At 39.6% G+C, this 115343-nt stretch carries 109 protein-coding genes (2 of these 109 cut by a window edge); 66 read left to right on the plus strand and 43 right to left on the minus strand.

Annotation, left to right across the window (positions count from 1 at the left end; translation table 11 throughout):
• The 4 genes in view from QLG01_RS00610 to QLG01_RS00625 are tightly spaced (at most 32 nt apart) and all read left to right on the plus strand, a layout consistent with a single transcriptional unit that may run on beyond the window.
• On the plus strand, positions 1 to 491 hold the end of the coding sequence (locus tag QLG01_RS00610) for a porin family protein (protein ID WP_282495708.1). The gene continues 976 nt to the left of window position 1, outside the view; only the last 491 of its 1467 coding nucleotides appear in the window; its start codon lies beyond the left edge, outside the window; its stop codon occupies positions 489 to 491.
• 10 nt (positions 492 to 501) lie between these two features.
• Positions 502 to 1422: an energy transducer TonB gene (locus tag QLG01_RS00615; RefSeq protein WP_282495605.1), complete on the plus strand. Its 921-nt coding sequence runs from the start codon at positions 502 to 504 to the stop codon at positions 1420 to 1422.
• A gap of 32 nt (positions 1423 to 1454) precedes the next feature.
• The gene (locus QLG01_RS00620; protein WP_282495606.1) at positions 1455 to 2054 is read left to right on the plus strand and encodes a biliverdin-producing heme oxygenase; all 600 of its coding nucleotides are present in this window, start codon (positions 1455 to 1457) and stop codon (positions 2052 to 2054) included.
• A 28-nt stretch (positions 2055 to 2082) separates the two neighbouring features.
• A complete protein-coding gene (locus tag QLG01_RS00625; protein ID WP_005303220.1) occupies positions 2083 to 2523 on the plus strand; it encodes a YbaN family protein in 441 nt (146 codons plus the stop codon).
• A 5-nt stretch (positions 2524 to 2528) separates the two neighbouring features.
• Here the strand turns inward: QLG01_RS00625 and QLG01_RS00630 are convergent, their stop codons facing one another.
• Entirely contained in the window at positions 2529 to 2804 is a 276-nt protein-coding gene (locus tag QLG01_RS00630) for a hypothetical protein (RefSeq protein ID WP_013198670.1), read from the minus strand.
• Positions 2805 to 3125: 321 nt separating this feature from the next.
• On the opposite strand from QLG01_RS00630, the gene QLG01_RS00635 reads away from it, so the two are divergent.
• On the plus strand, positions 3126 to 3833 hold the full coding sequence (locus tag QLG01_RS00635) for a YoaK family protein (protein ID WP_151987128.1): 708 nt from the start codon (positions 3126 to 3128) through the stop codon (positions 3831 to 3833).
• Positions 3834 to 3981: 148 nt separating this feature from the next.
• Complete coding sequence (locus QLG01_RS00640; RefSeq protein WP_282495607.1) at positions 3982 to 5895, plus strand: alpha/beta fold hydrolase; 1914 nt, start codon at positions 3982 to 3984, stop codon at positions 5893 to 5895.
• Positions 5896 to 5950: 55 nt separating this feature from the next.
• Here QLG01_RS00640 and QLG01_RS00645 read toward each other — a convergent pair whose 3' ends face one another.
• From QLG01_RS00645 to betI, 7 genes are all read right to left on the minus strand, one after another.
• Positions 5951 to 7285: a basic amino acid/polyamine antiporter gene (locus QLG01_RS00645; protein WP_282495608.1), complete on the minus strand. Its 1335-nt coding sequence runs from the start codon at positions 7283 to 7285 to the stop codon at positions 5951 to 5953.
• Between the two features lie 5 nt (positions 7286 to 7290).
• On the minus strand, positions 7291 to 8169 hold the full coding sequence (locus tag QLG01_RS00650) for a homocysteine S-methyltransferase family protein (protein WP_282495609.1): 879 nt from the start codon (positions 8167 to 8169) through the stop codon (positions 7291 to 7293).
• Between the two features lie 216 nt (positions 8170 to 8385).
• Positions 8386 to 8856 carry a hypothetical protein gene (locus QLG01_RS00655; protein ID WP_282495610.1) on the minus strand — a complete coding sequence of 157 codons (471 nt, stop codon included), beginning with the start codon at positions 8854 to 8856 and terminating at the stop codon, positions 8386 to 8388.
• 91 nt (positions 8857 to 8947) lie between these two features.
• On the minus strand, positions 8948 to 10588 hold the full coding sequence (gene mqo, locus QLG01_RS00660; protein WP_199945221.1) for a malate dehydrogenase (quinone): 1641 nt from the start codon (positions 10586 to 10588) through the stop codon (positions 8948 to 8950).
• A gap of 510 nt (positions 10589 to 11098) precedes the next feature.
• The gene (gene betA / locus QLG01_RS00665; protein WP_199945223.1) at positions 11099 to 12757 is read right to left on the minus strand and encodes a choline dehydrogenase; all 1659 of its coding nucleotides are present in this window, start codon (positions 12755 to 12757) and stop codon (positions 11099 to 11101) included.
• Between the two features lie 95 nt (positions 12758 to 12852).
• Positions 12853 to 14325, minus strand: coding sequence for a betaine-aldehyde dehydrogenase (gene betB, locus QLG01_RS00670; protein ID WP_282495611.1), 1473 nt, complete (start codon positions 14323 to 14325; stop codon positions 12853 to 12855).
• Complete coding sequence (betI, locus tag QLG01_RS00675) at positions 14318 to 14941, minus strand: transcriptional regulator BetI (protein WP_005303239.1); 624 nt, start codon at positions 14939 to 14941, stop codon at positions 14318 to 14320. Before betI ends, betB begins: the two co-directional genes overlap by 8 nt.
• 265 nt (positions 14942 to 15206) lie before the next feature.
• On the opposite strand from betI, the gene QLG01_RS00680 reads away from it, so the two are divergent.
• The 4 genes from QLG01_RS00680 (at position 15207) to QLG01_RS00695 (ending at position 20409) form a co-directional block, all read left to right on the plus strand.
• A complete protein-coding gene (locus QLG01_RS00680) occupies positions 15207 to 16829 on the plus strand; it encodes a BCCT family transporter (RefSeq protein WP_250374675.1) in 1623 nt (540 codons plus the stop codon).
• A gap of 120 nt (positions 16830 to 16949) precedes the next feature.
• Positions 16950 to 19016: a choline transporter gene (locus QLG01_RS00685; RefSeq protein ID WP_199945230.1), complete on the plus strand. Its 2067-nt coding sequence runs from the start codon at positions 16950 to 16952 to the stop codon at positions 19014 to 19016.
• 11 nt (positions 19017 to 19027) lie between these two features.
• Positions 19028 to 19642 (plus strand): MarC family protein, encoded by a 615-nt coding sequence (locus tag QLG01_RS00690; protein WP_004794054.1) that lies wholly within the window; start codon positions 19028 to 19030, stop codon positions 19640 to 19642.
• A gap of 251 nt (positions 19643 to 19893) precedes the next feature.
• A complete protein-coding gene (locus QLG01_RS00695) occupies positions 19894 to 20409 on the plus strand; it encodes an acyl-CoA thioesterase (protein ID WP_005303245.1) in 516 nt (171 codons plus the stop codon).
• 116 nt (positions 20410 to 20525) lie between these two features.
• On the opposite strand, the gene QLG01_RS00700 is transcribed toward QLG01_RS00695, so the two are convergent.
• A complete protein-coding gene (locus QLG01_RS00700; protein ID WP_005303247.1) occupies positions 20526 to 20726 on the minus strand; it encodes a hypothetical protein in 201 nt (66 codons plus the stop codon).
• A 499-nt stretch (positions 20727 to 21225) separates the two neighbouring features.
• Here QLG01_RS00700 and QLG01_RS00705 point away from each other — a divergent pair, with 499 nt between their 5' ends.
• Complete coding sequence (locus tag QLG01_RS00705; RefSeq protein WP_282495612.1) at positions 21226 to 22224, plus strand: GTP-binding protein; 999 nt, start codon at positions 21226 to 21228, stop codon at positions 22222 to 22224.
• Between the two features lie 44 nt (positions 22225 to 22268).
• Here the strand turns inward: QLG01_RS00705 and dctA are convergent, their stop codons facing one another.
• Positions 22269 to 23531 carry a C4-dicarboxylate transporter DctA gene (gene dctA / locus QLG01_RS00710; RefSeq protein ID WP_049837654.1) on the minus strand — a complete coding sequence of 421 codons (1263 nt, stop codon included), beginning with the start codon at positions 23529 to 23531 and terminating at the stop codon, positions 22269 to 22271.
• A gap of 188 nt (positions 23532 to 23719) precedes the next feature.
• Between dctA and QLG01_RS00715 the strand changes: the two genes are divergently transcribed.
• The 5 genes from QLG01_RS00715 (at position 23720) to pgaD (ending at position 28694) form a co-directional block, all read left to right on the plus strand.
• Positions 23720 to 24250 (plus strand): YaeQ family protein, encoded by a 531-nt coding sequence (locus QLG01_RS00715; RefSeq protein WP_005303252.1) that lies wholly within the window; start codon positions 23720 to 23722, stop codon positions 24248 to 24250.
• Positions 24251 to 24337: 87 nt separating this feature from the next.
• Positions 24338 to 24676, plus strand: a complete 339-nt coding sequence (locus tag QLG01_RS00720) for an FKBP-type peptidyl-prolyl cis-trans isomerase (RefSeq protein ID WP_002117532.1) — start codon at positions 24338 to 24340, stop codon at positions 24674 to 24676.
• Between the two features lie 244 nt (positions 24677 to 24920).
• Entirely contained in the window at positions 24921 to 26915 is a 1995-nt protein-coding gene (gene pgaB, locus QLG01_RS00725; protein ID WP_282495613.1) for a poly-beta-1,6-N-acetyl-D-glucosamine N-deacetylase PgaB, read from the plus strand.
• 13 nt (positions 26916 to 26928) lie between these two features.
• Complete coding sequence (gene pgaC, locus QLG01_RS00730; RefSeq protein ID WP_004794047.1) at positions 26929 to 28185, plus strand: poly-beta-1,6-N-acetyl-D-glucosamine synthase; 1257 nt, start codon at positions 26929 to 26931, stop codon at positions 28183 to 28185.
• An 89-nt stretch (positions 28186 to 28274) separates the two neighbouring features.
• Positions 28275 to 28694 (plus strand): poly-beta-1,6-N-acetyl-D-glucosamine biosynthesis protein PgaD, encoded by a 420-nt coding sequence (gene pgaD / locus QLG01_RS00735; RefSeq protein WP_005303256.1) that lies wholly within the window; start codon positions 28275 to 28277, stop codon positions 28692 to 28694.
• Between the two features lie 46 nt (positions 28695 to 28740).
• Here the strand turns inward: pgaD and QLG01_RS00740 are convergent, their stop codons facing one another.
• The 4 genes from QLG01_RS00740 to QLG01_RS00755 form a co-directional block, all read right to left on the minus strand.
• Positions 28741 to 29301, minus strand: coding sequence for a TetR/AcrR family transcriptional regulator (locus QLG01_RS00740; RefSeq protein ID WP_192455532.1), 561 nt, complete (start codon positions 29299 to 29301; stop codon positions 28741 to 28743).
• A gap of 28 nt (positions 29302 to 29329) precedes the next feature.
• The gene (locus tag QLG01_RS00745) at positions 29330 to 30208 is read right to left on the minus strand and encodes an alpha/beta fold hydrolase (protein ID WP_282495614.1); all 879 of its coding nucleotides are present in this window, start codon (positions 30206 to 30208) and stop codon (positions 29330 to 29332) included.
• 36 nt (positions 30209 to 30244) lie between these two features.
• Complete coding sequence (locus QLG01_RS00750) at positions 30245 to 31033, minus strand: crotonase/enoyl-CoA hydratase family protein (protein ID WP_192455530.1); 789 nt, start codon at positions 31031 to 31033, stop codon at positions 30245 to 30247.
• 194 nt (positions 31034 to 31227) lie between these two features.
• Positions 31228 to 32172: a DMT family transporter gene (locus QLG01_RS00755; protein WP_151766832.1), complete on the minus strand. Its 945-nt coding sequence runs from the start codon at positions 32170 to 32172 to the stop codon at positions 31228 to 31230.
• Positions 32173 to 32573: 401 nt separating this feature from the next.
• On the opposite strand from QLG01_RS00755, the gene pnuC reads away from it, so the two are divergent.
• Together pnuC and QLG01_RS00765 are read left to right on the plus strand one after the other, a co-directional pair.
• The gene (gene pnuC / locus QLG01_RS00760; protein ID WP_192455529.1) at positions 32574 to 33155 is read left to right on the plus strand and encodes a nicotinamide riboside transporter PnuC; all 582 of its coding nucleotides are present in this window, start codon (positions 32574 to 32576) and stop codon (positions 33153 to 33155) included.
• 14 nt (positions 33156 to 33169) lie between these two features.
• A complete protein-coding gene (locus QLG01_RS00765) occupies positions 33170 to 33469 on the plus strand; it encodes a hypothetical protein (protein ID WP_013198656.1) in 300 nt (99 codons plus the stop codon).
• Between the two features lie 46 nt (positions 33470 to 33515).
• Here the strand turns inward: QLG01_RS00765 and QLG01_RS00770 are convergent, their stop codons facing one another.
• Entirely contained in the window at positions 33516 to 34328 is an 813-nt protein-coding gene (locus QLG01_RS00770; RefSeq protein WP_282495615.1) for an IclR family transcriptional regulator, read from the minus strand.
• A gap of 273 nt (positions 34329 to 34601) precedes the next feature.
• Between QLG01_RS00770 and QLG01_RS00775 the strand changes: the two genes are divergently transcribed.
• From QLG01_RS00775 to QLG01_RS00840, 14 genes are all read left to right on the plus strand, one after another.
• Entirely contained in the window at positions 34602 to 34907 is a 306-nt protein-coding gene (locus QLG01_RS00775) for a non-heme iron oxygenase ferredoxin subunit (RefSeq protein WP_002117586.1), read from the plus strand.
• A 27-nt stretch (positions 34908 to 34934) separates the two neighbouring features.
• Positions 34935 to 35234: a recombinase-like helix-turn-helix domain-containing protein gene (locus QLG01_RS00780; RefSeq protein ID WP_107973897.1), complete on the plus strand. Its 300-nt coding sequence runs from the start codon at positions 34935 to 34937 to the stop codon at positions 35232 to 35234.
• A 16-nt stretch (positions 35235 to 35250) separates the two neighbouring features.
• Positions 35251 to 36318 (plus strand): aromatic ring-hydroxylating dioxygenase subunit alpha, encoded by a 1068-nt coding sequence (locus QLG01_RS00785; RefSeq protein ID WP_282495616.1) that lies wholly within the window; start codon positions 35251 to 35253, stop codon positions 36316 to 36318.
• Positions 36311 to 37075, plus strand: coding sequence for an SDR family oxidoreductase (locus QLG01_RS00790; protein WP_005070723.1), 765 nt, complete (start codon positions 36311 to 36313; stop codon positions 37073 to 37075). Before QLG01_RS00785 ends, QLG01_RS00790 begins: the two co-directional genes overlap by 8 nt.
• Positions 37076 to 37086: 11 nt before the next feature.
• Positions 37087 to 38016, plus strand: a complete 930-nt coding sequence (locus tag QLG01_RS00795) for a VOC family protein (RefSeq protein WP_282495617.1) — start codon at positions 37087 to 37089, stop codon at positions 38014 to 38016.
• A 28-nt stretch (positions 38017 to 38044) separates the two neighbouring features.
• On the plus strand, positions 38045 to 39256 hold the full coding sequence (locus QLG01_RS00800) for an FAD-dependent oxidoreductase (protein ID WP_282495618.1): 1212 nt from the start codon (positions 38045 to 38047) through the stop codon (positions 39254 to 39256).
• A 42-nt stretch (positions 39257 to 39298) separates the two neighbouring features.
• Positions 39299 to 40522: an MFS transporter gene (locus tag QLG01_RS00805; protein WP_144733237.1), complete on the plus strand. Its 1224-nt coding sequence runs from the start codon at positions 39299 to 39301 to the stop codon at positions 40520 to 40522.
• A gap of 23 nt (positions 40523 to 40545) precedes the next feature.
• Positions 40546 to 41067, plus strand: coding sequence for a cupin domain-containing protein (locus tag QLG01_RS00810; RefSeq protein ID WP_013198649.1), 522 nt, complete (start codon positions 40546 to 40548; stop codon positions 41065 to 41067).
• A 36-nt stretch (positions 41068 to 41103) separates the two neighbouring features.
• On the plus strand, positions 41104 to 41928 hold the full coding sequence (locus tag QLG01_RS00815; protein ID WP_199986979.1) for an alpha/beta hydrolase: 825 nt from the start codon (positions 41104 to 41106) through the stop codon (positions 41926 to 41928).
• 15 nt (positions 41929 to 41943) lie between these two features.
• Complete coding sequence (locus QLG01_RS00820) at positions 41944 to 42738, plus strand: SDR family oxidoreductase (RefSeq protein ID WP_282495619.1); 795 nt, start codon at positions 41944 to 41946, stop codon at positions 42736 to 42738.
• Between the two features lie 15 nt (positions 42739 to 42753).
• Entirely contained in the window at positions 42754 to 43545 is a 792-nt protein-coding gene (locus tag QLG01_RS00825) for an aspartate dehydrogenase (RefSeq protein ID WP_262441932.1), read from the plus strand.
• A gap of 13 nt (positions 43546 to 43558) precedes the next feature.
• Positions 43559 to 45025 (plus strand): aldehyde dehydrogenase, encoded by a 1467-nt coding sequence (locus QLG01_RS00830; RefSeq protein WP_282495620.1) that lies wholly within the window; start codon positions 43559 to 43561, stop codon positions 45023 to 45025.
• Positions 45026 to 45065: 40 nt separating this feature from the next.
• Complete coding sequence (locus QLG01_RS00835) at positions 45066 to 46706, plus strand: thiamine pyrophosphate-binding protein (RefSeq protein ID WP_282495621.1); 1641 nt, start codon at positions 45066 to 45068, stop codon at positions 46704 to 46706.
• 155 nt (positions 46707 to 46861) lie between these two features.
• The gene (locus tag QLG01_RS00840) at positions 46862 to 48058 is read left to right on the plus strand and encodes a hypothetical protein (RefSeq protein ID WP_205668925.1); all 1197 of its coding nucleotides are present in this window, start codon (positions 46862 to 46864) and stop codon (positions 48056 to 48058) included.
• A 58-nt stretch (positions 48059 to 48116) separates the two neighbouring features.
• On the opposite strand, the gene QLG01_RS00845 is transcribed toward QLG01_RS00840, so the two are convergent.
• Entirely contained in the window at positions 48117 to 49415 is a 1299-nt protein-coding gene (locus QLG01_RS00845) for an MFS transporter (RefSeq protein ID WP_151987172.1), read from the minus strand.
• A gap of 234 nt (positions 49416 to 49649) precedes the next feature.
• Between QLG01_RS00845 and def the strand changes: the two genes are divergently transcribed.
• Positions 49650 to 50132 (plus strand): peptide deformylase, encoded by a 483-nt coding sequence (def, locus tag QLG01_RS00850; protein ID WP_151987174.1) that lies wholly within the window; start codon positions 49650 to 49652, stop codon positions 50130 to 50132.
• Positions 50133 to 50309: 177 nt separating this feature from the next.
• Complete coding sequence (locus tag QLG01_RS00855) at positions 50310 to 51632, plus strand: glutaminase (protein ID WP_004703144.1); 1323 nt, start codon at positions 50310 to 50312, stop codon at positions 51630 to 51632.
• Here QLG01_RS00855 and QLG01_RS00860 read toward each other — a convergent pair.
• The gene (locus QLG01_RS00860) at positions 51599 to 52387 is read right to left on the minus strand and encodes a helix-turn-helix transcriptional regulator (protein WP_049837673.1); all 789 of its coding nucleotides are present in this window, start codon (positions 52385 to 52387) and stop codon (positions 51599 to 51601) included. The genes QLG01_RS00855 and QLG01_RS00860 overlap by 34 nt on opposite strands.
• 105 nt (positions 52388 to 52492) lie before the next feature.
• Between QLG01_RS00860 and QLG01_RS00865 the strand changes: the two genes are divergently transcribed.
• On the plus strand, positions 52493 to 53713 hold the full coding sequence (locus QLG01_RS00865) for an MFS transporter (RefSeq protein ID WP_151822217.1): 1221 nt from the start codon (positions 52493 to 52495) through the stop codon (positions 53711 to 53713).
• Positions 53714 to 53781: 68 nt separating this feature from the next.
• On the opposite strand, the gene QLG01_RS00870 is transcribed toward QLG01_RS00865, so the two are convergent.
• Positions 53782 to 54927: an aldose epimerase family protein gene (locus QLG01_RS00870; protein ID WP_282495622.1), complete on the minus strand. Its 1146-nt coding sequence runs from the start codon at positions 54925 to 54927 to the stop codon at positions 53782 to 53784.
• A gap of 171 nt (positions 54928 to 55098) precedes the next feature.
• Between QLG01_RS00870 and QLG01_RS00875 the strand changes: the two genes are divergently transcribed.
• Positions 55099 to 55545, plus strand: a complete 447-nt coding sequence (locus QLG01_RS00875) for a hypothetical protein (protein WP_282495623.1) — start codon at positions 55099 to 55101, stop codon at positions 55543 to 55545.
• 11 nt (positions 55546 to 55556) lie between these two features.
• Here QLG01_RS00875 and QLG01_RS00880 read toward each other — a convergent pair whose 3' ends face one another.
• Positions 55557 to 56432 carry a LysR substrate-binding domain-containing protein gene (locus tag QLG01_RS00880; protein WP_081399678.1) on the minus strand — a complete coding sequence of 292 codons (876 nt, stop codon included), beginning with the start codon at positions 56430 to 56432 and terminating at the stop codon, positions 55557 to 55559.
• A 184-nt stretch (positions 56433 to 56616) separates the two neighbouring features.
• Between QLG01_RS00880 and QLG01_RS00885 the strand changes: the two genes are divergently transcribed.
• The 4 genes from QLG01_RS00885 to QLG01_RS00900 all read left to right on the plus strand — a co-directional run bounded on the left by QLG01_RS00885 (position 56617) and on the right by QLG01_RS00900 (position 60625).
• Entirely contained in the window at positions 56617 to 57366 is a 750-nt protein-coding gene (locus QLG01_RS00885; protein WP_151963399.1) for an SDR family NAD(P)-dependent oxidoreductase, read from the plus strand.
• A gap of 77 nt (positions 57367 to 57443) precedes the next feature.
• Entirely contained in the window at positions 57444 to 58745 is a 1302-nt protein-coding gene (locus QLG01_RS00890) for an MFS transporter (RefSeq protein WP_282495709.1), read from the plus strand.
• Positions 58746 to 58764: 19 nt separating this feature from the next.
• On the plus strand, positions 58765 to 59610 hold the full coding sequence (locus QLG01_RS00895) for a transketolase (RefSeq protein WP_282495710.1): 846 nt from the start codon (positions 58765 to 58767) through the stop codon (positions 59608 to 59610).
• 10 nt (positions 59611 to 59620) lie between these two features.
• Positions 59621 to 60625: a transketolase C-terminal domain-containing protein gene (locus QLG01_RS00900; RefSeq protein WP_282495624.1), complete on the plus strand. Its 1005-nt coding sequence runs from the start codon at positions 59621 to 59623 to the stop codon at positions 60623 to 60625.
• Positions 60626 to 60704: 79 nt separating this feature from the next.
• Here QLG01_RS00900 and metH read toward each other — a convergent pair whose 3' ends face one another.
• Complete coding sequence (metH, locus tag QLG01_RS00905; protein WP_282495625.1) at positions 60705 to 64391, minus strand: methionine synthase; 3687 nt, start codon at positions 64389 to 64391, stop codon at positions 60705 to 60707.
• A 463-nt stretch (positions 64392 to 64854) separates the two neighbouring features.
• Here metH and QLG01_RS00910 point away from each other — a divergent pair, with 463 nt between their 5' ends.
• Both QLG01_RS00910 and QLG01_RS00915 read left to right on the plus strand, forming a co-directional pair.
• On the plus strand, positions 64855 to 66486 hold the full coding sequence (locus tag QLG01_RS00910; RefSeq protein WP_151822240.1) for an inorganic phosphate transporter: 1632 nt from the start codon (positions 64855 to 64857) through the stop codon (positions 66484 to 66486).
• Between the two features lie 164 nt (positions 66487 to 66650).
• A complete protein-coding gene (locus QLG01_RS00915) occupies positions 66651 to 67985 on the plus strand; it encodes a D-serine ammonia-lyase (RefSeq protein ID WP_282495626.1) in 1335 nt (444 codons plus the stop codon).
• A 42-nt stretch (positions 67986 to 68027) separates the two neighbouring features.
• On the opposite strand, the gene QLG01_RS00920 is transcribed toward QLG01_RS00915, so the two are convergent.
• The 5 genes from QLG01_RS00920 to QLG01_RS00940 all read right to left on the minus strand — a co-directional run bounded on the left by QLG01_RS00920 (position 68028) and on the right by QLG01_RS00940 (position 73867).
• Positions 68028 to 69575, minus strand: coding sequence for a hypothetical protein (locus tag QLG01_RS00920; RefSeq protein ID WP_282495627.1), 1548 nt, complete (start codon positions 69573 to 69575; stop codon positions 68028 to 68030).
• A 554-nt stretch (positions 69576 to 70129) separates the two neighbouring features.
• Positions 70130 to 70294 (minus strand): hypothetical protein, encoded by a 165-nt coding sequence (locus QLG01_RS00925; protein WP_016138934.1) that lies wholly within the window; start codon positions 70292 to 70294, stop codon positions 70130 to 70132.
• Positions 70295 to 70401: 107 nt separating this feature from the next.
• A complete protein-coding gene (locus tag QLG01_RS00930; RefSeq protein WP_282495628.1) occupies positions 70402 to 71406 on the minus strand; it encodes an SUMF1/EgtB/PvdO family nonheme iron enzyme in 1005 nt (334 codons plus the stop codon).
• The gene (locus tag QLG01_RS00935) at positions 71403 to 73079 is read right to left on the minus strand and encodes an arylsulfatase (RefSeq protein ID WP_282495629.1); all 1677 of its coding nucleotides are present in this window, start codon (positions 73077 to 73079) and stop codon (positions 71403 to 71405) included. Before QLG01_RS00935 ends, QLG01_RS00930 begins: the two co-directional genes overlap by 4 nt.
• Before the next feature lie 170 nt (positions 73080 to 73249).
• Entirely contained in the window at positions 73250 to 73867 is a 618-nt protein-coding gene (locus QLG01_RS00940) for a rhomboid family intramembrane serine protease (protein ID WP_004793994.1), read from the minus strand.
• Positions 73868 to 74024: 157 nt separating this feature from the next.
• On the opposite strand from QLG01_RS00940, the gene nfuA reads away from it, so the two are divergent.
• Complete coding sequence (nfuA, locus tag QLG01_RS00945; RefSeq protein ID WP_005303330.1) at positions 74025 to 74663, plus strand: Fe-S biogenesis protein NfuA; 639 nt, start codon at positions 74025 to 74027, stop codon at positions 74661 to 74663.
• Positions 74664 to 74832: 169 nt separating this feature from the next.
• Positions 74833 to 77097, plus strand: coding sequence for a TonB-dependent siderophore receptor (locus QLG01_RS00950; RefSeq protein ID WP_282495630.1), 2265 nt, complete (start codon positions 74833 to 74835; stop codon positions 77095 to 77097).
• A gap of 23 nt (positions 77098 to 77120) precedes the next feature.
• Here QLG01_RS00950 and QLG01_RS00955 read toward each other — a convergent pair whose 3' ends face one another.
• Together QLG01_RS00955 and QLG01_RS00960 are read right to left on the minus strand one after the other, a co-directional pair.
• Complete coding sequence (locus QLG01_RS00955; protein WP_282495631.1) at positions 77121 to 78128, minus strand: hypothetical protein; 1008 nt, start codon at positions 78126 to 78128, stop codon at positions 77121 to 77123.
• Between the two features lie 26 nt (positions 78129 to 78154).
• Positions 78155 to 79180 (minus strand): alpha/beta hydrolase, encoded by a 1026-nt coding sequence (locus tag QLG01_RS00960; protein ID WP_199942561.1) that lies wholly within the window; start codon positions 79178 to 79180, stop codon positions 78155 to 78157.
• Positions 79181 to 79465: 285 nt separating this feature from the next.
• On the opposite strand from QLG01_RS00960, the gene QLG01_RS00965 reads away from it, so the two are divergent.
• Positions 79466 to 80080 (plus strand): carbonic anhydrase, encoded by a 615-nt coding sequence (locus QLG01_RS00965; RefSeq protein WP_004793989.1) that lies wholly within the window; start codon positions 79466 to 79468, stop codon positions 80078 to 80080.
• A 35-nt stretch (positions 80081 to 80115) separates the two neighbouring features.
• Here QLG01_RS00965 and QLG01_RS00970 read toward each other — a convergent pair whose 3' ends face one another.
• A complete protein-coding gene (locus tag QLG01_RS00970) occupies positions 80116 to 80739 on the minus strand; it encodes an arylesterase (protein WP_013198621.1) in 624 nt (207 codons plus the stop codon).
• Positions 80740 to 80783: 44 nt separating this feature from the next.
• On the opposite strand from QLG01_RS00970, the gene QLG01_RS00975 reads away from it, so the two are divergent.
• Together QLG01_RS00975 and QLG01_RS00980 are read left to right on the plus strand one after the other, a co-directional pair.
• Complete coding sequence (locus QLG01_RS00975) at positions 80784 to 81476, plus strand: ABC transporter ATP-binding protein (RefSeq protein WP_282495632.1); 693 nt, start codon at positions 80784 to 80786, stop codon at positions 81474 to 81476.
• Between the two features lie 3 nt (positions 81477 to 81479).
• On the plus strand, positions 81480 to 83939 hold the full coding sequence (locus tag QLG01_RS00980) for an FtsX-like permease family protein (protein WP_282495633.1): 2460 nt from the start codon (positions 81480 to 81482) through the stop codon (positions 83937 to 83939).
• Between the two features lies 1 nt (position 83940).
• Here QLG01_RS00980 and QLG01_RS00985 read toward each other — a convergent pair whose 3' ends face one another.
• Entirely contained in the window at positions 83941 to 84750 is an 810-nt protein-coding gene (locus QLG01_RS00985) for a rhomboid family intramembrane serine protease (RefSeq protein WP_282495634.1), read from the minus strand.
• 76 nt (positions 84751 to 84826) lie between these two features.
• Here QLG01_RS00985 and mtgA point away from each other — a divergent pair, with 76 nt between their 5' ends.
• Both mtgA and ppk1 read left to right on the plus strand, forming a co-directional pair.
• Positions 84827 to 85504, plus strand: a complete 678-nt coding sequence (gene mtgA, locus QLG01_RS00990; RefSeq protein WP_004793982.1) for a monofunctional biosynthetic peptidoglycan transglycosylase — start codon at positions 84827 to 84829, stop codon at positions 85502 to 85504.
• A 105-nt stretch (positions 85505 to 85609) separates the two neighbouring features.
• Positions 85610 to 87691, plus strand: coding sequence for a polyphosphate kinase 1 (gene ppk1 / locus QLG01_RS00995; RefSeq protein ID WP_004793981.1), 2082 nt, complete (start codon positions 85610 to 85612; stop codon positions 87689 to 87691).
• Positions 87692 to 87750: 59 nt separating this feature from the next.
• Here the strand turns inward: ppk1 and QLG01_RS01000 are convergent, their stop codons facing one another.
• Positions 87751 to 87879: a hypothetical protein gene (locus QLG01_RS01000; RefSeq protein WP_081399186.1), complete on the minus strand. Its 129-nt coding sequence runs from the start codon at positions 87877 to 87879 to the stop codon at positions 87751 to 87753.
• A gap of 57 nt (positions 87880 to 87936) precedes the next feature.
• Here QLG01_RS01000 and QLG01_RS01005 point away from each other — a divergent pair, with 57 nt between their 5' ends.
• On the plus strand, positions 87937 to 88527 hold the full coding sequence (locus tag QLG01_RS01005; RefSeq protein ID WP_051080043.1) for an SPOR domain-containing protein: 591 nt from the start codon (positions 87937 to 87939) through the stop codon (positions 88525 to 88527).
• 30 nt (positions 88528 to 88557) lie between these two features.
• On the opposite strand, the gene oxyR is transcribed toward QLG01_RS01005, so the two are convergent.
• From oxyR to rubA, 4 genes are all read right to left on the minus strand, one after another.
• Positions 88558 to 89466, minus strand: coding sequence for a LysR family transcriptional regulator OxyR (gene oxyR, locus QLG01_RS01010; protein ID WP_004793979.1), 909 nt, complete (start codon positions 89464 to 89466; stop codon positions 88558 to 88560).
• 6 nt (positions 89467 to 89472) lie between these two features.
• Positions 89473 to 90417: an esterase EstB gene (estB, locus tag QLG01_RS01015; RefSeq protein WP_005303349.1), complete on the minus strand. Its 945-nt coding sequence runs from the start codon at positions 90415 to 90417 to the stop codon at positions 89473 to 89475.
• A gap of 52 nt (positions 90418 to 90469) precedes the next feature.
• On the minus strand, positions 90470 to 91651 hold the full coding sequence (gene rubB, locus QLG01_RS01020; RefSeq protein ID WP_282495635.1) for a rubredoxin reductase RubB: 1182 nt from the start codon (positions 91649 to 91651) through the stop codon (positions 90470 to 90472).
• Between the two features lie 94 nt (positions 91652 to 91745).
• A complete protein-coding gene (gene rubA / locus QLG01_RS01025; RefSeq protein WP_000760495.1) occupies positions 91746 to 91910 on the minus strand; it encodes a rubredoxin RubA in 165 nt (54 codons plus the stop codon).
• A 435-nt stretch (positions 91911 to 92345) separates the two neighbouring features.
• On the opposite strand from rubA, the gene QLG01_RS01030 reads away from it, so the two are divergent.
• Positions 92346 to 92786 (plus strand): SRPBCC domain-containing protein, encoded by a 441-nt coding sequence (locus QLG01_RS01030; RefSeq protein ID WP_282495636.1) that lies wholly within the window; start codon positions 92346 to 92348, stop codon positions 92784 to 92786.
• A gap of 52 nt (positions 92787 to 92838) precedes the next feature.
• Here QLG01_RS01030 and QLG01_RS01035 read toward each other — a convergent pair whose 3' ends face one another.
• A complete protein-coding gene (locus tag QLG01_RS01035; RefSeq protein ID WP_004793973.1) occupies positions 92839 to 93327 on the minus strand; it encodes a YqiA/YcfP family alpha/beta fold hydrolase in 489 nt (162 codons plus the stop codon).
• A gap of 258 nt (positions 93328 to 93585) precedes the next feature.
• Between QLG01_RS01035 and lysS the strand changes: the two genes are divergently transcribed.
• From lysS to cysN, 5 genes are all read left to right on the plus strand, one after another.
• Positions 93586 to 95115, plus strand: a complete 1530-nt coding sequence (gene lysS, locus QLG01_RS01040) for a lysine--tRNA ligase (protein ID WP_004793971.1) — start codon at positions 93586 to 93588, stop codon at positions 95113 to 95115.
• 185 nt (positions 95116 to 95300) lie between these two features.
• Entirely contained in the window at positions 95301 to 96746 is a 1446-nt protein-coding gene (locus QLG01_RS01045; RefSeq protein ID WP_107881119.1) for a capsule assembly Wzi family protein, read from the plus strand.
• 254 nt (positions 96747 to 97000) lie between these two features.
• Positions 97001 to 97132, plus strand: coding sequence for a hypothetical protein (locus QLG01_RS01050; protein WP_002117520.1), 132 nt, complete (start codon positions 97001 to 97003; stop codon positions 97130 to 97132).
• Positions 97125 to 98033, plus strand: coding sequence for a sulfate adenylyltransferase subunit CysD (gene cysD / locus QLG01_RS01055; protein WP_000140408.1), 909 nt, complete (start codon positions 97125 to 97127; stop codon positions 98031 to 98033). The genes QLG01_RS01050 and cysD overlap by 8 nt, the downstream gene beginning before the upstream one ends.
• Positions 98034 to 98063: 30 nt before the next feature.
• On the plus strand, positions 98064 to 99677 hold the full coding sequence (cysN, locus tag QLG01_RS01060; protein WP_282495637.1) for a sulfate adenylyltransferase subunit CysN: 1614 nt from the start codon (positions 98064 to 98066) through the stop codon (positions 99675 to 99677).
• A gap of 52 nt (positions 99678 to 99729) precedes the next feature.
• On the opposite strand, the gene QLG01_RS01065 is transcribed toward cysN, so the two are convergent.
• Positions 99730 to 100278 (minus strand): DUF2239 family protein, encoded by a 549-nt coding sequence (locus QLG01_RS01065; protein WP_282495638.1) that lies wholly within the window; start codon positions 100276 to 100278, stop codon positions 99730 to 99732.
• A 223-nt stretch (positions 100279 to 100501) separates the two neighbouring features.
• Here QLG01_RS01065 and QLG01_RS01070 point away from each other — a divergent pair, with 223 nt between their 5' ends.
• Positions 100502 to 101014 carry a hypothetical protein gene (locus QLG01_RS01070; protein ID WP_107881122.1) on the plus strand — a complete coding sequence of 171 codons (513 nt, stop codon included), beginning with the start codon at positions 100502 to 100504 and terminating at the stop codon, positions 101012 to 101014.
• A 41-nt stretch (positions 101015 to 101055) separates the two neighbouring features.
• Here the strand turns inward: QLG01_RS01070 and QLG01_RS01075 are convergent, their stop codons facing one another.
• The 3 genes from QLG01_RS01075 to QLG01_RS01085 all read right to left on the minus strand — a co-directional run bounded on the left by QLG01_RS01075 (position 101056) and on the right by QLG01_RS01085 (position 105390).
• Positions 101056 to 102393: a CitMHS family transporter gene (locus QLG01_RS01075; RefSeq protein ID WP_250374640.1), complete on the minus strand. Its 1338-nt coding sequence runs from the start codon at positions 102391 to 102393 to the stop codon at positions 101056 to 101058.
• Positions 102394 to 102962: 569 nt separating this feature from the next.
• Positions 102963 to 104288: a hemolysin family protein gene (locus QLG01_RS01080; protein ID WP_004793961.1), complete on the minus strand. Its 1326-nt coding sequence runs from the start codon at positions 104286 to 104288 to the stop codon at positions 102963 to 102965.
• Between the two features lie 112 nt (positions 104289 to 104400).
• The gene (locus QLG01_RS01085; RefSeq protein WP_004703082.1) at positions 104401 to 105390 is read right to left on the minus strand and encodes a LysR family transcriptional regulator; all 990 of its coding nucleotides are present in this window, start codon (positions 105388 to 105390) and stop codon (positions 104401 to 104403) included.
• Between the two features lie 587 nt (positions 105391 to 105977).
• Between QLG01_RS01085 and QLG01_RS01090 the strand changes: the two genes are divergently transcribed.
• Positions 105978 to 107582, plus strand: coding sequence for an isocitrate lyase (locus tag QLG01_RS01090; RefSeq protein WP_005303365.1), 1605 nt, complete (start codon positions 105978 to 105980; stop codon positions 107580 to 107582).
• A gap of 58 nt (positions 107583 to 107640) precedes the next feature.
• Here the strand turns inward: QLG01_RS01090 and QLG01_RS01095 are convergent, their stop codons facing one another.
• Both QLG01_RS01095 and QLG01_RS01100 read right to left on the minus strand, forming a co-directional pair.
• Positions 107641 to 108111: a copper resistance protein NlpE gene (locus QLG01_RS01095; RefSeq protein ID WP_005303368.1), complete on the minus strand. Its 471-nt coding sequence runs from the start codon at positions 108109 to 108111 to the stop codon at positions 107641 to 107643.
• A 187-nt stretch (positions 108112 to 108298) separates the two neighbouring features.
• Positions 108299 to 108622, minus strand: a complete 324-nt coding sequence (locus QLG01_RS01100) for a hypothetical protein (protein ID WP_199942556.1) — start codon at positions 108620 to 108622, stop codon at positions 108299 to 108301.
• Positions 108623 to 108823: 201 nt separating this feature from the next.
• On the opposite strand from QLG01_RS01100, the gene QLG01_RS01105 reads away from it, so the two are divergent.
• The 8 genes from QLG01_RS01105 to QLG01_RS01140 all read left to right on the plus strand — a co-directional run bounded on the left by QLG01_RS01105 (position 108824) and on the right by QLG01_RS01140 (position 114586).
• On the plus strand, positions 108824 to 109699 hold the full coding sequence (locus tag QLG01_RS01105; protein WP_282495639.1) for an urease accessory protein UreD: 876 nt from the start codon (positions 108824 to 108826) through the stop codon (positions 109697 to 109699).
• A 100-nt stretch (positions 109700 to 109799) separates the two neighbouring features.
• On the plus strand, positions 109800 to 110102 hold the full coding sequence (ureA, locus tag QLG01_RS01110) for an urease subunit gamma (RefSeq protein ID WP_002117495.1): 303 nt from the start codon (positions 109800 to 109802) through the stop codon (positions 110100 to 110102).
• Positions 110103 to 110113: 11 nt separating this feature from the next.
• Complete coding sequence (locus tag QLG01_RS01115; protein WP_013198608.1) at positions 110114 to 110422, plus strand: urease subunit beta; 309 nt, start codon at positions 110114 to 110116, stop codon at positions 110420 to 110422.
• A 37-nt stretch (positions 110423 to 110459) separates the two neighbouring features.
• Positions 110460 to 112160 carry an urease subunit alpha gene (gene ureC / locus QLG01_RS01120; protein ID WP_282495640.1) on the plus strand — a complete coding sequence of 567 codons (1701 nt, stop codon included), beginning with the start codon at positions 110460 to 110462 and terminating at the stop codon, positions 112158 to 112160.
• Between the two features lie 73 nt (positions 112161 to 112233).
• Positions 112234 to 112716, plus strand: a complete 483-nt coding sequence (gene ureE / locus QLG01_RS01125; protein WP_199945280.1) for an urease accessory protein UreE — start codon at positions 112234 to 112236, stop codon at positions 112714 to 112716.
• Positions 112703 to 113368: an urease accessory UreF family protein gene (locus QLG01_RS01130; RefSeq protein WP_013198606.1), complete on the plus strand. Its 666-nt coding sequence runs from the start codon at positions 112703 to 112705 to the stop codon at positions 113366 to 113368. Before ureE ends, QLG01_RS01130 begins: the two co-directional genes overlap by 14 nt.
• 24 nt (positions 113369 to 113392) lie before the next feature.
• A complete protein-coding gene (ureG, locus tag QLG01_RS01135; protein WP_002117800.1) occupies positions 113393 to 114007 on the plus strand; it encodes an urease accessory protein UreG in 615 nt (204 codons plus the stop codon).
• Positions 114008 to 114016: 9 nt separating this feature from the next.
• On the plus strand, positions 114017 to 114586 hold the full coding sequence (locus tag QLG01_RS01140) for a HupE/UreJ family protein (protein ID WP_282495641.1): 570 nt from the start codon (positions 114017 to 114019) through the stop codon (positions 114584 to 114586).
• Positions 114587 to 114627: 41 nt separating this feature from the next.
• On the opposite strand, the gene rsmD is transcribed toward QLG01_RS01140, so the two are convergent.
• Together rsmD and mrdA are read right to left on the minus strand one after the other, a co-directional pair.
• Positions 114628 to 115179 (minus strand): 16S rRNA (guanine(966)-N(2))-methyltransferase RsmD, encoded by a 552-nt coding sequence (rsmD, locus tag QLG01_RS01145; protein WP_013198604.1) that lies wholly within the window; start codon positions 115177 to 115179, stop codon positions 114628 to 114630.
• On the minus strand, positions 115179 to 115343 hold the 3' portion of the coding sequence (gene mrdA / locus QLG01_RS01150) for a penicillin-binding protein 2 (protein ID WP_199942551.1). The gene runs 1857 nt beyond the window's last position; the window shows 165 of its 2022 coding nt (coding positions 1858-2022); the start codon falls outside the window, past its right edge; it ends in the stop codon at positions 115179 to 115181. Before mrdA ends, rsmD begins: the two co-directional genes overlap by 1 nt.

Consider the following 115343-nt stretch of genomic DNA (forward strand, 5'->3'; position numbering starts at 1 on the left):
TGCATTTTATCTCGGCAGATAAAGCCTTTAAGCTTGAAGCTGAAAGAAAAGATTTTAATTATCAGAAATATAAAAGCTTTGATGGTATAGAAAATTCAGCTTTTGCCACTTTCTGGAAGATTTTTCCAGACCAGTGGACTGTTTTTGGTGGTCTAGATGTAGTTGACCATTCTGCACAAGAAAAATATGTAGCTGCCTACGAACAGCAAGGCGTACGATTAGGCTTAAGCAAATCTTGGAGCACAGGATTTAACACCACTTTGTTAAGTTCTTACCGTTGGCGTCAGTTTGACAAATACGCTGTAAGTTACTTAGCTCGTCGTCATGATTTTGAACAGAACTATACCTTTGTTGTGCAAATGCCACGCTTTGAGTTTTATGGCATGACACCCAATTTAACCTATCGCTATAACCAAAATAAAAGCAATGTCGATTGGCTGTATTCCTACGATAAACACAACATTAGTCTCAAGCTTGAGCATCGTTTTTAGGGAATAAGTCATGAAATCAAAATCTTTATTCCCTACACATAAGCCGATGGTGATGTTGCCTTTACCACAAGGGCCGAAGCATTTTTATAAGTGCTTAACCGTAGTTGTGGTGATTGGTCTGCATGTGTTTGCTGTCTGGATGCTGAGTCATTTAATTGAACCTTATACTTTTCAAGCAACCCCCAAAGTAGATGCATTAAAAGTAAGTTTTGTGTCATTGGCGCCTGCTAAAAAGCCATCGCATGAAAAGACTGAAAGCCAACCTGAAAAAAGTGTAACGCCTCAATCTACATTAAACAGTTCGGTATCTTCAGTACCTGAAGAATCAAAACACTCGCCTACAAATGTTCAAACATTAGCGTCAAAAACTGCCTTTAAAGAGGTCGTGCAAAATAATTTAAATGACAAACAGCAAGCACAACCAAAAACGACTTTAAATAATTTAGCTTCGTCTCAAACAGCGCAGCCTACAGAAAGGCGAGTGGCTCCTATAGATAAACAACTGGGTTCGACAGACCTTGAACAAACGCAAACTGAGCATTTGCCACAAAACACCAATAGCGAAACCAAAAGTGGCGGCGTCAAAACACCAACAACGCAGCAAGAGTATTCCAAAGCACCGAGCACTCAAGTTGAACACGATGACGTTGTTCAGGTGAGTAGCGTGGATGTGCTGAGTTTTGGCGGGCTTGACTACGATGACCGCGAGTTAAAACAGCAAAATCGTTTGGTTGAGCTTCGGATTCGCATTAATGAAAAAGGGCAGCCGATTGACATCCAATTACGTCAAAGCTCAGGCATTCAAAGCCTTGATGAACGGGTCATGCAAGCTACACGTAAATCCAGATTTAAACCCCACAAAATTAACGGTCGAGCCGTGACCATTGTTGTGGATTTTCCAGTCCAACTCAAACTCAATCGGGGCCGTTAACCGATGAGTAATATCTATTTTGCAGGAGAAAGATGATGAATTCATCTACAGAACAAATCATTAGCAACAGTTTGTCTTTACGTTTGAAACAAGAAACTGCTGCTGAACACGAACGTATGCATCAATTAATGTCAGAGGCAAAGGTATTTTCAAGTAAAGAAAAATACGCGCAATTTACGTTGTCTCAATATTACTTTCAGCGTGAAATTGAACATCTTTTTGAAAAAGAGGGTGTGGCAGGACTGATTCCAGACCTCGACATTCGTGGCCGCTCAAAACAAGCACTTGCCGATTTAAATGATTTGGGTATTCAACCTAACGAACAGCAGTTACAGAGTGAAAACGTACAGCTACCCGAAGCTTTAGGCTGGATTTATGTATCTGAGGGTTCAACTTTAGGGGCTGCATTTTTATTTAAAGAAGCTCAAAAGCATTTGGGTTTTTCTGAAACGTTTGCTGCGCGTAATTTAGCTGCCTATCCCGAAGGGCGCGCTAAAGTCTGGAAACGTTTTGTACAAGCACTTGATGAAACTGGCTTTGACCAAACCCAGCAAGACCGAGTCGTTCAAGGGGCGTTAGATGCTTTTGGATATTTTGGTCAAGCGCTTGTTCAGCTTGATGAATTGAAATAATAAAAAGTGGATAAAGGGAATACCCGATATGGACAAACTCAATCAAGTAAATGTGATCGTAAAACATGAGCAGTCGTTAGCACCCGCTCAACCAGTCAGTAAGCTTGCCCGTTCTGTTTGGGCGCGTTGGGTGTTTATTGGTTTAGCTTGGTTGTGTATTGCGCTTGGCATATTGGGTATTTTTATTCCGGGTTTACCCACCGTTGATTTTATAATTTTGGCTGTGTTCTTTGCGGCTCGAGGCTCTGAAAAACTTCATCAATGGTTTCGAAATCATCGTTATATCGGTCCACTCATTCGCGAGTGGCAAGAACATCGGCGTATTCCTAAAAAAGCAAAATATATCTCGACGTTGAGTATGAGTTTGGCTGCGGGGCTTATGATTTGGACGATTCCACATCCGTGGTTTGTTTATCCGGCAATTTTATGTATGGCGGGGGTATTGGTGTGGATGTGGCTTAAAAAATGAAAGAATTATGATTGGCACTGTTGCATAGTACGCTTCATGGTTTTTACAAAATCACGCGGTACTTCAGGGCTTTGTAAACTTAAACTGCCAAGTTTATGCATGAGTTTAGGGGAATATTGACGCTCTAAACGATGATAAATACATGTACAACTTGCACGGCTATGACCTGCTGCCATACATTTTAAATAGAAATCACGTTGAGCATTATTTTTTTGACCCGCGAAGGCAATAGATGCAAATAATAATCCACCTAGAAAAACTGAAAAATTATAAAGTGACATATATCTACTCTTGGTTGTTGTTTTTCATTATCCATATCTTGGCATAACTTTTTCAGGTTCAAAACCAATTGATATCAACTTGCGGCTTCATCATAGTTATAACAGTTTTAGAGGTCAAATTGATTTGAAGTTGAGAACCGTTTATTGTTTTAAAAACACTCAATTTTAATTGTTGCCATTTTAAAGACAGTGTTGCGACATTACGCACCCTATTTTTTTACATCGTTTTTTGCTTTCATAAACACTTTAGTATTACTCATTTTTAAATCATTTATATACAACTTACTTGTTTTAAAATTCTAATTTAACAGGATATTTTATATGGCAGATACCCCAATTCAAAAAGAGACAGAAAGTACCTGGGCAATATGTCGAGATCCTGTTTTGTTGACTATGGTGGGTGGGGCAATTGATACCATAGGTTTTATTGCGCTGTTTGGTTTTTTTACTGCGCATGTTACGGGAAACTTAGTATTGGCAGGTGCTGCATGGGTTAAAGGCGGCGCTGGCATATGGATTAAGCTTGCTGCTATTCCGCTATTTATTTTGACAGTGGTGATCACCAAACTGTTAATTGACCGTAGTCAGGTCAAGCACAAAACACTGTCTTATTTATTTTTATTTGAAGCTATTTTTCTATGTGCCTTTATGGTGGCAGGGCTTTACTTCGAGCCATTTAAAAATCCAGATGCACTAACAGTTGCAGTAACAGGCGGGTTGGGTTTAATTGCTTTAGCTATTCGTAATACTTCCAGCAAAACCCTCATTAAAAATATTAGCCCAAGTACCATGATGACAGGCAATACCACGCAGCTTGGTATTGATATTGCTAACCTACTTAAAAACAATAACGCGGCCAATCGAGCAAGTTTTCTAAAAAGTGCCAGTATTGTGATTGGTTTTGTAATTGGTGCTTTCTTGGGAGCGATACTCTATGTCTATTTTGACTTCTGGAGTGTAGCGCCGTTTATCTTACCCATTTTGTATTTCTCTTATTTAGCTTCACAGCAAAAGTTCAACCAAGCTTGATTGAACTCACCAAGAATAGGCCTGAATGAAATGTAATTCAGGCTTTTTTTCGCAATAAAGGAAAACGGAAGCTGAGCTGAAATTGTTCGTTCATTGCTTTACAGGCATAATGACCTAATGGGGAATACATTCGATTAAGGAATGCAGAATGACAAAGTCTTACCATTATTCAATGATAACAATAATGGCTTTGCTCAGTGGCTGTCAGGTCATTAATTTAAAAGAAAGTAATTTAAGTAATGCTTTAAAAAGTAAGAATGAAAGTATTCTGACTGACGGCACCTTAAGCCATCAAACCCAAAACTTACTGTATTTAGTTAAAAAAGACGAAAAATCTTGTCTGCAAAATTTTGATGATTGTTTAAATAAAATTCAGAGTTTGTCCGAAAATAGCAGCCGAGAAGAACGTTATGCTGCGCTCAGTGAAATTTACTTAGCTAAGGCTTTAGATGTTGGGCGTAGCAGCCAGTGTAATGCCATCAATAAAAGTAGTAGTTGCATTGAGCAAGAGTTAGCTTTGTTCGATAAAAGCTTGCGCTATAGCTATGTGTATTTATTCGACTCTGAAGAGTCGCCGTTTGATCGGGTATTTGACCATCGCCAAAATCAGGTGCGTATTTTTTACAACGTCGCTTTATCGAAGTTAATGACCACGTATTTTAATCATTTAAATACGCATCGTTTTCCACCGCTGCTGAAAGCAGATGGGCATGAGTACCACGTCAATTTTGACCATGCCGTAGATGTACAAAAAATTGAAGTCGATACTTTTCGCTCAAGCTATAACATGAACTTCTCTGGCTTTAATACCGTTAACCGTAAGGATGGTTTAGGGGCAGAGTTTATTGTCGGGCGTAAAGAAAATGATGTAAATCACGGCTTCATTTTAGACCCCGATGCTTTTTATGCTCACCAGAATAATCCGAACATCCATTTACCACGCTTCTTTCCAGTCACTGCTATTGCTTACCCAAAACAAAAAGCGACAGCAGATCAGGTTATTGCTGGAGCAGATTTAGAAATTGCGATGTTTGATCCATATCGACAAGACCGCGTAAAGGTTGAAGGTGTGGACTATCCGCTTACTGCAAACTATTCGGCGCCTTATGGGCTTTGGTTGTCGAAATATAATTTAGGTGCAGCAGGTTATTGGTCCTTAATTAATAAAGAAACCAATTTGATCATGCCGCATTTATATATGCTGGAACCCTTTAACCCCAATAAAAAAATCATTGTATTTATTCATGGCTTGGCAAGTAGCCCAGAGGCGTGGGTGAGTCTAACCAATGACATTATGGGCGATGCCGAATTAAGGAATAATTATCAAGTTTGGCAGGTGTTTTATTCAACCAATATGCCGATTTTTGAAAGCCGTTTTCAGATTTATTCATTGTTGAATCAAGCTTTTCAAAATGTGGCTAAAGATAGCTATGCTGCACACGATGCAGTGCTGGTTGGACATAGTATGGGCGGAGTGATTAGCCGCCTATTGGTAAGCGATGCCGATGTTTCAGAGCAAGCCATGCAAAAAATGAATGAAGCCCAGCTAAACCGTTTAAAAGAAAATCCTGTGGTGCTAGAGCGTTTTCAATTCAAAGCGTTGCCTTATTTTAAGCGGGTTGTTTTTGTTTCGGCACCGCATCATGGCACTGACTATGCTGACCGATGGTTTACCCAAATTGCGCGCCGTGTTATTCGTTTGCCAGCTGATTTCTTTATTGCGGTCGAAATGAGAGATGAGAAAAATACAAAACTCAGAAAAGGTTTAATTGAAAATGGAGCGAGTAATTTAAGTCGTTCTTCTAGCTTTATGCAGCTTACGCAAGCCATTCAGCCTTCGTCCAGTGTGGTCTATCACTCGATTATGGGCAATATTAATGGTACGACTGATAAGTTAAAAAGCAGTGATGGGATTGTGCCATATCAAAGTTCACATTTAGGTGGTGAACAGTCGGAACTGATGATTAAGGGCGGGCATTCAATTCAAACTACCCCAGAGGCGATTTTAGAATTACGCCGTATTTTACGATTGCATTTAAAGCAGTCACAGCCTTTAAAATAGAATTTTTTATTTTTAGAAAACCACTGCTGAAATGACTCAACAGTGGTTGAAATGATTAATTAAGCTGATTTTGTTTGAGCGATTTTTTATGCTCAAAATAGCTGATTGAAAAAATAATCAAGCCGACCAAATACAACACTACAGACAGAAGTAATAAATCTAATCCTGCTGCATAGAGCAACCAAAGCGCATAGATTGAAGCGACACTGGCAATGGCAATATGCGGCGTGCGTTTGTGGCGAATGGATTCTTTAAGATAAAAAGCCGACACCAGAAAATAAGGCAGCAAAATCATCACCGATGAAATTAATAAAAGCTGGGTGTAGTTTTTGTTGAAAAAATACACCGCAATCAATGCACCTTGTACGACAATGGTGGTTAGCCAAAGTGATGAAATGGGTACATTGTTTTGATTGTTCTTTAAAAATAATTTCGGGAATGCACCATTTTTCGCAGCCAAATATGGAATTTCAGTGGCGAATAAAGTCCAGCTTAAATAAGACGAAGAAACTGAAATAATAAGCCCGATGGTAATAACGATAGTGCCCGGTAAACCGATCAGTTGCTGCAAGATGGTTGCCATTGATGGGTTGTGCATGCCAGCAAGGGCCTCACGACTCACCACGCCATAGGCCAATACGGTGACCATGACGTAAAAACTTAATGCTAGCAAAACACCTAAAATGGTCGCTTTACCAATGTCATGACGTTTTTTCGCACGCGATGATAAAACCACAGCACCTTCAATACCGGTAAATACCCAAAGGGTAATCAACATCAGGTCTTTCACTTGCTGCCAAAGTGGCACTTTTAAAGAGAAGTCATTTAAGTTGAGTTTGAACAAATCAAACTTAAAGGCAATAAATGTGAAAAAGATAAAGACTACCATTGGAATGATTTTGGCAATCGTTGCCAGTAAATTCACAATCGCAGCTTCTTTAATACCTCGGCTTACTAACCAGTGCACCAGCCATACAAAAATGCTTGAACCAATCAGAGAGTAGAGCGTATTGCCTTCACCAAAAATAATATGGTCTTTGCTATCGGTAAACATGCCGACGCCTGAAAAGGCAATCACCACATAGCCGACAATACCAATAGTGGTACACAACCAATAACCCCACGCCGAGCAAAACCCAATCAGGTCTCCAAAACCTTCCCGCGCATAGTTATAAATACCACCGTCAAGGTCTGGTCGTTGACGCGTTAAATGTAATAGCGAGAGAGCCAAGAAAATAATGCCGACCCCAGTAATGAGCCATGCAACAAGAAGGGCAGAGCCGTTAGCGACTTGAGCCATATTTTGGGGTAGGCTAAATACGCCTGACCCCACCATAGAACTAAAGACCAGCGCTGTAAGAGACAATAGTCCAATTTTGGCAGCAGACATGGTATTTATTCTTTAAAAAATTGAGAAAGTTCAGCAATATGTTCTGGACCAATGCCACAGCAACCGCCGACTAGACTTGCACCTGCGTTCTGCCATTGTTTAGCAAAACCAAGATAAGCTGGAGCATCTAGGTCTTTACGAATTTCATCCAGACCATCGTTGGCAGTAGCGCTTTCATCTTGCGGTGGGAAAGCGTTGGCATAAGCACCAATCTGCACTGACTCTGGAATGAGTCCTTTAATTTCTTTAATTGCTTGCAAGATCACTTCAGGTTGGCAGCAGTTAAACAACACTGCTTTTGCATTTGATTGTTTGATGAAATCCGCCACTTGTTGCATGTTTTCACCTGAACGAAGTAACGCTTGTTCTTGTTTAATTTCATCTTGAAGGGTAAATGACACCCAATAGTCTTTACCATCTTTTGGTAATAGCGCATGCACTGTTTCGACTTCTTTTAAGCACGATTGAGTTTCAGCGAGCCAAAAATCAACCTCTGGTGCCAATGTGTTAATGATTGGCTCAGCAAGGTTTTTAGCTTGTTCAGGTTGAAACAAGTCTGCACGGTAAGAGCCAAATAACGGCGGTAAGCAGCCTGCGATTTTGACATTTTTGCCGCTTTCTTTAACTGCATTTTTTGCTTGTTCGATTGCAACTTGAATTAAACGCACGCCGTCAGTTTCAAAGCGTTCTTGTCCGATATGAAAAGGCACAACAGCGTAGTTGTTAGTCGTAATGACTTCTGAACCTGCGTTAATAAAATCGAGATGTACTTCTTTTACTGTTTCTGGTGCTTCAATCAGTGCAAGAGCAGACCATTCTGGTTGACGAAACGGAGCGCCACGACGGGCCAATTCACGGCCTAAACCGCCATCTAAAATCTTCATAAATTACAACATAAAGGGAGAAAAAATATTTGATTAATCTAGCGTGTAGATGAGCCGTGTTCAATCGCGAATATGCTCGATATATTTCTAAATAAATTAGATTGTTATGAATATTTTTTCTTAAAAGGATTTCTGTAGATGATGTTCAGTTTTACTGATGAACTTCATATGAAAAAGAACACGTATTTAATTGAAAATATAGAATAAAAAATAATCTTACAACGCGCCAAATTGTTGCCAGCTTTCGCCTGTGTGCTGAGTTTGATAATAGGCTTGAAGTTGTTCAAGCTGGGTAAAGTGTATGCTGCACCAAATCAATAAACTGATGAATATTAAAACTTTATATACATTGCGAGTTTTATCTGGTGCTGTGAATGCTAATAGAACAAAAAACAGAGCAGGTAAAAATATAAAGAACTGAACAGGAGAGAAAAATAAATGAGCAGTACTGAAATATAACGCGGCTGCGCTCATCAGCACATTTAAAACAGAACATAGTTTTTGATATTTGCCGAGCTTAAATACATAAGCAGTGATGGTAAGTAACACCGCTGAGCTAACATAAATCGCTGTACCACCAATCATCCACATATAAAACCCACTTATCAAAAGATAAGCCAGTAGCAAAACAAGTACGAGCTTAAAACAAAATGACAAGAGGCGAGGTGATGAGTTTAAAGGCGTCATAGCAAATCTAAATATCTCAAGTGAGGGCTTAAAAAACAAAAGGACGAATCGAAATTCATCCTTTTGATATTTTATTTATACATCGTCAAACTTAGTTTGCTTTTGCAACTGGGGCAGCAGCAGTTTCATCGTTTGCAGCTTTGAACGGAGATGTATAGTTCAAGCCAAGCGTAGAACTTGTGTACTGACGAACTTTGTCGAGTAACACAGGGTCTTTGCTTAAGTCTTGTTTGTAAGACACTACAATTTCATGAAGCTTCTGATTCCACTTACCTTCAGTTTGCTGAGGGAACGCTTTTTCAAGTAAGTTAAGCATGATGTATGGAGAAGTCGAAGCACCCGGAGACGCACCTAACAATGCAGTTACAGCACCATCTTTAGACGCAAAGATTTCTGTACCGAATTGAAGCGTTGCTGGTTTACCCGGCTCTTTTTTGATGATCTGAACACGTTGACCACCTTGGCTTAAACGCCAGTCTTCAGCTTTCGCATCTGGGTAGTATTTACGAAGTTCATTTAGACGATCTTCATCTGACATCATTACTTGGCTCACCAAGTATTTAACAAGATCAAGGTTTTCCAAGCCAACAGTGGTCATTGGTAAAACGTTGTTTTTGTTGGTTGATGCAAGTAAATCAAGCTGAGAACCATTTTTCAGGAACTTGTTTGAATACGTTGCAAATGGTCCAAACAATACATATTTTTTACCGTCGATATAACGTGTATCAATATGTGGTACAGACATTGGAGGAGCACCAAGTTCAGCACGGCCATAAACTTTTGCTGTGTGTTGAGCAGTAATTGCTGGGTTATCAGTAATTAAGAACTCACCACCAACAGGGAAGCCAGCATATTGTTTCGCTTCTGGTAAACCAGTAAGTTGCAATAATTTAACTGCTGCACCACCTGCACCAATAAATACAAAACGTGTTTTAACGTGGTCTACTTTACCAGTTTTCAAATTTTTGAAAGACACAGTCCAAGTTTTGTCATCATTTTGGCTGATGCCAGTCACTTCAGTTGAAGTCTGTAATTTGAAATTCGGGTTTTGATCTAAACGATTCACTAATTGTTTAGTGATAGAACCATAGTTTACGTCAGAGCCAACATCCATACGAGTTGCTGCAACTTTTTGACTAGGGTCACGATCGTTCATGACTAAAGGTGCCCATTGTTTAATCACAGCTGGGTCTTCAGTAAATTTCATGCCTTTGAACAACGGGCTTTGAATCATTGCAGCATAACGTTTTTCTAAGAATTGAACGTTATCGCCCCAAACGAAAGCAATGTGCGGAACTGGGTTAATGAATGATTTAGGTTCAGCTAAAACACCTTGTTTTACCTGATATGACCAGAACTGTTTTGCTACTTCAAATTGAGAAGCAACTTTTTCAGCTTTGGCAATTTCCATCTTACCGTTTTTCTCTTCGGTATAGTTCATTTCCATAAAGCCAGAGTGGCCTGTTCCGGCATTGTTAAAGCCGTTTGAACTTTCTTGAGCAACTTGGTCAAGACGTTCGTACATACGAATTTGCCAGTTTGGTTCAAGCTCAGTGAAATAAGTACCAAGAGTAGCACTCATGATGCCGCCGCCAACAAGAACAGCATCAACTACTGGCTCATCTTTTGCAGTTTCAACTTGTTTTGACGTTGTAGGTCTAAACAAGAACGCAATACCTGCAATTAAAATAAGAATGATTAATACCAGAAGGTATTTCAAAAACTTTTTCATGTAAGGGGGACCTTAAAATAAGTTATTTGAGTCACTTAAGGAGTGAGGAAACCTAGACAGCGTATCCAGACAAAATGGATATAAATGCGAAACTGAATTCTCAAAATTAGAGAACTTCGAAAAAAATAAAAAATACTTGGGATTATCGCAAACACTCTATATTTTAGACTAATTTTGCATTGACAAGACAATTTTTATAATAAATGGGGTTCATCAAAATCATAAATATGATTTATATTTAATCAAATTGAGCTTTTATAAGATAGTTTAAGCTAATTGTTTTGTTTTAAGTATTTGAAATTAAAATAATAATATTAATTTGGTTAAAGTTGGACCATTTGAAGAATATTTGCCTATAAAAATAGATTAATTTTTATTTCATGACATATTTATGTAAATAAGCTCCTTACACATGCTTATTTTCTGTCATACATAGTTCTTATTAATATTGGCTCAATGAATATGAAATTAAGGGCATATCTCTACATAAGAAATATGCCCTTTAAGGTTTTATGATGCTACATAGAACGGTGCAGTTGAACGTGGTAATGCTTCACGTCCACGAATCTGGTCTGCAATTTTCTCGGCAATCATAATGGTGGTTGCATTTAAGTTACCGGTAATAATCAGCGGCATAATTGAGGCATCAACTACGCGCAAACCATTCATACCATGTACGCGGCCTTGACCATCTACGACAGCCATTTCGTCTTCACCCATCTTACAGCTACAAGATGGATGGTAAGCGGTTTCTGCATGGTTACGAACAAAGTCATCAAGCTCTGCATCAGTTTGCAAATGTTTGCCCGGGCTAATTTCTTCACCACGATATGGATCAAGTGCAGGTTGCTGCATGATTTCACGTGTAATACGAATCGCATCACGGAACTCACGCCAGTCTTGTTCAGTCGACATGTAGTTAAACAAGATACTTGGATGCTCAAACGGATCTTTTGATTTCAGTCTAATACGACCACGTGAAGGTGAGCGCATTGAACCTACGTGTGCTTGGAAACCATGCTCTTTCACTGCATTACTGCCGTTGTAGTTAATAGCAACTGGCAAGAAATGGTACTGAATGTTTGGCCATTTGAACTCGTCCGAACTACGGATAAATCCACCTGCTTCAAACTGGTTACTTGCGCCAATACCTGTACCGTTAAATAACCACTCGGCACCAATCGCAGGTTGGTTATACCATTTCAAGGCAGGGTATAAAGAAACGGGTTGCTTACATTTATACTGTAAGTACATTTCCAAATGGTCTTGCAGATTTTCACCTACACCCGGCAAATCATGAACGACATCAATGTCCATTGATTTTAAGAAATTGCTTTCGCCAACACCCGAGCGCTGTAAAATTTGTGGTGAAGCAATTGCACCTGCACACAGTAACACTTCTCGTTTAACCAAGGCGCGTTGCAAGTTGTTTTGATCAGCGCCAATAATGTATTCAACACCAATTGCTTGCTTTTGATTAAACAAGATTTTATTGGTCGTGGCATGAGTCAAAATAGTCAGGTTTGGACGACCTTTTGCCATATCCAAATAACCACGTGCGGTACTTGAGCGGCGACCTTTTGGGGTAACTGTACGGTCCATTGGACCAAAGCCTTCTTGTTGGTAACCATTTAAGTCGTCAGTACGTGGGTAACCTGCTTGTACACCAGCTTCAACCATGGCATGGAACAAGACATTGTTGCCATTTTTAGGCGTAGCTACTGATACAGGGCCATTGCCGCCATGATAGTCATTTTCACCAATGTCACGGGTTTCGGCTTTTTTGTAGTAAGGCAAACAGTCGGCATAAGACCAGTTTTCAAGGCCTTTATGAGTTGCCCATTGCTCTAAATCCATTGCGTTACCGCGGATATAGCACATGCCATTAATTAAAGATGAGCCACCTAAACCTTTACCACGACCACATTCCATACGACGGTTATTCATGTGCGGTTCAGGGTCGGTTAAATAAGCCCAGTTATAGCGACGACCTTGAAGAGGGTAGGCCAAAGCTGCTGGCATTTGTGTACGGAAATCCAAGCGATAATCCGGGCCACCCGCTTCTAAGAGTAAAACGGTAGTATCTTTGTCTTCGGTTAGACGCGCAGCAAGTACATTTCCGGCAGATCCTGCGCCAATAATAATGTAATCATATTCTTTAATATTCATAACTATCCTTTTTTTACTAACAGTTTGCCTGAGCAATCTATAAAGACTGCTCGGCATATGTGATTTAGGTTGAAGTGTTTAGAGCGATTGAGGCATTAAAAAATGCTTTGATAATCGCCAAGTTCAACTTGAATAGATTTGATACGGGTATAGTGCCCAAGTGTGGTTAAGCCATTTTCACGGCCCACGCCAGATTGTTTGTAGCCACCCACTGGCATTTCGGCAGGCGATTCGCCCCAAGTGTTAATCCAGCAAATACCAGCTTCAATTTGGTGAATAATGCGATGAGCGCGGCTAATGTCTTGAGTAACAACGCCAGCAGCTAAACCAAAGGTCGTGTCGTTGGCACGACGGATGGCTTCTTCTTCGGTTTCATAGCTTAAAATGCTCATGACAGGTCCAAAAATTTCTTCTTGGACAATGGCCATTTGGTCGGTGCAGTCGCTAAATACAGTCGGTAGTACATAAGCACCATTGGCAAGTTCGCCTTCTGTTGCGCGGCCACCGCCAATTAACACTTTAGCGCCTTGTTGTTTACCTGACTCAATGAAAGACAACACTTTTTCCATGTGCGGGAAACTAGTGAGTGGTCCGAAGTTTGTGTCTTCAGCCATTGGGTCGCCAATGCGAATCCGTTTTACACGCTCTACAACCGCTTTTTCAAAGTCGGCTAAACGTGATTTTGGAACAAATACGCGTGTACCATTGGTACATACCTGACCTGAGCTAAAGAAGTTCGCCATGACTGCAATATCTGCTGCGCGGTTAAGGTCGGCATCTTCACAAATAATCAGTGGTGATTTCCCACCAAGTTCCATGGTCACTTCTTTAAGCGTAGAGCCCGCAGCGCTTGCCATGACTTTTTTGCCAGTTTCTACACCACCTGTGAATGAAATTTTTTCAATCACGGGATGTTCAGTGAGCCACTGACCAATTTCACGACCAGCACCTTGCACCACGTTAAATACGCCGTCTGGTAAGCCAGCTTCAGTATAGATTTCTGCAAGTTTAAATGCAGTAAGTGGAGTGGTTTCACTTGGTTTGAAAATCATGGCATTGCCGGCAGCAAGGGCAGGGGCAGATTTCCATAGAGCAATTTGAATTGGATAGTTCCAAGCCCCAATACCAGCAACCACGCCTAAAGGTTCACGGCGTGTATAAAAGAAACTTGATTCGCGAAGCGGAACTTGGTCACCCTGAATGGCGGTTGCAAGTCCTGCATAATATTCGAGTACATCTGCGCCAGTCACGATGTCGACGGTAGATGTTTCGCTAAAAGCTTTGCCTGTGTCGAGTGTTTCAAGACGGGCAAGCTCATCATTACGTTCACGAAGAATATCGACAGCACGGCGTAAAATACGTGAACGCTCCATGGCAGTCATGGCAGCCCAGATTTTTTGTCCTTGTTGAGCACTTTGTACAGCAGCTTCAATATCTTGTTCAGAAGCTTGTTGAAGAGTCGCGATTGTCTCGCCGTTGGCAGGGTTAATACTATTAAATGTTTTTCCACTGGTTGCGTTAACGTAGCGTCCATGGATATACAGTTGATGAACTTGTGCATCACTCATTTTGTCTCTCCTGCAAAGGCTTGTTCGCAAATTGAACTTGCGTTTGTACATAATCGTAAGCAATGGAACGGGCAAGATTGCTGTCAAATTCGTTATGACGGCTTAAACTGCCTCGTAACCATAATCCATCAATCAATGCTGCCAACCCTCTAGCGGCAACACTGGCCTGTTGTTCATTCATTAGCTTGAGGAAATAAAACTTCAAGTTAGAGTACAGGCGTTGATCATTAATCTTTTGCAAGCGGCTTAAGTCTGGTACATGCATACTCGCTGACCAAAAGTCTAACCAGACCCGCATTGCTTTTTCATTAACCTGACTAATGTCAAAGTTCGAGTCGATAATGGCCTTAATTTGGCTCTCTGGATGCGAATCTGCTTCTGCTCTGTACTGTTCGGTTTTACGACGCAGAACATTTAACATTTCTTGCATACAGGTATTTATCAACCCTTGTTTGTCGCCAAAATAATGGCTGACAATGCCGGTCGACAGCTCGGCTTTTTTTGCAATTTGAGCAATGGTGGTATTGGATAACCCCACTTCATAAATTACGTCGAGTGCGGCATTCATAATTTCTTCACGTCGCACGTGCTCTGGTTTTACTCTGCGTTTTGTCATGTTTTTCCACATCAGCACTTTTAGTGGTGCTTTAAATTCAGCATGTTAACTTGCAGAGCATCATAGCACTTTTTTTATCATACTTGTTATTGATTGAACGTTCAATCAATAACAAGTATGATATGTAAAAATCAATGAATTTTTGAAGATTAGCACGAGGAATAAAGCGCTAAAATCAAAGATTCTTAAGGATAGGATGATGCGCATAAGTACATTACTTATCACGTTATTTTGAGAAAATACACCGATTGCAAGGAGCAATAAGATGGTGTTGAAAAGTGATAAATATTCTTCAGACCATATTCGGTTAAATCGTTTTGTATTTTGGAGTTCAGCCGTCAGTATTGGCATTTTTGGCCTACTTTTTGTGCTGTTTCCAGAAAAAAGTCAGTTTTGGCTGACCTATGTACAAGAGCAGGTAAATCACTTTTTTGGGTGGTATTACATGTTGGTTATTGTGCTGTGCTTGGGCTTTGTCGCTTGGCTCGCTTTTTCAAAAGTAGGGCAGATTCCATTAGGAAAAGACGACGACAAACCTGAGTTTAGCTATTTGGCTTGGACTTCAATGTTGTTCTCGGCAGGGATTGGTATTGCACTACTTTATTATGGTGTTGCTGAACCTGTTGATCATTTCTTAAGACCGCCAGAAGGTGAGTCAGGAACCATTCAGGCAGCCCGCAATGCCATGACTTATAGCTTTTTGCATTGGGGCATCCATGGCTGGGTACTCTATGCATTGCTCGGAGTCACTTTAGGTTATTTTGCTTTCAGACAAAATTTACCACTAGCTTTGCGTTCAGCGCTTTACCCAATTTTTGGCGAGCGAGTCCATGGCTTGGTCGGTGATTTCGTGGATGGTTTTGGAATTTTAGCGACGGTTATTTCCTTGGTCACCAACTTGGGAATCGGAGCATTGGTGCTGGTATCCGGCATTTGTTATTTACTTCCGCAAATTCCTAATAACTCAGTGACATTAATTGCTGCTGTTCTCATCATGATGAGTGTTGCCACGATCACGACAGTGGTTGGCATTGAAAAAGGTTTGGCATGGTTATCGCGTATTAATTTACGTCTACTGTATGCCTTACTTTTATTTGTATTTTTAACAGGCCCTACAAACCATTTATTAAATGGTCTTGTACAGAATATGGGAGATTATCTAAGCAATTTTATTGGTAAAAGCTTTGATATGTATTTATACAATCAAAAAGCCAGTGGCTGGCTAGGTTCGTGGACCGTATTTTATTGGGCTTGGTGGATTGCATGGGCACCTTTTGTCGGCATGTTTATTGCGCGTATTTCAAAAGGACGTACGATTCGCGAGGTTGTTTTAGGTGTATGCCTGATTCCACTCGGTTTTACATTGGCTTGGATCTCGGTTTTTGGAAATACTGCCATTTATTTTATTTTGAACCAGAAACAGAAAGTTTTGGGTGATATGGTTTTAACTGATCCGGCATTATCTTTATTTAAGTTACTCGAATATCTGCCGTTTAATCCGTATGTTGCTGGCATTGTTGTTGTAATTTGTTTCGTTTTATTTTTGACACCAGTTGGCTCTGGTACACTAATGATCGCTAATTTGTCCTCAAAAGGGGGCACCAATGATAGTGATTCACCGATCTGGTTACGCGTTTTTTGGTCTGTGGTAATTACCATTGTAAGTATTGGCTTACTTTTAGCCGGTAGTTTTAACTCCATGCAAAGTGCTGTGGTGTTATGTGGTTTACCATTTTCAGTCATTATTTTGCTCTATATGTTTGGTTTAGCCAAAGCGTTAAAGCAAGATGATTTTGACCCTCAATTAGTGAAAAAACAGTTAGCTGTTTCAAAAGACATTTCGGTTCCGTCGAATTGTGACCAGAATAAAGTGACTGAGGTTTTATAACCTCAACCGATCACATCTATATATTATTTTTTGCGTTTAAAGTCGTCTTTTCATTGTTTTAAATAAGAGTGAAAAGACGAAATTAAATATTTTGTTTTTATTTTATTCCTTGAGGATTGTATGGCAACAGATAATCCAAGAGCAGTTGATGATTTAACATTATCTAAATCTAAAAAAGACCCGCTCAACCGTGTGGTTTTTTATTTTTCAGCTGTACTTATTTTAATTTTTTCTCTCGTCACGTTTTTGTTCAATGATTTTGCAAATAGAGTCATGAACGCCGTACTTCAGTGGGTAACCTCAACCTTTGGTTGGTATTATCTGCTTGCCGCAACGTTATATATGGTTTTCGTGATTTTTATTGCCTGTTCAAGATACGGCAGTATTAAATTAGGACCTAAGCATTCAAAACCTGAGTTTAGTTTACTCAGTTGGTCTGCGATGCTGTTTTCGGCTGGTATCGGTATCGATCTGATGTTTTTCTCGGTCGCTGAACCATTATCTCATTATATGCAACCTCCAGTCGGAGTTGGTCAAACCTATGAGGCAGCACGCCAAAGTATGGTCTGGACCTTATTCCACTACGGCTTAACCGGTTGGTGTATGTATGCCTTGATCGGTATGTCATTGGGATACTTTAGCTATCGTTATAATTTGCCACTTACCATTCGTTCTGCACTTTACCCAATTTTCGGGAACAGAATTAATGGAGCAATTGGGCATAGTGTTGATACGGCTGCCGTCATCGGGACAATTTTTGGTATTGCGACGACCTGTGGGATTGGAGTAGTACAGCTGAATTATGGCCTACATGTGTTATTGGGGTTACCAGAAAATATCTGGATGCAATTTATCCTGATTGCTGTCGCGGTCGGTATTAGTGTTATTTCGGTGACATCGGGGGTCAATAAAGGCCTGCGTATTTTATCTGAAATCAATATTTATGTTTCGGTTGGGTTATTGCTGTTTATTTTATTCTTAGGAAATACTGAGTTTTTACTTAATGCCCTTGTCCAAAATATTGGTGACTATTTAACTCGTTTCCCGGCTTTAGCATTACAAAGTTTTGCTTTTGAACAGCCTAAAGAGTGGATGAGTAGTTGGACTTTCTTCTTCTGGGCATGGTGGATTGCTTGGTCTCCATTTGTAGGACTCTTTCTGGCACGCATCTCAAGAGGGCGTACCATTCGTGAGTTTGTATGCGGTACCTTAATTATTCCGCTTCTATTTACACTCACATGGTTATCCATTTTTGGTAATAGTGCACTGCACAGCGTTATTTTTGAAGGCAACCAAACCTTAGCAGCGACTGTGTTAGCAAATCCGGCTCACGGTTTTTATGACCTATTGGCACAATATCCGGGCTTTACCTTTATCGCTTCAATTGCCACCGTAACAGGGCTTTTGTTCTACGTGACTTCTGCCGATTCGGGAGCGCTGGTTTTAGGTAACTTCACGACTAAACTTACGAATATCGATAATGATGCTCCGCGTTGGTTAAGCGTATTTTGGGCAGTGGCAATTGGTTTATTAACGCTCGCCATGCTCATGACCAACGGAATTACTGCTTTGCAAAACGCGACCATCATTATGGGACTACCTTTTAGTTTTGTAATGTTCCTTGTGATGGCAGGGCTCTATAAGTCGCTAAGGCTTGAAGATTATAGGCAAGCCAGTCGAAGTATGAACGCAGCTCCGGTGGTAGGTAATGTCGATATTCTGAATTGGAAACAGCGTTTAACTCGAGTGATGCATCATCCGGGAACCACTGAAACCCAACGCATGTTAGATGCTGTTTGTCTACCTGCTGTTCAGGCCGTTGCTGGTGAACTTATTAAGCAGGGCATGAATGTAGATGTGCAGCAAACACCGCTTGAAGATGAAGAGACGCTTTTCCATCTGGATTTCACTATTCATTTGGAAGAAGAACAAAACTTTGTTTACCAGATCTGGCCTGTACGCTATAGCGCACCGAACTTCAGTCAACGTGTGAAACGGGGTAAACAGTTCTATTACCGTCTTGAAACCTATCTTTATGATGGCTCTCAAGATAACGATCTGGTCGGTTACAGTAAAGAACAGGTTATTAATGACATTTTAGATAAATATGAAAGACATATGACGTTCTTACATATTAATCGTATTAGCCCAGGGAATCGTCCATTGTTCCCAGATCCACAAGCTTAAGAGGAAAATGCATGGCTTCTCCTTATCTACATTCTTTTGCTTTATTTTTCTCGTTGCTCAATCCATTTCTAATGAGCATCTACATGATTGGCCTGATCCGTCATTCAGAAGCCAAGGTGTTTAATAAAGCACTGATTCAGGGAAGTTTGATTGCTTTTGTCGTGTTCATGCTATTTGCATGGGGCGGCGAAACAATTTTTAGTAAATATCTGAATGTACGTTTTGAAGCCTTTCAGATATTTGGAGGCCTCATCTTTTTGGTGATTGGCTATCGCTATGTTTTTCAGGGTGCCGATACGATTGGTGAAATGCGCGGTGCACCAGAGCATCTGGCTGGTACCATTGCCATGCCGTTTATGATTGGTCCGGGCACCATTAGTGCTGCTGTGGTTACAGGCATTGAAATGTCAATTGGTGAGGCAGCTTTAGTGATTGCCTTCACATTATTTTTAACCTGTAGTATTTTGATTTTGATGAAATTTTCACATGATCATTTACGCTATAAACATGCCAAGCATATTGACCGCTACTTTGATATTGTCGGTCGTTTATCTGCTTTATTAATCGGTACGATCGCCATTGATATGATCATTAATGGTGTGACTGGCGTTATTACTAAAGTATAGCGAGTGGCTTATAACATCCTGCTATGCCATTAAGTGTGGGAATAAAATGGCATAGCATCTTCTAAAAAAACTAAGATAAATAAAAAAGCTTTAAAAATACCTTTAAAAATAATGCCTTAAAAATTTAAATTTTAAAAAACAATCAAAGATATTAAAAAATACAATGCTATGTTGTGGATTTAAGCATGTTTTTTTTGTGAATTATCAACCATAATGTTTACTGAGCTTGTTTTAAGACACAGAGTTTAGCTATGCCTACATTAGATGAAATAACCACAGCAACTGATGATCAGTCTGAATTGACGATGTCAGTTTTGATGACGCCTGATATGGCAAATTTTTCAGGTAATGTTCATGGTGGTACGATTCTAAAACTACTAGACCAAGTCGCTTACGCTTGCGCAAGTCGTTATTCGGGTGGCTACGTGGTGACTTTATCTGTAGATAAGGTAAATTTTAAAGAACCTATTTATGTGGGTGAGCTGGTAACCTTCTTGGCAAGTGTTAACCATGTAGGCCGTACTTCAATGGAAGTCGGAATACGTGTTGAAGCCCAAAATATTCAGAAGCGCACAGTACGTCATACCAATAGCTGTTATTTCACTATGGTTGCTGTTGATGAACAGGGTAAGCCATGTGAAGTGCCTCATTTGAAACTTGATACAGAGTGGAAGCGTTGCCGTTTTGAAGCAGCTGAGCACCGTAAAGTTTTACGTCTACAAGAAAACCATAACCCATCTTGTAGCATGTATAAAAAATCTTCTTAAAAAAAAAGGATCGAACCGCAGCATGGTTCGATCCTTTTTCTTCTTTACTAAAATTCAGCGTCCATATTTCATTTCAGTAAAATTATCTCTGAGCTTGGAGGAGAGTGCTGAGAGAATTAACGAGTTGCAGGAGCAGCTTCAGAAGCAGAACCTACAGCATCAGATGCAGCATTTGCAGTGTTTGCTTGTTCTTGAGTTGAAACAACAACTTTTTCTTCACCAGCAGTGGTATGTGCTTGGTCATGCTTAGAAGCAGCGAAAGTTGAAGCAGCAGTTAAAGCAAGTGTAGTAGCGAGTAAAGTTTTAGCTAATTTCATTTTATGGCATCCTTAAATTTCATTTAAAAATAAATTAAACCTAATCGTTCGTACCTACATGAAACCTGTATGGCTGAATGACTAAGCTAGGACACATGCTAAGCCGAGGTTTGGATTACATCAATTAACTTAACAATCTATTACGGCTATCTTAACAATATGAAATATACGGGCCGTTTATGTGCGGAATCTGTAAAATTAAAGGGCTTAATTACACCTTAAAATGTGTAAAAATATTTCTTATCGAATGAAAAAAGATCAATTGTGTTACGTAAAACTTACACTCTGGCATGAATTGTGAATACGCATAAATAGAATATTCCGTTTGAATTTTAATTATCAAAAGTTAAATTAGATTTTGAGTGAGATATATGTCACATATTAAGTGTTTTAGCCTGATAATTGAAAAGTATATCTTCAAAGTGAAAAATCATTTTCATGGGATTTAAACAGTGATATACCTTTCTTAGTTTTGAAACCTTGTTGATTTGAGTCGCTTGTGAAATTTTTTGCCCAAAAAACTGTTCCTACCCATATTATTTCCGGTTTTTTAGGGGCAGGGAAAACCACATTATTACAGCATTTATTAAGTCAGAAGCCTAAAGATGAAGTCTGGGCAGTATTAATGAATGAGTTTGGGCAAATTGGAGTAGACCAACAACTCTTACCTCAAGATGAAGGCTATGCAGTCAAAGAATTATTAGGTGGTTGCTTGTGTTGTAGCAGTCAATTGCCTATGCATATTGCTTTAGCTCGTTTATTGAGTGAACAAAAGCCAGATAGACTCTTTATTGAACCAACAGGACTTGGGCATCCTTCACAGTTATTTGACCAACTGACTGAACCTCATTGGCAAAGTAGTTTAGCCATGCGAGCATTAATTACTGTTGTTGATGGTAGCCGTTTGCACGATACAAATTGGGTTAAACAAAACCTTTATGAAGATCAGTTAAAAGCTGCCCAGATTGTGGTGGTGTCACATACTGATGTGATGACTTTTGAAGATGATCAGGCGCTTGAGTTATTAAAAGAAGAATATCAGCCTTATCAACAAGAATGGATTAAAACTGAAAATGGTCAGTTAGCTCTAAATAAAATTGATGTAGCTGCTCGTTTAACTGAGCGATCTATACAGCCTTTACTTAAACTTCAAAAACAAATGACTGAAACCGAGGTTAAGAAGGAAATTCAGCAATTACCTTATCATTATGTCGAGTCGGCACAAGGCTATATTGTGGCAGGTTGGAAATTACCTAAACGCTGGAAATTCGATTTTTATAATTTGCTAGATTTATTGTGTGCGCAGCAAGACTGGCTTCGAATTAAGGGAATTTTTAATACAGATCAAGGTTGGAAAGTTTTTAACTTTAATCCTGATCAGTTTAATTATAAGTCTGGCGAAGAGGGTATTGATAACCGTATTGAAATCATTAGTGAACATCATCACGATTGGTTGGCTTTTGAAACGGCGTTACTTGCTTGTCAGCTTAAAGAATAGAGAACATTAAACCAAAGATGATTTAATGTTCTCTAAAACAGATTTTAAGGTTTTGTATCTAATACTGCTTTGGCTTGAGCATGGTCAATATCTTTTTCCCAGTGTGCAATCACTACAGCAGCAACACAGTTACCAATTAGGTTAGTGCAGGCACGAATAATGCCAATGAACCAATCGACTGAAAGTAGAAGCACTAAACCAATTGCAGGAAGGCTTGGAATAACTGACAGGGTCGCTGCAAGAATAACTAAAGCTGAGCCGGGAATACCGTGGGCACCTTTAGATGTGATGAGTGAAACTAGCAAAATAGCCAATAGGTCGTGAGTGGATAAATCAATATTGCAGGCTTGTGCAATAAAGATTACCCCTAAAGTTAAGTAAATTGAAAACCCATCTAAGTTAAAAGAATAACCCGTAGGAATGACCAGACCTACCGTTGAATCCTTAATTCCCAGATTTCTGAGCTTTTTCATAATTTGAGGTAAAACAGAGTCGGAAGATGCTGTACCCAAAACAATCGCTAATTCATCTTTAAAATAAGCCACAAATTTGAAGATGTTGAGACCTGCAAGTTTTAAAATTGAACCTAAGACAACCACAACAAATAAAATGCAGGTCGCATAAAACAATAGAACCAAATAGCCCAATTGTAGAAGTGAATCTAAACCAAATTTGGCTGTGGTATAGGCCACTGATCCGAATACACCAATCGGCGCTAAACGAATAATCAGACCCATAATTTTGAAGAAGACTTCTGAAAAAGCTTCAAGCGCCTGACGTACTAACTCTGCCAAATGTTTAGGAATTAAAAGTAGTGATACACCAAATAAAATAGCGATGAGTAAAACTTGTAAAATATCGCCGTTTGCAAAAGCAGCAGTGAATGTTTTCGGAATAATATTGAGTAGAAATTCCGAACCTGTGTGCATTTCATGAGCACGTTCGGTATAGGTGCTTAAATCTTTTGCATCTAAATGGCTGATATCGATATTCATACCGACGCCCGGTTTAAATACATAAGCCACAATAATGCCTAAAACTAAAGCAATACTGGTGACCACTTCAAAATAGAGAATGGTTTTTGCACCGACTTTGCCCATTTTTTTGATGTCATTTGCACCATAGATTCCCAGTACAACGACACAAAACACAATGGGGGCAATCAGCATTTTAATCAAAGAAATAAAACCATCGCCCAATGGCTTTAAAGATAGGGAGAAATCATGAAAACCAGCCCCAACTGCAACTCCTAGCAAGAGAGCACAAAGAACCTGTAAAAATAAACTACGTTTAAGCTTCTGCCACATAAGTCATCAATTTTAGCAAGAGGAGAATATTTCTCTTTCAAGCAAAAAGCCGGCCAACTCTAAAGCAAGCAGAGCGTTTTGGAAGAATATGCAAATTTCCAATTACTATGCTTTGCATTGTTCAGTTTTTTTATAATTTTTACCTAAAATCGAGTATCCTTAGCGCCAAATTTTGGAACATATTAATCATGGCGCTTAAAGCAACAATTTATAAGGCAGACTTGAATATTGCCAATATGGATGACCATATTTATGGTGATTATCAACTGACGCTTGCCTTGCATCCTTCGGAAACTTTAGAACGTTTAATGGTTCGTTTGATGGCTTTTGCCCGTTTCGCAAGTGATGAGCTTGAGTTTACTAAAGACCTTTTTGAAACTGATGAGCCAGCGTTATGGCAAAAAGATTTAACGGGTCAACTAGAAACTTGGATTGAAGTCGGTTTGCCGTCTGAAGATAAAGTTAAAAAAGCCAGTGCGCGTTGTAAAACGGTTGCGGTTGTTGTTTATGGCACACAAGTCGAAGACTGGTGGAAGCGAAACAGTAAAATTAAAACCTTAAGTAACGTTCAGGTGTGGCAAATTGCGCCTCAAAGTACAGCCGAGCTTGAACAGCTCTGTGAACGTACCATGCAACTACAATTAAATGTGATGGACAACGAGTGGACGCTTTTAGGTGAAAAGGGTCAGGCAAATGTTGTTTGGACACAGTTACAGTAATTTAGAAAAGCGCAACAAATTCTACAGATTCAGTTGGTACACTAAGTACTAATTGCGATTTTAGAAATTCAGTTTAAGGGTTAAACCATGTCAAATGAATTAGAAATTATCGATTTAAAAGTAGGTGAAGGCAAAGAAGCGGTTAAAGGTGCTTTGATTACAACTCACTATACAGGTTGGTTAGAAGACGGTACTAAATTCGACTCTTCAATTGACCGCGGTAACTATTTTGAATGTGTGATTGGAACAGGTCGTGTAATTAAAGGCTGGGACCAAGGCATTATGGGAATGAAAGTTGGCGGTAAGCGTAAGTTAATCGTGCCTGCTCATTTAGCTTATGGTGAGCGTAAAATGGGTAAGATTATTCCAGCGAATTCTAATTTAATTTTTGAAATTGAATTATTTGATGTCAAAACTCGTGACTAGTGAAAAATTGAAAGCCCTTTAGGGGGCTTTCTTGTTTATATGAGCTTTAAATATAAATACATTATTAATTTATATTTTAGCTTTTTGAATATTTAAGATTATTTTCAGATTATTTGATTATAAATGCTGACTGAAAAACTGTTCATTTGTGAGCAGTGTGATATTAAGACCAACTTTCAAAAAAGTTTGTGCCTAACATCAAATTTCACATAAGTAATCTATATTGTTATTGAGACGCTATTTCATGATTATCCGCTTTGCATCTCCTTTGTTGAACATATCACTTGGCTTGGCCTTGGCAGGTTTGTCAGGCATGGCATTAGCCAAACCACCTAAACTGGACGCTTCAACACTCACGGTGATTGGTTATCATGAAATTACCGATACTAAAAATGCGTTAATTCCTCAATATGCAGTGACGACTCAACAATTTACACAGCACGTTGAGTGGCTACAGAAAAACGGATTCCATTTTATTACGGTTGATCAGTTGATCCGTGCTCATCAGGGCAAATTTCAACTGCCTACAAAACCGGTTTTATTAACTGTAGATGACGGTTATCAGTCTTTTTATCAAAATGCTTATCCAGTTCTTAAAGCTAAAAAGATTCCGGTTGTTTTGGCTGTAGTGGGTTCATGGTTAGAGCCCAAAGCTAGTCAAAAAGTAGATTTTTCGGGTGAAGAAATTCCACGTGATAAAATCTTAAGCTGGAATGAACTTAAAGAGATGCAAGATAGTGGTTTAGTCGAAATTGCGAACCATAGCTATCATTTGCATCGTGGTATTACAGGTAACCCACAAGGTAACTCTGAACCTGCTGCGACCACACGTTTTTATGATGTTAAAACACAAACATATGAAAACGATAAACAATATGAAGCACGAATCTATGGCGACCTGAAAAAGAATAATGACTTATTAAAAGCGCATGGCTTACGTTCGCCACGTGTTATGGTGTGGCCATATGGTCGCTATAATATGCAAACTGTCCAAATTGCAAAAAAATTGGGTATGCCAGTGACCATTACGCTTGATGATGGGGCAGACCATGCAAAACAATCTCTACAAAATATGAGCCGTATTTTGGTAGAAGGCGGAATGACAACTGATGATTTGGCTCAAGAAATTAAAAACCGTGAATTAAATTTAACGGATAATAATCGTCCGCAAAAAATCATGCATGTCGATCTGGACTATATTTATGATCCAGACCCGAAACAACAAGAGCGCAATTTAGGTCACTTGTTAGATCGAATTAATGGCATGGGTGTAAATACAGTTTATTTACAAGCATTTTCAGATCCTGATGCGAATGGTTCTGCGGATATGGTTTATTTCCCAAACCGTCATATTCCTATGCGTGCAGACTTGTTTAACCGTGTTGCATGGCAAATTCAAACACGCACTTCTGTAAGCCGTATTTATGCGTGGATGCCGTTATTGGCGTGGGAACTACCAAAAACCGATCCTGTTTCTAAGGACTTGGTGGTAACTCAGCAGGAAAAAGCGAGTGAGCACCTTAATATGGGTTATATCCGTTTAAGTCCGTTCTCAGCAGATGCACGCCAAACTATTCGTGAAATTTATCAGGATTTAGCTAAATCAACGCCGTTTAACGGACTTTTATTCCATGACGACGTCACCTTATCTGACTATGAAGATGCAAGCCCTGATGCTTTAAAGGCTTATGCAAAACAAGGTTTACCAACAGATTTAGCAAAAATCCGTGATAACGATCAAGACTTGCAGAAATGGACTGCATATAAGACAAAATATTTAGATGATTTTGCAATGCAACTCGTTGATGACGTGAGACAATATGAGCCGTTCTTGGTGACTGCACGTAATTTATATGCGCAGGTGGCTTTAAAACCATATGCGGAAAACTGGTATTCACAATCGCTTGAAGAGTCATTAAAGCATTATGATTTTACAGCTATTATGGCAATGCCTTATATGGAGCAGGTCGATAATTCAGATCAGTTCTATAAAGACATGATTGATCGCGTGAAACAATATCCTAATGGTCTCAAGAAAACTGTTTTTGAATTACAGGCAACCGACTGGCGTAAAAATGAAAAGGTACCTTCAACTGAAATGGCAGCAACAATTCATTCACTGTATCAGCAAGGTGTAATGCATGTCGGATATTACCCTGATGACCCAATCAAAGATCACCCGGATGTTGACGTAATGCATAAAGCATTTGCTGAAAAATCATCTCGTCTTGTGCCGTAGTCGAGGCTGAAACATGACAATCTTTGCTGCAATATGGTCGCATGCCTTAAAATTCGTTTTTTACTATCCATTATTCATGTCGTATTTATGGATGATGGGTGCGATCATTTTCTATTGGAGAGAACGTCAGGCTCCGCCTTATGATCAACCCGCTCCATTGGAAAGTTATCCAAAAGTCGCTGTATTAGTTCCTTGTTTTAATGAAGGGGATAATGCAGAGGAAACCATTAGTCATGCTTTAAAACTGGACTATCCTCATTTTGAAGTCATCGCGATTAATGATGGTAGCTCAGATAATACAGGTGAAGTACTTGACCGCTTAGCAGAACAACATGAAAAATTACGTGTTGTTCATTTGGCGCAAAACCAAGGTAAAGCCATGGGGTTGCAAGCCGGAAGCTTAATGACCGATGCCGAATTTTTAATTGGTATTGATGGTGATGCTTTACTTGATCCACATGCAGCAAAGTGGATGATTCGTCATTTCCTTGAAAATCCAACGGTTGCAGCTGTTACTGGAAACCCACGTATCCGTACTCGCTCAACTTTGTTAGGGCGTATTCAGGTCGGTGAGTTTTCTTCGATTGTGGGCATGATTAAACGTGCACAGCGTACTTTTGGTCGCTTGTTTACCGTATCGGGGGTAATTACTGCTTTTCGTAAAAGTGCCGTTCACCAAGTCGATTATTGGTCACCAAATATGTTGACTGAAGATATCGATATTACTTGGAAGTTACAGCGTGCAGGTTGGGATATTGAGTTTGAACCGAATGCTTTGGTTTGGATTTTAATGCCTGAAACCCTAAATGGGTTGTGGAAACAACGTTTACGTTGGGCAATGGGTGGTGCACAAGTATTAATTAAAAATATTGATGTGTTCACTAAACCAAAATTGAATTTTTTATGGCCGTTAATGTTTGAGCTTTGCTTAACTTTAGTCTGGTCATATTTAATGCTAGCGATGGCTTTGTTGTGGTTGGTACATTTTATTTTACCAGTCCCTGCATTAGCTGTTGTGAGCTCCCCATTTTTACCGTATGGTACCGGTATTTTATTGGGGGCAACCTGTCTAATTCAGTTTGCTTTAAGCAAATGGATGGATAGTCGTTATGAACCGCATCTAGGAAAAAACTATTTCTGGATGATCTGGTATCCATTGGTCTTTTGGCTAATCACTATTTCAGCAACCATTGTGGCATTTCCAAAAGTCTTACGACGTGGAGATGAGAAACGAGCACGTTGGGTGAGCCCGGATCGGGGCATTCGCTAGAATGAAATGCAAGAGTCATGAGATTTTAAAGATCGTGCTGTATTGATGTCTGGGGAAAAACCACAGCACTTCGTTAGGTAAAGAGAGAAATGAAGACAGATTCGTTGATTATTGATTTACGCCGTCAATTACCATGGCATAAACGCTATGCTTCTACAACAAGCACAGCCATGATGTGGGCGGTTTGGTTGTTGTTGTGGCGTCCGTTCGTGTTTGTATGGCTATTGGTTGAGTTACAAAAAACTCATTTGGTACACCGTTTATTTAGTGCCTTTGGTGTAGGAATTGAACATGGCCTTACCGCATTAATTGCTTGTGCAATTTGCTTATTGTTATGGAGCCATTTGCTACCAGAGCGCCGTGTCGGTGGCAGTGCACTTAAAGCAAAACAGACTGATGATTATGCGCGCTATTTTGATTTACCTGAACATGAAATTGAGCAGGGACGTAGCCAAAAAATTACAGTCGTTCACCACGATGAATTAGGTAAAATCGTTAGAGTTGAATAACGATTAGCCATAAAATAAGGCCCACTTTAAGTGGGCTTTATTTTTTTTAAGAATTAAGAAGTCCAAGAATACGTTGCTTAACTTGATCGATGTAAAACTCATCATGAGTGACACGGTACATCAAGATTGCTCCTTCATAATCAGCAATACTTTGTTTTGCTAAAATCTCAGCTCGATCTTGAGCAATGCAACAAGCAAAAATAGACTGAATAGCCAGTTGCCAGTCCTGAAAAATACTGCGTATTTTGGCTAAAATTTCAGGTGAACCATACGCCGCCTCCATTGAAATGACCCCAATCAGGCAACCATTCACGCCTTGGGTAAAAAACTGGACAGCACGTTTATGCATTTGCTCAAAACGTTCAATGGCTGAGAGTTCTGAACTTGCAGTCGTTCCAAATAAAGAATGGATTAAATATTGATGAGTACCATTTAACACTTCAAGCAAAAGCGCTTCTTTATTTGGATAATAATAATAAAAAGAAGCTTTGGTGAGGCCGCAAGCTTTTGCCAGCATGTCCATGCTCGTTCCTGCATATCCATAAGTTTTGAACTGCAAAGCGCAGTGCTTAAGCAGATCTTCTTTGGTCAGTTTTTGCGGTCTCATTTCACATTATCCAAAACATAAAGCAGTTTTATAAAAAACTATCAAAAGTGGTGCGGATTTTATTCCAAATTTGTTCAGCATCTTTTTTAAAGTAGCCCATGTGGCCAATGGTTTTCATAGCAACATCTTGAGGTTGAAGACTGACGTATGAGACTTGAGCTTGTCGATAATGCTGCATAAATGCGCGACATGAAGCGGGTAAAGCCCAATCATCATCTAGGGCAGATACTGCATAAATTGGGGTTTTGACAGCAGCATATTGTTCAATTAAGTGTTGCTGTTCTGGGTCTGCAAAAAAATACTTAGGGTTTTTACACCATTTACGCCACTGTTTATAAACATTTAAGGGTAAATCAGAACCCATATTAAATTTGCTCCAAGGCAAATAACCTGTCACGGCAACGATAGGTGGAAATACGATATTCCAGACCACTTGAACTTTAAAACGTTCTTTTAGTGGCATATAGCCGTGCCAGCCAGCACCTGTACCAAATGTATAGCAGGCCAGTAATTTATCATGATTAGGTAGTAGACCTAGCGCATGGCCACCATAGGAATGACCAACCATGAAAAGAGGTAATGGTTCTTTTGATAAATATTCAATTGCACCTGCTAAATCGAGTTTGCCCCAGTCTAAATAAGACATATCAAATCCTTTTAAAGATTTTGGACTCGATTTTCCAACCCCTCGATAGTCAAAGGTGAATATCTGGTAACCAAATTGTGCCATATATTCAGCGAAGCGGCGGTAAAACTCATGTGGCACACCCGTTGCTCCCGCAACGACAATATTTGCTTTAGCTGGTGTCGTTGTAAAGTAACGTGTGCCCTTGAGTTGATAGCCATCTAAAGCGGGGAATTGTACAGTTTGGCTAAGCTGTTCATTGATTTGAGTTGCTGATTGCATTGCTTTTCTCTTTTATTTTTCTAGCGTGATGAAATTTTATTTACCTTTAAAAACAGGCGGTCTTTTTTGCAACATGGCAAACACACCTTCTTGAACATCTTCTGTGGTGAGTAAAGGCTGAAGATGACCCTGTAATTGGCTAAAAGCAGTTTCATAACCTTCATTAATCGCTTCACGGGCAGAGGCGAGAGTGGCTTTTACAGCAAGTGGTGCAGCTTGAGCAATATGTTCAGCCAGTTCTATTGCACGGTTGATTTGAGTACCTTCTGGACATATCTCTGTAATCAGATTCATATCAAAGGCGGCTTTTGCATCAAAAGAGTCACCGGTGAGTAAATAGCGCATGGCTTTGGCCCAACCGGCAGCTTGAGTAAAGCGCGCAGTTGCCCCACCAAAAGGTAAGATGCCACGTTGCACTTCCATCTGCGCAAATTGAGTATTTTCACTTGCTAAAGCAATGTCTGCATTCAGAAATAGTTCGATACCAGCGGTGTAGCAATAACCTTGTACCGCAACAATCAATGGTTTACTCAGTTTTCGTCCCACTGTACCCCAAGGGTTCACTTCTTCATCACTAAAATCAAAAACACCCGTAGCGAGCTTGGGTTGTAACTCAACTAGATCTAATCCGGCCGTAAAATGGTCGCCATGAGCAAAGATAATTGCACAGCGAAGAGCATCATTATTTTCATATTCAGTAAGCGCCTGTGATAAATCTTTAATCAGGTGGCTATCAAAGGCATTACGTTTTGCTGCCCGATCTAGACCAATTAAAAAAATATGTCCGCGAGTTTCACGACTGACTTTTCCTTCTTGATTTGACATTTTTCCGATGTCCTTTGTTTATTTTTAATAAGTTTTTAAACGTTCGTTTAAAAAGTGTCAAATACAATTTGTTGACTATTCCGTAAACAAAAATAGAAGAGCGATTAAAATAAAACTAAGTTTTTATTATTAAGTTTAATGTAAGAATGAGGGAGAGAATAACCTGATGAGTGCTCTCAATCAGGTTATAAATATTATGTTGGACGACGTGAGTACATCAATAGCCCTAGGCATAACAGAGTTAAACCTAAAATAAGATGTGAGCTGAGCTGCTCATGGTTGAACCATGTTCCCCAAAATGTGGCTAACACTGGGGTGATAATGGTAATAAGTAGCACAGTCGTTGGTTGTAGTATTTTGATGAGCTGATAATAAAAAATCATGGCAAGTACAGATGAAAAAACCGCGCTATAGAGCACTGCTAAAGAAATTTTCAGACTTGGAAATTCAGTTGGAAGATGCGACCAAAAGAAAGGTAACAAGCATACATAACCGACCCATGAGACAAGGGTAGCACCTGTCATTTGTGTAATGGGCGGAATATGCGCTCCGACAGATTTCACGGCAAACGTCGACAAGACATAAAACAGCATCGCGATCAGTTCTAATAGAATACCGATGCGGTTGAGCTGAAAACCTGATGAAGACAGTCCTAAAGTAAAACTCATCCCGACAAGAGCAATACCGAGTCCAAGCCATTGCCATACTGAAAATCGTTCGCGTCCTAATAAAAAGGAGCTAATCAGTCCAGATACTAACGGAGAGGTGCCGTAAATAATTGAAATAATGGCAGAGGGGACTTTATCTGCACCCATATAGCAAAACGCCATAGAGCCAAATAAGCCAATGGCTCCAGCACAATAACTTAAAACAGCTTTTTTACTAAAGATGAGCTTTAAGCGAAAAAATCTTAGACACAGCAAGGCGATTGGAATCGCCAGACTGAACCGAATAAATAATCCCCATGCCCAGTGAATTTCTTGTACTGTCCAGACGGCCGCGAGTGGGGTAAGCGACCAAATAATGACGACAGCAATAAATTGGCCGGCTGTAGCAAGGCGAGTCGGAGATGAAGATGATGCTACAGCCGGCTGAATCTGCGGGGTGGATATACTCTGTTGTTCAAATAATGGCTTCATAGAAAGCTCCAGAAAGTTTGTTCTTTGGTGTTTTAAAAGGGCATAAAAAAAGCCGCGTTTTATGGCGGCTTGTGATGAAAATCAGAGGATATATTACAAATTAAATATCTCGATTTTCGTATCTAAAGCGCCAAATTGTCCAAAATAAGGACGTCGCCAATTGACCACATAGAACTTAATCTCTGCGGCGTATGATTGACGCGCTAGACAACAATGGGCTTTAGATAAAAACATGATAAGTATATTAAAATATAGATGATATTTTTATAACATATAAATGGAAAAGTACAAATTAGATTCAAGCATGAGACATGGTTTTTTTGATTACTTTAAATTAGTAGTTTGCTTAGCTTCATATTTTTCTCATAATACCTCGTCAAATTGATCTCAATAAGCAGCTTATGTCACCTCTAGAAATCTTTGCGGTCTTAATTAGTCTCATTGGAGTTGGATTAACCGTCATCCGTAATATGTGGTGTTGGCTGTTTAATTTCTTTGCCTTTGTTTTATATGCCTATTTGTTTTACGAATTTAAGCTATATGGCGAAACAATTTTGCAGTTCTTTTTTATGGTCGTAAATTTTTATGGCTTTTACTATTGGTTCAAAGGAAAGCAGCAAGATCACGACATTCGAATTGAACCTATTGCAGTTCAAACCGCTATCATCCAAATGATTATTGCTGCGGTAGGTGGCTTACTGTTTGGTTTAATTCTTAAAAACTTTACCGATGCAGCAGTACCGATGCTCGACTCACAGCTTGCAGCATTTAGTTTACTGGCAACGTATTGGACCAGCCGAAAGCATATTGCCACATGGGTACTTTGGGTGTTCGTTGATATTATTTATGTAGGCATGTTTATCTATAAAGATTTATTTTTAACAGCCGCTTTATATGCAGCCTTTGTGTTAATGGCGGCTTATGGCTGGTATCAATGGGAAAAGGTTAAAAAGAAACAGAATTTATCTTCTGAGCCGGTTTAATTTGGAGAATGGTCATGTTGTTGAGCTTAGATGGTTATAAACAGCAACAGTTTGATCAAATTGCCGCAAAAATAATGGCCGAGCCAAAAGAGTATTGTGAATTTAATTCAGTCTCAGATTTTTATAATGCTGCATGGCTTAAGGATTTTCCACAAGGCAGCCAGATTTCTGCCACTGGCTTAGATGACGGTGCTGAAGAGTTTTATGCGGTTGTTCAATTTAAACAGCAGTATTTAAAATTTGATATTAAAGAAAGCGTTTCGGCACTGATTTTTCAAGATATGAATGGGAAAGTATCTAAGCGTAATTTTTAATTTAAGAAATAAAATCACAAAAAAAGCGACTTAACGTCGCTTTTTTTTAATAAATAAATTTGGAAATTTTATTTGCTGTTTCAACAACGAGGCTTGCGATATCTTCTTTAAATGTTTTTTCATCGTAAGTAGTAATTGGGCAACTCACAGAGATAACAGCGACCATTTTACCGTTTGATTGTTTAAAAATAGGCGCAGCACAGGCTGCCATATCATGATTGTAATGACCCCAGCTCACCATGGTTTTTTGGGTTTTTACATAGACTAATCTTTGTAATAGGGTTTTTAAATTGGTTGGAGTCAGTTCAGAAAAACTATCCCAATCATCAAAGTTACGGTAACGCTGACGTACTTCAGTTTCAGGTAAATCAGACAATAACATTTGACCAATGACGGTTGCATGAGCAGGCCAGCGAGTCCCTAAGCTAATGTTGCTCGTGAAGGTTCCCATCGACTGAATGTTATTTACAAAGACAATATGAGTGCCTTCTAAAATTGAAAGGTGTACCGCAAGTTTGGTTTGGTCACGTAGTTCTTTCATTAATGGTGTCGATAAATCGAGTAATGAAAGTTTAGATAAACTGTTAAACCCAAGCTCCATGACTTTGGAATCGAGAGCATAAGTTTTTTGAGATGCTTTTCTTAAATAGCCACAAGATTCGAGTGTATAGATCAGACGAAATGCACTAGAACGGTTCACTTCTAAAATTTCAGCAATTTCTGTAATGGTCATTTCTTGCGCTTGTTGGTTAAATGCTTGCAAGATAGCTAAACCCCGTACAAGTCCGGGTACTAAATAACGATCATCATTTTTTGTTGTTTCTGATTCTTGCAAATCTTCTTCAATTGCTATGCTCATTCGTGTCATTTTCCTATAAATAAAACATGATTCAATTTGGGGCATGCTGCTTTATTTTATAACTATTGTAATTGTTAAAAATGCATAAAACAATTTTTATATTCAAAACTTTGTTTCTTGTTTGAAACGTAACAAAATATTTAAAATTAATTAAGTAAATGAATTTTATATTTATTTTTACTTTGACAAAAAATGATCAGGGGTATTATGCTTAGCCTGTGTTTTGAAAATCAAATTATGTTTTGTATATAAAACAAAATGAGGACGCAAGGTATGAGTTGGATCTCAGTTTGTCAGCAGGGTGACGTTAGCGAAGATGAGCCGAAAGCCATCGAAATTGAAGGGAAAAAAATAGGCGTATTTTTCGTCGACGAAAATTACTTTGCTATCGAAAATGTTTGCCCTCATGCGTATGCCTTATTAACCGAAGGATTTATCGAAGATCAGACTGTTGAATGTCCATTGCATGAAGCAATTTTTGACATTCAAACAGGTGAGCTAAAAAGTGGACCCGGGTGTAGAAACCTATGTACGTACCCAGTTCGTGTTGAAGGACAGGATATTCAAATTCAACTCTAGTCCTCACATGTACAAGGAAGCAGAACAATGAAGACATTTAATGAAAAGTTGGCAAGCTGGATTCATGCAACGCCGGCAACCGAAGCAGGCATCAACAATATTCAAATTCCTGGTCAATCTGAATTGTTGGTTTGGCAAACACGTTATAAAGAACCAACACTCTACGAACAAGATTTTGTAAAGAACTTGATTCAGGCATTTTCTGCGGGCGCAACAGAGTTAGATGACGTTGTTTCTGCACTTAATCAACAGGGTTTCCGGTGTGAATCTGGTAATGAATGGACTTCTGCAAGCTTTACAGAAGAAATGCAACGTTTAGGTTATTGATTCAGGGAAGAATAAAATGAACGCAATCGTATCAACTTCACAAAGCGCTGAAGAATATTTAGAACTTGGTTTACGTGACCAATGGCACCCGGTTTTAGCAAGTTGGGAAGTCGCTGCTAATCCAGTCGGGATTACTCGTTTAGGCGAAAATATTGTGGTTTGGCGTGATGCCGAAGGTCAGGTTCATGCGCTTGAAGACCGCTGTCCACACCGCGGTGCTCGTCTTTCCCTTGGTTGGAACTTAGGGAATCGAGTTGCTTGCTGGTATCACGGTGTTGAAGTTCGTGCCGATGGTGTGGTTGCCGATGTGCCAGCGGTTCATGAATGTCCAATGACTGGAACTAAATGTTTAAAGAACTATCCTGTAATTGAGCAACATGGCGCAATCTTCATTTGGTTTGGTATCGATGCAAATGAACAACCAGCGCCGCTTGAGTTCCCAGAGCAACTTGCAAGCGAAGAGTGGAGTGCATTCCTTTGCCAAGCAGACTGGAAAGTAAACCATCAATACGCGATTGATAATGTGATGGACCCAATGCATGGTAGTTATTTACATGCGACATCGCACTCGATGGCAGATGGTGATCGTACCGCAGAGATGAAACACCGCACGACCGATAATGGCTTTGTCTTTGAAAAAGAAGGTCAATTAGGTGTGAACTTCGACTGGGTTGAATATGGTTCAACAGGTGCGAGTTGGTTACGTCTTTCAATTCCATACCGTAAGCAATTTGGCCCAGGTGGCGAATTCTGGATTGTGGGCTATGCAACGCCAATTGACGCTAACAATACTCGCGTATTTTTCTGGCGCTGCCGTAAGGTGAGTGGCTGGCAACGTAATGTATGGCGTTTCTTATATCGTAATCATTTAGAACAGTTGCATTGGGATGTATTGGAACAAGACCGAATTATTTTAGAAAACCTTGCACCAAATGCGCGTGAAAAAGAGTTCCTCTATCAACACGATGTAGGTCTTGCACGTTTACGCCGTTTAATGAAAAAAGAAGCTGAAAAGCAATTAAAGAAAATTGCTGCGCTAAATGCATCAAACCGTATCGAGATGCAGGAAGAAGCTCATGGCTAATGTAGCGTTGTTGCAAGGCAAAAAAGTTTTAGTGACTGGTGCTGCACGTGGTTTAGGCCGAGATTTTGCTCAAGCCATTGCCGAGGCAGGTGCTGAAGTTGTGATGGCAGATATTTTGTCTGACTTGGTGCAACAAGAAGCTCAAGCTTTACAGCAACAAGGGCTAAACGTTCATGCTGTCACCGTTGACCTTGCCAATGCAGACTCTATTGAAAATGCGGTTGCAAAAAGCGTTGAAGTATTACAAGGACTAGATGGCCTTGTGAACTGTGCGGCACTGGCAACCAATGTAGGTGGAAAAAATATGATTGATTACGATCCTGAACTTTGGGATCGGGTCATGAATATTAATGTAAAAGGCACATGGCTAATTAGTAAGGCATGCGTTCCCCATTTAAAGCAATCGGCTGCTGGCAAAATTATTAATGTTGCTTCCGATACAGCACTTTGGGGCGCACCGAACCTAATGGCTTATGTGGCAAGTAAAGGTGCAATTGTTGCCATGACACGTTCAATGGCAAGAGAGTTGGGACAATCTAATATCTGTGTCAACACATTGTCACCGGGACTTACTCTGGTTGAAGCAACTGAGTATGTACCACAGGAACGTCACGATTTATATGTCAATGGAAGAGCGATTCAACGTCAGCAACTTCCACAAGATTTAAATGGAACAGCATTGTATCTACTGTCGGATTTGTCCTCTTTTGTGACAGGTCAAAATATTCCGGTCAATGGCGGTTTTGTCTTTAACTAAGGAGTAGTCAAATGATTACAGGGATCGAGATTTTAAAGTTTGGAGTTGAGGATAGAGTCGCTTCAAACAAGTTTCTAGCAGATTTTGGTTTAAGCCAAAGTACTTCGGATATTGAAGGTACAGATTTATACCAAACTCAAAATGGCAGTAAGATTTATCTATTTAATTGTGATGATGATCGTTTGCCACCTGCGATTGAACAAGGCTCAACTTTACGTGAAGTCACTTGGGGTGTTGATAATTCTCAAGACCTTGAGGACTTGGCAACTCGTTTGGCTGATGTAGAAGGTTTTAAACGTTCTGAAAATACAGTTCAGTGTCTTGACCCAAATGGCATGACCATTCGTTTTGAACAAAGTTTTGTTAAAGATGTGTCTGAACTTAAAACGGAAGGCATTAACCAATACGGCAACATTCAACGTGTGAATGCAGCAAGTCCTGTCTATGAAAAAGGTCAACCTGTTGCGATTGGACACGTGGTGTTCTTCACACCAGATTTGGCAACAACTGAAAACTTCTATATTGAGAAAGTAGGCTTCCATTTATCTGATGCTTATAAAAATCGTGGTGCATTCTTACGTTGCCGCGGTGAAGGTTATCACCATGATTTATTCTTGCTGAGTGTTCCAAATAAACCTGCTGGCTTAAATCATGTTGCGTTTGTAGTACGTGATATCCATGAAGTAATTGGGGGTGGTTTAAATATGAATCGTTCGGAGTGGTCAACCTTTATTGGACCGGGACGTCACCCAATTTCTTCTGCTTATTTCTGGTACGTCAACTCACCATTGGGTGGTGCATTTGAGTACTACACCAACGATGATTATTTGACAGAAGAATGGCAGCCGCGTGTAGAAGAACATCGTCTAGAGCTTTTCACCGAATGGGCGATTGAAGGTGGTCTTGATGACACAACTCGCCGTCAGGTGAAGCCTGTTTAACAGGTATGGCTTTACAAGGAAGATGGCTATGGAAAAGATCGTAATTGTAGGTGCCGGACAGGCAGCGGGTTGGGCAGTAAGCACACTACGCCAAAACGGTTATGTGGGCGAAATTCACGTGGTTTCAAATGAAGATCAAGTGTTTTATGAGCGTCCGCCACTGTCTAAGCAAGTACTTTCAAAAGAAGCAACTTATGAAAGTTTGAATCTGTTCTCTCCTGAACAAGTTCAAGAGTTCAAGGTTCAATGGCATAAACCGGAAATTGCGACAAAAGTTGACCGTGAGCAAAAACAGGTTCATTTAGAAAGTGGCCAGGTTTTGCCGTATGACAAATTGTTGATTGCAACTGGAAGCCGTGCACGTGTACCAGTCAATACATGGCAGTTCATTCCAAATGTTGTGACCTTACGCAATGTGCAAGACTGTGAACGTTTGGCTGAAATTTTAAAGAATGCAAAAAATGTCGCTGTGATCGGCGGTGGCTGGATTGGTTTAGAAATTGCTGCAACTGCACGTAAGCAAGGTAAAGATGTTCATATTTTTGAATATGGCGACCGTTTATGTGCAAGAAGTGTGAGTCCGGAAGTTTCTGCATTTTTTAAAAATATGCATGAAACCCAAGGTACAAAAATTCATTTAGACAGCAAAAGCCTTCATTTGGTTGAAGCGCCTAATCAGAAAGTTGAAGTGGTGAACCATCCTCAAAATAGTCAGTTATTTGACTGTGTTGTGGTAGGTGCGGGTGCCGAGATTGCTAAAGAGTTAGGTGTACACGCTGGTCTCGATGTGAAAGATGGCATTGTGGTGAACTGCTTTGGACAAACTTCAGATCAAAACATTTATGCCGCAGGCGATGTCGCAATTCATCCGAGCTTGGGCTACTGCATTCAGTCTTGGGCAAATGCACAAAATCAGGCGATTGCCGCAGCAAAGTCGATGCTTGGAATTGAAACTGAATATAGCGATATTCCATGGCTTTGGTCTGATCAATATCACTTCAATATTCAGATTTTAGGAACCTATCAACCTGAAAAAACTAAAGAAGTGGTCATTCGCCAAGGCGGGGAATATCAGGTGAGCTATTTATATCTGGACCATGAAAATCGTTTGCTCAACATGATTGCCATTAATGACTCGAAGCTAGTCAAACTAGCAAAACGTTGGATGCAAGCCAACACCGTTTTAGATCCAAAACTATTAGCAGATGCTGAATTTAATGTCATGAAGTTAAAACCGTAAACATTAAATCTGGTTCTCATTACCAAATCGAAGGAATGACACATGAGTAATGAAGAAAAAAGTGGATTGAAGCATTGGGTACCTGCTTTTGTCCTTATGGTGTGTGTGGTACTGGCGTTTTTCGACAAGATTAGTATTGCGGTTTTATTTTCAGATCCTCATTTTCAAAGTGCAATGGGAATTGCTGAAGATAAGGCCAAGCTTGGATGGCTCATGACAAGTTTCTTACTTGCTTATGGTTTTTCATCAGTCTTTCTAAGCTTTTTGGGTGACATCTTTAACCCAAAGAAAATGCTGTTCTGGAGCGTGACCTCTTGGGGTTTACTCATGTTTTGCATGGGCTTCACCACCAGTTATTCAGGCATGTTGATTTTACGTGTACTGCTCGGTTTGGCAGAAGGTCCGTTATTTGCCTTGGCATACACCATTGTTAAGCAGACTTACACAGATCATCAGCAAGCACGTGCTTCTACCATGTTCTTACTTGGAACACCGATTGGAGCATTTCTTGGGTTCCCAATTACTGCAAATGTTTTAGCTCACCATGATTGGCACACCACGTTTTTCGTGATGGCTGGTTTAACACTCATTGCCATTTTCAGCATTGTTTTTGGTTTACGTAACTTGCAGCTCAAGAAAACTGTCGAAATTGATGGTGAGAGTAAACGTACCAATTTCAAAGGTCACATTGCCAATACTAAATTGCTCTTAAGTAACAGCGCGTTCTGGTTGGTGTGTCTCTTTAATATTGCATTGATGACGTATTTGTGGGGCTTAAACAGTTGGGTTCCTTCTTATCTTATGCAAGACAAAGGATTCAATCTCAAAGAGTTTGGGATGTATTCAAGCTTTCCGTTCATTGCCATGTTAATTGGCGAAATTATCGGCGCATTTTTATCTGACAAGTTAGGCCGCCGTGCAATTCAAGTATTTAGCGGTTTATTACTCGCGGGCATCTTCATGTATGTGATGGTCATTATGACGGAGCCATTATTGATTATTGCTGCCATGTCTTTAAGTGCTATGGCATGGGGGTTTGGAGTAGCAGCTGTATTTGCTCTGCTTGCAAGAGTAACCACCTCAAATGTAGGGGCGACTGCGGGCGGAATATTTAACGGTTTAGGTAATTTTGCAAGTGCAATTGCGCCTGTTCTTATCGGTTACATCGTGATGCAAACACACAGTTTTAATTTAGGAATTACCTTCTTGGCTGCTGTCGCTGTCATTGGATCGTTGTTCTTAGTTCCTCTTTTAAAACGTTATTAATTCACTGTATAGGAGTTTAAAAAATGACTACACAACAATTCGAATCGTGGGCACAACCAGAAAATGCTTCTTTAGAAGATTGGTTAAACACGCGTATTGCTCGCTTTGAGACACGTAAATATGACTTTGAGGCTTTGAAGTTCCAAGCCGATTACGACCCGAAATATCGCCGTGCACAAATGCGTTATATGGGTACGGGTGCAACAGGTGTTGCAAATGACGGTAATACTGTACCAGCAGAAAACTTCACGTTTTCAACCATGGTTCTGCCACCACAGTGTGAAGGCCCTTTGCACATTCACCACGATGTTGAAGAAGTTTTCTTTATGCTCCGCGGCGAAATTGATTTGTTTATTGAGCACAACGGCGAAAAATTTGAGACCCGTTTAAAAGAGCGTGACCTGATTTCAATTCCACCAGGAATCTACCGTGGTCTATTTAACCCAGGTCAAGAAGATGCCTTGATGTGTGTGATGTTGGGAACAGGTAAACCAACGATTCCGAACTATCCACCAGAGCATCCATTGTCTCAAATCAAACGTTAATTGTTTGATGAAGTGAATAAAAGGAAAGAATTGAAAATGATGACACTCATTGAAAAGTTAGCAGAATTTCCGGTGAAAACCGTCACTGTTCAAGGCCAGCAGCAAGCCTATCGGGAAGCCGGTCAGGGCGAGTACCTTGTGCTGCTGCACGGCATTAGTTCAGGTTCTGCTTCATGGGTGAACCAACTTGAAGTGTTGTCTCATCATTTTCATGTCATTGCCTGGGACGCGCCGGGCTATGGCAAATCAGATGAACTTTTAACTGATCAGCCCAATGCGACCGACTACGCAAAGCGTTTGGCAGCATTGTTCGATGTTTTAAAAATTGAAAAAGCAATTGTGGTCGGACACTCATTAGGTGCCTTACAGGTGAGTGCATTTGCCGCACTTTATCCAGAGCGAGTAAAGCACTTGGTTGTTGCTAACTTAGCGCAAGGTTACCAGCGCCACGATGAGCAAACACAAATTCAGGTTTTTGAAAAAAGACCAAAAATGTTGAAAGAACTTGGCGCTAAAGGAATGGCTGAAAGCCGTGGACCTCATTTGATTTATAAACAAGAGCCACAAGCCTTAGCCTTAGTTTCAGAGGTGATGCAACAGTTGACCCTACAGGGTTTCACACATGCATCGTACTTACTCGCATATGACGAAATACGTAATTACTTAACCGATTTAAAAGTCCCATGCACAGTCATTGCAGGGCAGCAAGATCAAATCACTCCTGCGTTAGGTATACAAGAGCTTGCTCAGGAATTGCAGTTGGAACAGCGCTTCGTCATAGAAGATGCAGGACATTTAAGTTATGTCGACCAACCGCAAGCATTTAACCAAATTATGTTGACGATTCAGGAACAATCGTAAGAGAGATTAAGGATTATGAGCTTCCAAGTTGAAGGAAAAGTTGCAGTTGTTACCGGTGGCTCATCTGGGATTGGGCTGGCTGCTGTTGAAATACTGGTTGCAGAGGGTGCAAAAGTTGCTTGGTGTGGTCGAGATGAAGAACGTTTAAATGCTTCTAAACGCTATATTTTGGAAAAATTTCCACATGCCAATATTTTTACCAAAGCATGCAATGTATTGAAAAAAGAAGAAGTTCAGCAATTTGCTAAAGACGTCAAACTCAATTTGGGCAATGTGGACATGCTCATTAACAATGCTGGGCAAGGCCGTGTTTCAAATTTTGAAAATACGCAAGATGAAGACTGGATGAAAGAAATTGAGCTGAAATATTTCAGTGTTTTACATCCGGTACGGGCTTTTCTTGATGACTTAAAACAGTCGGCAAATGCCTCAATTACCAATGTGAACTCGTTACTGGCATTGCAGCCAGAACCGCACATGATTGCGACGTCATCTGCACGCGCTGCGCTGTTGAATTTAACCCATTCGTTGGCGCATGAGTTTACTCAATATAGCGTTCGTGTGAACTCGATTTTACTCGGAATGGTTGAATCTGCGCAGTGGAAACGCCGTTATGAAACCCGTTCAGATTTAAATCTGTCATGGGAAGAGTGGACCGGCAATATCGCAAAAAATCGTGGCATTCCTATGCAGCGTTTAGGCCGTCCGGAAGAACCTGCACGTGCTTTAGTTTTCTTGGCATCACCATTGGCATCTTACACCACAGGTTCGGCAATAGATGTCTCAGGTGGTTTTAACAAACATTTATAAATATTAGGTGCTGTCATGAAAAAGTTGATGATGATTGGTTTTGGCGCAATGGCAGCAGAAGTGTATGCCCATTTGCCTCAAGATCTGCAACTCAAATGGATTGTCGTGCCATCTCGCAGTATTGAAAAAGTGCAGTCACAAGTTTCTTCAGAGATTCAGGTGATTTCAGATATTGAGCAATGTGATGGTACGCCAGACTATGTCATTGAGGTGGCAGGTCAAGCAGCAGTAAAAGAGCATGCTCAAAAAGTTTTAGCGAAAGGCTGGACCATTGGCTTGATTTCGGTGGGTACTTTAGCTGATAGCGAGTTTCTGATTCAGCTTAAACAAACTGCTGAAAAAAATGATGCCCATCTGCATTTACTGGCAGGGGCTATCGCAGGCATTGACGGTATTTCTGCTGCTAAAGAAGGTGGCTTGCAAAAGGTCACTTATAAAGGCTGCAAAAGTCCAAAAAGCTGGAAGGGCAGTTATGCAGAACAATTGGTCGATCTAGACCATGTTGCTGAAGCTACCGTCTTTTTCACAGGAACTGCGCGTGAAGCTGCGACCAAATTTCCTGCCAATGCCAACGTTGCAGCAACGATTGCACTGGCAGGACTTGGGATGGATGAAACCATGGTTGAATTAACTGTTGATCCAACCATCAACAAAAACAAACACACCATTGTGGCAGAAGGTGGCTTTGGACAAATGACCATTGAACTGGTGGGAGTGCCTTTGCCAAGTAACCCAAAAACATCAACTTTGGCTGCGCTTAGCGTGATTCGTGCTTGTCGCAACAGTGTAGAAGCAATACAGATTTAAGAAGGATTTGATCATGGCAAAGGAAATTTATATTGCAGGTGAATGGCGATTAGGTCGTGGTGCAGTCATTCAAAGCCTGTTTCCGGCAGATCAGTCGGTAAACGCTGAGCTTTCAACAGCAACGCTTGATGATGTAAATGAGGCAATTGAAAAAGCAGATCAGGCTTGGCGTCATCCGAGCTGGAGAAACAGCTTACCGCATGAGCGCGCACGTATTCTCTACAAAGTTGCAGACATTATTGAAGCGCGTGTCGATGAATTAGCGAAATTACAAACCCGCGATAATGGGAAGCCTTTAACCGAAACTCGCGGTTTGGTGATGAGCGCTGCGGCGACTGCGCGTTATGTTGCTGCGGCTTGTGAAACATTGAACGATGAGCTCACCACTCAACGTGCTCCAGACTTTATGACCATGAGTGTGCATGAACCTGTAGGAGTTGTGGCAGCTATTACCCCTTGGAACTCTCCAATTGCGAGTGAAGTTCAAAAGCTTGCTCCAGCTTTGGCAGCAGGAAATGCCGTGGTTTTAAAACCAGCAGAAGCAACTTCACTGATTGCTTTAGAGCTTGCTAAAATTTTTGAAGAGGCTGGTTTACCAAAAGGCTTACTCAGCGTGCTAGTTGGGCGCGGTTCTATCATTGGTGATGCAATTGCTCAGCACCCATTAGTTCGTAAAATCTCTTTTACGGGTGGAACAACTACGGGTCGTCATTTGGCACATATTGCCGCAGATAAACTGATTACCACTTCGCTTGAGCTAGGTGGAAAGTCACCAACCATCGTTTTACCAGATGCAGATGTCGAACTGGCTGCTAAAGGTGTGGCGTACGGTATTTTTAGTTCAGCAGGCCAAGCGTGTATCGCAGGTTCTCGCTTGTTTATTCATAGCAGTCTTTACGATCAGTTTTTAACACGGTTGATTGAAATTACCAAAGGCTTACGTGTGGGCCATCCAGAACAGACGGGCGTGCATTTAGGTCCACTGGTCAATGACAAACATTTGCAGTCAGTTGATCGCTATGTGCAACTTGCCAAAAGCGAAGGTGGTCAAGTTCTGATTGGTGGTGAGGCACTTACGACTGGTGACTATGCCAAAGGAAGCTATTACTTACCGACCATTATCACGGGCTTAAATAACAGTGCTCAAACCTGTCAAGAAGAAATTTTTGGCCCTGTTTTAGTCGTTATGAAATATGACAACGAGCAAGATTTAATTGCTCAAGCCAATGACAGTTGTTTTGGTCTTGCTGCAGGTATTTGGACTGAAAGCTATCGTAAAGCTTGGCGCATCGCACGTGCGTTAGAGGTTGGAACGGTATGGATTAATACCTATAAAAAGTTCTCGATTAGTGCGCCGTTTGGTGGCTTTAAAGACAGTGGGATTGGGCGCGAAAAAGGCCGTTTGGGCATTTTATCGTACATGCAACAAAAGAGTATTTATATGGGGCTGAATGAACAGCCTAACCCTTGGTGCGATTAATAAATTCAAGGACTGAAAAAACAAATTTTGAGGAACAGACATGACTGAACGTGTAAATGTAGGCGAAGCAATCGCAAGAGTTTTAGAAGCGCACCAAGTTGATAGTATTTATGGTGTTATTTCCATCCACAATTTACCTATTGCCGATGCAGTAGGACGCCGTGAAAAAATGCGTTTTGTTGCAGCCCGTGGTGAAGCTGGTGCGGTCACCATGGCAGATGCACACTCACGCTTTAAAGGCCTAGGTGTAGCGTTAACCAGTACAGGCGCTGGTGCAGGTAACGCGGTAGGTTCATTGATAGAAGCAATGAATGCGGGTAGCCCTGTATTGCATTTAACAGGTCAAGTTGAGCGTGAATATCTCGACCGTGATGCAAGTTTCATCCATGAAACCAAAGACCAACTTACATTCTTGCGCGCATCAAGCAAAGCGGCGTTCCGTATTACCAGTCCAGACAATGCTGTTGGTGTGATTCGTGAAGCAATCCGTGTCGCAACTACAGTTCCAATGGGACCAGTAAGTGTTGAGTTACCAATTGATGTACAAGCAGCAGAAATCGATTTGCCACTTAATCTTGGTCCAGTGAAAGCACTTGAGTTGCCACAGGCAGAACAAGCTGAAATTGATCTTCTTGTAAGCGAAATCAAAAAAGCAAAACGTCCGATTTTCTGGATTGGTGGTGGAACTTTAAATAGCGTTGCCGAAGTTAAAGCAATTGCAGATTTAGGTATTCCGGTGGTGTCGTCTACGCACGGCCGCGGTGTGTTAGCAGATGATCATCCACGTAGTTTAGGTGCTTTTCATAACTCGGCGGCGGTTGAGCAGTTATTAAAAGATGCTGATTTAATGGTTGTGATGGGTTCACGTTTACGTAGTAATGAAACTAAAACCTATTCGGTTGAGTTCCCTGAAAACATTATTCAGGTAGATGCAAATCCAGTAGCTCAGCAACGTAATTACAAAATCCGCAACTTCATTTGTGGCGATGCCAAAGATGTCTTAACACGTGTGTTAAAACAGCTTCAAGGCACTTCAAAAGTTGATGCCGATTACGATGCTGCTGTAGTGGCTGCTAAACAGGCTGCAATTGATGCTCTGCGTAAGCAAATCGACCAATACGCTTTAATTTGTGATCACTTGCGTGCAGCTTTACCGCAAGACGGCATTTTTGTACGAGACATCACCATGTCAGGTAGTACATGGGGTAGTCGTTTATTCCCTGTACAAGCACCAAATCAAAACATTCACTCACTCGCGGGTGCAATTGGTTTAGGTCTTGCAACAGCAATTGGTGCTTCGGTTGCTAACCCTGACAAAAAAGTAATTGGTTTAGTCGGCGATGGTGGCTTAATGCTTGGCATTGGTGAGATTGCAACCATGGTGCAAGAAAACACCAACATGGTTTTAATGATTATGAATGACGGTGGTTATGGCGTAATGCGTGGCATTCAAAATAACTACTTTGGTGGTCGTCAGTATTTCAATGAATTGCATACACCTGACTATAAACTTCTTGGCGAATCAATGGGTGTGAAGAGCTGGAAAGTGGGTAGTGCAGATGAGTTTAAAACGGTTATTCAAGAGGCTGTTGCTTTTGAAGGGCCAACTGTGATCGAGCTCGATATGAACTCGATTGGACCATTAAACTTCGCGGGTCCACCGCAAAAGAAACTGTATTAACCAGTTTGGATGGTTTAGTACATATGCGATGGGAGCTGCTAAGCCATCCTTTTTTTAGATAAATTTTTTTGTCTAAAAAACAATAAAAACGAAGTTTTACAGGTAAAACAAATAAAGTTCCAGCAGGATGCTGGAACTCAATCAAGGATGTAGAGATGAAAAAGACTTCATTGATCATGGCATTCATTGCACCGCTTACGCTGGGGGTAAGCGTCAATGCATTTGCAAAAGATTCATTGCTTGAATGGAAAAGTGATGATGGCACCGACTCATTAAAGTTAGGTGGGGTGGTTCGGTTAAATCAGCGCTATGAAGATTGGGAAGGACCGAACCGTGGTTTTGGTAAGCTCCATTTTGATATTTTCAGGGTTGATCTCAAAGGTAAATTTGATGATGCCTACATCAATGCCAGTTATATGTTTCAAGACCAACAGAAAACGTCCATTGAAAAAGCATATGTCGGCTATAACCTAGATGCCAATAACAGCATTGAAGCAGGTTTGGTTTATAAGCCTTTTACGATTTATCCTTATCCGCAAAATGGCTGGACCTATCACATTCCATTCTTTTTAGGTTATGGCAATAACATTGCACCGGGGATTAACTGGAATTATCACGACAAAGACTGGGATTTAAAACTTGGTTATTACCCGCAAATGTTAGAGACGAACTTGCGTTATTCACCAGAGAGTGCAACTTATGATGACTTGGCAGGAAATGCATTTCCATCTCAAAAAGCCTATCAAAATGAAAAACGCAATCAGGTGAATACCCGCATTGTTCGCAAGTTAGAAACTGATTTCGGTAAGCAAGAGTTCGGTGTATCGGGTGCAATTGCTCAGTTGCATAATGATATTACCGACAAAGACGGCAAATATTATGCAGTCGGTTTGCATACCGAAAACAACTACAAACGCTTTAATCTACAAAGCTCGGTCATTCATTATCAATACGATGCTAAAAATCCCGATGGTGTAAATAGTGATATGACTTTAATGGGGGCGAATGGACTTACACCTGCTTATTTCATTGCTTCAGAAGGGACCATTGCCAGTTTAAACCTTGCTTATACGTTGCCTGTCACCAATATGGGTAAGCTAAAATCCATTAAGTTTTATAATGACTATAGTTACCTTGATAAAAAACGTGATGATTGGTCCGACTCGCAAATGAACACCACAGGTATGATGTTTATTGCTTCACCATTTATGGTTTGGGCAGATTATACGTGGGGTAAAAACTCCAACATTATTGGTGGTTCTACAAACTCAACGGGTTATACCTCTGCAAGCTCGCCAAACAGCGATAAATGGTTATATCGTATTAACTTTAATATTGGCTTTACTTTCTAAAGTGAATAACAATAAAAAACCACGCAATCGGCGTGGTTTTTTTCATAGGTTAAAGCTTTTAATATTTGTTTTTTTCAAACTTATTCCAAAATACAAAAGCAGTTACAAAGGCTAAAATAGTCAGCGCGAAAATATAATACATCGCACCAATATCACTATATTGACTGAGCCAATGTACTAAAGGCAGTGTCATACCACCAACAATCGCATAAGACAAATTATAAGAAAATGAAATGCCCGAGAAACGCACAGGCGCGGGGAACATTTTGACCATACTGCTCGACACCATGCCGACAGTACCAGAGCATAGACCCAATAGCATATATAAACCAAAAATGGTTGAATGGGCAGCATGTCCTAAACTGTTATAAAAAACTGCTGCTGTGAGTGCAACGGCAAGCGCACCGACCATCATGACTTTGCCACAGCCAAAACGGTCAGCAAAATAGCCAGCCAAGATACACCCGACCATTTGCATAACAATTGCTGCACTTTGCATTTCAAAAGTCTGTGCGCGCTCAAAGCCAAATGAACCAATCAATAAATTGGGCATGGCTAAAATAACCACCACCACACAGCCAGTTAAAAACCACGTAAATAATATGCCAATCGCAACGGCTGTTTTATGCGTTTTTAACACTTGTTTTACAGGCATTTCTTTTGAAATTTCTTTACGTGCCTGCATGGCTTTAAACACAGGCGTTTCTTTTAAATAAGTCCGTAAATAAAGTGCAACTAGACCAAAAATACCACCTGCAATGAAAGGAATACGCCATGCCCAGTCATGGATTTGCCCTTCACTAAAATTCAGTGAAATCCATAGAGACATCAGTGCACCTAATAAAATTCCTAAAGACAGCCCAGCGGTGAGTAACCCATTTGCCAGTCCAATTTTTCTTTCAGGTACATGTTCAGACACAAAGGTCCATGCGGCTGGAATTTCCCCCCCAATTGCAATACCTTGTACCACTCGCATAAGCAATAAAAGTAGGGGGGCCAAATACCCAATATTTTCAAAGGTTGGCAATATCCCGATAAACAGGGTAGGTAGCGCCATCAGCAAAATAGAAAGTGAAAACAGTTTTTTACGCCCGACTAAGTCACCAAAATGGGCCATGACAACCCCGCCTAATGGCCTAAAAAAGTAACCTGCTGCAAAAATGCCGTAAGTATTAAGCATGGCCCAAAATGGGCTGAGTGTACTTGGGAAAAATAGGTCGGAAATGATTTTGGCGTAAAACACATAAATCACGAAATCGTAAAATTCTAAAGCACCGCCCAATGAAGAAAGGGCAAGGGTTCGTTTATCTTCTTTATTAAGATAGTTCGCATCCTGCAAAGTTAAGTCCTGATCCATTTTTTACTTAATTGTTGTAATTGAAGTTTGGATATTAATGGAAAAGTGAAGTAAAAGTAAATGGAGGAAATTTGTTCTATGAAGAGGTGTAGATTTTCATCACTCAAATAAAAAAGCTTTAAAACAAAAAACGCATTAGATGAAACAAAAACAGATGTAGGAATGACTTTTCTTTTGAGCCATTCAGCGACACAATAAAACTCGTCATAGCCAGTTTAATGAGAGATTCAAAGGATGAGCGTAGTTTTACCAGTCGCGAAGCGTGGTGAAGATATTTTGAAATTGATTGCGGTTCCTGTCTCGGCAAATGAATTAAATAGTGACTGGCTTTATCAGCTTGCTGCTGCTATGCAAGCAACCATGCTTGAGCGTAATGGAGTAGGGATTGCCGCACCGCAAGTTTATATTTCTAAACGTGTCATTATTGTGGCTTCCAGGCCAAACCCACGTTATCCCGATGCACCAGAAATGGATGCTGTGGTGATGGTGAATCCTGAAATTTTAGAGTTCTCAAATGAAACACTTTTGGGTGAAGAAGGCTGCTTAAGTGTGCCGGATGAGCGTGGACAAGTTGAACGTGCAGAAATGGTTAAGGTTAAATATTTAACACTTCAGGGTGAAGCCGTTGAAACAGTTTTCCATGGTTTTCCGGCTCGAATTGTTCAACATGAAGTGGATCATTTAAATGGAGTTCTATTTGTAGAAAGAATAATCTAATCTTCTATTTAAAGTTTTTAAAAACGTATAATGAGCTTGAAATAAATAAGCCATCGGAATTACAATACTTATATCGTGATTTTTATTTCACTAAAAAATTATAATTTTAATATTATCAGCAGGTTGTGCTGAAAAAATGATCGAAAGTGTAAATCTCCTCATTTAAGGTTACTGACCATGAAAACCCCTCTCCCAGATTATTTGGCAAATGTGATAGAAGCCTGTGAGGTAGATAATAGCGGACATCTAGCTGACTATATTCCAGAGTTAGCAAATGCAAATCCAGATCGATTAGCTTTGGCCATGTCTACGGTAGATGGCGAAATTTATTCGATTGGAGATGATGATGTTGAATTCACCATTCAATCGATTTCTAAACCGTTCGTATATGCCTATGTTTTACAACAGCTTGGCATTGATGCAGTACTTGCTAAAGTAGGGGTAGAGCCTTCGGGGGAAGCCTTCAATGAAATTTCATTGGGTAAAGACGGACGTCCGAAAAACCCGATGATCAACTCTGGCGCAATTACTGTACATTCCTTGATTCAGGTCAAGCATGGTTTACATAGTGCAGAAATTCTACGCCGTTTTATGAGCGAGCTTGCAGGACGTGAATTAAGTTTTGATGAGTCTGTCTATGATTCGGAAGTCAAAACTGCCTACCGTAATCTTTCGATCGGTTATATGTTGCGAACTGTCGGAATTTTAGAGACTGACCCTGTCGATATTGTGAATGGTTACATTCGTCAATGTGCGATCATGGTTACAGTTAAAGACTTGGTACGTATGGGCAGTGTACTTGCCAATGGTGGGGTTGACCCTAAAACTGGAAAGCGTTTGTTAAACCGATCTGTGGTTAGACAAGTGCTCAGTGTCATGATGAGCTGTGGTATGTATGATGCCGCGGGTGACTGGTTGTCGACTGTAGGTATTCCTGCTAAGAGTGGTGTAGCAGGCGGTATTTTAGGTGTGCTGCCGGGGCAGGTCAGTATTGCTGCTTTTTCTCCTCGTTTAGATGAGCATGGTCATAGTATTCGAGGTATCGATATTTTAGAACGGTTATCTCGTGACATGGGATTACACCTCATGGAAGGTACACCTTCTGCACAAACGATTGTACAAAGTCATTACCGCACAGGAAAAGACGCTTCATTAAGTGTATATGTGCTTCGCGGTGTATTGAAATTTACTGAAGCTGAAATGTTGTTGCGCATTTTACAAGACGAGACAACTGACCAAAGCACAATCGTCATTGATTTAACCCAGATTTCACTTATCCACGATGTGGGTAAACGTATGTTCTTAGAAGGCGTTGATCGTCTGATTGATGATGGACATACGCTTGTTTTAGTGGATCCTGAACAACGATTAGATCATGCAAGAACTGGTAAAGATCGTGAACTTCATGTCTACCACGATTTTGATGATTTGCTTGAAAAGCATGACCTACCTGCAAAAAAAAAGACTTATAGCGACATCGCAGAACTTCTAAACTGCTGAGGTGTTTTTCCTAGATGTCGCTTAAACATCGCACTGAACGCGCTGGGGTTGTTGTACCCCAGTGATTCAGAAATTCGAGCAATAGATTCACCATTCGCAATTTTACTTAAGGCAAGTGCAATATGCATTTGCTGGACCCATGCCCGATAAGACAGTCCAGTTTCTTTCTGGAACATACGCATGAGGGTTCTAGAACTCGCACCAATCTCATCAGCCCAATCTGTTAAGTCTTTTGAATGGTCAGGAGTATGTAATAACTCTTGGCAAATTTTTAAGAGCCGTTTGTCTTTCGGCCAAGGAATCTGAATAGGCAACAAATTGGCCCGATGGATTTCTTCAAAAATCAAAATTTGTAAAGAACGGGAAAGCTCTTGAGATGTCGCCGTATTTGGCGTGTCTTCTCGTTCAATTTCATTTAAACGAATCAAAAGCTCGTGCAACAGGTTGCTTACCCGAATAATAAAGCAATGTTGTCCCATTAGAGCGGCTGCATTTACTTCAACCAACGCCGTATTTAACTTCACGTGACTTAGTGAAATCACACTGTGCTCGACATGAGCAGGAATCCATAAGGCACACATGGGTGGCACAATCCAGACATTGTTCGGTGTAAACACCTGAATGTTTCCTGTGGATGCATACAAAAATTGCGCACGTGTATGTGTATGGGTAGGGGTGATTTCTCGGTAAGAATGCTCAGAAGATAGCCCAATCACAAGTTCAGACAAATCAGACTGAATAAGAGAATCGGACATAAACTATCCTAAAAATTGTCACTTATACAATGATTATTGGAAGATAACTTTATAAGCGACAATTTACAATAAGCATCTTACTTAGAATATTGGAGTTTTTCAGGTATGACGTCTTCAATACAATTGAAAGATGGTATTGCCAATACCGTTGCAAATGATCAGCCTCAAGGAATGATTATTAAAATTGTAGGCGCCGTGGCGGTCGCACATTTACTGAATGATTTGATTCAAGCAGTGCTACCAGCTATTTATCCAATGCTAAAAGCAAACTTTTCGCTGAGTTTTGCTCAAGTTGGCCTGATTTCGTTTGTATATCAAATTACAGGTTCGCTGCTTCAGCCTTGGATTGGACTTTATACCGATAAACATCCAAAACCGTATCTTCTACCACTCGGAATGATGGTCACATTCTGCGGCATTATCTTGTTAGCGTTTTCACCAAGTTTTACTGTGTTGTTATGTGCATCTGCTCTTATTGGAGTAGGCTCTGCAACTTTTCACCCTGAAGCTTCACGGGTGGCACGAATGGCATCAGGTGGGCGCTTCGGTACGGCGCAGTCGACTTTTCAGGTGGGTGGAAATACAGGTACTGCCATTGGCCCATTATTAGCAGCGTTATTGATTGTTCCATTTGGGCAGCATGCAGTTGCGGGCTTAGTGATATTTGCACTTTTAGCGATTTGGGTTTTATTTGGCGTAAGCCGCTGGACGGTGAGTCATGCTAAAAATCAGGTAGCTACACGTGCAAATCAAGCACAAAGTAAATTGCATGGCCGTAAGCTGATCATTGCTTTGAGCACAATTAGTTTATTGATGTTTGCTAAATTTACCTACATTGCCAGCATTAGTAACTACTTTACTTTTTATCTTATTCAAAAGTTCCATATCAGCATCCAGACCGCTCAATTGCATTTGTTTGCATTCTTAGCTGCTGTTGCTTTAGGTACATTTGCTGGTGGCCCAATTGGTGACAAAATTGGTCGTAAAGCTGTGATCTGGGTTTCATTTGTGGGTATGGCGCCGTTTGCATTAATGATGCCGTATGCAAACTTATTTTGGACAACAGTTTTCTCAATTATTGCAGGTTTGGTGTTGTCGTCTGCTTTTGCTGCAATGGTGGTTTACGCACAAGAAGCTGTTCCGGGCCGTGTGGGTATGATTGCAGGTTTAATGTTTGGTCTTATGTTTGGGGTAAGTGGTATTGCCGCAGCAGGGTTGGGACATTTAGCTGATATTAACGGCATTGAATGGGTATTTGGTTTATGTTCATTCTTGCCATTACTTGGGTTTGCCACCGCATTTTTACCAAACACAAAAGTTAAATAAAGGAAAAGACTCTCAGTTATATTCAGCTGAGAGTCTTTTTTAGATAAATATAGTGTCAATTCAAAAGACTATTTTTGAATACCAAACTTAAATACGGTGACACTGTTATAAGTTTGATTTGGGTTCAAACGTGTAGAAGGGAAAGATGGTTGATTCGGACTATCTGGAAAATGCTGTGTTTCTAATGCTAGCGCATCTGCTTGTCGATAGAGTACGCCATTTGCCCCAGCAATATTTCCCAGTAAATGATTGGCTGTATACATTTGAACGCTTGGTTCAGTAGTCAAGACTTGCAGTGTCCGTTTAGATTTTGGGTCAAAAACATGAGCAGCAAGATTTAACTTTCCTTGAGACTTTTGATTAAGTACCCAAGTTTGGTCATAGCCATATCCATAGGCCAATTGCTGATGATTCGCTCGAATATCTTTCACAATTGCTTTAGGCGTTCGAAAATCAAAAGGTGTACCTGCAACCGAAGCTATTTCACCTGTGGGTAAAGAGTTTTGATCGGTTACCAATATACGGTCTGCATTAAGTTGTACAACATGATCGAGCACACCATAAGGGTTATTGCCAGCGCCTGATAAGTTGAAATAACTGTGGTTGGTGAGATTGACGACTGTCGGTTGATCAGTTTTGGCTTTATATTCGATCTGGAATTCATTTTGATCTGAAAGGCTGTAGATCACTTCTACATCTAACTTTCCGGGAAAACCTTGATCACCATTTGGACTTGTTAACTTAAGAGAAGCTTTAACAGTTTCACCTTTGGAAACGAGGGGCTTAACTTGCCAAACACGTTTGTCAAAACCCGGATTACCGCTATGTAATGAATTCGGTCCATTATTTTTTTCAAGATTATACGTTTTTCCATCTAAGCTAAATTTAGCATTGCCAATACGGTTCGCATAACGACCAATTAACCCACCAAAATGAATGCCTTCCTTGGTATCAGTGACTTCATAGCCTTTTAGATCATCGAAGCCTAAAACGATATTATTTTGTTTACCTTGTGCATCGGGAGTCAAAATTTGTGTAATTACGCCCCCATAACTAATAAAAGAAACAGACACTCCTTTGTTATTGCTCATGGTGTACAGATCAACTTTTTGACCATCTTGAGTTGTGCCATATGGTTTTACATTTAATGTGGCTGCATTTGTAATTTGCGCAAAGCTATAAAGGGTGAAACTTAAAATTACTAATTTTTTCATGCTTATACTCTATTTTTAATCGTAGGATTGGATGAATATAAGATTGATTTTTCGTCTTTTTAAAGAGTTTTTTATTATATATAGTGTTAATAATGATTAGCGCTGTTAACTCGAAGTATTGAACAAGCTGGTACTAATCCTATTAGTAAAACTCAACGGTAAGCTATTTTTATGAATCATCCCGAATCGGTTTTAAAATTTTCGCTTGGTTTTAATGGCTTATCATTTGACTTAGACAATCAGCACATCCAACTCGAACAAGGCTTGGGTTTCGTTGAGACGAACAGTATTCGTCATGGTGTTATTGATGAGCTTGCTATCGAAAAGATGATTTATTTTATTGAAGAGATCATAGAGTCTCAGCCCCTAAGAAATCTAAAGATAAGTGGGGTAGCTGTTACGTCTGATGCTGCTATGACACACCTCAGTGAGTTATTTTTTAGTGCAAAAAAGAAAATCAGCCGTATTGAGCTTGAACATGGTTTTAATAGTTTTATTGAGCGTTTGAGCTACTACACAAACCCAGTGGCTCCAGATCAGCTTTATATTTTTACCTACTTTGTATTTGTTCGAGAGATGATGCATCACTTAAGAGTGGAGGAAATTCAGATCCTTTAAGAAATGACTTCTCAATCCGCCAACTCATCATGAATCCAGTTTAAAAACAGTTCAATTTTAGGAATAAATTGATGGGTTCGTGGATATACCAAGTGATGAGCAGAGATAGGAATCGATAGCTCATCTGCAAAAACTCTTACTAACTTTCCAGATTCCAAATAATTTTGAGTAAGTAAATTACTTTCCAAAACAAATCCTAGTCCGTGTGTGGCTGCCTCAAGTGACATATAAGAGCGGTCAAAACTTAAAGTGTAGGGAAACTCTGGAATGCTTAAACCCTGATGGGCAAACCATTGTGGCCAGGTAACCAAAGTTGAGCGCGATAAAATCAGTTCTTTTTTTAATAAATCTTGAGGTTTATTTACTGGACTGCGTTCAAGTAGTTTGGGGGATGCAAGTACTTCTAGCTTTTCATTACGAATCGTTCTGATTTCTACGCCTGTCCAGTTGGGCAAACCATGACGAATATCAATGTCGATCTTGTCGCGAGTAAAGTGCAAGTTTTCATAGGAACACGATAGGTTGACCTGAATCATTGGGAACTTTTCTTTAAATGATTCAAGGCGAGGCAGTAACCAAAGTAAACCAAAACTTGGGGATGAATGAATATATAAACTGTCTTTCGGGCTTTTATCGGCAGCTTTTTCAGTCGCTAACATTAGGTTATGCAAAATGGTCGTAACGTCTTGAAAATAGCGTTCACCAGAGGGGGTAAGTGTCACACCACGGGCACCACGAATAAATAAACTCTGCCCAATCATTTCTTCAAGCTTGGCAATTTGATGACTTACTGCTGAAGGCGTGAGATTTAAATTTTCTGCTGCCTTGGCAACATTGCCAAAACGAGCAGTTTGTTCAAAAGCCTGTAATGTTTTAATTGAGGGCATCTGGTTGAAATTGTTTTCACTACTATCCATGAAATGATCCGTTTTTATCCCTAAAACTTATTTAAAAATAGCATAGGCATGAATTTTTTTCATGTCTTGTTGAATTCGAGCTGATTGCTGGGCTTTGTGAAAAAAGAGATTCTAAGTCAGAACTCAGGAAATAAAGCGTAAAAGAGGATTGAACATGTTACTACAAGGAAAAGTGGCATTAATTACTGGTGCAGCATCAGAACGTGGAATTGGGCGAGCAACCGCAGAAATCTTTGCACAACAAGGTGCCAAAGTCATTATTGTTGATTTAGATCTTGCTCAAAGCCAAAACGCTGCAAAGGCACTTGGTGAAGGACATTTAGGTCTCGCTGCAAATGTTGCAAATGAGGAACAAGTCAAAGCAGCTGTTGAACAAGCGCTACAGCACTACGGCAAGATTGATATTTTAATTAACAATGCAGGGATTACTCAGCCAGTTAAAACACTCGATATTCAGCGCAATGACTATGATCGTATTTTAGACGTCAGCCTGCGTGGAACACTGATTATGTCTCAAGCTGTTATTCCATCCATGAAAGCAAATGGAGGTGGAAGCATTGTGTGCTTATCTTCAGTTTCAGCGCAACGCGGTGGTGGTATTTTTGGCGGGCCACATTATAGCGCTGCCAAAGCAGGGGTATTAGGTCTGGCAAAAGCGATGGCTCGAGAGTTTGGCCCTGACCAAATTCGTGTAAATTCGCTTACTCCGGGTCTCATTCAAACCGATATTACGGGTGGTTTAATGAATGATGACCGTCGTCATGACATTCTTGCTGGTATTCCACTTGGGCGTTTAGGCAAAGCACAAGACGTTGCAAATGCAGCATTATTTTTGGCAAGTGATCTGTCAGCTTACTTAACTGGTGTAACACTCGATGTAAATGGTGGCATGCTGATTCATTAAGGCTTGTCATTTAAAAACTAAAAATAGAATGATGGTCACAAGAGGATACTGTGGCCAAATGTAAAGGGATTCGCATGATGGATACAGTATTTTCATCTGAAGTAGATACAACGATTCGTAAATCGGCGTATCGAAAAATTGCATTTCGGCTCATGCCATTTTTAATGCTTTGTTATTTTTGTGCCTATTTAGATCGAGTAAATGTGGGTTTTGCCAAGCTCCAGATGATGAGCGATTTACAGTTTAGTGAAGCTGTATATGGGTTAGGCGCAGGGATTTTCTTTATTGGTTATTTTCTTTGTGAAGTGCCAAGTAACATCGTACTTCACAAGGTAGGCGCAAGACGTTGGATAGCCCGAATCATGATTACATGGGGCATTTTGTCAGGCTGCTTTGCTTTTGTTCAAACCGAATGGCAGTTTTACACCTTACGTTTTCTGCTCGGTGTTGCTGAAGCTGGTTTGGCTCCGGGCTTGTTGCTTTACCTCACTTATTGGTTCCCGTCTTACCGCCGTGCACGTATGACAGTTCTTTGGTTTATCGCGATTCCAATTTCGGGAATGATTGGTGGCCCACTTTCAGGCTTAATCATGGACCGAATGAGTGGTGTGCATGGCTGGTTTGGCTGGCAGTGGATGTTCCTTATTGAAGCTATTCCTACTGTACTTGTTGGCCTATTGGTACTTGCTGTTTTAAAAGATTCAGTTCAAGACGCCAACTGGTTAACCCAAGACGAAAAAAAATTGGTGAAGCAAGAGCTTGCTCAAGATAACCAGCACAAAGAAGGTCATGCTAGCGTCAAAGAGTTTATTGCGGATAAACGCTTATGGTTACTCGCAGGCATCTATTTTTGTGTAGTGATGGGTCAATACGCTATTACATTTTGGTTGCCAACTCTCATTCGTAACTCAGGCATTAGTGATAACTGGCATATCGGTTTGCTCACCAGCTTGCCTTATATGTGTGCCATTGTGGTCATGATTTTGGCAGGGCGTAGTGGTGACCATTTCCAAGAACGCCGTTGGCACTTAATTATCCCAATGTGTGCGGGTGCGGTTGCACTTACACTTGCGACTTTGCTCGCCTCAAATCTGACACTTTCTTTAATTTTCCTCTGCATTGCAGCCTCAGGTGTGCTCACTGCATCTTCTTTATTCTGGATGTTACCAACCAACTTTTTGGGTGGTGTTTCCGCAGCAGCAGGTATTGCAGCAGTCAATAGCTTTGCCAACCTTGCTGGATTTTGCTCACCTTATTTAATCGGTTGGGTCACCACCAACACAGGTTCAAATGCAATTGGCATGTTCTTAATCACAGCAGTATTAATTTTCGGTGCCAGTTTGGTTCTGCGTGTTCCAGCAAAACTGGTCAATCGTTAATAAGGAATAGTAAATGACAATGTTAAATGTTAATAACGCAGGCCAAATTGCCGAGTTGCAACAACGTGCCTACCACATTCGCCAACATGCTTTACGTATGGGGCAAGTACAAGGCCAAGGCTATGTTGGACAAGCCTTGGGTGCAGCAGATTTGCTCGCAGTATCTTATTTCCATGCCATGAAATATCAGCCAGAAAACCCCGAATGGGAAGGTCGAGACCGTTTTTATCTCTCTATTGGGCACTATGCAATTGCACTCTATGCAGCTTTAATTGAAGCAAAAATTATCCCACTTGAAGAACTTGAAACCTACGGTGCAGATGATAGTCGTCTACCGATGTCGGGCATGGCTTCATATACACCGGGCATGGAAATTACAGGTGGTTCATTGGGGCATGGTCTTGGAATTGCAGTCGGTGCATGTCTAGGGCTGAAACAAAAAAAGTCGGATGCTTTTATCTATAACTTACTGTCCGATGGAGAGCTAAATGAAGGCTCAACATGGGAGGCAGTGATGTCTGCTTCTCATTGGAAATTAGATAACTTGATTGCCATTATTGATGTGAATAATCAGCAGGCAGATGGGCACTCCAGCGAAATTTTAGCGTTTGAACCCATTGTAGACCGTTGGCAGTCATTTGGTTGGTACACCCAACGCGTAGATGGCAATGACATGGAGGCTTTACTTAAGGCATTCGATCAAGCACGAAACCATGAGGGAACATGCCCACGCGTCATTATTTGTGACACCAAAATGGGTAAGGGTGTGTCGTTCTTGGAAAGCCGCGAAAAAACACACTTTATTCGTGTTGATGAACATGAATGGGATGACGCTTTAAATATTTTGACCCACTACGGACAGTAAGGAATACACCATGAGCCAGTTAGCTAATCCCCCTAAGAAAAAACTAACCACTTCGGCAATGATTGCTTCTATTGCTGCCGAGGGTCAACCGACCAAACCAGCACCATTTGGACATGCACTGAATGCCTTGGCAAAAGAGCGTGACGATATTGTGGGGTTATCAGCAGATTTATCTAAATATACAGACCTACATATTTTTGCTAAAGAAAATCCAGACAAGTTTTTCCAAATGGGCATGGCAGAACAACTTTTGATGAGTGCAGCAGCAGGACTTGCTCGTGAAGGATTTGTTCCTTTTGCAACAACTTATGCCGTATTTGCATCACGCCGTGCCTATGACTTTATTTGTATGGCAATTGCGGAAGATAACCTGAATGTCAAAATTGTGGCGGCACTTCCGGGCTTAACCACAGGCTACGGCCCAAGCCATCAGGCGACTGACGATATTGCGATTTTTCGTGCAATGCCAAACCTCATGATCATTGACCCATGTGATGCCTTGGAAATCGAACAGGCCATTCCACAAATTGCCGCTCATAATGGCCCTGTATATATGCGTCTATTGCGTGGGCAGGTTCCATTAGTGCTCGATAAATACAATTACCAGTTTAAATTGGGTAAGGCACAGGTGATTAAACCGGGTAAAGACTTACTCATTATTTCGACTGGCTTATTGACCATGCGTGCGCTTGAGGCAGCCGAAGAGCTTGAAAAAGAGGGTATTGAGGTTTCAGTGTTACATGTGCCTACCATTAAGCCGCTAGATGAACAGACTATTTTGGATGAAGTCGCTAAAGGTGGCCGACCTGTTTTAACTGCCGAAAATCACTCAGTTATTGGTGGGTTAGGTGAAGCTGTCGGCTCACTACTTCTAAGAAATGGTCAACATCCTCGTTTTGACATGATTGGTTTGCCTGATGCATTTTTAGATGCTGGAGCATTACCAACTTTGCATGATCGCTATGGTATTTCAACTGAAGCATTTAAAGACAAAATTAAGTCACATTTGAAGTAGAAAGATTAAACTTTCAAATTGAAAAGGGCGTGATGGAATTTCCTTCACGCCCTATTTTTAATCAAGATGATTCAAAAACTTAAACAATCGAATCATCTAAATTCGGTCCTAACCAGCGTTTTGCTTCATCCAGTGTCCAACCTTTACGTTTTGCATAATCTTCAAGTTGGTCTTGAGAGATTTTGCCCACGTTAAAGTATTCACTTTGTGGATGAGAATAATAGAAACCACTTACTGAAGATGGTGGCATCATTGCAAAGTGTTCAGTCAACTTAGTACCGATTTTGTCGGTAGAACCTAACCAGTCAAACAACACTGCTTTTTCAGAGTGCTCTGGGCAAGCTGGGTAACCTGGTGCAGGGCGAATACCCACGTATTTCTCTTTAATCAGTTCTTCATTGCTGAGCTGTTCATCAGCTTTATAACCCCAGAACTCTTTACGAATGCGTTCATGCAAGTGTTCTGCAAAGGCTTCAGCAAAACGGTCAGCCAGTGATTGAACTAAAATTGCAGAGTAGTCATCACCTTTGGCTTTGTATTCATTTGCCAGTTCTTCTGCACCAAAAATCGATACAGTAAATCCGCCCAAGTAGTCTTGTTGCTCACGGTCAGCGCGAATGTAATCTGCTAAAGACAAGTTTGGTTTACCTGTTATTTTGTCAGATTGCTGACGTAAATGCTCAAAAGTATGCGTAACATTTTGGCCCGCTTCATCAAATACGCTGACAGTGTCGGCGTCAGTGCGCTGTGCAGGGAACATACCAAATACAGCACGTGCATCAAAAAGGTTGTTGTCGATAATATCTTTCAACATTGCTTGAGCTTGGTTGTACAAATCTGTTGCAGCTTCACCAACCACTTCATCTTCTAAAATTTTCGGGAACTTACCTGCCAAGCTCCAAGAGATGAAGAATGGTGTCCAGTCAAAATATTCTACAAGGGTTGCAAGTGGGTAATTGGTTAAGACTTTTGTTCCCAAAAGATTTGGTTTGGCAGGAACGTAACTCTCATCAATTTTAAAGCCGTTTTTAACAGACTCTGCATAAGTTAGCTTGGCAGCTTTAGGCTGTTTGTTGGCTAAGCGCTCACGAATTTTGGCATATTCAGCACGGTGCTCTGCAATAAAGTTTCCACGCATTTCTTTTGAAAGCAGGGTAGTTGCGACACCCACAGCACGTGAAGCATCGGCAACATAAATCACCGCATCGTTTTGGTATTGAGGGTCAATTTTTACTGCTGTATGTGCTTTTGAAGTTGTTGCACCACCAATCAATAAAGGAATGTTAAAACCTTTACGCTGCATTTCTTTCGCAACAAACACCATTTCATCTAAAGATGGCGTAATCAGACCTGATAATCCAATGATGTCACATTTTTCATCAATTGCAGTTTGCAAGATTTTCTCGCAAGGCACCATCACGCCAAGGTCAACAATATCGTAACCATTACAGCCTAGTACCACGCCTACAATATTTTTACCAATATCGTGTACGTCTCCCTTAACAGTTGCCATCAGGACTTTACCTTTAGATTGGCTACCTGTTTTTTCAGCTTCAATGTACGGGTTGAGCCAAGCTACAGCTTGCTTCATAACACGTGCAGATTTCACAACCTGTGGTAAGAACATTTTGCCTGAACCGAACAAGTCACCGACCACATTCATGCCGTCCATCAAAGCGCCTTCGATTACATCTAAAGGACGTTTGGCTTTTAGGCGAGCTTCTTCTGTGTCTTCGTCAATGTAGGTGGTAATACCTTTAACCAATGCATATTCAAGACGTTTTTCTACAGGTTCGTTACGCCATTCAAGGTTTTCTGCTTCGCGCTGGGCACCACTATGACCACGGAATTTTTCAGCAACTTCAAGTAGTTTTTCAGTAGCAAGTTGACCAGATTCACCTTGGTTCTGGTTTAAAACAACATCTTCAACTGCATCTTTGAGTTCTTTAGGAATATCGTCATAAATGGCCATTTGACCGGCATTTACAATACCCATGGTCATGCCTTGTTTAATGGCATGGTACAAGAACACGGAGTGAATCGCTTCACGAACAGGCTCATTTCCACGGAACGAGAACGAAACGTTCGATACACCGCCAGAAATCATGGCATGTGGTAAGTTCTGTTTAATCCAACCTGTGGCTTCAATAAAATCGACGCCATAGTTATTGTGTTCTTCAATACCTGTTGCTACTGCGAACACGTTCGGGTCAAAAATAATATCTTCAGCAGGGAAGCCCACATCGTTAACTAAAATGTCATAAGAACGTTTACAGATTTCGCGTTTACGTTCAGCAGTATCGGCCTGACCAGTTTCATCAAAGGCCATCACAATAATTGCAGCACCATATTGACGGCACAGGCGAGCTTTTTCGACAAACTCGTCATAACCTTCTTTTAACGAAATCGAGTTAACAACAGGTTTACCTTGTACGCATTTTAAGCCTGCTTCAATGATTTCCCATTTTGATGAGTCAATCATGATTGGCACACGTGAAATATCTGGTTCAGATGCTACAAGATTTAAGAAATGTACCATCGCATTTTGCGAATCGAGCATCCCTTCATCCATGTTAATGTCGATAATCTGTGCGCCAGCTTCCACTTGTTGCTGTGCAACTTCTAAAGCTTCGGCAAAGTTTTCTTCACGAATTAAGCGTAAGAATTTTTTTGAACCAGTAACGTTGGTACGTTCACCGACGTTAACGAACAATGAGTCATCATAAATATTAAATGGTTCTAAACCGCTTAAGCGGCAAGCTGGCTTCGTTTCAGGAATTTGACGTGGTGCAATGTCTTTTACAGCATTGGCAATCGCACGAATATGGTCAGGCGTTGTACCACAGCAACCACCGGTAATATTGATCAAACCATTTTCTGCAAATTCTTTTAAGAAGGCAGCAGTTTGTTCTGGTGTTTCATCATATTCACCAAAAGCGTTTGGTAAGCCAGCATTTGGATGAGCAGAAATGAACGTATCAGCAACATCAGACACGGTTTTAACGTGAGGACGCATAGCATCTGCACCAAGGGCACAGTTGAAACCAATTGAGAGTAAGTCACCATGGCGTACAGAGTTCCAGAACGCTTCAGCAGTTTGACCTGTTAAAGTACGACCTGAAGCATCGGTAATGGTCCCTGAAATCATGAGTGGTAATTCATGACCAAGTTGCTTAAAGACTTCTTTCACCGCAAAAATTGCAGCTTTACAGTTTAATGTATCAAAAACGGTTTCAATCAAAATGATATCTGCACCGCCTTCAATAAGCGCATGAGTTGCCTCAATATAGTTTTCTTTTAGCTCATCAAAAGTGATGTTACGAAAGGCAGGGTCATTTACATTAGGCGAAATTGAACAGGTACGCGATGTTGGACCGAGTACACCTGCTACAAAACGCGGTTTATCTGGAGTCGAATACTTTTCACAAGCTGCTTTAGCTAAACGTGCTGCTTCACGGTTAATCTCTGGAACAAGATCTTCCATGTGGTAGTCAGACATTGAAACACGCGTACCGTTAAAGCTGTTGGTTTCAATAATGTCTGCGCCTGCATCAAGATAAGCTTCATGAATACCTTGAATGATTTCGGGTTGAGTTAGCACAAGAAGGTCATTATTACCTTTTAGGTCATGTGCCCAATCGGCAAAACGCTCACCACGGTAGTCGGCTTCTTCTAATTTATGGCGTTGAATCATGGTACCCATCGCACCATCAATAATCAGAATGCGTTTGGCAAGAAGCGCTTTTAGGGTGGCAAGCGTAGACATAGAAAACCCCGATATTTTACAAATTTAAAAATGCGGCGCTATTGTAACAGAATAGTTGCGCAATTGATGAGCTATAACGACCCACCATTCACTTGTAATAGATTCATTAAAAAAAGGCTTTTATGACAAATAGAGACTGTTTTTTCATCAAATATTCATAAAATGATCATGATATTGAAATATTTCATCGCCAATATTCCGTTTTATGACAATTATGCTGTTTAAAAAACAAGCATTCGGGTAATTTTTTATATATTTTTGCTTTAAAAATAGTCATAAATAAGGAAGATATAAATTGATTTAAATTATTGTATTTTAATAAAAAAATAAATTTCATAGAGGAAAGGTGCATCAAATGAGGTCAAAATATGAAAAATTGACTTCATCAGGCGCCGCTTTGTCATATAATTGTCATAATTTAATTTAAGAATACAGAGGATTTTTTTATCCTCTTACCGTCTGCATGAATTCTAATCTACCCCCTGTTTCGGATTCAAAACTTGCGGCAAACCTGCAAGTCAAATCGACGAATGTACATGTCCCGACACCCAAGTTTTTTATGCCGGTGTTTCTGACGATTATTGTTGCAACACTTATTTATATTGGATTTCAGGTGAGTGCTGATTTAGCACATGTACCACCTTTGAGTCTTTATTCGGTTATCCTTTTATCTACTGCACTCTTGATTGCTTTAGGCTTTGAGTTTGTAAATGGCTTCCACGATACTGCAAATGCAGTAGCAACAGTAATTTACACCAATGCTTTACCTGCACCAGTTGCAGTCATGTGGGCAGGTTTTTGTAATTTTCTTGGGGTAATGGTTGCAAGCGGCGCAGTCGCTTACGGCATTATTGCATTGTTGCCTGTTGAACTGATTATGAACATGGGTAGCGGTGCAGGTTTCGCAATGGTTTTTGCGCTTCTAATTGCTGCAATTCTCTGGAACTTAGGTACTTGGTTCTTGGGTATTCCTGCTTCTAGTTCTCATACTTTGATTGGTTCAATCTTGGGTGTGGGCATTATGAACCATCTGTTGAGTGCATCGACTGGCGTAACGACCAGCGGTGTTGATATGGATCAGGTGATTAAAGTCGGTAAGGCCTTATTATTTTCGCCTTTAATTGGTTTTGCTTTTGCAGCGATTGTATTCTTGTTGGTTAAAACTGTTTTTAAACGCCAATTAGAATTATTCCAGCCGCCAGAAGGTAATAAACCACCACCAGCAATCATTCGTGCAATTTTAATCTTTACCTGTACAGGTGTAAGTTTTGCACATGGTTCTAATGACGGTCAAAAAGGTATGGGTCTCATCATGCTGATTTTGGTTGGTCTGGTGCCGTTGGCTTATTCATTAAATAAAAACCTTGATACACAACAAGTTCAATCATTCCATCAGCTTTCTTCTCAAACTGCCGTATTTTTGAATCAAAATCAGCCAGAATTAACTGATGAAAAAGCACGTGTTATTCTGACTAAATACATTCAAACTAAACAGCAAACTCCAGAAGTAGTGCCTGCATTGGCAAGCATGACTGACCACTTGGGTGAGCGTGTTTCTAGCTATAGCAACTTAAAAGATATTCCAGAAGCTGCAATTAGCGAAATTCGTAATGACATGTATTTAAGTACCACTTCGTTTAAGCGTTTGGATAAAGCAAATGCATTACCAAAAATGGATCAGTCACAAGAAAAACTTGTGAAAGAATACCGTAGTAGCTTAGATTCATTCTTACAATACATTCCAACTTGGGTGAAAGTAGCAGTTGCTTTGGCACTTGGCTTAGGCACCATGGTTGGCTGGAAACGTATTGTTGTGACTGTAGGTGAGCGTATTGGTAAGCATCATATGACTTATGGTCAGGGGATGTCTGCTGAGCTTGTAGCAATGAGTACAATTGCAGCTGCTGACGGTTTAGGTATGCCTGTTTCAACAACACACGTTTTAAACAGTGCTGTTGCAGGTACCATGGTTGCGAATAAATCAGGCTTAAACTTCAATACAGTGAAAACAATTTTATCTGCATGGGTATTTACACTTCCTGCAACAATCTGTTTATCAGGCGGTTTGTACTGGTTATTCTTGCAGTTTGTATAAAAGCATTTAAAACATTAAAGCCACTGTAAACAGTGGCTTTTTTATTTGTTTCTTTTTTAAGTTCAGTCTATTTTCATGTACATTCAACTATAAATTAACAAGTCGTTATAAGGCGTCAAACAGCTTTAAAAGCTGAGCTTAAACTTTTTATATCAGGATAGATTATGGATGCGGTTCAAATAGATCAGCTAAAACAACAATTCCCACTTATTGAGACACTGCAAGCCTATCAAGAGACATTTTGGTTTACACCTCATCGCTATCCTTTAACAGAAGCTTTAGAAAAAGTTGGACTCACAGTAGACGATGTAAGTGAAGCGGAAGCAAGGCTAGCGCGTTTCGCACCTTATTTGGCAAAGGTATTTCCTGAAACTCAAGCACAACATGGAAAAATTGAATCAGATATTGTTGAAATTCCGAAAATGCAGCAAGCACTTTCTTCAACAGAACAAGTGCAACTGAGTGGAGCATTCTGGCTAAAAAAAGATAGTCATCTCCCTATTTCTGGTTCAATTAAAGCGCGTGGTGGTATTTATGAAGTCTTAACTCACGCTGAAAAATTGGCAATTGAGGCAGGGCTTCTCAAGTTGGAAGACGATTACACTAAACTCGACCAAGACGCATTTCGAACGTTTTTTTCTAAGTATCAAATTGCAGTAGGTTCTACAGGCAACCTTGGGCTTTCGATTGGCATTATGAGCGCCAAACTGGGTTTTAGAGTCACAGTGCATATGTCTGCCGATGCGAGACAGTGGAAGAAAGACAAACTGCGTTCACTGGGCGTCAATGTTGTGGAATATGCCAGTGACTATGGTGTAGCGGTTGAAGAGGGACGAAAATCCGCAGAACAAGATCCACACTGCTTTTTTATTGATGATGAAAACTCGAAAACATTATTTTTAGGCTATGCCGTTGCAGGAATACGCTTAAAACAGCAATTTGAGCAAAAACAGATTAAAGTTGATGTTGAGCACCCATTATTTGTTTATTTGCCATGTGGCGTCGGTGGTGGCCCAGGTGGCGTGAGTTTTGGATTGAAACTGGCTTTTGGTGAGCACGTACATTGTATTTTTGCTGAACCCACACATTCGCCTTGTATGTTACTTGGTATCCACACAGGCTTACATGATCAGATTTCAGTAAATGACATTGGCATCGATAACGTTACAGCCGCAGATGGACTTGCAGTAGGGCGTGCTTCAGGTTTTGTTGGGCGTGCTATGCAACAGCTAATTGATGGCTATTACACCATTCACGATGAACGTTTGTATGAACTAATAGCACTTCTAAATCAAACTGAAAATATTCAGCTTGAGCCTTCTGCTGTGGCAGGAATGATGGGTCCATATTATGTTCAGACGAGTCCTGATTATTTGGCTTTACATCAACTATCAGCTGAAAAGTTGCAGCAGTCAAATCATGTGGTATGGGCGACAGGAGGTGGTATGGTACCACCTGATGAAATGCAAAAATATCTTTCACACTTTCAAAATAAATAAACACAGAAAAAAGCCCAATTCTAGAATTGGGCTTTAATTAAACTATTTTTTAGATGATTTTCCAAAAGGTAGTTTTTCGGTTGCAAAGCCATAGATTGCAGCAAAAGGTAGGGCAGTTCTTGCTAAATAAGCAACACGCCATAATCCACCGTGGTTAGCACCTTCCATCATGAGTTCAAGCGGATGGTCCAGTTCAGTTTCAGGATTTGCTACAGAAGACTCATTTCTTAAGTCATGAATCCAGAGTGCCGCCATAATGGCATTGGTCGTTTCAGGACTAAACGCTTCTACATCAAAAAGCTCTGCGCCATTAAAAGCTGCTTTCAATAATGGATTTTTAGTCACAGAGTGGGTAGTGGTAGATGGAGCAATATTAATACTTACGTGTTGTCCTTGATGACGGGCCCAAATAGCACGCCATTGTTGAATGCGTTTTGCCAAAGCATAGTTTGGTCCTTGCTCAACGACTAGACAGTCGGCAATACCATAAGTTTTTCCATTTTCACAATCAATCAGATCTTGATATGGCGCTTGGAAAAAACGATTTAAGGAAAGTGTAGAAACACCTTTCACCGCCATTTTTTGTAGTTTTGTGCGTGATTTAAATTTTTGTTGAGCAGCTTTTGCTACTTCTTTAGGAACTGCATAAACATCGGTTGGCGTACACATAAACATAAGGCTCGTATCAGACTTATGCTCGCTCACAAATTGCATGATGCTATCCATTGCCATGGACACACGAACATGCTTTTCACCATCTAAATAGGCAATTGCAGCTAAATCTAACTTTTGTGGAAACTGCACTAGCCACTGTGCAATTTCTGGTAATTGAGTCAATAAATTTGCACCCAATTTATCTTTTAGTTCAGAAGCTTTTGCTGAAGATGCAATTTGTTCAACGCTTGGAGCAATGAGCGTTGCATTTCCTTGTTGAATCGTGTTTAAAATTTTGCCCCAGACACGTGGGTTTGGTAAGTCGACAGCAATAATATTCGCTTTCCATTTGGCTAACCAAGGTAGAGGACCAGCTTCTGAAGCCGCACCAAACAACACCATGGTACGGTCAGATAAATCAAACCATTCTGGATGAGCAGTAGCTTCACGCAAAGCTTTTGCATGACTTGGTTCAATAATACCAGCTTCTTCCCAACGTTGAATTTGGTCTAGTAAGCTTTGTCCACTGAGCTTTTGTCCTTTGTAAGGAACATACCACTCCGGAGCCGCATCACTTTCACCTTTAAGTTTTACTGTATGAAGGGGGGTAGATGAAGCAATATGAACCGCATCTTTTAAAAGGTAATGCTTACTATCACGATAGTAGTCAAAAAGGTGGTGAGCTTTATGCAAACCTTGCTTAGCAATAGTAATTGGATTGCTATTATTTGAAATGCCTTGTTTAACAAGCGCTTTAAAATAAATAGGGTAGTTTTTTCGCCAGTTTTTTTCATTCAACACTTGTTGCGCGGTTTTATTATCTACAACAGATAAAGCCTCTGACAAAATCTCTTGGCCTGTAAGAGATGTGCTTTGTTTTTTTGTTGAGGCATGTACTGGAAATTGTAGACCTTCGACTTGACTTGTGCTGGACATAAAATATCTCGTTATAAGACTGGGTTAATATACAGATGTATACATTATCTATGCCAATGAAAGGAAACGAGTGGCAATAACTGACAAAATAATATTGAATATTTATGTGATGAAACTTGAAAGAGCAATTTTTTATGATAAATCCATCTCATTTTGACCTTAATTTTTTTCACATTTTTAGAACATTTTTATAGACTTACGTTACATAAATGATTATTTTGTATGAAGCAAATACATCAGTTTTAACCTGAAGGTAAAATGTTCAAAATGTATCAATAATACAGATGCAGAAATGATTAAAAACTAGACTTTTTTCTTAAAGGATAAGAGAAGTCAGACGGAATAAGAAAGAATTGGGGTGAAACTAGATAGAAGACAACGTAAGATTGTCTTTTAAAAATCTTGGGGATATGGTGATTTTTTTACACCATAATTTTCTAGTTTCATCCCATCTATTTTTGGGTTGGAACCCACTATTTTTGTACTCAGCTTATCATTCAATTAAACTCTATTTCTTTAACGTAACTTCAAAATTACTTTAAGAATGAGTGTTTCTAACAGCGTCCTTTTTTAGCTTGTCCTGGTGGGCAAAAGTCTCCGGGATGATTGTGATAAGGTGAATCTGGATCAATCACAATACTACCTTCCCGTGTATGAACTGCACAGGCTGATAATGACATTGTGAAAATTGCTGCTACACAAAGAAATAATGCTTTCATCATGTTCTCACTTTTTTATCATTCTCCTTTGTACTATAGAAATATATTGATTATTTTTCGACCTACTTTTCGTTAAAAATATATTTACTAATTCTAATCAAAAGAAACTAATCAGATCTTAAAATTGTTCGAAAGCCAACGTGGGTTGCTGCTAAATCAAAGTCTTGCGGATAACGACTACTGTTTCGATAACGCGAACAATAATTTTGAGCACATAGAAAAGATCCGCCTTTAATTACATATTGTGTACTCGCAATTTGTTGTTGTCTTAAATCAGAATAATTTCCCATATGTTGGTCATGAGCACCTTGATAAGGAGAGGATGTCCATTCCCATACATTTCCAATCGTATCAAATAGTTTGAAATTATTTGCCGCAAAACATCCAACGGGTGCTATATCTTTAAAGTGATCTTGATTTAGGTTTTGAAAAGGGAATTCACCTTGCCAGTAATTTGCTTGTGGATGTTGGTGTTCATCGGTAGGCGCTTGATGTAAGGGAGTATCAGTTTTTGAATTGGCTTTAGCTGCATATTCCCATTCTAGTTCCGTTGGTAAGTCATGTCCGAGCCAGACTGCATAATGTTCAGCATCGTTTTTACTCACATATCGCACAGGCTCATTCGGATTAGCTACCGCACCATTACTGCCGTTTGGAGTTTTCCATGTATAGCCTGATTTTAGCTGCCACCATTGCTGGGGGTGATGAGGATCTGGTGAGAAAACAGCAGCCTGCTTTTGTTTTTCGGCATCGGTAATATAGCCCGTTGCTTTTACGAAGCTTGCAAACTGAGCAACAGTAACTTCAGTCTGATCAATCCAGAAACCTTTGACGTCTCGTTGTTTCTTTCCAAAATTAAGTTCATCGGGATAGGCTTGCTCAGAACCAAAATTAAAATGCCCATCGGCAATTAACACCATTCCAGCTGTAGGCTGTTTGAGCCAACCTTGAGGTAGTCCAGAGTAGTTTTTACATTTTTCAATAGAACCTAGGTCAGCTAAAGACGTTGGCTGTTGAGGCGAGGGTGCTGATTCAGAAACTTGTGAAGATTGGCTACAGCCTGTCATAAAAGACAGGCCGATTGCGGTAACTAAAAATAGTTTTAATCTCATTTGGCGTTATATTCCTGCACACCATTTTTCTCAGTATATTTTTGATAAACCGATAATAACTCTTGCACTTTTGCTGGATAAAGTTGCGCGACATTGTGCTTTTCTCCACGATCAGTGGCAATGTTATACAACTCCCAAGTCCCTGTGCCTAATTCAGGTCGCCCTTGAAGTGCGATTTTCCATTCACCTTGTTTTGCATATTTGCTGCCATGTAATTCATCGGCAAAACTAAAATTTGCAGGGCGAATGGTAGTGGTTTTATTTTCAAGTAAAGGCTTCCATGAAATCCCTGATGGCGTATTAATGGTACGACCATTGTATTGGCCTTGAGGCACTGGAATATGGGCATATTCTAATAGGGTTGGGAAAACATCGAGTACAGATGCAAAGCTATTATTGGTTTCTTCTGCTTTTTTCTGGTTCGGTAATTTCACAATAGCAGGAGCTGTGGTTGCACCTTCACCAGCTGTATCTTTCCATAAATGAAATGGTGCCGCGCTGACCTCGGCCCAACGTGGTCCAATATAGTGATATGAAGTTGGTGTTCCCACATTTGCTACAGAGTTATCAAAACCAGATTCACTACCATATCCGCCACGTACAAAACCTTCGGCACCGTTATCGGAAACAAAGAAAATTAAAGTGTTGTCATAAAGATTATTTTGTTTAAGGTATTGAATAATGCGGCCGACGTTAGTATCGAGGTTTTCTACCATGCCTGCATAGATTTCCATTTTACGGGCTTCTAAAGCCTTTTGTTCGGCTGTTAACTCATCCCATTTTCCATATTTTTGTGGGGCATTTTGAGTTGCAATTGGTTCTGCTGCCTCAAAGTTTGCAGGGATAATTCCAAGCTGTTTTTGCTTAGCAATACGTGCGTTACGAATCGCATCGTAACCGACATCATAAACTCCGCGATATTTTTCACGGTATTCAGCAGGTGCTTGAATTGGCCAGTGAGGCGCCGTATAGGCAGCATAAGCAAAGAACGGTTTACCACTATTTTTGCCTGAGTCTAAGTAGCTGAGTAATTTATCGGTAAAATAATTTGTCGAGAAAAAGTCATCAGGCAAAGCGGAAACAGGAATAACTTGACCATCTTCTGTGTAAGTTGAATTTCGTTTAAACGCACTTGGCGCTTGCTTAAAGTGGTGATCTAAACCTTGTAATAAAGTAAATGAATGATCAAAACCTTTTGCATGTGCATTTGTTTCTGGAGTTAGCCCTAAATGCCATTTACCGCTGATGTACGTGCGGTAACCATTATCTTTAAGTACTTGAGCGATAGATAAAGAGCGTTCATTTAAATATCCCTCGTAGCCTGGTTGTCCTTTCAAATGTTCTGGTGTGAGTTCAGCCATTGCCCCAATACCAGCTAAATGGTGATCAGTACCAGAAATGAGTTGAGAGCGTGTTGGAGAACAAGTCGGAGCAGTATGATAATCCGTTAAAAGGCGGCCTTCTTGAGCCAAACTATCAATATTAGGTGTATGAATTTCACCACCGAAAGCCCCTAAATCTGAATAGCCTAAGTCATCGGCCATAATGAACAAAATATTAGGCTGCTTTGGAGTACTTGCCGCAGTTTCTTGATTATCGTTGTCATTACATCCAGCTAAAGACAAGCTAAATAAAGCAATGGAAAGGCTAGATAAAATTGCTTTGTACTTCATTGTATCATCTGAATTATTAAAAGAATTGGCACGAGTTTAATCAGATGGTTTTTGCAATCAAAACAAAGAAATGATCAAAGATAATCAGAAAAAAGACTGAGAATTTATAGTGATAAATTAATGAGAAAAAAAGAAAAGCCCATAAAGGACCTTTCTTTAATTTATTTTGTTTAGAAAGGAAGGCGAGTAAGTTGGTCTAAGAAATGCGGAATAACTTTGGGTTCAAGTAAAATTGTTACGATGATTCCGTAAGCCGCACCCCATAAATGAGCACTATGATTAATATGGGTATTACCACGCTTACCAGCCCAAATACTGTATGCCACATATAAAATTGCAAAAATAATAGCGGGTACAGGAATGAAAAATACGAAAATGAGCTTCCACGGCTGGAATAAGATATAAGCAAATAACACTGCTGAAACAGCACCTGAGGCGCCTAGGCTGGCCCAATTCGCATCATTTTTATGCTGTAAATAGCTCGGTAAAATCGCGAAGATTAAGCCACCTAAATAGAACAACACAAAACCCATGTCGTAGAAATATTGGCGATAAAAACTTTCAATAATACTGCCAAAGAAGAACAGGGTAATCATGTTGAAAAGTAGATGTGTTCCATCGGCATGGATAAAGCCGTGGGTAATGAAGCGATCAATCTGTCCACGTTGCATTGCAGGTGGCCAAAAAATCAGCCGGTTCATCACGTTTTGGTTGCTAAAAGCAATTAAAGAGATAATGACCGTAATAATAATAAGAGTAACTGTATGGTTAAATGGCAAATGCAACATAAGAAATATTTAAAAAATGATCAATACTGGCTCAATAATGCCATTAAAAACTTAAGTTGAAACCCTGTTGTGTATAAATCCGACAAATTTAGTTGATTTTTTTTAAATCCACCTCATCTTCGGTTAATATAAAGGCATCAGCTTGAGGAATATTGTTATGTCGACTGAGAACACCAACACTGCTGTTGCAGAAGAAATTCCAAACCTTTTGATTACACCATCTGCACAAGAGTATTTGCACGATTTATTAACGAAGCAAAATACTCCGGGAATTGGCGTTCGAATTTTTGTTGAGCATCCGGGTACGCCACGTGCCGAATGTTGTATGGCATATAGTGCGCCAGAAGAAGTGATCCCAACAGATTATAAACAGGACTATCCTGATTTTCCTGCGTATATTGATGCACCATCTATTCCATATCTTTTAGATGCTGTAATTGATTACAACAAGGACCGTTTTGGTGGTCAGCTCACTTTCCGTGCACCAAATTCTAAGGTTCCACGTGTTGGTCCAGATGCATCAATTGAAGAACGTATTACTTACATTCTTCAAGCAGAAATTAACCCAGGTCTTGCAGGGCATGGTGGAAATTGTAGCTTGGTAGAAGTACAAGATGATCCAGAACATGGTTTAACTGCTGTATTGAAATTCGGTGGTGGTTGCCAAGGTTGTTCTGCAATTGACGTTACCTTGAAACAGGGCGTTGAAACTACTTTAAAAGAGCAGATTCCTGAGCTTCAACGTGTGGTTGACCAAACTGACCATACGCAAGCAGAAGGTGCTTATTTCAAATAATTAAATTATTTGAAAAGTGACATAAAAAAGCCTCGCAATGAGGTTTTTTTATTATTCAATATAAATAATGATAATTATTATCAATATCATTTGTAATTTTATTTAGATTTGTTACAATGCCGAACTTAAAATGAGAGATGTTTAATAAATCAATATATTGGGAATACTTATGTCGAAGCGTATTATCCAGTCAGTGCTTTCTGTTTCAGTACTGGCAAGTATGATGTCTATGGCTTATGCTGCACAAAATGAGCAAGAACAAGCTGAACAAGCATTAGAAAAGCCTGCTGAACCTGTTAAATTGGAAACAATTTTCGTAACTGCTGAAGAGCAAGTAAAGCAATCGCTCGGTGTGTCGGTTATTACCAAAGAAGATTTAGAAAAACTACCAGTTCGTAATGATATTTCTGACTATGTACGCCGTATGCCGGGTGTTAATTTAACAGGCAATAGTGCAACGGGGCAGCGTGGCAATAATAGACAAATTGATATTCGTGGAATGGGGCCTGAAAACACGCTCATTTTAGTGGATGGAAAACCAATTAACTCTCGTAATTCAGTTCGTTATGGCTGGAAAGGAGAGCGTGATACACGAGGTGATTCAAACTGGGTTCCAGCAGAAGCAATCGAATCGATTGAGGTTTTACGTGGACCAGCCGCAGCTCGTTATGGTTCGGGTGCAGCAGGTGGTGTGGTTAACATCATTACTAAAAAAGTGACGAATGAAACCCATGGCTCAGTAGAGTTTTATACTTCACAACCTGAAGATTCTAAAGAAGGTGCATCAAATCGTGTTGGCTTTAATGTAAGTGGGCCATTGATTAAAGACGTTTTGTCTTATCGTTTATATGGTAATTACAATAAAACAGAAGCTGACGATGTCGATATTAATAAATCAATAGGCAGTACCGCAGCTGGCCGTGAAGGCGTTAAAAATAAAGATATTTCAGGCCGTTTAGCTTGGCAGGCAACAGATCAACAAACTGTCTTAATTGATGTCTCTTCTAGCAAACAGGGTAATATTTATTCTGGTGATTCTCAGTTAAATGCAAATGCTGAAGCGGATGCGATTCTTTCAGAACTTATTGGTAAAGAAACCAATACCATGTACCGCGATAGTTATGCATTAACGCATGAAGGGGATTGGTCTTGGGGTAAAAGTAAGTTAGTTGCTCAATATGATAAAACTCACAATAAACGTCTTCCTGAAGGTCTGGGCGGCAGCACAGAAGGAAAAATTAATAATCTGGATGACAAAGCAACTTCACGCTTAGAAACTCTTCGGTTAAATGGTGAAGCCAATATTCCTTTTGAATATTATGTACCACACGTATTAACACTCGGTACTGAATGGGTTGAAGACAGATTTAAAGATAATATTTCGACAAATCAGGGAGCAGACAGCAGCGGTTCAGGTTACGGCGATCAATTAGCTAAAGGCAATCGCAGTAAAATGGAATCACGTATTGCTTCTGCATATATCGAAGATAACTTAAAACTTACCGACAGCACTGATGCCGTAATAGGTTTGCGTTTCGATGATCACAGCAAATCTGGTTCTAACTGGAGCCCAAGCTTAAACATTACTCAAAGACTCAATGATTATTTCACTTTAAAAGGTGGGGTAGCAAAAGCGTATAAAGCACCAAACATGTATCAAAATGCCGAAGGATACTTACTCAGTACGAACGGCAATGGTTGCCCGGCCAATATTGAGTCACGGTGCTTGTTGCAAGGTAATGGTGATTTAAAACCAGAAACTTCGATAAACAAAGAGCTTGGTATCCAGTTCCAAAAAGATATTGTAAATGCGAGCTTAACTTGGTTCCGCAATGATTATAAAGATAAGATTGTGGCGGGTACGAATGTTGTTGGAACAGTTGATGGTTCAAGCACCAATGCAAATACAGGAGCTGTGACCAATACCAAGTGGAATATCTTACGCTGGGAAAATACGCCTAAAGCATTAATTCAAGGTTTTGAAGGAAGTTTGGGACTAGACTTTGGCGATATTCGTTGGACCAATAACTTTACTTACATGATGGACTCGAAAGATAAGCAAACGGGTAACCCATTATCTTTAGTTCCAAATTATACGATTAACTCAATTTTTGATTACGACATTACAGATCAGTTAGATGTGAATTTTGTATTTACTCAATATGGCCGTCAAAAATCTCGTCAGTTTGCTGAAAATAGACTCGAATCGGGCATTGGTTCAGGTGGAACAAATTCTGCGATTAAGCCAAGTACTGTAAAAAGCTATAGCACCGCTGGTATTAATGTTGGTTATAAAATTTCAGATAATATAAGTACGCGTGTTGGCGTAAGTAACTTGTTTGATAAACAAATTTTAAGAGACAGTAATTCGATCAGCCAAACCTACAATGAGCCAGGCCGAGCTTATTACGCTTCTTTAAAATATTCTTTCTAATCAAGACAAATAACAAAGGCGCTTTAAGCGCCTTTGTTGTTGATAATATTTAATGCTTTTTCAGAATAATAAAATTTCTCTAGGTAAACACGGGCGCGGCGTCTTAAATGTCCCGTTATAACTAATTGCTGTAATACAGGCACAAGTAACTGAGTCAGTTCATGTTGAATTAAACTTTCATTAATATTGAGATCATGCAGTAGCAAGTCAAAATTACGTTCCTGATTTCGAACATACCATGTGTAAATACCATCATGGACTTGTTGTTTCAGGTAATCAGTTTGACGCATGTGATCCCAAATCTCGTGTCCTAAACCTACAGTTTTTGATAAATCTTGAACTTCTACATAGTTTTTTAAAACAGAAAGTGGCATAGATTTAATTTTATGCCAAACATTTGCCTGAAAATGATAGAGCTTGTCATTGTCAAAATGTTGGTTTAAAACGCGCTCACTCATTTGGCTCAGTTTTAAAATATTCTTTTGCAAATAATGATTAATCGTGTCGTCTAGATTTGAATCAGTCACTGTTTCTAGAACAGATTTCCCCATTTTCATAAAACGGCCTACACCCGGCACACGTTTTGACATTGATTCATCTAAGTAATCATGCATTGTTTGTTGAATCAATTGAGTCAAGAGTGCTGAAAATGCAGGATTATTCACAATCGTTTTAATGATTTTTTTACGATGCTCTTCTTTACTTGCAACGTATTGCGCAATTCCATCAATTGTTAAAACAGGAATAACATCTTCAATTGTTGTATTTTCATTGGCTGGATGAATAAGTGCAAAGCGAATATGTTCTGCAATTTGTTCAAGCAAAAAATCAGAAGCAGGAGTTTCTAGAATCTGTTTTTGAATGAGCTGCTGAATTTGTTCAAAGGTCCAGAGGTGTTGTAGTTGCCGACTACCCAACCAATGATAAAATTGCTCAAATTCTTGTTGGATAACATGAGGCTGAGCAAATTCCTCATCTAAAAAATCAAGATGAGCTTCAATGAGTTTTTCTATAAGCGGTTGGGTAGACATAAGGTCTCACAAGTCCGAAGTTTTATTTAAGGTGTAGTCGTTTTTAAAGACTGATTTGTTTCTACTTTAAGTAAAAACGGTACATATTGTTGAATAACCAGTTGCTCAGCTTCCAATATTGGCATATGGCCGACATTCTCTAAAATAACCGGAGGCTGGGCATTCTTTAAAAGTCGTTTTAGTTCACTTGCTACTTCTACGTTAATAATCTTATCTTGCTTACCCCATAAAATCAGTGTTGGCGCATCGATTGTCTTGGTGAGCACTGCAAATGAATCTGGCGTGTAGACTTTATTGAGTGCAATAAGCTGATCAACCAGTTTTTGTGTTTGAGGCGCCTGATTAATCATGAGCTTTTCTTGAGCTTGAAGGAACTCTTTAGGAATAAATGGAGGATTAAACATGGTTTGCTTTAACAAATAGTTAAAGTCACCTTTTTTAGATACTAAAAGTTGTTTTAAGTAGGCTGGATCTTTTAGATAAATTGTATTTGCAGAGCGGAAAATACCGCCACTATCAACTAAGAATAGACTTTTGGTTTCAAATGGATATTGCCCAGCATAGAGTAGGGCAATCGAACCACCAAGTGAGTGGCCAGCAATGTGAATTGGACCTTTTAAATTTGCAGCTTCAACAAATCGACGTAACTTTTCGGCAAGATTAGGTACTGAGTAGTCGAAATCCTGTGCAACTATGGTTTCACCACTACCCGGTAAGTCTGGAATAATAACGTGATAATTTGCTGTGAGATAACGCGCAACTCGGTTCCAGTTATCACGACTCCCTCCTAATCCATGAATAAGGAGCAACGTCGGTTTAGCCGTAGAACCACCTTCACTATATGACCATGTAACCTCACCAACTTTTAAACTTTTACTTTGTAAACCTGCCCAACTGCGCTCTTGCTGTAAAATATTCTGAAAGTTTATATCTATGGTATCAGCTGCTTGCGTCTGAAAAACACCTGTTATTGTTGTAAGGCTACAAGCCAAGGCAAGTGCCATAGCTGTTTTCTTTATGGTTGTTTTGGTTGATACAAACAGCGTCGTCATAAGATTTCATCCTTGAGGCATAAGCGAGTTTGAAAATTATTGAAAAACTTTGCCAATGAGTCATTTGCTAAATGATCAAAAGGAGAAAAATTATAGTCAATCCGAGAACCAAAGTATGTCTATTTTTTCGCTAAACAGTAAGGAATTTGCGATAAACATTACATTCAAATAGAGATCGTATTTTTAAATTTTCTCATGGAAAATGATTTAATTTTTTGTCAGTGACATTCAAATTTTGACACATTAAAATGATTTCCAACCTTGAAAAAACAATGGAAATATAAAATGCCTACCGCGCAAGAAGTTTTAGATCGTCTGAAAGCTGGTAATCAACGATTTGTAAATGGAAATAGTTCCCTTGCAAAAACCTTATCGCATCATGAACGCGCTGAAATGGCAAAGGATCAAAATCCGTTTGCGATTGTATTAGGTTGTTCAGATTCACGTGTTCCAGCAGAAATGGTATTTGATCAAGGTCTTGGTGACTTATTCGTAATCCGTGTTGCTGGTAATGTGGTTGCTCCTTCACAAGTCGGTAGTGTTGAGTTCGCGGCAGAACGCTATGACTGTCCAGTTGTTGTTGTATTAGGACATAGTCATTGTGGCGCTATTCAGGCGACAATTGATACGTTAATGAATCCTGATCACCCGCCATCATCTAACTTAATGTCGATTGTGAACCGTGTTCGTCCGTCAGTTGAAATTTTAATGCAGACTGATTTAAAAAATGATTTGAAAAAACTTTCATGTCATGCGGTACGTTCAAACGTTTTTGCTTCGGTAAATCAATTACGTCATGGTTCGGCTGTATTGGAGAGCCTGATTGCGAAAGGTGAGTTGATTGTTGTTGGTGCAGAATATTCGCTAGAAACTGGTGAAGTAACCTTTTTTGATTTCTGATTATATTAAAAATAATGCTTAAAGATAAAAGGTGCCTACAGGGCACCTTTTATATATGGATAAGCTAAATTAAGTAATTTTGACTGTGCTTGAGCATTGGGATGAATCAAGTCATTTTGCATAAGCTGTTTTTGACCTGCGACTCCATCAAGAAAAAACGGTAGCAATTTCACCTGATATTTTTGGCTGACAACTTTATAGTTATTTTCAAAAGCTTTGCTATACGCAGCCCCATAATTTGGCGGAATTTTCATGCCAAAAAGAATAACTTGAGCTTTTTGTTTTTGGCTTAATTGGATGAGCTGATCCAGATTTTTTTGAATCATTTGAGGTGGTTGACCACGTAAGCCATCATTTCCGCCTAATTCAATCACGACCACATTGGGCTTATAAGTCTGTAATAGCTTAGGTAATCGGGCTAAAGCGCCGCTGGTTGTTTCTCCGCTAACACTTGCATTGACCACTTTGTGTTGTTTGGGATACTGTTGGTCTAAGCGTTTTTGCAGTAATTGTACCCAACCTTGTTTGGGATCAATTCCGTAACCGGCACTAATACTATCTCCTAAAATTAAAATAGTTTTCGCCGATACAAGCATAGGCAGCATACTTAATGAGATGAGCATGATGCTTTTAGAACCAATCAAAAAAGATTTATACATTTGTACTTCGACCCTGATTCTGAATACATAGGACTTTTTACATCATGCCACAACCCATCATTGCTGCCCATCAAGTTACACAAACTATTCAGATTAACCAAAATCAGTTTACGATTTTAAAAGATATCGATTTAGAGATTTTTGAAGGGGAGCAGGTGGCAATTACTGGGCGTTCTGGCTCAGGTAAATCGACCTTACTAGGAATTTTGGCAACTTTAGATCAACCGTCTGAAGGCGAAGTTTGGTTGTGTGGTCAAGCTGTTCATCAATTAACAGAGGAGCAACGCGCCCAAATCAGAATGCAGCATATTGGTTTCGTATTTCAGTCTTTTCAACTTTTACCTCAGTTAAGTGCGCTTGAAAATGTAATGTTGCCCTTACGATTACGTAAAGATTTTGATTATAAAACCGCAGAGAAAAAAGCTTTAGATTGGTTGCATCGAGTAGGTCTTAGTCGTCAAGTTGAACAAACACCTAAAGTCTTATCTGGAGGGGAGCAACAACGCGTGGCGATTGCACGAGCTCTTATTGCACAACCACAAATTATTTTTGCGGATGAACCTACCGGAAACTTAGATGGCCAGACAGCACAAGAAATTGAAAGTTTGCTTTTTGATTTAAACCGAGAGTTAGGTACGACTCTGATCTTAGTGACTCATGATCGTAATTTAGCAGCCCTTTGTCAGCGTCATGTTGAGTTAGATGATGGCCGACTAAAGACAGTACAGGGTGGTTAAATTATGCGTAATCTTCTCAAACCACTTTTGCTACAAAGTTTTCGTACGGGTGGATTATATCTGCTGATTATTGCTTTATCGCTTGCGATTAGTGCGACCACAGCCCTGAAATTTAGTAATGACCAAGTGAAGAATGCAGTCAGTCTGCAAGCCTCGCAAATGCTGGGTGCAGATTTAGTTCTGTCGAATAACGAGCCTATCGAACAGCTGTGGAAAAAAAGAGCAGAACAGCTTGGTTTAAAGCAAACTAATGTCACTCTATTTAGTTCTATGGCTCATACACAAGATCAGTTTGTCATGGTCAATGTAAAAGCAATAGAACCTGCATTTCCACTTAGAGGACAGCTTGAAATTGCGCCAAAAACTCAAGCGATTCAGTCTGGTCAAGTTTGGCTAAGTCAAAGAGCTGCGGACTTATTAAAAGTAAAAAGAGGAGATATTGTTTCTATTGCTGACGGTACCTTCCGTTTTAGCGGCGTGATTGTGCGTGATTCAAATCAAGAACTCGGTTTTTCAGGTTTTTCTCCAACAGTTATTATTCATCAAGCCGATATTGCTAAAACACATGCAATTCAAACTGGCAGTAGAATCGATTATCGACTGTTAATGTCTGGTAACCTTGAACAAGTTCAGGCATTTTCAAAGCAATTTAAGCAACAGCATCAACCTTCTAAAGAACCAGATGAAACGGCAGGTTTGCGTTTACGTGATGCGAGTGAATCAAATAGTCGGTTATTACGCCCGCTTGAAAACCTAGATACCTTTTTGCAACTGGCCAATATTTTAACGATTTTGTTGTGTGGGATTGCCATCGCTTTAACGAGTCAAAGATATGTTCAGCAAAACCAAGATCATATTGCACTTCTTAGATGCTTAGGCGCTAGTAAGTTCCAAATTTTATGGGCCTATATTGGATTGCTTTGTATTGTCAGTGCGATTTCAATTGTGATGGGAAGCCTTTTAGGGTTGATAATGGGTTATGGCCTGCTGCAACTTATGCTGCAATTGATTCCTCAATTAGAGTTAAGTTTTTCGCTAATACCACTTTTACTTGGGCCTTTACCAATCGCTATTTTTACGAGTGTGATTGTGCTGCTCGGTTTTATTTTGCCAAGCATTTGGGAGCTTTTAAATACACCTCCAATTCGGGTGATTCGGGAAGAAGCCAAATCTCGAAAATCATTATTCTTTATGTTTTTTGCTGGCATTAGCAGTCTGATTGTTTTTAGTTTGGTGTTGAGTGAAAACTTGATGCTCAGCATTATGGTTTTGGCTGCAATTATTGTTCTTTGTATTTTGTTGTATACCGTTGTTTGGCTCGTGCTTCGTAGTTTAAAAAAGATGAAAAATCGTTTGTCTTTTTATATTCGTTCACCCTCACAAATTGCCTTACAAATTACTGCACTGGCTTTAGGCTTAAGCCTTATTACAGTATTAAGCGTATTAAGAACAGATTTATTACAGCGTTGGCAGCAACAGCTTCCTGAAGGGACCCCGAATCAATTTGTATATGGTTTACCTCCATTCGATTTAAAACCTTTTGAGCAACAGTTAAAGCAACATGGTTGGCAAAGCACGCCGTTATATCCAAATATCCGAGGCCGACTGGTAGCAAAGAATGATGTACCTTTTTCAGAAGAAGCCATAAAACAAAATAACTCTTTGCGTCGTGAATTGAATTTAACGCAATCAAATCAATTGCCGAATGACAACGCAATTACAAAAGGACAAGCTCAGTTTAATGGCGTGGGGCAAGTTTCAGTTGAAAGTAAAACTGCCGAAAGTTTAGGAATCCAAATTGGAGACAAGCTGACCTTTAGCCTGCCCGAAGGTACATTACAAGCCAAAGTGGTGAATTTCCGGAGCGTAGAGTGGGAAAGCTTTAGCCCTAACTTTTTCTTTATTTTTTCACCTAAAACTTTAGATGAAAATGCTGGAAGTTATTTAGGGAGTTTTTATGTACCTAAGCAAGATCAACCTAAAATGATCAATATTATTCAGCAGTTCTCAAATACAGTTTTTATTGATGTTGATCGAATTTTAGATGAAGTAAAACGCTTAATGAATGTCTTGGTCAAAATAGTGACTGTACTGGCAGCGTTAGTTGGTTTTTCAGGTGTATTAGTACTGATTGCATGTTTAAACCTATTAATGGATGAAAGGCGCCGTGAGGTTGCTTTACTACGCTCATTTGGTTTATCTAAAAATAAAATGAAGCAGATGCTCAGTTTTGAAATTGGTTTTTTAGGATTGTTAGCAGGCATAGTAGCCTGCTGTTTTGCAGAAGTGATTAGTGCGATTGCTAGTTATAAAATGAATATGGCAATACAGTGGCATTTTGAAATATGGCTGATTTTACCTCTTGGCATGATGCTGATCTGTGCATTGATTGGTCGTTATCGACTCGGTTATCTTTGCAACTTACCACCTTTACAAAGCTTAAGAGAATTAAATCAGCTTTAACTTAAGGGATAATTCCAGGATTTTGGATGATGATTTCATGCCATAGCGGAAGTAAAGGTGAGTTGAGTTGTACACAGTACATATAAAAACCACCCGTAATGATTACTGCGCCTAATAAGCCTAAAATCTTGAGCACACTTTTAAACTTACTGACGTAGCTTAAGTACCACATCAGTGCAAGGAATGCTCCAATAACCATGCCGCCAATATGTGCGGCATTATTAATACCAGTTGCGACAAAACCAAAAATAAGGTTGATTGCCATAATCATTAATAATGCTTTTTTATCGAGTATGTAGGCTTGATGCGGAACTGGTGGAAATAAGGAAAGTACTGTTAACGCAGCACCTAATCCCATTACGGCGCCTGAAGCACCTGCACTGACATGGGGAAGTAAGCTCTGGTCGAAATGTTGCAGTAATTCATGTCCATTTTGAATGGTCATATAACTACTTAAAAGGCTCCCGAATAAACCAGCAAGTAAATACATGCCTATAAAATAAAAGCGACCAAATAGTGACTCGGCAACATTACCGAAAATATATAAGGCCCACATGTTGAGCATGAGATGGACTAAACCAAAATGAAAAAACATGCTGGTAAATAGCCGTTCAGGCTGCCCAGAAAAAGTAAGTGGTGTAAAATCAGCTCCCCAATGAATAGCATCTTTCATGGCTGGGTCACTAATATCGACGCCAGATAGAATTTGCCAGACAAACAAACCTACATTGATTGCGATGAGCAGGGCGGTCAGCCACCAAGTTTGTACATTGAGTTTACGATTAATGTGCGGAGGCTGATATTGAGTCATGCTATGCTTTTGTTATATATGAACATGCTTTACAGCTTAACATGAAAAAAGTTGAATACAGGAGATCAGGACGAACATGAAAGCTTTTATTGTTCGCGTGTTGTTAATTTTTATTGGGGCGATTCTCCTTATTCAACTTTGGATTTTTTCGAGTTTGGTCTGGTGGCGGACACATGAAGTGGATACGACCATGTTCATGCGAATTGATTATTGGTCTGATACATCAGAGCCAATTGTCCATCAGTGGCTGGACTATGATGATATTAGCGACAATTTCAAACATGCAATTTTAGCGGGCGAAGATGCAAAGTTTATCCATCATCATGGCTTTGACTGGCAAGGTATCCGTTTTGCCCTTGAGCGAAATAATGAAGAGGGTGAAGTAGTTGCGGGTGGTTCTACCGTGTCTCAACAGCTTGCAAAGAACTTGTTTTTATACAACAAACGTTCATTTATTCGTAAAGGCCAAGAAACGGTCGCGACTTGGATGATGGAGCGGATGTGGTCAAAACGCCGAATTCTTGAGGTGTATATGAACTCGGTTGAATTCGGCAAAAATTTGTATGGTGTTGAAGCAGCCGCTCATCATTATTATGGTAAAAGTGCTAAAAGCTTAACGCGTGAACAAGCCGCATTCTTAGCTGCATTATTGCCTGATCCGAAATATTATCAAGATCACCGTAACGATCATAAACTACAATATAGAAAACGCGTTATTTTACGTTATATGAATAGCACCCAGATTCCTGAATAAAGCTGTTTTAAAGATGTGTAAATTTTTTAGTTTTTACCAAATTGTCATATTTTTGCAGCATACTGGTTTATAGAGATTTTGGCTGGATAGAGAATAGAGTTAGACATGAATACAGCGATTACAGCAACAACGACCCCAATAGAATACAGTTATAATGACCGTTATATAAATCGTGAATTGTCTATTCTTGACTTCCATTTGCGTGTATTGGAGCAAGCGGTAGACCCTTTACATCCATTACTTGAACGAATGAATTTCTTGCTCATTTTTTCGCGTAATCTCGATGAGTTCTTTGAAATTCGTGTTGCGGGAGTGATGGAACAATTCTCTCTGGGCAATGAAAGTCGTAGCCCTGATGGTCTTACCCCAAGACAGGTTTTACAAAAAATCTCTGAAACTGCTCATGCTGCGATTGAGCGTCAATATCGAATTTTAAATGAGGAAATCTTACCTAAACTACGTGAAGAAGATATTTGTTTCCTACGTCGTGGTGAGTTAACTCCAGCTCAATCTGCTTGGGTGAAAAAATATTTTCAAGAACAAGTTGCACCTGTATTAACCCCAATTAGTCTAGATCCAGCACACCCGTTCCCTCGACTTGTTAATAAAAGCTTGAACTTCATTATTACGCTTGAAGGTAAAGATGCTTTTGGTCGTCAAATCGATTTGGCTGTTGTACCTGCGCCACGTTCATTACCACGCGTTGTACGCCTACCAGACGAATTAACAGGTGGTAAAGAACATCATGTAATGTTATCGGCAATTATCCATGAACATGTGTCTGATTTATTCCCAGGAATGACAGCAACTGGGTGTTATCAATTCCGTGTGACACGTAATGCAGACTTAGCCCTGAATGAAGATGTTGAAGACTTAGCTAAAGCATTAAAAGGTGAATTAAGTTCTCGACGTTTTGGGCGTGCAGTTCGCTTGGAAGTAACCCATAACTGCCCACAGCATATTTATGAGTACTTACTGGAAGAGTTCGATTTAACTGATGAGCAATTATATAAAGTTGATGGCCCAGTAAATTTAGCTCGTCTGGTTTCAAACTTTAAACGTCCTCATTTGCGTTATGACTCGCATACGCCAGTTGTGCCTAAAGTGTTTAAAAAGACCGAGAGTATTTTCTCGGCAATGCAGAAGCAAGATATTTTACTGCATCATCCGTTCGAATCTTTTGCTCCTGTAATTCAGTTACTTCGCGAAGCTGCTCGCGATCCGCAAGTATTAGCAATTAAGCAGACGTTATATCGTAGTGGTGCTGATTCTGAGATTGTGCAAATTTTGGCAGAAGCGGCGCGTAATGGAAAGGAAGTCATTGCCGTTATTGAATTACGTGCTCGCTTTGATGAAGAATCAAATATTGAAGTAGCAAACGTTTTACAAGAAGCTGGAGCAGTCGTTGTTTACGGTATTGTAGGTTATAAAACCCACGCCAAAATGATTATGGTCGTGCGCCGTGAAAATAATAAATTGGTGCGTTACGTTCATTTAGGAACGGGTAACTACCATGCGATGAATGCCCGAATTTATACCGATTATGGTCTCATGACCACAGATAAAGATCTGTGTGAAGACGTACACCGTATATTCCAAGAGTTGACCGGCATGGGCAAAATGGCGAAATTGAAAAAGCTATTACATGCACCGTTTACCCTACATGCTCAGCTTATTAACTTTATTGATGAAGAAATTGCCAATGCTAAAGCAGGCCGTAAAGCTCAGATCATTGTTAAAGTAAATGCATTAACCGAAGTCCAGTTAATCAATAAATTGTATGAAGCTTCTCAGGCGGGTGTTCAAATTGACCTGATTATCCGTTCGATTTGCTGCTTACGTCCAGGTTTGCCGAACCTGTCGGAGAATATTCGAGTGCGTTCAATTGTAGGGCGTTTCCTTGAGCATACTCGTGTTTATTACTTCAGTAATAATGGCGATGCACGTATTTACTGTTCAAGTGCAGACTGGATGGACCGTAATTTATTTAATCGTGTTGAAGCGTGTTTCCCTGTTGAAGACCCTGCATTGAAAAAACGTATTTATCAACAAGGTTTGGTAAATTACTTACAAGATAATCAACAGGCATGGCTGCTACAAGGGGATGGTACTTGGATTCGTGCTGAGCCAGCAGAGGGTGAAAAATTGCATAATGCTCAAAGGGCATTATTGGAAATCATTAAATAATGAACTTTCAAGACTAAATAAAAGCCGACATTTTGTCGGCTTTTTTAATTGACTGAAATTCAAAGTAATTTAGTTAGTTTTTCTAAATGGTTGCTGGATAAACGATAATAATTTGAAGCACTGCAATATGTTTTGAAAATATGTGATTTTTTACATAAAACATTGAATTTTAAAAATATACAAATCACGAGAAATCTACTTTAATACGCCGCATTAAATATACTTAACTTTGGTAAATGAATAAGATGCAATGCTTTATTAGAAGTTTACTTATTAAAATACTTTTGGGGATAATACCAGTGACCGCTTACGCAGATCAGAAGTGTTATGGAGATATAATCGTCTTTCAAAGATTTGATGATCAAGCGATATATCCTTATTTTGTAAACCCTTCTAATGATAAAGCTAACAAAAGTGGAGAGAAAAATAAAAAAATAATCATCCAAAAAAGAAAACCAAAACAAGATGAGTTTTTAGCCCAAAAGAAAGTTGAAGATGTTCACACCAAGAAAATAGAAGAAAAGAAAAATTTTGACAGTAAAAAGCAACTTGATGCAGCTGTCGCTAAAGAAATCTTGGAAAATGGTGAAAAGAAATGGATGGTACAAGTTGCGTTAGCATCTAATCAAAATAAGGCAAATATGGTTCAGTCGCAGTTAGAAGCAAAAGGGTACAAGGTTGTAACCAGTGCAACGACTAAAGGCATACGGGTCATGGTAGACCCTGCAAATGACTATGCTATTGCACAAATTATTAGAGAAAAAATTATTGCTGATAATAGTTTGAATATGCCATCTGCTTGGGTGTTTAAGTGGGCATCCTTAACGCCGCAATAAAATAAAAAGGAGTCCGAAGACTCCTTTTTTTTATTCATGTATTCTTGTCGTGATTTTCTGCATAATTTGCAGTAATACATCGAACTCACTTTGCAATGGTGTACTTTTACGAGTCACTAAAGCTAAAGTACGGCTCGGAGCATCTTCAATTGGTTTTGCAGTAATCTGATCATTAAACTTGATCATACTATTTTCAATTGCAATTTCTGGTAAAAGCGTAAAGCCTAAATCAGAAGAAACCATTTCAACTAACGTTGGTAAAGAACTTGCTTTTAAACGGTTGTCGTTTTTACGCTCACCGATAGGGCATGCACTTAAAACGTGGTCACGTAAACAGTGACCTTCTTCAAGCAAAATTAATCTTGATAAATCAAGATCATCTAGAGAGTTGGCTTGAAGAGCATTTGTATCTTGCTTACTACATACAAGGTACAAGTTTTCTTTCGAAATTTCAGCGACTTTTAGGCCTCTAGTGTCAAACGGTAGAGCAAGAACGATCATGTCTAGATTACCGTGTTCTAAACGCTCTACAATTTTTTCACTTTGTGCTTCATGCAAATGCAGCTGAATTTTAGGCAACTGCTGATGCACTTCATCAAGTAACCGTGTCAGGATAAAAGGTGCAATTGTTGGAATAACACCCAAATGCAAATCACCCGTTAACGGCTCACTCATTTCACGGCTCAAACGCATTAAATCTTGAGCATCTGCTAGTAGTACACGGGCGCGAGCAACGACTTGTTCACCTAAAGGTGTTAAACGCACATTCTGGCGATCACGTTCTACCAAAACGCCACCTAATAACCGTTCAAGCTCCATGATGCCGCCTGATAAAGTCGATTGAGTGACAAAAGAGCGGCGTGCTGCTTCAGTAAAATGCAAAGTTTCCGACAACGTAACTAAATATGATAGCTGTCTTAATGAGGGTAATGCAGCCATAGTGTCCTAGTCTGATGATTTAAAATGATGCGCAAATAAACCGCTAAGCTGTGGAATAAAATGTGCAGGGATATCATGCCCCATTCCATCAATTAATTCAAACTTAGCACCGGAAATTGCTTTTGCTACAGCCTTACCGTGGCTAGGCGGAAGTAAGCGATCGCGAGAGCCATGTAGGACTAAAGCGGGTTGCTTAATTTCACGGTCGAGTTGTAGTAAAGAGCCTGTACATAATATTGCTAAAAACTGTTGAAGTACACCAGCAGGATAGTAGCTACGTTGATAAAGCTTACGCGCTGTTTGTATTGCTTCAATCTGGTTGATATAACCAGGTGAACCAATCAATTGAAATAGTTTTAAACTATGATTAACAATACCTTCTTCGTCACGTGTTTCGGGTTTACCAATTAAACTCAAAAGTTGTTTCGGAAAAGGAGGTGGTAAAAAAGGCTGGTTATTGCTTGTAAACATAAGCCCTAACTTCTCAACCTTTTCTGGATATTTTGCTGCAAGAATTTGAGCAATCATCCCACCCATTGATGCACCAATTACATGCGCTTTGTTCACGCCTAAACGATCAATCAGCATCGATACATCATCTGCCATATCATGCAGCGTATAAGGTGCACCCTGATTAGCGAGTCCAAGTGCAAAGCGGCCCATCAATTTGACAGTATTTAAGCGTTTACCTTCGTGACGTACTTTTGAAGAAAGGCCAATATCACGGTTATCAAAACGAATAACACGAAATCCTTGATCAATCAGCGATTTACAGAAAAAATCTGGCCAAAAAAGCATTTGGGCGCCAAGACCCATAATCAGCAAAATGGTTGGATGCTCTGGCTTTCCACCGACTTCTACATGCAACTCAATTCCATTGCCTAAGTTGACTTTGGTTTCTTGCATGAAAGATGTATACGGTGAAATGTTAAACTGTAAGGCGCTATTCATGTTATTCATTCCTTAAAGGAATACTCTCTAACGAGTATTCCTGATACAAACCTTATGCTTGGGCTGGAATAAGATCTGGAACAAGCTTTGTTAAAGTTAAGCGTTGTTTACCTGCGGTTGCACCTAACAATACAAAACCACGCAATGTTCCTTCATTGTCAATTGCTTTGGCAAGCATACCATCGTCGAACTCTTCTGTTTCCCAGTTCACTTCTACATCAACTGGAGCTGGCAAAACTGTAAGTGGAGCTGCTGGTGTTTTTACTGCAACTGGCATAGCAGGGTAGTGCACAGCAGTTTGTTGCCCACTGAGTGTTTTTGCGAGAGCACGAGCCTGTTGCATAATCGGCATTACATATGGCAGTAAAGTACCGTTTACTTCTGCACAATCCCCAATTGCGTAGATGTCTGCTTGATTTGTTTCTAGTAAGCCATTGGTAATAATTCCACGGCTTGTTTGAATATCTGCACTTTTAGCAAGTGAAATATTTGGCTGTAAACCAATCGCAGAAAGAACAAGGTCCGCAACCAATGTTTGTCCGTTTGCAAGTGTTATCGCATAGTCTTCGCCATTATTAATTTTGCTTACTTTTTCAACCGTGGTTCCAAGTGCAAATTTTACTCCAGCTTCCTCAAGATTTTGTTGGAAAGCAGAAGCAATATGCCCTGGAAGTAAACGGCCTAATGGTTGAGGAGCCAAATCAATCACAGTGATGTCATATTCACTATGCAGTAAGTCGTTGGCAAATTCACAACCAATTAAACCAGCACCTAAAATAACAACACGTTTATCTTTACGCTGAGCTAGATTTTCACGGAAAGCGCGGTAATCAATCAATGAGTTCACAACATGAATGTCATCGCTACCATCACCTGCAATTGCAAGGCGAATTGGGTTAGCACCTATAGCTAAAATCAGTTTTGAATAGGGTTGATTCGACGTTACACCATCTTTTTCTAGAACAAGTTCATGGTGTTCAGCTAAAATCTCTTTTACAAAAGTAAAAGGCTCAATACGCATATTGAGTTGAGTACCCATTTTAGCAGCATCACCTAAAGGAATTTGTTCTGGTGCTTTTTTACCTGCAAATGCATTTGATAATGTTGGCTTTGCATAGTTCACTGCATCATCCGCACAAATCATCACAAGTTCTTGCTCTGGGCTAAGCTTACGGAACTCACGTGCCAAGGTATAACCCGCCATGCCTGATCCGATAATGACGATAGGATGCATTTTTTTCTCCAGAGTTAGAATTATTTATTTAATACGGTGATTGGTAATATTCGTAAAAAAGACCATGTCTATCATGGCCTTTTACTTTACGCTCTTAGATTTCGATCATTTCGAAGTCAGCTTTTGAAACGCCGCAATCAGGGCAAGTCCAGTCATCAGGAATATCTTCCCATTTTGTTCCAGCTGCAATGCCGTCTTGTGGCCAACCTTCCGCTTCGTCATAAATCCATCCACAAACGATACATTGATATTTTTTCATGAGACTCTCCGCACTGATAAGTTTGCTCAAAGCTGCCTTTCAGTAAAACTATTCCATCTATTAATAATGTAACTACGATCCGGTCAATAATAACCAATGTGCCTTTGATCGGATATCAAATTTTTACGCAGTTCTACATTCAAAGTAAAGTAAATAACGGAGTTTAATCATTCGTAAGCAAAGATGAATGGCAGGTTAGGACAAATAAGTGGTTATTTAGGCAAAACTTCGCCATAAACTAATAATAATTAATGCATTCTTACAGTTAATTTTATTTATGAAAATATCATGAAATAAAGAGTGCCAAATCATTTAAAAAATTCATCTCATATGAAAGCTAAATAACAACAAACTACGATGCTACAGAATGTCATTATTAAAACCGAAAATTAAAATTTACTGTCATTAAGACGGTATAAATCAGGGAAGTGAAATATGGAAAATTTAGTATATGAAGTGGAAATTGATGCTCCTAGAGAAAAAGTGTGGGACATACTTTGGAATAGCGAAACATATAACGCTTGGACGAAATTTTTTGCACCAGATTCCTCAATGCGTACTGACTGGCAAGTAGGTGGAAAAACTTATTTTCTTGATGGTGAAGGAAATGGGATGGTTTCTACCATTGAACAAATGCAAAAACCGGAAATATTGATTTTTAAACATTTAGGAATGATTAAGGAGGGTAAAGAAGATTTAGAAAGTGAAGAAGTTAAAGGTTGGAGTGGTTCTCAAGAAAAATATTTTCTAAACCAAAAAGATAATATAACCACTTTAAAAGTTGAATTGGCCACCTTGCCTGAATATATGGGCATGTTGAAAAGTGGCTTCGTTCAAGGTTTTGATGTGGTTAAAAAAATAGCGGAAGCGAAATAAAGCTTCTTTAAATCACATATAAACCAGTTTTTTATAATCAAACGATATAAATCTAGGCCAAATATTTTTTATAAATTTTTATAATCAGATCATTAATTCGAGAAGGATAGGCCAAGCGATGATGTCCACCTTCAAACGTTTCAATATTCATATAGGGTGCAAGTTTTTCTTGAACCTGATACATATCAAGTTGCTCATCTCCTAATTCTAAATAGGCCATTTTAGGATTAGAGAGCATGAGTTCATCTTCAGAAAGCTGAGGGTAGTCTGCCCGAAAATTAGGGGTAAGACTTGGATTTGCCACAATCACTGCTAGTTTATGTTGAGCAGCAGTTTTTAGAGCCCAATAGCCTCCAATGCTATGACCCACCAATAAATCTGGTTTGATCGTCTGAATAGCCTGATGGTAAAAGTACTCAACAGATGCATAACTTAAGTTACGATAATCGACGTCAATACAAAATTTTTCAGGATGTAAAATGGCATGGAACTTTGTCGATTCCCGGGAAGAATCCAAGCCATGTAAAAATAGAATTTTCATTATTTACGACACAATCTCATTGATAAAATAAAAGGCAAATCGGGCCTTTTGAATATCGAGGTTATTTGGATTTTTTTATATTTTACTAAATGCTTTAAAAAATGATCTTAGCGATTGGTCTAAGTCACTTTGCCTTTAAAAAGTGGTGTTTTGTTCTATAAAATTGTCTTTTTTCATTTTTGTTTGATTGAAATCATTCGAAAAACTTCCGCAATCTGTTAGGATATAGCACTTAATTTTTACTTAATCGAGGCAGAGATGACGCAACAAAACGCTCAATCGACTTCTGAACCAACTATTTCCGAAAACGATTTAATTGCACAGCGTCATGCCAAATTAAAGCAAATCCAAGATGTTGCGAAGGAAACTGGAAAGAGTCCTTGGCCGAATACGTTTAAGCGTGAACACTACGCAGCTGATCTACAAGAACAATTTAAAGATCAGTCGAAAGAACAAATTGAAAGCGCTGAGCATGTCTATGTAAAAGTGGCTGGCCGTGTCATGTTAAACCGTGGTTCTTTCATGGTTATTCAAGATATGACAGGTCGTATTCAGCTATATGTTGATCGTAAAGGTTTACCAAAAGATATTCTTGAGACCATTAAAGGTTTAGACCTTGGTGACATTATTGCTGCCGAAGGTTATATCGGACGTTCAGGAAAAGGTGACTTATATGTTCACCTTGAAGGTTTTGAACTTCTTACAAAATCTCTTCGTCCGTTACCAGATAAATTCCATGGCTTAAATGACACAGAAGTTAAGTACCGTAAACGTTACCTTGACTTAATTGTGAATGAAGAAACACGTAAAACTTTTGAAATCCGTGCCAAAGTTGTTGCAGGTATTCGAGCATTCTTAAACAATGAACGTTTCATGGAAGTTGAAACGCCAATGATGCATGTGATTCCGGGTGGTGCGTCTGCGCGTCCGTTTGAAACACATCACAATGCTTTGGATATGCCTTTATTCTTGCGTATTGCACCTGAGCTTTATTTAAAACGTTTGGTTGTTGGTGGTTTTGAACGTGTGTTTGAAATTAACCGTAACTTCCGTAATGAAGGGGTGTCAACGCGTCACAACCCTGAATTTACGATGATCGAGTTTTATCAAGCTTACGCTGATTATAAAGACTTGATGCAATTAACTGAAAACATGCTTGAAAAATTGGCTTTGGATATTTTAGGTACAACTGATGTGCCTTACCAAGGTGAAGTGTTTAGTTTCAAAGGGCCATTCAAGAAAATCTCTATGTTCGATGCGATTTTAGAGAATAACCCACAATTTACTCCTGAAAATGTTGGTGACCGTGAGTTCCTTGCTCAATTTATTCGTGAAGAATTAAAAGAACAAGTTAAGCCTGGTTTTGGTTTAGGTAAGCTTCAAACGATTGTATTTGAAGAAACTGTTGAGACTAAACTTCGTCAGCCTACATTTATTACTGAATATCCAGCTGAAACTTCTCCGCTCGCTCGTCGTAATGATGACAATGCACATATTACTGATCGTTTTGAGTTTTTCATTGGCGGCCGTGAATTGGCAAATGGTTTCAGCGAGTTAAATGATCCAATTGATCAAGCTGAACGTTTCCAAGCTCAGGTTGCTGAAAAAGATGCGGGTGATGATGAAGCAATGCATTACGATGCAGAATTCGTTGAAGCACTTGAATATGGTTTACCTCCTACAGCAGGGGAGGGTATCGGTATTGACCGTTTGGTGATGCTTTTTGCCGATGCTCCAAGTATTCGTGATGTAATTTTATTCCCTCATATGCGCCGTAAAGAAGGTTAATCTTCTAAAGGCAAAAAAGGCAGTATTTATACTGCCTTTTTTATTACTTTTATATCTCAAAAACTTACCTATCTACACTAATCTTAAAATAGCGTTAAAAAATGTAATTGCACAGTTTAACAATTGCAAAGTTGTGATAAAAAATTTAAGGTGTTGCTCATAAATAACTTTGAGAATTGGCTGGCATGTTTCTAAGAAAAACACTTTCGATTGCAATATTGGCAACTGCTTCATCCGCTATTTTTGCACAAGGTTTAGTGCTAAATAATGAGGACTTACGTACAGACTTAAATTGGTTGAATCAACAAGGTGTTATCAAGATTAGCACCTCAACTTGGCCGTTAAGTGGTGATGAAATCCAGAGAGCTCTCTCTCAAGCGCAAGTGACGCATCCAGCTCAACAAAAAGTTATTAATTCAGTTCTTGATGCATTAAAAGCAGATAACGATACGGTTAAAGTGGGCGCTTTTGCTGAGACCGATAGCAAAAATATTCCGCAAGCATTTGGTGATAACCAAAAAGCTCAATATCAAGGTTCTTTAGAGTTTAATGCTGGTGGTGAAAACTGGGATGCAAAAATCCGAGTAAATGCAGAAAAAGATCCACAAATTGATAATGGGCAAGATGTGAATGTTGAAGGCTCATATGTTGCTGGTAAACTTTGGAATCAGTGGGTTGTAGCGGGTCAAATTCCAACATGGTGGGGTCCTGGCCATGATGGTAGCTTAATTCGTGGTGATGCTAGCCGCCCAGTTTATGGTGTAACAGCACAACGTGCTGTGCAAAATGCTTTTGATACAAAATGGTTATCTTGGATTGGACCTTGGCAATACCAAGCTTTTGCTGGTCAATTAGATGACTATAAATCAGTCCCAGACGCAAAGTTAATTGGATTGCGTGTAACTGCACAACCATTGCCATATATTGAGTTGGGTGCATCGCGTGCTATTCAATGGGGCGGTGATGGACGTCCTGAAAGTTTTAGTTCTTTATGGGATGCATTTGTCGGCAATAAAGATAATGGTGGAACTGGTGAACCAGATCCATCAAACCAAATTGCTGGCTTCGATGGCCGCTTATTATTACAACCGCTATTCCAAGTTCCAGTTAGCATATATGGACAATATGTAGGTGAAGATGAAGCGGGTGGTTTACCTTCTAAGAAAATGTACTTAGCAGGTGTCGACTATTCATCTAGTTACAATAATTTGCCTTATCAACTTTATGCAGAATGGGCAGATACACGTACTAATGGTGATGTAAGAGGTATCTCTTATGCCCATTCAACTTATAAAGATGGTTATTACCAACATGGTTACCCATTAGGCCACGCGATGGGTGGTGATGGACAAATGTACTCAGTGGGTGGTGATATCCGCTTTGATGTCATGAACCGTTTAAGTGGTCGTGCAATGGTGGTTAAAGTTAATCAATCTAACTTGGCAATCAATAAAGCATTCCCTAAAGACGATGAAATCAAAGCCCTTGATTTAACTTGGACGCATTACATCAAACCTGATCTTCCATTAAAAATTAATGGTTGGGTAAGTGATTCTGATCTAGAAGGTAATGACGCAGGTGCATCTATTGGAATTGAAATTCCATTAGAACGTAAAATGTTCGGTTTCTAAGAATAGATCATGTTTTAGAAAAGAGAAGCGATCAAAGCTTCTCTTTTTTTATGGTTTTTAGAGAAATATAAAGACTAGAACATGATTTGCTTAAGTTGGCTACACAAGCTACGATTGCAAAGTTACGCAAGTGAATCAGCATATTACATGTATATGATGAAATCGAATATCAATATGAAAAAACAAGCAAAAGGAATCGGTTTTAAATCACTATAATGCATAACTAATGCTATAAGCCATATAAAGGCTTGTGGTTGGATTATCTATCACGAAAAATTGGAGTTGTTATGGCACTCGTTCCTCCACATGGTCTTCTAGGTGGTGGTTTAATACTACTTCTAGATTTTATGGGCAAAATGGATAGAGAAGGACGTGTTCATGACTGAATCAAGACTCACACATCTCAAGCAACTTGAAGCTGAAAGCATTCATATTATCCGTGAAGTTGCTGCTGAATTTGAAAATCCAGTCATGCTTTACTCAATTGGTAAAGACTCTGCGGTAATGCTTCATCTTGCGTTAAAAGCATTTTATCCAGCTAAACTTCCATTCCCATTATTACATGTAGATACAGGTTGGAAGTTTAAAGACATGATCGCTTTTCGCGATAACATGGCAAAAACGCATGGCTTTGATTTAATCGTTCATCAGAACAAAGAAGGTCGTGAAGCTGGAATTAATCCATTCGATCATGGTAGTTCAAAATATACAGATATTATGAAAACCCAAGCTTTAAAACAGGCTTTGGATAAATATCAATTTGACGCTGCTTTTGGTGGTGCACGCCGTGATGAAGAAAAATCACGCGCGAAAGAACGTGTTTACTCATTCCGTGATAGTAAACACCGTTGGGATCCTAAAAACCAGCGTCCTGAACTTTGGAATCTTTACAATGGTAAAGTGAACAAAGGTGAAAGTATTCGTGTATTCCCTTTATCTAACTGGACTGAGTTGGATATCTGGCAATATATCTATTTAGAAAATATTCAAATCGTTCCTCTTTATTTCTCTGCTGTTCGTCCAGTAGTAGAGCGTAGCGGTACATTAATCATGGTTGATGATGAACGTATGCGTTTAAAAGAAGGTGAAGTTCCACAGATGAAGTCTGTACGTTTCCGTACGCTTGGCTGTTATCCATTAACTGGTGCAGTTGAGTCTGAAGCAGATACGTTACCTGAAATTATCCAAGAGATGCTTTTAGCCACGAGTTCTGAGCGCCAAGGTCGTATGATCGACCATGATGAAGCGGGCTCAATGGAAAAGAAAAAGCAAGAAGGCTATTTCTAAGACAATTTCTAAATTTGTGGAGTTTGAGCAATGTCTCATCAATCAGAATTAATCAGTCAAGATATCTTGGCCTATTTAAAGCAACATGAACAAAAAGACCTTCTGCGTTTTTTGACTTGCGGTAACGTAGATGATGGTAAAAGTACACTTATTGGACGTCTACTCTACGATTCAAAATTGATTTACGAAGATCAATTGCAAGCTGTAACGCGCGATAGTAAAAAAGTAGGAACTACAGGTGATGCACCAGACTTGGCATTACTTGTAGATGGCTTACAAGCTGAGCGTGAGCAAGGTATTACCATTGATGTGGCTTACCGCTATTTCTCAACTGAAAAGCGTAAGTTTATTATTGCTGATACCCCAGGACATGAGCAATATACGCGTAACATGGCAACTGGTGCGTCAACTGCTGATCTTGCAATTATCTTGATTGATGCGCGTTATGGTGTACAAACTCAAACTCGTCGCCATACGTTTATTGCTAGTTTACTTGGTATTAAAAATATCGTTGTTGCTATCAATAAAATGGACTTGGTTGAGTACTCTCCTGAACGCTTCACTGAGATTCAGATTGAATATGATGCTTTCGTAAGTCAGTTAGGTGACCGTCGTCCAGCCAATATTCAGTTTGTACCGATTTCTGCTTTAAATGGCGATAACGTAGTAAATGTTTCTGAGCATACAGCTTGGTACAAGGGTCAAACCTTGATGAGCATTCTTGAATCTGTGGAAATTAGTCGTGAATCAAACAAACACGAATTCCGTTTCCCTGTTCAATATGTGAACCGTCCAAACCTCGATTTCCGTGGTTTCGCTGGTACTGTCGCTTTAGGTGAAATCAATGTTGGTGATGAAATTGTTGCATTACCATCAGGTAAGCGCTCAACAGTTAAAGAAATCGTAACATTCGATGGAAATCTGGACCAAGCTGTTGCGGGTCAAGCAGTTACATTAACATTGAATGATGAAATTGATATTAGCCGCGGTAACGTATTAGTACGTGCAGGCGAACAACCATTAATTTCTCGTAGTGTTCGTGCTTCAGTAGTATGGATGAATGAACATCCACTGGTGAAAGGCAAGTTGTACAACGTTAAAATTGGTACACAGACTGTTCCTGCCAAAGTAACTAATATTCACTACCGTGTAAATGTAAATACGCTTGAGCATACTCAAGTTGAAGAGCTTGAGTTAAATGCAATTGCAGACGTTGTGGTTGAGTTTGATGCACCAGTCGTATTTGATCAATATCAAGATTCACGATACACAGGTTCATTTATTTTCATTGATCGTTTAAGCAATGTAACGGTTGGTGCGGGTATGGTTGAGTCTGCGGTAGAGTGGACTGCACATAGCAATCCTGTTACTGCTGAAGATCGTGCTGCACGTTTAGGTCAAAAACCTGCGGTGATTGGGATTTCTGCACAGTTAATCGAGAAAGCTCAAGTTTTAGAAAGCTTATTGATTCAACAAGGTGTAGTTGCGATTGCAAAAGCCAACTTAACTGCTGAGCAAATTACTTTATTGCGTGAGACAGGTGTTGTGGTTATCACTACGGCTGTGGATGGCACAGATACAGAAGTTACTGCTGAAACTGTTGAAGAGGCAGCTGAAAAAGTTGTGGAATTAGTCCGTCTTTAATAGATTGAATTGATTTTGAAAAAACCCGCGTAAGCGGGTTTTTTTATTGGGTTCAGAAAATATTTTGAGTTTTTAAAGTTAAATATTCTCTCAAATCTTTAGGATAGCTCTGAATCATCTTTAAAAATATATCTCGATCGCCTTGATATAAGGCGCGTGTTGCTTCCTCATAATTTGGCATATTACCCAACATGGCAGACATAAAACGGTCAATGGCTTGTTTAGCGAGCATAATATTGCTTTCAGAATTTGGATTATTTAACTCTTTATCAATTAACTTACGAATTATTGCTGATGCACTCCCACTTTGTTGATCTAACCAATCCCAATGTTTTTTCTGTAAAGTGATTTCACGCGAAATTACTCCGAGTTTAGGTCGTCCAACTTTTTTAATTTCTTCGGGTTCAGCATAACGTTGTTGAAATTCTTGTTCCGAACCAGAAAGATCAAGATCAATTTGTTGACCTGTTTGATCATTAAAAATCAGAATATTTTCCGTTGTTTTCGGAAGACCTTTAAGTTTTTTTGCAAGCTCAACTAAGGAGTCACTTGCAATAAGCGTGCTTCCAGTGAAAGCAGTATAGGTGATTTTAGTATTCATTTTAGCCGTATATTTTTATCTGGGTAAAATAATATTATCAGGGTAAAATTATTTTGGCAAATAATTAATTTTATAACCAAAGAATTATTTGATTTTATGAATGTAGTCTCTGAAGTTAGAACTATAAAAATAGTCAAGATAATAGGCTATTTAAAATTTTATTCTGCTTTGATATCGCTTTTATGAGACAATGTTTTTTTTATTTTTGTGTATTAGGACTCCCATGATTGAGCAATCTCCTGAATCTTTAAGCGATATCGAAATTTTAGACATTTTACAGTCTATGAAAAAAGATAAGCTGGATACGGAAGCAAATGAGATTATCCGTAATGGGGGGAAAGCTGGGCGTCAAGAAGCACATAAACAGGCTTTAGTTGCATTGAATGCAAACTTTGAAGAAAAGTTTGTAGAAGCTGCTACGCTGGCATTAGGCTTGAATTCAGGTCAGGCGAAAAAGATTCGTTATAAAAAAGACCGTATCCGTATTTTTAAAGCACGTGGTCTTGATTATTTAGCTATTGATGGTGCAGAAACCGCTCAGGTTTTAGCTCAAGTTGCTCAAGCGATTAGTCGTGAAGACGCGATCGTGACTGAAGGTCTACACAATATTTTTCCATTTTGGAAAGAAGGTTGGCCAATGGTTCAGTTTGATAATGCTTATAAAATTTTAGAAGAAGACATTACATTGCATTTTCAAATTGTGTTAGATCACTTAATTGAATATGTACAGAAATAAAAAAAAGCCCCGATTGGGGCTTTTTTATTGTGAAACAATAATTAAAGTGTGCTAAAGAGTGGGAAAACACCAATCACTAAAGCAGTACCCATTAATACCATACAAGTTATGAATGCCCACTTTAAAGTGAACTTTTGATGGTCAGCAAAATCAACTTTAGCAAGACCACATAACAAATAGGTTGATGGAACAAGAGGTGATAGCAAGTGTACAGGTTGACCTACAATCGAAGCGCGAGCAATCGCTTCTGCACTAATACCATAATGTGAAGCAGCTTCAGCAAGAATAGGTAAAACGCCATAGAAGAATGCATCATTTGACATAAAGAATGTCAAAGGCATACTCACTAAAGCTGTGATCGGTGCAAGGTATGGACCCATGCTTGGAGGAATCATTGCGACGAATTCTTTAGACATCGCCTCAACCATACCTGTGCCAGATAAAATACCTGTGAAAATACCTGCTGCGAAAATTAAGCCCACAACAGCTAAGACACTGTCTGCATGCATTGCAATACGTTTTTTCTGCATATCAACATCTGGGTAGTTAATAAGCATTGCGATACAGAATGCTATCATGAACAACACAGACATAGGCAAAATGCCTTTGATCAAAGCAACCATAAGAAGGATTGTGAGCACCATGTTTACTTTGCGTAAATGTGGGCGAGTCGCTTCAGGATCTTTCGATACAGTAATGTTGTCACCATGGTGAGTTTCAAGTTCAATAACGCCTAAACGTTTTTGCTCGTAACGACCATATAAGTATGCCAAGAAGAATAACCAACCAATACTAATGATCATAGGGATAATCATTGGTACGAAAATGTGGCTTGGGTCAACTTGCAGGGCGCTTGCAGCACGAGCTGTAGGGCCACCCCATGGTGTTAGGTTCATTACACCACTACATAACAGCATAAGTGCAGTCATGATGAGGGTATTCATTCCTAAGCGTTGATAAAGTGGCAGCATTGCAGCTACACAAATCATATAGGTTGTAGAACCATCACCATCTAAAGAAACCATTGTGGTTAAGAACACAGTTCCTAGTGTGATTTTTAGAGGATCACCTTTAACCTTTTTTAAAATCCATTTAACCGGTGGATCGAAAAGACCTGCATCGATCATTAAGGCAAAATATAAAATTGCGAATAAAAGCATTACGCCAGTTGGCGCTAATTTTTTGATGCCATCCAGCATCATCTCACTGAGACCTTTGAGTTCAATGTGACTTAAACTTTCAAAGTAGTGACCTAGGCCCCAGGCAACAAGAGAAAAAATAAATGGGATGAGAATTAAAGCAATAATAGGGCTTAAACGTTTGGACATGATTAAGTACATGAAGCACAAAATCATGCCAACACCAAGTAATGTCAGCATACAATCAATCCTTTGCCTATAGTTTTACTGAACAAGTTTATTCAAAACTCTGACCTTGGTTATTCTTATTAATTTTTATTAAAAAGACAAATAATATATTTAGTTTATTTGGTTAATATATATTCAGTTGGAGGGGTATATTTAGGCGAAATACTGAACATATATATTAAGATTATAATAAGCTTATAATAAATGTGATTCATTATATTAGATTATAAAGGTCTTATAAAATTAAAAATTATATGATATTTTTTTAAATTATATATGGTTTGATGGGGGAAATGAGAAGAAGAACCATTTAAAGACTTGCTTTGAGCTAAGTTCCATAAGTTCTGAGGTAATGTAAATTGGGACTTAACTGCTTAGTGGTAATTGAGATATATAGATTATTCTATTATTTTTCAGTATTTAAGATTTAATATAAATGATGATTTAAATAATATTGCTTTTAGATTAAAAGAGCAACTTGAATTTATGAATCTAAAATAATTATTACACATATTTGAAAAATTTATTTAGATTTAAAAAATACCCCACATAAAATTGTGAGGTATTTAAATTAATATAAATCAGTTGTCATCAATTGATGAATGTACTTCAGTTTGCTCTAAAATTCGAGTTACAAGAAGTTGGTCAATTTTAAAATGATCGACGTCGACTACTTCAAACTTGTATCCACCAAATTCTACAAAATCTGCCGGACGTGGAATTTTGCGCAGGCGGTACATCATGAAGCCTGCTAAAGTTTCATAATTTTCTTCATCAGGCATTTCATCGATTTCGAGTGCGTGTCTTAAGTCATCAATTGGTGTACTGCCATCAATTAACCATGAATTGTTGTCACGTTTAATGATTTGTTGCTCTTCATCAATTGGAGTGACCCAGTCACCCATAACCGTAATCATAATATCGCTTAAAGTAATAACACCTACGACAAGCGCATATTCGTTTATCACAACCGCAAATTTTTCTTTTGTGGATCGGAAACGATCAAGTAATTCCGAGAGGGTTAGAGTGTCAGGAATCATCAAGACAGTACGAATGGTTGATTCATTCAATTGAGTTGGGGATTGATTGTTTAAAATGCGAACAAGAAAGTCTTTTGCATCGACGTAACCAATGACTTGATCAATATTTTCATTACATACCAAAAATTTTGAATATGGATACTCTGCTAATTTTTGGCGAATGCTATCTTCATGTTCATTTAAAGTAAAATAAACAACATTTTCACGTGTAGTCATACTCGAAGGTACATTACGTTCTTCTAATTCAAAAACATTCTCGATAAAGTGATGTTCTTGTTTCTGAAGTACGCCTGCTTGAGCACCTGCATCCATTACTGCTGAAATATCATCAAAAGTAATGTTGTCTTCTCGCGTTGTATTCACTTTGAATAAACGGAATAGCAGGTTGGCAATTGCGTTAATTCCCCAAGCTAAAGGTTTGCAAATCTTAATAAAAACCTGAATTGGGTTAATAACACTAATTGCAATTTTTTCAGGTGCAATCATAGCCAAACGTTTTGGCATAAGATCGGCAAATAAAATAAAGAGTGAGGTCACTAAGGTAAAGGAGAGGGCAAAACCGATCGTTTGTGTCCAAGGGCCTGTGTAAAAGCGGTCTACTAAAGTGACGAAATAAGGACGAAAAGCAGCTTCACCCAAAATACCGCCTAAAATTGCAACTGCATTTAGGCCAATTTGAGAAGCTGCAAAAAAGTCGGCAGATTGTTCTTGTAAATCTAGTACTTGTTGGGCGCGTTCTTCACCCGCTTCGGCTAGAATTTTTAGTTTAACTTTTCTGGCACCTGCTAGTGCAATTTCAGTTAAAGATAAAAAGCCTGCTCCGATGATAAGCAGTACGATGATAATGATATTTTGAAAGAGACTCACAAATCACCTGAGGTTCATCATTATTATGACTATGTTTTAACATAAAAAAGCGCTGAGGTAATCAGATTGATTGCTCAGCGCTTGAAGATAGGACAATTAAATTAAAATTTATTTAATAGTGAGAAAATTGTGAATTATTGGTTAGAAATTCACGGTTTTCTTCTTCAATCATTTGACGAGCAACAAATAAGATAAGTTGGCGCAGCCAGCGATGAGCAGGGTGGTGATGTAACAACGGACACCAAGCCATTTTAAGTTCGAACTCTGGAATATAAAAAGGAGGATCCTTTATAACCAGTTTAGGGTTCTGTGTTTGTAGGCGTGCCATACGTGTTGGTAATGTAGCAATAAGATCTACATTTTGAGCAAGTAATGCAGGCATTTGGTAGTGGCGAGTAAATACAGAAATTTTACGACGTTGACCAATACGTTCTAATGCTTGATCAATCCAGCCTAAACCACCTTGTTTGTCGGGGTTTACACCAAAACCTACACCCATACCTGTTTTAGAAACCCAGATATGTTGTGCATCTAAATAGCTTTTTAAATTTAAATGAGTCACAGCAGGGTGTTTGTCGTTCAGAATACAACTGAAACTATCGCGCCAAACTAAAACCTGATGGAAACTTTGCGGTATTTCATTAAATCTATTAATTGCAAGATCAACTTTACCTTGCTCCATATCTCTATAAGACACGTCACTCGGTGTAAGAAAATCAAGAACAACGTTTGGAGCTTCAGAGCGGAGCGCTTTGACAAGACGAGGAACTAAAGTTGCCTCAGCATAGTCAGATGTCATAATGCGGAAAACGCGATTACTTGTATAAGGGCGGAATTCGGTACGGGGTTCCAAAATCATGGAGAGATCAGAAAGGGCATCACGAATACGAGGCTGTAATTCAAGTGCGCGTTCTGTTGGAGTCATGCCTTCGGACGAGCGGATAAGAAGAGGGTCATTAAATAAATTACGCAAACGACGTAAAATATTACTCATTGCAGGCTGAGTTACCCCAAGCTGTTCGGCTGCGCGTGTAACATTTTTTTCACGAAGAAGTACATCAAGATATATTAATAGATTAAGATCTACTCGCTCCAGATTCATAAAAAAAATACCGAAAATAAAACCCTGAAATTGTTTCAAATTATGCCATATCTAATAACTATTGTGTGAAAAAATGATGAGAAAAACGACATTTTTTGTAGGAATTAAGTAGGGGGGAGAGGTACTTCAAAGGCTCGATTTTATTGTCTTTGCTACGTTTTTAAGTATGAAGGAGATAAATAGAATATATTTATATATAACTAACTACTTTCTAGCATGTGAATTGACTTTTTACATTGGCAAAAATAGCCTAATTTACAATTGACTTTTTAAATTAAAAATGGCTGGAAAAACTTCAAAAATTGTATAAAAATAAGACTTACTAGGTTTTTAGAATAAAACTCTATACTCCTTTAGAATAATTTTATTTTTATAAACAAAGTGTTAATGTTTTTGGTTTTATCTATAATATCGATTTATCGGTATATTTTTTAAATAAATACTGAAGATTAATAAAGGATATTGGATTAATTGATTGGCTAAGTCTAAGCTGTGTTCATGACGAAGCAGCTGGTGTCATAAGAAATTTAAGTACATGACTCTAGGCTTCAATCGATGAAATCCTAAAATGAATACAGGACAATATCATGACTACATATCAAACAGCGATTGATGCAATCCGCGAACTAAAAGCAAAATTCGGTAGCACTTGGCGCGATATTAGCCCAGAAGATGCTGCACGTATGCAAATGCAAAACCAATTCAAAACTGGTTTAGATATTGCTAAATATACAGCTGCGATTATGCGTCGTGATATGGCTGCTTATGATGCTGACTCTAGTAAATACACTCAATCATTAGGTTGCTGGCACGGTTTTATCGCACAACAAAAAATGATTGCGAACAAAAAATACTTCGGTACTACTGAGCGTCGCTATATCTACCTTTCTGGTTGGATGGTTGCCGCTCTTCGTTCAGAATTTGGTCCACTTCCTGACCAATCAATGCACGAAAAAACTTCAGTACCTGCATTAATCGAAGAAATCTACACTTTCTTACGTCAAGCTGACGCAAAAGAATTAAACGATTTATTCCGTGCGCTTAAAAAAGCAAACGAAGCTGGTGATACTGCTAAAGCTGCTGAAATCACTGCTCAAATTGACGGCTTCCAAACTCACATTGTGCCAATTATTGCTGACATCGATGCTGGTTTCGGTAACGAAGAAGCAACTTACTTACTTGCTCGTAAAATGATCGAAGCTGGTGCTTGTGCGCTTCAAATCGAAAACCAAGTATCTGATGCTAAACAATGTGGTCACCAAGCTGGTAAAGTAACTGTTCCACACGAAGATTTCATCGCTAAAATCCATGCATTACGTTATGCATTCTTAGAAATGGGTCTTGATGACGGTATTATCGTTGCGCGTACTGACTCTGAAGGCGCTGACTTGACTCAAAAAATCCCAGTGGTTAAAGAGCCAGGTGATATCGCATCTCAATACATCAGCTACTTAGATACTGTTGAAATTGACATTGCTGATGCTCAAGAAGACGAAATCTTGATCAAACGTAATGGTAAATTACACCGTCCTAAGCGTTTAGCTTCTGGTTTATATCAGTTCCGTGCTGACACACAAATTGATCGTGTTGTACTTGACTGTGTATCTAGCCTTCAAAACGGTGCTGACCTTCTTTGGATCGAAACTGCGACTCCAAACGTAGAAGAAATCGCACACATGGTTAACCGTGTTAAAGAAGTTGTTCCAAATGCTAAGCTTGTTTATAACAACAGCCCATCATTCAACTGGACTTTAAACTTCCGTCAACAAGCTTACGACCGTTGGGTTGCTGAAGGTAAAGACGTTTCTGCATATGACCGCGCTAAATTAATGAGCGCTGAATATGATAATACTGAATTAGCTGCTGATGCAGACGCTAAGATCCGTACATTCCAAGCAGATGCTTCTCGTGAAGCGGGTGTGTTCCATCACTTGATCACACTTCCGACTTACCATACTGCTGCTCTTTCTACACATGAGCTTGCACAAGGTTACTTCGGTTCTGAAGGTATGTTGGCTTATGTTGCTGGCGTACAACGTAAAGAAATCCGTGGTGGTATCGCTTGTGTTAAACACCAAGCAATGGCGGGTTCTGACATCGGTGATGATCACAAAGAAATCTTCTCTGGTGACAACGCTCTTAAAGCACATGATGATGCTAAAAACACAATGAACCAATTCGCAGCTCACTAAGAATTGATTCCAAAAGAAAACCCGCTCACATGAGCGGGTTTTTTTATATTAAAAATAATTATTTTTTCAAAACATAATGCTCAGCTAAAGAGCCTTCAATTTTCTTACCTTCCATATCTAAAGCAGTTGCCGTATTTTCACCAATAAAGAATTTACGGTTTTGTCCTTTATCATCTAACGTAATGACTGAAGTATTATCTTTGTCAAAAGTAAATGTACCATGGGTTTCAAATGGTTTCTTATCACCTTTGCCAAGATAAGTTTCAGTCAATTCATAAGTTTTATCATCTTTTAACTCTAAATCAGTTTTGATGCCTTCACAGTCTGCACATGGAAGAGTGCCTTTATATGTGCCATTCCAATCTAGTGAGTTTTCAGCTGTATGAGCAGTATCTACTGCATTGTTATTCGCTTCAGTAGTTTGAGCTGGAGCAGAAGCTTGTGTTGTTGTATCGGCTTTATTTTCGTTTTTGCTACAAGCAACAAGAAGGGCACTTACAAGTGCAACTGATAATAATGTTTTTTTCATGATGATCTAAACCTCGGAAAATAAATAAAAAATCAAATAACAGGCTATGAAATATGAGAGCTTAATAAAAGTTTAAGTATGTAATTTAATTTTAACAAAAGGTAAAGTGAGTAAATTTTGGAATAATTATTAAAACAAAAATAAAAAGCAGGTATCCACTAAAACGATTTAATGAATACCTTATAAATTAGGGTTGCGTTGAAACTCCACCTAAAGAGTCACATGCTGATTTATAGAGTTGGTATTGTTGCTTTAAAACTTCATCTAGCGGCATGTCGAATAATTCTTCACCATTTTTGTAGCTCTCTACGTATGAAGTTGCTTTTTCTTTGCTTACCGCTAAAGATTGCTGGTAATAAGAATTAATCGAGCTTGTTGCAAGCTGGCTTGTCTCTACATTTTTACATTCGAAATTGTGAAGGATCTTTTCTGCACGTTTGACCTCACTAGATTGGCCAAAAATACACCCAGTTAAAAAGACAAGTGGGGTTAACACGAAAAAAAGTTTCATGGAGAGCAAGTATGGAAGCAACGGTGGGCGCTATTGTATAAACAATTCCATAAGTTACTGTGGTTTTATGTTAGACATTGATGATTTTTTAACTCATTAAAATCGAAAAATTGTATCTAATTTTATCAGTGGGCTTATTTTCATATTTGGTGCGTATTTTGCTTATAACTTTAAGCACTTATTTTGAACATATGAACCAGAATGAATCAGGTACAAACGTTTTCAAAAAACTCTTTAGCACCATTTTGGTATGCGCGATTAGAGCTCGGATTTTGTTTTGAAAATTCATGCACCATAATGAGTCACAGGAAGCATCATGGCCCTGTTAGGGTGCAAAAAATGCTCTGGCCTGAAAGAACGGGTATATGTCATGCCATTATTGTTCATCCTCCAGCAGGAATTGCAGGAGGAGATCATCTGACGTTTGAAATTGAAACCAAAGATCAAGCTCATGCGGTAGTAACTACTCCGGGCGCGGGAAAATGGTACAAAACCAATGGTAAGCAAGCTTTTCAGCATATTCATTTGCACGTGAAAGATCAGTCCATTTTAGAGTGGGTTCCACAAGAAACGATGCTGTTTGATGGAGCTTTAGCACATTCAGAAACTCATATTCATCTTGATCATGCTGCGAGTTTTATTGGCTGGGATATGTTGGTGCTTGGGCGGCAGGCACGTGCGGAGCGCTTTATTCAAGGGAGTTATCACAACCAGTTTAAATTGTGGCGAGAACATAAGTTATTGGTTGCAGATACATTGTATTTTGAGGGAGAAGATCGTTGGCTGAGTTCATGTTTGGGTATGAATAATCAAGCCGTAATGGGAAGCTTTTGGGCAGCCGCTCCCGAAAAGTATCGCTCAGCTTTTTATTTAGAACAGCAGTTAGAACTCATTCGAGAATTGATGATGCGTATGCAAGCACCTGTCACATTAACATTATTGGATGATGTGGTTTCGGCCCGTTTTCTAGGAAATGATGTCCGACATTGTCATGATGCTTTTGCAGCTATACGAGCAAGATTAAGACGTTATTGGTTTGATTTGGATGAAGAATTTCCAAGAATCTGGAAAACTTAAGTTACGTTAAATTGCGTATTTAAAAAACAGTTAAAACAAGTATGCTACTTTTGAGCACGTATTTTGCTTAAACAATATAAATGCAATTTAGGAAAGAGAAATGGAACTTAATCCAACAGAAAAAGATAAGTTACTCATTTTTACTGCAGGTTTAGTGGCTGAGCGTCGTAAAGCGCGTGGATTGAAACTGAATTATCCAGAAGCTATTGCTTTTATTTCCGCAGCTTTACTTGAAGGTGCACGAGACGGTATGACGGTCAGTGACTTGATGCATTACGGTACTACCTTATTAAAGCGCGAAGATGTGATGGATGGGGTGCCAGAAATGATTGCTGAGGTTCAGGTTGAGGCAACTTTTCCAGATGGTTCGAAATTAGTCACAGTCCACCAGCCAATCGTATAAAAGGAACGCTTATGATCCCCGGTGAAATCATTACTCCAGATGCTGATATTGAACTGAATGTTGGGCGACAAACTTTAAAAGTTGTAGTTGCCAACATTGGTGATCGACCTATTCAGGTGGGTTCCCATTTTCATTTTTATGAAGCAAATGATGCATTACAGTTTGATCGCGAAATGGCGAAGGGTTTTCGACTGAATATTGCAGCTGGTACAGCAATTCGTTTTGAACCGGGACAAACTCGAGAAGTGGAGCTTGTTGCTTTGGTCGGTAAACGAGAGGTTTATGGTTTTGCAGGTCGCGTCATGGGCAAGTTGGATTAAACATAACAACGATAATGAAAGAGATGAGTAATAAGTTATGAAAATGTCACGTCGAGCATATGCTGAGATGTTTGGTCCAACGGTTGGTGATCGTATTCGTTTGGCAGATACAGAGCTCTTTATTGAAGTTGAGCAAGACTTAACGACTTATGGTGAAGAAGTTAAATTTGGTGGCGGAAAAGTTATTCGTGACGGGATGGGGCAATCACAGCTTTTAGCTGATGAAGTTGCTGATACGGTCATCACCAATGCTCTAATTGTGGATTGGTGGGGAATTGTTAAAGCTGACGTGGGCTTAAAAAATGGCCGAATTTGGAAAATAGGAAAAGCTGGAAATCCGGATATTCAACCAGACATTACGATTCCTTTAGGGGCTGCAACAGAAGTGATTGCGGGTGAAGGACAAATTTTAACAGCAGGCGGTATTGATACCCACATTCACTGGATTTGCCCTCAACAAGTTGAAACTGCGCTAATGTCGGGTACAACAACAATGGTCGGTGGCGGTACAGGACCAGCAGCTGGAACCTCGGCAACGACAGTAACTCCAGGGCCTTGGCATATTGCGACCATGTTACAGGCGATTGATGATTTGCCTATGAATATTGGTCTATTAGGCAAAGGGAATTTGAGTTTACCTGACCCAATTCGTGAGCAAATTAAAGCTGGAGTGATTGGCTTAAAGCTGCATGAAGATTGGGGTTCAACACCGGCAGCTATTGATAACTGCTTGGGTGTAGCAGACGAGTTTGATGTGCAGGTGGCGATTCATACAGATACTTTAAATGAAAGCGGGTTTTTAGAAGAAACTCTAGCTGCATTTAAAAATCGTACGATTCATACATACCATACCGAAGGTGCGGGCGGTGGGCATGCACCTGACATTTTAAAAGCGATTGGGCAAAGTAACGTATTGCCATCTTCAACTAATCCAACGCGACCTTATACGATTAATACCATTGATGAGCATTTAGATATGCTCATGGTCTGCCATCATTTAGACCCAGCAATTGCTGAAGATATCGCTTTTGCAGAAAGTCGTATTCGCCGTGAAACCATTGCCGCTGAAGATATTCTGCAAGATTTAGGTGCAATTGCCATGATGTCTTCTGACTCTCAGGCGATGGGGCGTGTAGGTGAAGTGATTTTACGTACTTGGCAAACTGCCCATAAGATGAAAATTCAACGTGGTCCTTTAGAGGGTGACAATGAATTTCATGATAACAATCGCGTTAAACGCTACATTGCTAAATATACGATTAACCCAGCAATTACCCATGGTTTAAGCCATGAAATCGGTTCGATTGAAGTCGGGAAACTTGCTGATTTAGTGTTATGGAAGCCAGCCTTTTTTGGTGTGAAACCTTCGATGATTATTAAAGGGGGCATGATTGCAGCAGCACCGATGGGTGATATTAATGCTTCAATTCCAACCCCTCAACCTGTGCATTACCGTCCAATGTTTGGTGCCTATCCACGTGGTGTTCATAACACCTGTATTACCTTTTTATCTCAAGCAGCGATTGATGAAAAAATTGCTGAAAAATTAAACCTCAAGAAGTTAATTAGTCCGTGTAAAAACACACGTGAAATTAGCAAAACTGACATGAAACACAACACATATTGCCCTGTCATGCATGTTCACCCTGAAACTTACGAGGTGCGGGCCGATGGTGAGTTATTAACGTGTGAACCTGCTGATGTATTACCCATGGCACAGCGTTATTTCTTATTCTGATGAGTTTTGTCGAGGTGAATTACCTCATTAATTTATACCACATGAATGAAATAAATAAGGAGAGAAGAGCTAAATGAAAATCTATACACAACGCCTTGAACATATTTCTCCTGATCAAGCATTTGAAACGGTTGAACTGACTTTTGATACACGCCAAAAATCCCGCTTTCGGGCGACTTTAGCGAGTGGCTTAGATATTGGTGCTGATTTACCACGTACTGGCATTTTGCGTAGTGGTTCATATATTTCAACTCAACAAGGTGATGTACTACGTGTAGATGCTAAGCCTGAACGTCTGATGCAAGTCAGTGCAACAAGCGATTTTGATTTGCTTAAAGCGGCTTATCACTTAGGTAACAGACATGTGCCATTAATGTTGACGCCTACAGCTTTATATTTTGAACCTGATCATGTGCTTGCAGAAATGGTAGAGGGTCTGGGGCTTACAGTCTCAGAAACTGATCATCCGTTTGAACCTGAAAGCGGTGCCTATGCACAGCATAGTCATGACCACCGCTTAAGCCCAATCAAAGCTTTGCATCATGTCCATTCATAACGCAGCGCAATTACTTCAATTGCTGACATTGTCTTCTACGGCACTGCCAGTTGGAGCATATTGTTATTCACAAGGTGTAGAAACAGCCATCGATATTGGTTTAATACACGATGAAACCTCAGCAATTGCTTATTTCGAAGAAGTGCTGGAAATGCTGTTAGTACGGTTTGAGCTACCAGTATTAAAACGTCTTATTCAACATCATGATGACCAAGATCAGTTTCTGGTTTGGGCAAATTTATATAAGGCAAGTCGTGAAACTAAAGAGCTTTTGGCAGAGTCTCAACAGCTGGCATTTTCTTTGAATGCGTGGATTAGAGATGTTTTAAAAAAACCTGTTGAAGTTAAAAAGCAGTTTGGTTTTGTGCCTGTCTATGCACAGCTCTGTGGTCGACTTGGACTTAACGATGTTGACGTGCTCACAGCTTATACCTTTACTGTTTTAGAAAATCAGGTTCTGGCTGCGGTAAAAACCGTACCTTTAGGGCAAATGGCCGGACAAAGAATTTTATGGCACTTACATGGTTTGGTGCCCCAGGCTGTGGAAAAAGCCTTGCAACTTGTTGATGAGCAATTGAGTAGTGCTTTACCCCGTTATGCAATGCTGAGCATGAAACACGAAACACAATATTCACGGTTATTCAGATCTTAAGTTTAGGAAAGAAGGATAAAAATCATGACAGAACGTAGTCCATTACGAGTTGGAATTGGCGGACCGGTAGGTTCGGGTAAAACTGCGCTTACACTTAATTTATGTTTAGCCTTGCGTAATAAATACAACATGGCTGTGGTGACAAATGATATTTACACCAAAGAAGATTCAAACTTTTTAACCCGTAACGAAGCGATGTCGCCAGATCGTATTGTGGGTGTAGAAACAGGTGGTTGCCCTCATACAGCAATTCGTGAAGATGCTTCAATTAACTTGGCCGCAATTGATGATTTGTGTGAAAAGTTTGAAGGCTTGGAGCTTATTATTATTGAAAGCGGTGGCGATAATTTAGCTGCAACATTTAGTCCGGAGCTTTCTGATTTAACTCTATATGTGATTGATGTGGCAGGTGGAGAAAAAATCCCTCGTAAAGGCGGGCCGGGTATTACCAAATCAGATTTACTGATTATTAATAAAACTGACCTTGCACCAATGGTCGGTGCAAATCTTGATGTGATGGATCAAGATGCGAAACGCATGCGCGGAGAAAAGCCATTCTTATTTTCAAATATGAAAACCCAAGATGGTCTTGAAGAAATCATTCAATTTATCGAGAAGCAAGGGCTGTTTAAAGCTTAAGGAGAGATTATGAACTTCATTAAAAAATGGGGCATAGGGCTCCTTGCATTATTGCCGGCACTTGCAATGGCACACCCAGGACATGACCATGAACATTTTGGTTTTATAGCGGGTTTTATTCATCCATTTACTGGCTTAGATCATTTAATCATGGCTTTGGCTTTTGGTGTTCTACTCTGGTCGGCAGCTAAGCAATGGAAAATTGCAGGTGTCATAACTTTAAGTGTAACCCTCATTATTGGCTTTTTAATCGGTGCTCAAGACTTAGTCCCTGTAAATGTTGCTGAATATGGAATTATTGCTTCTTTAGTCGTTACAGCAATTGCACTATGGACAAAATCAAATCGGATTTTACCTATCGCTGTGGCATTCCTTGCAAGCTTTCATGGCGTAGCGCATGGTGTTGAATTAGCACACTCAGGCCATGTTGTTGCATTAGTAATGGGTATGGTTTCAGCTATGGCTTTAATTTATTGTGGTGGCTTAGCATTGGGTGCTGCACTTACACGATATGTGCCATATGGCAAAAAAATTGTTGGCGCCTGTGCAGCAGTTGTTGCAGTGATTGGATTAAGTTAGTCATTATTTCAAAAGTAAAAGGTAGCTTTAGGCTACCTTTTTTATTCAGCTACTTTTTGATAAAGCCCTGCGTGAACGGTACCAGCTTTCGTTGTTTTAACTTGTTGCCATGTTGAAGGGAGAAGAAGTTGAGATAAATCTCGATCAGCTTCAACATAAATATACCCATTCTTTTTAATATGGGGTTCAGCCAAGTTTGAAAGTTCTTGCCATAAATCTAGACTATAAGGTGGGTCTAAAAACACAACATCGAATTGTTCTTTTAAACGGGGTAAAGCTTGCTGAGCAGTTGCATTGATTAAATGACAATTTTGGGCTTTTAATAGCTCAACATTATCTTTTAAAAAACGTGCCTGAGTTTTGTCTGGTTCAATCATATAAACTGACGCAGCACCACGTGACAACGCTTCAAAACCTAATGCGCCAGAGCCTGTACAAACATCGAGGACATGTGCATTTTGAATATCCCACATGAGCCAGTTAAATAGAGTTTCGCGTACTCTGTCTGGTGTTGGGCGTAAGCCCTCAATGCTAGCGAAGGGAAGTACTCGTCTTTTCCATTCGCCACCAATAATGCGTAATTGATTCTTCATTATTCATCGACCTCATTGGTTGCAGGGCGAGCTGGTGTAGCCTGTGGTGTTGAGGCTGCGGGTGCAGTTGAAGTGGCTGATGCTGCTGGAGTAGAGCTCGCAACTTCGCCGCCGCTTGATAGCTCACCTGGCTTAATTCCAGCGGTCATTAGTCCACCATTGAC

Source organism: Acinetobacter sp. V89_4, from assembly GCF_029967875.1.
GTDB lineage: Bacteria > Pseudomonadota > Gammaproteobacteria > Pseudomonadales > Moraxellaceae > Acinetobacter > Acinetobacter oleivorans.

Excerpts from the sequence above, each read along its gene's own strand:
- QLG01_RS00615 (WP_282495605.1), top strand. The coding sequence starts at position 502 with ATGAAATCAAAATCTTTATTCCCTACACATAAGCCGATGGTGATGTTG.
- QLG01_RS00620 (WP_282495606.1), top strand. The coding sequence starts at position 1,455 with ATGATGAATTCATCTACAGAACAAATCATTAGCAACAGTTTGTCTTTA.
- QLG01_RS00625 (WP_005303220.1), top strand. The coding sequence starts at position 2,083 with ATGGACAAACTCAATCAAGTAAATGTGATCGTAAAACATGAGCAGTCG.
- QLG01_RS00630 (WP_013198670.1), bottom strand. The coding sequence starts at position 2,804 with ATGTCACTTTATAATTTTTCAGTTTTTCTAGGTGGATTATTATTTGCA.
- QLG01_RS00635 (WP_151987128.1), top strand. The coding sequence starts at position 3,126 with ATGGCAGATACCCCAATTCAAAAAGAGACAGAAAGTACCTGGGCAATA.
- QLG01_RS00640 (WP_282495607.1), top strand. The coding sequence starts at position 3,982 with ATGACAAAGTCTTACCATTATTCAATGATAACAATAATGGCTTTGCTC.
- QLG01_RS00645 (WP_282495608.1), bottom strand. The coding sequence starts at position 7,285 with ATGTCTGCTGCCAAAATTGGACTATTGTCTCTTACAGCGCTGGTCTTT.
- QLG01_RS00650 (WP_282495609.1), bottom strand. The coding sequence starts at position 8,169 with ATGAAGATTTTAGATGGCGGTTTAGGCCGTGAATTGGCCCGTCGTGGC.
- QLG01_RS00655 (WP_282495610.1), bottom strand. The coding sequence starts at position 8,856 with ATGACGCCTTTAAACTCATCACCTCGCCTCTTGTCATTTTGTTTTAAG.
- mqo (WP_199945221.1), bottom strand. The coding sequence starts at position 10,588 with ATGAAAAAGTTTTTGAAATACCTTCTGGTATTAATCATTCTTATTTTA.
- betA (WP_199945223.1), bottom strand. The coding sequence starts at position 12,757 with ATGAATATTAAAGAATATGATTACATTATTATTGGCGCAGGATCTGCC.
- betB (WP_282495611.1), bottom strand. The coding sequence starts at position 14,325 with ATGAGTGATGCACAAGTTCATCAACTGTATATCCATGGACGCTACGTT.
- betI (WP_005303239.1), bottom strand. The coding sequence starts at position 14,941 with ATGACAAAACGCAGAGTAAAACCAGAGCACGTGCGACGTGAAGAAATT.
- QLG01_RS00680 (WP_250374675.1), top strand. The coding sequence starts at position 15,207 with ATGGTGTTGAAAAGTGATAAATATTCTTCAGACCATATTCGGTTAAAT.
- QLG01_RS00685 (WP_199945230.1), top strand. The coding sequence starts at position 16,950 with ATGGCAACAGATAATCCAAGAGCAGTTGATGATTTAACATTATCTAAA.
- QLG01_RS00690 (WP_004794054.1), top strand. The coding sequence starts at position 19,028 with ATGGCTTCTCCTTATCTACATTCTTTTGCTTTATTTTTCTCGTTGCTC.
- QLG01_RS00695 (WP_005303245.1), top strand. The coding sequence starts at position 19,894 with ATGCCTACATTAGATGAAATAACCACAGCAACTGATGATCAGTCTGAA.
- QLG01_RS00700 (WP_005303247.1), bottom strand. The coding sequence starts at position 20,726 with ATGAAATTAGCTAAAACTTTACTCGCTACTACACTTGCTTTAACTGCT.
- dctA (WP_049837654.1), bottom strand. The coding sequence starts at position 23,531 with ATGTGGCAGAAGCTTAAACGTAGTTTATTTTTACAGGTTCTTTGTGCT.
- QLG01_RS00715 (WP_005303252.1), top strand. The coding sequence starts at position 23,720 with ATGGCGCTTAAAGCAACAATTTATAAGGCAGACTTGAATATTGCCAAT.
- QLG01_RS00720 (WP_002117532.1), top strand. The coding sequence starts at position 24,338 with ATGTCAAATGAATTAGAAATTATCGATTTAAAAGTAGGTGAAGGCAAA.
- pgaB (WP_282495613.1), top strand. The coding sequence starts at position 24,921 with ATGATTATCCGCTTTGCATCTCCTTTGTTGAACATATCACTTGGCTTG.
- pgaC (WP_004794047.1), top strand. The coding sequence starts at position 26,929 with ATGACAATCTTTGCTGCAATATGGTCGCATGCCTTAAAATTCGTTTTT.
- pgaD (WP_005303256.1), top strand. The coding sequence starts at position 28,275 with ATGAAGACAGATTCGTTGATTATTGATTTACGCCGTCAATTACCATGG.
- QLG01_RS00740 (WP_192455532.1), bottom strand. The coding sequence starts at position 29,301 with ATGAGACCGCAAAAACTGACCAAAGAAGATCTGCTTAAGCACTGCGCT.
- QLG01_RS00745 (WP_282495614.1), bottom strand. The coding sequence starts at position 30,208 with ATGCAATCAGCAACTCAAATCAATGAACAGCTTAGCCAAACTGTACAA.
- QLG01_RS00750 (WP_192455530.1), bottom strand. The coding sequence starts at position 31,033 with ATGTCAAATCAAGAAGGAAAAGTCAGTCGTGAAACTCGCGGACATATT.
- QLG01_RS00755 (WP_151766832.1), bottom strand. The coding sequence starts at position 32,172 with ATGAAGCCATTATTTGAACAACAGAGTATATCCACCCCGCAGATTCAG.
- pnuC (WP_192455529.1), top strand. The coding sequence starts at position 32,574 with ATGTCACCTCTAGAAATCTTTGCGGTCTTAATTAGTCTCATTGGAGTT.
- QLG01_RS00765 (WP_013198656.1), top strand. The coding sequence starts at position 33,170 with ATGTTGTTGAGCTTAGATGGTTATAAACAGCAACAGTTTGATCAAATT.
- QLG01_RS00770 (WP_282495615.1), bottom strand. The coding sequence starts at position 34,328 with ATGAGCATAGCAATTGAAGAAGATTTGCAAGAATCAGAAACAACAAAA.
- QLG01_RS00775 (WP_002117586.1), top strand. The coding sequence starts at position 34,602 with ATGAGTTGGATCTCAGTTTGTCAGCAGGGTGACGTTAGCGAAGATGAG.
- QLG01_RS00780 (WP_107973897.1), top strand. The coding sequence starts at position 34,935 with ATGAAGACATTTAATGAAAAGTTGGCAAGCTGGATTCATGCAACGCCG.
- QLG01_RS00785 (WP_282495616.1), top strand. The coding sequence starts at position 35,251 with ATGAACGCAATCGTATCAACTTCACAAAGCGCTGAAGAATATTTAGAA.
- QLG01_RS00790 (WP_005070723.1), top strand. The coding sequence starts at position 36,311 with ATGGCTAATGTAGCGTTGTTGCAAGGCAAAAAAGTTTTAGTGACTGGT.
- QLG01_RS00795 (WP_282495617.1), top strand. The coding sequence starts at position 37,087 with ATGATTACAGGGATCGAGATTTTAAAGTTTGGAGTTGAGGATAGAGTC.
- QLG01_RS00800 (WP_282495618.1), top strand. The coding sequence starts at position 38,045 with ATGGAAAAGATCGTAATTGTAGGTGCCGGACAGGCAGCGGGTTGGGCA.
- QLG01_RS00805 (WP_144733237.1), top strand. The coding sequence starts at position 39,299 with ATGAGTAATGAAGAAAAAAGTGGATTGAAGCATTGGGTACCTGCTTTT.
- QLG01_RS00810 (WP_013198649.1), top strand. The coding sequence starts at position 40,546 with ATGACTACACAACAATTCGAATCGTGGGCACAACCAGAAAATGCTTCT.
- QLG01_RS00815 (WP_199986979.1), top strand. The coding sequence starts at position 41,104 with ATGATGACACTCATTGAAAAGTTAGCAGAATTTCCGGTGAAAACCGTC.
- QLG01_RS00820 (WP_282495619.1), top strand. The coding sequence starts at position 41,944 with ATGAGCTTCCAAGTTGAAGGAAAAGTTGCAGTTGTTACCGGTGGCTCA.
- QLG01_RS00825 (WP_262441932.1), top strand. The coding sequence starts at position 42,754 with ATGAAAAAGTTGATGATGATTGGTTTTGGCGCAATGGCAGCAGAAGTG.
- QLG01_RS00830 (WP_282495620.1), top strand. The coding sequence starts at position 43,559 with ATGGCAAAGGAAATTTATATTGCAGGTGAATGGCGATTAGGTCGTGGT.
- QLG01_RS00835 (WP_282495621.1), top strand. The coding sequence starts at position 45,066 with ATGACTGAACGTGTAAATGTAGGCGAAGCAATCGCAAGAGTTTTAGAA.
- QLG01_RS00840 (WP_205668925.1), top strand. The coding sequence starts at position 46,862 with ATGAAAAAGACTTCATTGATCATGGCATTCATTGCACCGCTTACGCTG.
- QLG01_RS00845 (WP_151987172.1), bottom strand. The coding sequence starts at position 49,415 with ATGGATCAGGACTTAACTTTGCAGGATGCGAACTATCTTAATAAAGAA.
- def (WP_151987174.1), top strand. The coding sequence starts at position 49,650 with ATGAGCGTAGTTTTACCAGTCGCGAAGCGTGGTGAAGATATTTTGAAA.
- QLG01_RS00855 (WP_004703144.1), top strand. The coding sequence starts at position 50,310 with ATGAAAACCCCTCTCCCAGATTATTTGGCAAATGTGATAGAAGCCTGT.
- QLG01_RS00860 (WP_049837673.1), bottom strand. The coding sequence starts at position 52,387 with ATGTCCGATTCTCTTATTCAGTCTGATTTGTCTGAACTTGTGATTGGG.
- QLG01_RS00865 (WP_151822217.1), top strand. The coding sequence starts at position 52,493 with ATGACGTCTTCAATACAATTGAAAGATGGTATTGCCAATACCGTTGCA.
- QLG01_RS00870 (WP_282495622.1), bottom strand. The coding sequence starts at position 54,927 with ATGAAAAAATTAGTAATTTTAAGTTTCACCCTTTATAGCTTTGCGCAA.
- QLG01_RS00875 (WP_282495623.1), top strand. The coding sequence starts at position 55,099 with ATGAATCATCCCGAATCGGTTTTAAAATTTTCGCTTGGTTTTAATGGC.
- QLG01_RS00880 (WP_081399678.1), bottom strand. The coding sequence starts at position 56,432 with ATGCCCTCAATTAAAACATTACAGGCTTTTGAACAAACTGCTCGTTTT.
- QLG01_RS00885 (WP_151963399.1), top strand. The coding sequence starts at position 56,617 with ATGTTACTACAAGGAAAAGTGGCATTAATTACTGGTGCAGCATCAGAA.
- QLG01_RS00890 (WP_282495709.1), top strand. The coding sequence starts at position 57,444 with ATGGATACAGTATTTTCATCTGAAGTAGATACAACGATTCGTAAATCG.
- QLG01_RS00895 (WP_282495710.1), top strand. The coding sequence starts at position 58,765 with ATGTTAAATGTTAATAACGCAGGCCAAATTGCCGAGTTGCAACAACGT.
- QLG01_RS00900 (WP_282495624.1), top strand. The coding sequence starts at position 59,621 with ATGAGCCAGTTAGCTAATCCCCCTAAGAAAAAACTAACCACTTCGGCA.
- metH (WP_282495625.1), bottom strand. The coding sequence starts at position 64,391 with ATGTCTACGCTTGCCACCCTAAAAGCGCTTCTTGCCAAACGCATTCTG.
- QLG01_RS00910 (WP_151822240.1), top strand. The coding sequence starts at position 64,855 with ATGAATTCTAATCTACCCCCTGTTTCGGATTCAAAACTTGCGGCAAAC.
- QLG01_RS00915 (WP_282495626.1), top strand. The coding sequence starts at position 66,651 with ATGGATGCGGTTCAAATAGATCAGCTAAAACAACAATTCCCACTTATT.
- QLG01_RS00920 (WP_282495627.1), bottom strand. The coding sequence starts at position 69,575 with ATGTCCAGCACAAGTCAAGTCGAAGGTCTACAATTTCCAGTACATGCC.
- QLG01_RS00925 (WP_016138934.1), bottom strand. The coding sequence starts at position 70,294 with ATGAAAGCATTATTTCTTTGTGTAGCAGCAATTTTCACAATGTCATTA.
- QLG01_RS00930 (WP_282495628.1), bottom strand. The coding sequence starts at position 71,406 with ATGAGATTAAAACTATTTTTAGTTACCGCAATCGGCCTGTCTTTTATG.
- QLG01_RS00935 (WP_282495629.1), bottom strand. The coding sequence starts at position 73,079 with ATGAAGTACAAAGCAATTTTATCTAGCCTTTCCATTGCTTTATTTAGC.
- QLG01_RS00940 (WP_004793994.1), bottom strand. The coding sequence starts at position 73,867 with ATGTTGCATTTGCCATTTAACCATACAGTTACTCTTATTATTATTACG.
- nfuA (WP_005303330.1), top strand. The coding sequence starts at position 74,025 with ATGTCGACTGAGAACACCAACACTGCTGTTGCAGAAGAAATTCCAAAC.
- QLG01_RS00950 (WP_282495630.1), top strand. The coding sequence starts at position 74,833 with ATGTCGAAGCGTATTATCCAGTCAGTGCTTTCTGTTTCAGTACTGGCA.
- QLG01_RS00955 (WP_282495631.1), bottom strand. The coding sequence starts at position 78,128 with ATGTCTACCCAACCGCTTATAGAAAAACTCATTGAAGCTCATCTTGAT.
- QLG01_RS00960 (WP_199942561.1), bottom strand. The coding sequence starts at position 79,180 with ATGACGACGCTGTTTGTATCAACCAAAACAACCATAAAGAAAACAGCT.
- QLG01_RS00965 (WP_004793989.1), top strand. The coding sequence starts at position 79,466 with ATGCCTACCGCGCAAGAAGTTTTAGATCGTCTGAAAGCTGGTAATCAA.
- QLG01_RS00970 (WP_013198621.1), bottom strand. The coding sequence starts at position 80,739 with ATGTATAAATCTTTTTTGATTGGTTCTAAAAGCATCATGCTCATCTCA.
- QLG01_RS00975 (WP_282495632.1), top strand. The coding sequence starts at position 80,784 with ATGCCACAACCCATCATTGCTGCCCATCAAGTTACACAAACTATTCAG.
- QLG01_RS00980 (WP_282495633.1), top strand. The coding sequence starts at position 81,480 with ATGCGTAATCTTCTCAAACCACTTTTGCTACAAAGTTTTCGTACGGGT.
- QLG01_RS00985 (WP_282495634.1), bottom strand. The coding sequence starts at position 84,750 with ATGACTCAATATCAGCCTCCGCACATTAATCGTAAACTCAATGTACAA.
- mtgA (WP_004793982.1), top strand. The coding sequence starts at position 84,827 with ATGAAAGCTTTTATTGTTCGCGTGTTGTTAATTTTTATTGGGGCGATT.
- ppk1 (WP_004793981.1), top strand. The coding sequence starts at position 85,610 with ATGAATACAGCGATTACAGCAACAACGACCCCAATAGAATACAGTTAT.
- QLG01_RS01005 (WP_051080043.1), top strand. The coding sequence starts at position 87,937 with ATGCAATGCTTTATTAGAAGTTTACTTATTAAAATACTTTTGGGGATA.
- oxyR (WP_004793979.1), bottom strand. The coding sequence starts at position 89,466 with ATGGCTGCATTACCCTCATTAAGACAGCTATCATATTTAGTTACGTTG.
- estB (WP_005303349.1), bottom strand. The coding sequence starts at position 90,417 with ATGAATAGCGCCTTACAGTTTAACATTTCACCGTATACATCTTTCATG.
- rubB (WP_282495635.1), bottom strand. The coding sequence starts at position 91,651 with ATGCATCCTATCGTCATTATCGGATCAGGCATGGCGGGTTATACCTTG.
- rubA (WP_000760495.1), bottom strand. The coding sequence starts at position 91,910 with ATGAAAAAATATCAATGTATCGTTTGTGGATGGATTTATGACGAAGCG.
- QLG01_RS01030 (WP_282495636.1), top strand. The coding sequence starts at position 92,346 with ATGGAAAATTTAGTATATGAAGTGGAAATTGATGCTCCTAGAGAAAAA.
- QLG01_RS01035 (WP_004793973.1), bottom strand. The coding sequence starts at position 93,327 with ATGAAAATTCTATTTTTACATGGCTTGGATTCTTCCCGGGAATCGACA.
- lysS (WP_004793971.1), top strand. The coding sequence starts at position 93,586 with ATGACGCAACAAAACGCTCAATCGACTTCTGAACCAACTATTTCCGAA.
- QLG01_RS01045 (WP_107881119.1), top strand. The coding sequence starts at position 95,301 with ATGTTTCTAAGAAAAACACTTTCGATTGCAATATTGGCAACTGCTTCA.
- cysD (WP_000140408.1), top strand. The coding sequence starts at position 97,125 with ATGACTGAATCAAGACTCACACATCTCAAGCAACTTGAAGCTGAAAGC.
- cysN (WP_282495637.1), top strand. The coding sequence starts at position 98,064 with ATGTCTCATCAATCAGAATTAATCAGTCAAGATATCTTGGCCTATTTA.
- QLG01_RS01065 (WP_282495638.1), bottom strand. The coding sequence starts at position 100,278 with ATGAATACTAAAATCACCTATACTGCTTTCACTGGAAGCACGCTTATT.
- QLG01_RS01070 (WP_107881122.1), top strand. The coding sequence starts at position 100,502 with ATGATTGAGCAATCTCCTGAATCTTTAAGCGATATCGAAATTTTAGAC.
- QLG01_RS01075 (WP_250374640.1), bottom strand. The coding sequence starts at position 102,393 with ATGCTGACATTACTTGGTGTTGGCATGATTTTGTGCTTCATGTACTTA.
- QLG01_RS01085 (WP_004703082.1), bottom strand. The coding sequence starts at position 105,390 with ATGAATCTGGAGCGAGTAGATCTTAATCTATTAATATATCTTGATGTA.
- QLG01_RS01090 (WP_005303365.1), top strand. The coding sequence starts at position 105,978 with ATGACTACATATCAAACAGCGATTGATGCAATCCGCGAACTAAAAGCA.
- QLG01_RS01095 (WP_005303368.1), bottom strand. The coding sequence starts at position 108,111 with ATGAAAAAAACATTATTATCAGTTGCACTTGTAAGTGCCCTTCTTGTT.
- QLG01_RS01100 (WP_199942556.1), bottom strand. The coding sequence starts at position 108,622 with ATGAAACTTTTTTTCGTGTTAACCCCACTTGTCTTTTTAACTGGGTGT.
- QLG01_RS01105 (WP_282495639.1), top strand. The coding sequence starts at position 108,824 with ATGAATCAGGTACAAACGTTTTCAAAAAACTCTTTAGCACCATTTTGG.
- ureA (WP_002117495.1), top strand. The coding sequence starts at position 109,800 with ATGGAACTTAATCCAACAGAAAAAGATAAGTTACTCATTTTTACTGCA.
- QLG01_RS01115 (WP_013198608.1), top strand. The coding sequence starts at position 110,114 with ATGATCCCCGGTGAAATCATTACTCCAGATGCTGATATTGAACTGAAT.
- ureC (WP_282495640.1), top strand. The coding sequence starts at position 110,460 with ATGAAAATGTCACGTCGAGCATATGCTGAGATGTTTGGTCCAACGGTT.
- ureE (WP_199945280.1), top strand. The coding sequence starts at position 112,234 with ATGAAAATCTATACACAACGCCTTGAACATATTTCTCCTGATCAAGCA.
- QLG01_RS01130 (WP_013198606.1), top strand. The coding sequence starts at position 112,703 with ATGTCCATTCATAACGCAGCGCAATTACTTCAATTGCTGACATTGTCT.
- ureG (WP_002117800.1), top strand. The coding sequence starts at position 113,393 with ATGACAGAACGTAGTCCATTACGAGTTGGAATTGGCGGACCGGTAGGT.
- QLG01_RS01140 (WP_282495641.1), top strand. The coding sequence starts at position 114,017 with ATGAACTTCATTAAAAAATGGGGCATAGGGCTCCTTGCATTATTGCCG.
- rsmD (WP_013198604.1), bottom strand. The coding sequence starts at position 115,179 with ATGAAGAATCAATTACGCATTATTGGTGGCGAATGGAAAAGACGAGTA.